Annotated in this window: 111 protein-coding genes, 1 tRNA gene and 1 pseudogene (1 of these 113 running past the window's edge); 64 read left to right on the top strand and 49 right to left on the bottom strand. The window is 47.9% G+C overall.

Annotated elements, in window-relative coordinates:
• Positions 1-645 precede the first annotated feature (645 nt).
• From QSJ47_RS04360 to tal, 4 genes are read left to right on the top strand one after another with little or no spacing between them, the layout of a single operon-like run.
• Entirely contained in the window at positions 646-915 is a 270-nt protein-coding gene (locus QSJ47_RS04360) for a NifU family protein (protein WP_221272433.1), read from the top strand.
• Between the two features lie 9 nt (positions 916-924).
• Positions 925-1,533, top strand: coding sequence for a histidine kinase (locus QSJ47_RS04365; protein ID WP_221272432.1), 609 nt, complete (start codon positions 925-927; stop codon positions 1,531-1,533).
• Positions 1,530-2,864 carry a UDP-N-acetylmuramoyl-L-alanyl-D-glutamate--2,6-diaminopimelate ligase gene (locus QSJ47_RS04370; protein WP_285602554.1) on the top strand — a complete coding sequence of 445 codons (1,335 nt, stop codon included), beginning with the start codon at positions 1,530-1,532 and terminating at the stop codon, positions 2,862-2,864. Before QSJ47_RS04365 ends, QSJ47_RS04370 begins: the two co-directional genes overlap by 4 nt.
• A complete protein-coding gene (gene tal / locus QSJ47_RS04375) occupies positions 2,861-3,856 on the top strand; it encodes a transaldolase (RefSeq protein WP_285602555.1) in 996 nt (331 codons plus the stop codon). Before QSJ47_RS04370 ends, tal begins: the two co-directional genes overlap by 4 nt.
• On the opposite strand, the gene QSJ47_RS04380 is transcribed toward tal, so the two are convergent.
• Together QSJ47_RS04380 and QSJ47_RS04385 are read right to left on the bottom strand one after the other, a co-directional pair.
• Positions 3,839-4,723: an aspartate carbamoyltransferase catalytic subunit gene (locus QSJ47_RS04380; RefSeq protein WP_285602556.1), complete on the bottom strand. Its 885-nt coding sequence runs from the start codon at positions 4,721-4,723 to the stop codon at positions 3,839-3,841. The two genes, tal and QSJ47_RS04380, sit on opposite strands and share 18 nt — an antisense overlap.
• A gap of 302 nt (positions 4,724-5,025) precedes the next feature.
• Positions 5,026-5,292 carry a hypothetical protein gene (locus tag QSJ47_RS04385; RefSeq protein WP_221272428.1) on the bottom strand — a complete coding sequence of 89 codons (267 nt, stop codon included), beginning with the start codon at positions 5,290-5,292 and terminating at the stop codon, positions 5,026-5,028.
• A 407-nt stretch (positions 5,293-5,699) separates the two neighbouring features.
• Between QSJ47_RS04385 and QSJ47_RS04390 the strand changes: the two genes are divergently transcribed.
• The 7 genes from QSJ47_RS04390 to QSJ47_RS04420 all read left to right on the top strand — a co-directional run bounded on the left by QSJ47_RS04390 (position 5,700) and on the right by QSJ47_RS04420 (position 14,007).
• Positions 5,700-7,310 carry an inorganic phosphate transporter gene (locus QSJ47_RS04390; RefSeq protein WP_285602557.1) on the top strand — a complete coding sequence of 537 codons (1,611 nt, stop codon included), beginning with the start codon at positions 5,700-5,702 and terminating at the stop codon, positions 7,308-7,310.
• 100 nt (positions 7,311-7,410) lie between these two features.
• A complete protein-coding gene (locus tag QSJ47_RS04395) occupies positions 7,411-8,697 on the top strand; it encodes a hemolysin family protein (protein ID WP_285602628.1) in 1,287 nt (428 codons plus the stop codon).
• Entirely contained in the window at positions 8,697-10,250 is a 1,554-nt protein-coding gene (locus QSJ47_RS04400; protein WP_285602558.1) for a TolC family protein, read from the top strand. Before QSJ47_RS04395 ends, QSJ47_RS04400 begins: the two co-directional genes overlap by 1 nt.
• Positions 10,251-10,259: 9 nt before the next feature.
• Positions 10,260-11,249, top strand: coding sequence for an HlyD family secretion protein (locus QSJ47_RS04405; protein ID WP_221272425.1), 990 nt, complete (start codon positions 10,260-10,262; stop codon positions 11,247-11,249).
• 1 nt (position 11,250) lies between these two features.
• Positions 11,251-12,306, top strand: a complete 1,056-nt coding sequence (locus tag QSJ47_RS04410; protein WP_285602559.1) for an ABC transporter permease — start codon at positions 11,251-11,253, stop codon at positions 12,304-12,306.
• Entirely contained in the window at positions 12,300-13,433 is a 1,134-nt protein-coding gene (locus tag QSJ47_RS04415) for an ABC transporter permease (protein ID WP_221272423.1), read from the top strand. The genes QSJ47_RS04410 and QSJ47_RS04415 overlap by 7 nt, the downstream gene beginning before the upstream one ends.
• A gap of 1 nt (position 13,434) precedes the next feature.
• Positions 13,435-14,007: a hypothetical protein gene (locus tag QSJ47_RS04420; protein ID WP_221272422.1), complete on the top strand. Its 573-nt coding sequence runs from the start codon at positions 13,435-13,437 to the stop codon at positions 14,005-14,007.
• 82 nt (positions 14,008-14,089) lie between these two features.
• Here QSJ47_RS04420 and efp read toward each other — a convergent pair whose 3' ends face one another.
• From efp to QSJ47_RS04435, 3 genes are read right to left on the bottom strand one after another with little or no spacing between them, the layout of a single operon-like run.
• Positions 14,090-14,653: an elongation factor P gene (gene efp, locus QSJ47_RS04425; protein WP_221272421.1), complete on the bottom strand. Its 564-nt coding sequence runs from the start codon at positions 14,651-14,653 to the stop codon at positions 14,090-14,092.
• A gap of 16 nt (positions 14,654-14,669) precedes the next feature.
• Positions 14,670-15,593 carry a class II fructose-bisphosphate aldolase gene (locus QSJ47_RS04430; RefSeq protein ID WP_221272420.1) on the bottom strand — a complete coding sequence of 308 codons (924 nt, stop codon included), beginning with the start codon at positions 15,591-15,593 and terminating at the stop codon, positions 14,670-14,672.
• Between the two features lie 9 nt (positions 15,594-15,602).
• Positions 15,603-16,517 carry a peptidylprolyl isomerase gene (locus QSJ47_RS04435; RefSeq protein WP_221272419.1) on the bottom strand — a complete coding sequence of 305 codons (915 nt, stop codon included), beginning with the start codon at positions 16,515-16,517 and terminating at the stop codon, positions 15,603-15,605.
• Between the two features lie 129 nt (positions 16,518-16,646).
• Between QSJ47_RS04435 and QSJ47_RS04440 the strand changes: the two genes are divergently transcribed.
• Entirely contained in the window at positions 16,647-17,378 is a 732-nt protein-coding gene (locus QSJ47_RS04440; protein WP_221272418.1) for an EI24 domain-containing protein, read from the top strand.
• On the opposite strand, the gene crcB is transcribed toward QSJ47_RS04440, so the two are convergent.
• From crcB to QSJ47_RS04455, 3 genes are read right to left on the bottom strand one after another with little or no spacing between them, the layout of a single operon-like run.
• Entirely contained in the window at positions 17,362-17,745 is a 384-nt protein-coding gene (gene crcB / locus QSJ47_RS04445; protein WP_221272417.1) for a fluoride efflux transporter CrcB, read from the bottom strand. The two genes, QSJ47_RS04440 and crcB, sit on opposite strands and share 17 nt — an antisense overlap.
• Before the next feature lie 37 nt (positions 17,746-17,782).
• Positions 17,783-18,448, bottom strand: a complete 666-nt coding sequence (locus QSJ47_RS04450; protein ID WP_285602560.1) for a uroporphyrinogen-III synthase — start codon at positions 18,446-18,448, stop codon at positions 17,783-17,785.
• Positions 18,448-18,765: a rhodanese-like domain-containing protein gene (locus tag QSJ47_RS04455; protein WP_285602561.1), complete on the bottom strand. Its 318-nt coding sequence runs from the start codon at positions 18,763-18,765 to the stop codon at positions 18,448-18,450. The genes QSJ47_RS04450 and QSJ47_RS04455 overlap by 1 nt, the downstream gene beginning before the upstream one ends.
• Positions 18,766-18,870: 105 nt before the next feature.
• On the opposite strand from QSJ47_RS04455, the gene QSJ47_RS04460 reads away from it, so the two are divergent.
• The 3 genes from QSJ47_RS04460 to QSJ47_RS04470 are packed head-to-tail and all read left to right on the top strand — an operon-like array spanning position 18,871 to position 23,047.
• A complete protein-coding gene (locus tag QSJ47_RS04460; protein ID WP_285602562.1) occupies positions 18,871-21,687 on the top strand; it encodes an FAD-binding and (Fe-S)-binding domain-containing protein in 2,817 nt (938 codons plus the stop codon).
• A complete protein-coding gene (locus tag QSJ47_RS04465; RefSeq protein ID WP_221272413.1) occupies positions 21,680-22,360 on the top strand; it encodes a di-trans,poly-cis-decaprenylcistransferase in 681 nt (226 codons plus the stop codon). Before QSJ47_RS04460 ends, QSJ47_RS04465 begins: the two co-directional genes overlap by 8 nt.
• A 15-nt stretch (positions 22,361-22,375) precedes the next feature.
• On the top strand, positions 22,376-23,047 hold the full coding sequence (locus tag QSJ47_RS04470) for an HAD family hydrolase (RefSeq protein ID WP_221272412.1): 672 nt from the start codon (positions 22,376-22,378) through the stop codon (positions 23,045-23,047).
• A 23-nt stretch (positions 23,048-23,070) separates the two neighbouring features.
• On the opposite strand, the gene QSJ47_RS04475 is transcribed toward QSJ47_RS04470, so the two are convergent.
• From QSJ47_RS04475 to QSJ47_RS04495, 5 genes are read right to left on the bottom strand one after another with little or no spacing between them, the layout of a single operon-like run.
• The gene (locus QSJ47_RS04475; protein WP_260321685.1) at positions 23,071-23,196 is read right to left on the bottom strand and encodes a hypothetical protein; all 126 of its coding nucleotides are present in this window, start codon (positions 23,194-23,196) and stop codon (positions 23,071-23,073) included.
• An 8-nt stretch (positions 23,197-23,204) separates the two neighbouring features.
• The gene (locus QSJ47_RS04480) at positions 23,205-24,764 is read right to left on the bottom strand and encodes a phospholipase D family protein (protein WP_285602563.1); all 1,560 of its coding nucleotides are present in this window, start codon (positions 24,762-24,764) and stop codon (positions 23,205-23,207) included.
• Between the two features lie 12 nt (positions 24,765-24,776).
• A complete protein-coding gene (locus QSJ47_RS04485; RefSeq protein ID WP_221272410.1) occupies positions 24,777-26,024 on the bottom strand; it encodes an MFS transporter in 1,248 nt (415 codons plus the stop codon).
• Positions 26,024-27,040, bottom strand: a complete 1,017-nt coding sequence (gene lpxD / locus QSJ47_RS04490; RefSeq protein ID WP_285602564.1) for a UDP-3-O-(3-hydroxymyristoyl)glucosamine N-acyltransferase — start codon at positions 27,038-27,040, stop codon at positions 26,024-26,026. Before lpxD ends, QSJ47_RS04485 begins: the two co-directional genes overlap by 1 nt.
• Positions 27,037-27,750: a triose-phosphate isomerase gene (locus QSJ47_RS04495; RefSeq protein ID WP_285602565.1), complete on the bottom strand. Its 714-nt coding sequence runs from the start codon at positions 27,748-27,750 to the stop codon at positions 27,037-27,039. The genes lpxD and QSJ47_RS04495 overlap by 4 nt, the downstream gene beginning before the upstream one ends.
• Before the next feature lie 109 nt (positions 27,751-27,859).
• Between QSJ47_RS04495 and QSJ47_RS04500 the strand changes: the two genes are divergently transcribed.
• Genes QSJ47_RS04500 through QSJ47_RS04510 form a run of 3 tightly spaced genes read left to right on the top strand, consistent with a single transcriptional unit; the run spans position 27,860 to position 31,426 of the window.
• A complete protein-coding gene (locus QSJ47_RS04500; RefSeq protein WP_285602566.1) occupies positions 27,860-28,624 on the top strand; it encodes a fumarate reductase cytochrome b subunit in 765 nt (254 codons plus the stop codon).
• 9 nt (positions 28,625-28,633) lie between these two features.
• On the top strand, positions 28,634-30,697 hold the full coding sequence (locus QSJ47_RS04505; protein ID WP_285602567.1) for a fumarate reductase flavoprotein subunit: 2,064 nt from the start codon (positions 28,634-28,636) through the stop codon (positions 30,695-30,697).
• Positions 30,698-31,426 (top strand): fumarate reductase iron-sulfur subunit, encoded by a 729-nt coding sequence (locus tag QSJ47_RS04510; protein ID WP_285602568.1) that lies wholly within the window; start codon positions 30,698-30,700, stop codon positions 31,424-31,426.
• 29 nt (positions 31,427-31,455) lie between these two features.
• Here the strand turns inward: QSJ47_RS04510 and QSJ47_RS04515 are convergent, their stop codons facing one another.
• Positions 31,456-32,682: an O-antigen ligase family protein gene (locus QSJ47_RS04515; protein WP_285602569.1), complete on the bottom strand. Its 1,227-nt coding sequence runs from the start codon at positions 32,680-32,682 to the stop codon at positions 31,456-31,458.
• Positions 32,683-32,689: 7 nt separating this feature from the next.
• A complete protein-coding gene (gene rpsO / locus QSJ47_RS04520; RefSeq protein ID WP_221272406.1) occupies positions 32,690-32,962 on the bottom strand; it encodes a 30S ribosomal protein S15 in 273 nt (90 codons plus the stop codon).
• Between the two features lie 118 nt (positions 32,963-33,080).
• Here rpsO and flhA point away from each other — a divergent pair, with 118 nt between their 5' ends.
• The 11 genes from flhA to QSJ47_RS04575 all read left to right on the top strand — a co-directional run bounded on the left by flhA (position 33,081) and on the right by QSJ47_RS04575 (position 46,720).
• Positions 33,081-35,279, top strand: coding sequence for a flagellar biosynthesis protein FlhA (gene flhA, locus QSJ47_RS04525; RefSeq protein ID WP_221272405.1), 2,199 nt, complete (start codon positions 33,081-33,083; stop codon positions 35,277-35,279).
• Positions 35,280-35,288: 9 nt separating this feature from the next.
• Complete coding sequence (locus QSJ47_RS04530) at positions 35,289-36,374, top strand: DHH family phosphoesterase (RefSeq protein WP_285602570.1); 1,086 nt, start codon at positions 35,289-35,291, stop codon at positions 36,372-36,374.
• 32 nt (positions 36,375-36,406) lie between these two features.
• Positions 36,407-37,099: a hypothetical protein gene (locus QSJ47_RS04535; protein ID WP_221272403.1), complete on the top strand. Its 693-nt coding sequence runs from the start codon at positions 36,407-36,409 to the stop codon at positions 37,097-37,099.
• A 10-nt stretch (positions 37,100-37,109) separates the two neighbouring features.
• Positions 37,110-38,102 carry a phenylalanine--tRNA ligase subunit alpha gene (pheS, locus tag QSJ47_RS04540; RefSeq protein WP_221272402.1) on the top strand — a complete coding sequence of 331 codons (993 nt, stop codon included), beginning with the start codon at positions 37,110-37,112 and terminating at the stop codon, positions 38,100-38,102.
• The gene (gene ytpR, locus QSJ47_RS04545) at positions 38,102-40,393 is read left to right on the top strand and encodes a YtpR family tRNA-binding protein (RefSeq protein WP_285602571.1); all 2,292 of its coding nucleotides are present in this window, start codon (positions 38,102-38,104) and stop codon (positions 40,391-40,393) included. The genes pheS and ytpR overlap by 1 nt, the downstream gene beginning before the upstream one ends.
• Positions 40,390-41,685: a 3-phosphoshikimate 1-carboxyvinyltransferase gene (gene aroA, locus QSJ47_RS04550; protein WP_221272401.1), complete on the top strand. Its 1,296-nt coding sequence runs from the start codon at positions 40,390-40,392 to the stop codon at positions 41,683-41,685. Before ytpR ends, aroA begins: the two co-directional genes overlap by 4 nt.
• Positions 41,686-41,765: 80 nt before the next feature.
• Positions 41,766-42,443: a type 1 glutamine amidotransferase domain-containing protein gene (locus tag QSJ47_RS04555; RefSeq protein ID WP_285602572.1), complete on the top strand. Its 678-nt coding sequence runs from the start codon at positions 41,766-41,768 to the stop codon at positions 42,441-42,443.
• A 21-nt stretch (positions 42,444-42,464) separates the two neighbouring features.
• A complete protein-coding gene (locus QSJ47_RS04560; protein ID WP_221272399.1) occupies positions 42,465-43,289 on the top strand; it encodes a 4-hydroxy-3-methylbut-2-enyl diphosphate reductase in 825 nt (274 codons plus the stop codon).
• Positions 43,290-43,367: 78 nt separating this feature from the next.
• The gene (locus tag QSJ47_RS04565) at positions 43,368-43,568 is read left to right on the top strand and encodes a GmrSD restriction endonuclease domain-containing protein (RefSeq protein WP_285602573.1); all 201 of its coding nucleotides are present in this window, start codon (positions 43,368-43,370) and stop codon (positions 43,566-43,568) included.
• 41 nt (positions 43,569-43,609) lie between these two features.
• Positions 43,610-45,082 carry a DUF262 domain-containing protein gene (locus QSJ47_RS04570; protein ID WP_285602574.1) on the top strand — a complete coding sequence of 491 codons (1,473 nt, stop codon included), beginning with the start codon at positions 43,610-43,612 and terminating at the stop codon, positions 45,080-45,082.
• Between the two features lie 9 nt (positions 45,083-45,091).
• Entirely contained in the window at positions 45,092-46,720 is a 1,629-nt protein-coding gene (locus QSJ47_RS04575; RefSeq protein ID WP_285602575.1) for a tetratricopeptide repeat protein, read from the top strand.
• A gap of 13 nt (positions 46,721-46,733) precedes the next feature.
• On the opposite strand, the gene QSJ47_RS04580 is transcribed toward QSJ47_RS04575, so the two are convergent.
• From QSJ47_RS04580 to tatB, 14 genes are all read right to left on the bottom strand, one after another.
• A complete protein-coding gene (locus QSJ47_RS04580) occupies positions 46,734-47,555 on the bottom strand; it encodes an urease accessory protein UreD (RefSeq protein WP_221272396.1) in 822 nt (273 codons plus the stop codon).
• A gap of 1 nt (position 47,556) precedes the next feature.
• Positions 47,557-48,156, bottom strand: a complete 600-nt coding sequence (gene ureG / locus QSJ47_RS04585; RefSeq protein ID WP_053828940.1) for an urease accessory protein UreG — start codon at positions 48,154-48,156, stop codon at positions 47,557-47,559.
• Positions 48,157-48,182: 26 nt separating this feature from the next.
• Complete coding sequence (locus QSJ47_RS04590) at positions 48,183-48,878, bottom strand: urease accessory protein UreF (protein WP_285602576.1); 696 nt, start codon at positions 48,876-48,878, stop codon at positions 48,183-48,185.
• Positions 48,879-48,885: 7 nt separating this feature from the next.
• The gene (locus QSJ47_RS04595) at positions 48,886-49,407 is read right to left on the bottom strand and encodes an urease accessory protein UreE (RefSeq protein WP_285602577.1); all 522 of its coding nucleotides are present in this window, start codon (positions 49,405-49,407) and stop codon (positions 48,886-48,888) included.
• Positions 49,408-49,410: 3 nt separating this feature from the next.
• Complete coding sequence (locus tag QSJ47_RS04600) at positions 49,411-49,998, bottom strand: AmiS/UreI family transporter (protein ID WP_053829598.1); 588 nt, start codon at positions 49,996-49,998, stop codon at positions 49,411-49,413.
• 155 nt (positions 49,999-50,153) lie between these two features.
• The gene (gene ureB / locus QSJ47_RS04605) at positions 50,154-51,863 is read right to left on the bottom strand and encodes an urease subunit beta (RefSeq protein WP_104691060.1); all 1,710 of its coding nucleotides are present in this window, start codon (positions 51,861-51,863) and stop codon (positions 50,154-50,156) included.
• A gap of 14 nt (positions 51,864-51,877) precedes the next feature.
• Positions 51,878-52,582, bottom strand: a complete 705-nt coding sequence (gene ureA / locus QSJ47_RS04610) for an urease subunit alpha (protein WP_221272391.1) — start codon at positions 52,580-52,582, stop codon at positions 51,878-51,880.
• Positions 52,583-52,745: 163 nt separating this feature from the next.
• Positions 52,746-52,833, bottom strand: a tRNA-Ser gene (locus QSJ47_RS04615).
• Positions 52,834-52,872: 39 nt separating this feature from the next.
• Positions 52,873-53,256, bottom strand: a complete 384-nt coding sequence (locus QSJ47_RS04620; RefSeq protein WP_285602578.1) for a hypothetical protein — start codon at positions 53,254-53,256, stop codon at positions 52,873-52,875.
• Positions 53,250-53,462 carry a PP0621 family protein gene (locus tag QSJ47_RS04625; protein WP_285602579.1) on the bottom strand — a complete coding sequence of 71 codons (213 nt, stop codon included), beginning with the start codon at positions 53,460-53,462 and terminating at the stop codon, positions 53,250-53,252. Before QSJ47_RS04625 ends, QSJ47_RS04620 begins: the two co-directional genes overlap by 7 nt.
• Positions 53,459-53,986, bottom strand: a complete 528-nt coding sequence (gene rsmG, locus QSJ47_RS04630) for a 16S rRNA (guanine(527)-N(7))-methyltransferase RsmG (RefSeq protein ID WP_285602580.1) — start codon at positions 53,984-53,986, stop codon at positions 53,459-53,461. Before rsmG ends, QSJ47_RS04625 begins: the two co-directional genes overlap by 4 nt.
• Positions 53,983-55,011 (bottom strand): tRNA preQ1(34) S-adenosylmethionine ribosyltransferase-isomerase QueA, encoded by a 1,029-nt coding sequence (gene queA / locus QSJ47_RS04635; RefSeq protein WP_285602581.1) that lies wholly within the window; start codon positions 55,009-55,011, stop codon positions 53,983-53,985. The genes rsmG and queA overlap by 4 nt, the downstream gene beginning before the upstream one ends.
• Entirely contained in the window at positions 55,004-55,750 is a 747-nt protein-coding gene (gene tatC, locus QSJ47_RS04640) for a twin-arginine translocase subunit TatC (RefSeq protein WP_221272386.1), read from the bottom strand. The genes queA and tatC overlap by 8 nt, the downstream gene beginning before the upstream one ends.
• Complete coding sequence (gene tatB, locus QSJ47_RS04645; RefSeq protein WP_285602582.1) at positions 55,735-56,163, bottom strand: Sec-independent protein translocase protein TatB; 429 nt, start codon at positions 56,161-56,163, stop codon at positions 55,735-55,737. Before tatB ends, tatC begins: the two co-directional genes overlap by 16 nt.
• Positions 56,164-56,292: 129 nt before the next feature.
• On the opposite strand from tatB, the gene rpoD reads away from it, so the two are divergent.
• The 4 genes from rpoD (at position 56,293) to QSJ47_RS04665 (ending at position 61,322) form a co-directional block, all read left to right on the top strand.
• Positions 56,293-58,194 carry an RNA polymerase sigma factor RpoD gene (gene rpoD / locus QSJ47_RS04650; RefSeq protein ID WP_285602583.1) on the top strand — a complete coding sequence of 634 codons (1,902 nt, stop codon included), beginning with the start codon at positions 56,293-56,295 and terminating at the stop codon, positions 58,192-58,194.
• Positions 58,191-58,637, top strand: coding sequence for a low molecular weight protein-tyrosine-phosphatase (locus QSJ47_RS04655; protein WP_221272383.1), 447 nt, complete (start codon positions 58,191-58,193; stop codon positions 58,635-58,637). Before rpoD ends, QSJ47_RS04655 begins: the two co-directional genes overlap by 4 nt.
• Positions 58,630-59,898 (top strand): C40 family peptidase, encoded by a 1,269-nt coding sequence (locus QSJ47_RS04660; RefSeq protein ID WP_285602584.1) that lies wholly within the window; start codon positions 58,630-58,632, stop codon positions 59,896-59,898. Before QSJ47_RS04655 ends, QSJ47_RS04660 begins: the two co-directional genes overlap by 8 nt.
• A 68-nt stretch (positions 59,899-59,966) precedes the next feature.
• Positions 59,967-61,322: an FAD-dependent oxidoreductase gene (locus QSJ47_RS04665; RefSeq protein WP_285602585.1), complete on the top strand. Its 1,356-nt coding sequence runs from the start codon at positions 59,967-59,969 to the stop codon at positions 61,320-61,322.
• A gap of 11 nt (positions 61,323-61,333) precedes the next feature.
• Here the strand turns inward: QSJ47_RS04665 and QSJ47_RS04670 are convergent, their stop codons facing one another.
• The 5 genes from QSJ47_RS04670 to bamD are packed head-to-tail and all read right to left on the bottom strand — an operon-like array spanning position 61,334 to position 66,256.
• Positions 61,334-62,098, bottom strand: a complete 765-nt coding sequence (locus tag QSJ47_RS04670; protein WP_285602586.1) for a UDP-N-acetylmuramate dehydrogenase — start codon at positions 62,096-62,098, stop codon at positions 61,334-61,336.
• Positions 62,098-62,364: a flagellar biosynthesis protein FliQ gene (fliQ, locus tag QSJ47_RS04675; protein ID WP_221272379.1), complete on the bottom strand. Its 267-nt coding sequence runs from the start codon at positions 62,362-62,364 to the stop codon at positions 62,098-62,100. Before fliQ ends, QSJ47_RS04670 begins: the two co-directional genes overlap by 1 nt.
• Positions 62,365-62,373: 9 nt before the next feature.
• Complete coding sequence (locus QSJ47_RS04680; RefSeq protein ID WP_285602587.1) at positions 62,374-63,207, bottom strand: prephenate dehydrogenase; 834 nt, start codon at positions 63,205-63,207, stop codon at positions 62,374-62,376.
• Positions 63,207-65,606: an endopeptidase La gene (gene lon / locus QSJ47_RS04685; protein ID WP_285602588.1), complete on the bottom strand. Its 2,400-nt coding sequence runs from the start codon at positions 65,604-65,606 to the stop codon at positions 63,207-63,209. Before lon ends, QSJ47_RS04680 begins: the two co-directional genes overlap by 1 nt.
• 8 nt (positions 65,607-65,614) lie before the next feature.
• Positions 65,615-66,256, bottom strand: coding sequence for an outer membrane protein assembly factor BamD (bamD, locus tag QSJ47_RS04690; RefSeq protein WP_221272376.1), 642 nt, complete (start codon positions 66,254-66,256; stop codon positions 65,615-65,617).
• 116 nt (positions 66,257-66,372) lie between these two features.
• On the opposite strand from bamD, the gene fliW reads away from it, so the two are divergent.
• The 9 genes from fliW to QSJ47_RS04735 all read left to right on the top strand — a co-directional run bounded on the left by fliW (position 66,373) and on the right by QSJ47_RS04735 (position 77,087).
• The gene (fliW, locus tag QSJ47_RS04695) at positions 66,373-66,780 is read left to right on the top strand and encodes a flagellar assembly protein FliW (RefSeq protein WP_285602589.1); all 408 of its coding nucleotides are present in this window, start codon (positions 66,373-66,375) and stop codon (positions 66,778-66,780) included.
• Positions 66,770-67,543 carry a pyrroline-5-carboxylate reductase gene (locus QSJ47_RS04700; protein WP_285602590.1) on the top strand — a complete coding sequence of 258 codons (774 nt, stop codon included), beginning with the start codon at positions 66,770-66,772 and terminating at the stop codon, positions 67,541-67,543. The genes fliW and QSJ47_RS04700 overlap by 11 nt, the downstream gene beginning before the upstream one ends.
• 121 nt (positions 67,544-67,664) lie before the next feature.
• Positions 67,665-68,840 (top strand): thiolase family protein, encoded by a 1,176-nt coding sequence (locus QSJ47_RS04705; protein ID WP_285602591.1) that lies wholly within the window; start codon positions 67,665-67,667, stop codon positions 68,838-68,840.
• 11 nt (positions 68,841-68,851) lie between these two features.
• A complete protein-coding gene (locus tag QSJ47_RS04710) occupies positions 68,852-69,547 on the top strand; it encodes a CoA transferase subunit A (protein WP_221272372.1) in 696 nt (231 codons plus the stop codon).
• Positions 69,548-70,156 (top strand): 3-oxoacid CoA-transferase subunit B, encoded by a 609-nt coding sequence (locus QSJ47_RS04715; RefSeq protein ID WP_285602592.1) that lies wholly within the window; start codon positions 69,548-69,550, stop codon positions 70,154-70,156.
• 63 nt (positions 70,157-70,219) lie between these two features.
• Positions 70,220-72,130: a hydantoinase/oxoprolinase family protein gene (locus QSJ47_RS04720; protein ID WP_285602593.1), complete on the top strand. Its 1,911-nt coding sequence runs from the start codon at positions 70,220-70,222 to the stop codon at positions 72,128-72,130.
• Between the two features lie 9 nt (positions 72,131-72,139).
• On the top strand, positions 72,140-72,559 hold the full coding sequence (locus tag QSJ47_RS04725) for an acetone carboxylase subunit gamma (RefSeq protein ID WP_285602594.1): 420 nt from the start codon (positions 72,140-72,142) through the stop codon (positions 72,557-72,559).
• Positions 72,560-72,568: 9 nt separating this feature from the next.
• On the top strand, positions 72,569-74,710 hold the full coding sequence (locus QSJ47_RS04730) for a hydantoinase/oxoprolinase family protein (RefSeq protein ID WP_285602595.1): 2,142 nt from the start codon (positions 72,569-72,571) through the stop codon (positions 74,708-74,710).
• 10 nt (positions 74,711-74,720) lie between these two features.
• Positions 74,721-77,087 carry a hydantoinase B/oxoprolinase family protein gene (locus tag QSJ47_RS04735; RefSeq protein WP_285602596.1) on the top strand — a complete coding sequence of 789 codons (2,367 nt, stop codon included), beginning with the start codon at positions 74,721-74,723 and terminating at the stop codon, positions 77,085-77,087.
• A 38-nt stretch (positions 77,088-77,125) separates the two neighbouring features.
• Here the strand turns inward: QSJ47_RS04735 and pyrE are convergent, their stop codons facing one another.
• The 3 genes and pseudogenes from pyrE to secG form a co-directional block, all read right to left on the bottom strand.
• Positions 77,126-77,725: an orotate phosphoribosyltransferase gene (gene pyrE / locus QSJ47_RS04740; protein ID WP_285602597.1), complete on the bottom strand. Its 600-nt coding sequence runs from the start codon at positions 77,723-77,725 to the stop codon at positions 77,126-77,128.
• Between the two features lie 4 nt (positions 77,726-77,729).
• Complete coding sequence (frr, locus tag QSJ47_RS04745) at positions 77,730-78,287, bottom strand: ribosome recycling factor (RefSeq protein ID WP_221272368.1); 558 nt, start codon at positions 78,285-78,287, stop codon at positions 77,730-77,732.
• Between the two features lie 5 nt (positions 78,288-78,292).
• A pseudogene (gene secG, locus QSJ47_RS04750) lies at positions 78,293-78,754 on the bottom strand (preprotein translocase subunit SecG); the annotation flags it as partial.
• An 84-nt stretch (positions 78,755-78,838) separates the two neighbouring features.
• Between secG and QSJ47_RS04755 the strand changes: the two are divergent.
• The 10 genes from QSJ47_RS04755 to QSJ47_RS04800 all read left to right on the top strand — a co-directional run bounded on the left by QSJ47_RS04755 (position 78,839) and on the right by QSJ47_RS04800 (position 87,796).
• Entirely contained in the window at positions 78,839-79,549 is a 711-nt protein-coding gene (locus QSJ47_RS04755; protein WP_260321676.1) for a methyltransferase domain-containing protein, read from the top strand.
• Positions 79,546-80,529: a tryptophan--tRNA ligase gene (trpS, locus tag QSJ47_RS04760; protein WP_221272365.1), complete on the top strand. Its 984-nt coding sequence runs from the start codon at positions 79,546-79,548 to the stop codon at positions 80,527-80,529. Before QSJ47_RS04755 ends, trpS begins: the two co-directional genes overlap by 4 nt.
• Positions 80,526-82,310: an extracellular solute-binding protein gene (locus QSJ47_RS04765; protein ID WP_502875118.1), complete on the top strand. Its 1,785-nt coding sequence runs from the start codon at positions 80,526-80,528 to the stop codon at positions 82,308-82,310. Before trpS ends, QSJ47_RS04765 begins: the two co-directional genes overlap by 4 nt.
• A complete protein-coding gene (locus QSJ47_RS04770) occupies positions 82,310-83,374 on the top strand; it encodes a microcin C ABC transporter permease YejB (protein ID WP_221272364.1) in 1,065 nt (354 codons plus the stop codon). The genes QSJ47_RS04765 and QSJ47_RS04770 overlap by 1 nt, the downstream gene beginning before the upstream one ends.
• Complete coding sequence (gene purM / locus QSJ47_RS04775) at positions 83,374-84,342, top strand: phosphoribosylformylglycinamidine cyclo-ligase (RefSeq protein ID WP_285602598.1); 969 nt, start codon at positions 83,374-83,376, stop codon at positions 84,340-84,342. Before QSJ47_RS04770 ends, purM begins: the two co-directional genes overlap by 1 nt.
• A 2-nt stretch (positions 84,343-84,344) precedes the next feature.
• Complete coding sequence (locus QSJ47_RS04780; protein ID WP_285602599.1) at positions 84,345-84,911, top strand: SH3 domain-containing protein; 567 nt, start codon at positions 84,345-84,347, stop codon at positions 84,909-84,911.
• Positions 84,912-85,703 carry a shikimate dehydrogenase gene (locus QSJ47_RS04785; protein ID WP_285602600.1) on the top strand — a complete coding sequence of 264 codons (792 nt, stop codon included), beginning with the start codon at positions 84,912-84,914 and terminating at the stop codon, positions 85,701-85,703.
• Between the two features lie 75 nt (positions 85,704-85,778).
• Positions 85,779-85,940, top strand: coding sequence for a hypothetical protein (locus QSJ47_RS04790; protein WP_221272360.1), 162 nt, complete (start codon positions 85,779-85,781; stop codon positions 85,938-85,940).
• Between the two features lie 386 nt (positions 85,941-86,326).
• Entirely contained in the window at positions 86,327-86,911 is a 585-nt protein-coding gene (locus QSJ47_RS04795; protein ID WP_285602601.1) for a DUF262 domain-containing protein, read from the top strand.
• A gap of 15 nt (positions 86,912-86,926) precedes the next feature.
• Positions 86,927-87,796, top strand: a complete 870-nt coding sequence (locus QSJ47_RS04800; RefSeq protein ID WP_285602602.1) for an HNH endonuclease family protein — start codon at positions 86,927-86,929, stop codon at positions 87,794-87,796.
• A gap of 68 nt (positions 87,797-87,864) precedes the next feature.
• Here the strand turns inward: QSJ47_RS04800 and QSJ47_RS04805 are convergent, their stop codons facing one another.
• The 6 genes from QSJ47_RS04805 to QSJ47_RS04830 form a co-directional block, all read right to left on the bottom strand.
• On the bottom strand, positions 87,865-88,320 hold the full coding sequence (locus tag QSJ47_RS04805) for a peroxiredoxin (protein WP_285602603.1): 456 nt from the start codon (positions 88,318-88,320) through the stop codon (positions 87,865-87,867).
• 9 nt (positions 88,321-88,329) lie between these two features.
• Positions 88,330-88,971: a LutC/YkgG family protein gene (locus QSJ47_RS04810; RefSeq protein WP_285602604.1), complete on the bottom strand. Its 642-nt coding sequence runs from the start codon at positions 88,969-88,971 to the stop codon at positions 88,330-88,332.
• Positions 88,964-90,409, bottom strand: a complete 1,446-nt coding sequence (locus tag QSJ47_RS04815; RefSeq protein WP_285602605.1) for a LutB/LldF family L-lactate oxidation iron-sulfur protein — start codon at positions 90,407-90,409, stop codon at positions 88,964-88,966. The genes QSJ47_RS04810 and QSJ47_RS04815 overlap by 8 nt, the downstream gene beginning before the upstream one ends.
• Before the next feature lies 1 nt (position 90,410).
• Positions 90,411-91,142 carry a (Fe-S)-binding protein gene (locus tag QSJ47_RS04820; protein ID WP_053830054.1) on the bottom strand — a complete coding sequence of 244 codons (732 nt, stop codon included), beginning with the start codon at positions 91,140-91,142 and terminating at the stop codon, positions 90,411-90,413.
• 86 nt (positions 91,143-91,228) lie between these two features.
• The gene (locus QSJ47_RS04825) at positions 91,229-92,338 is read right to left on the bottom strand and encodes a DNA type IV secretion system protein ComB10 (RefSeq protein WP_285602606.1); all 1,110 of its coding nucleotides are present in this window, start codon (positions 92,336-92,338) and stop codon (positions 91,229-91,231) included.
• Positions 92,335-93,258: a TrbG/VirB9 family P-type conjugative transfer protein gene (locus tag QSJ47_RS04830; RefSeq protein ID WP_502875119.1), complete on the bottom strand. Its 924-nt coding sequence runs from the start codon at positions 93,256-93,258 to the stop codon at positions 92,335-92,337. The genes QSJ47_RS04825 and QSJ47_RS04830 overlap by 4 nt, the downstream gene beginning before the upstream one ends.
• Before the next feature lie 600 nt (positions 93,259-93,858).
• Between QSJ47_RS04830 and QSJ47_RS04835 the strand changes: the two genes are divergently transcribed.
• The 6 genes from QSJ47_RS04835 (at position 93,859) to carB (ending at position 103,758) form a co-directional block, all read left to right on the top strand.
• Positions 93,859-97,986 (top strand): restriction endonuclease subunit S, encoded by a 4,128-nt coding sequence (locus QSJ47_RS04835; RefSeq protein ID WP_285602608.1) that lies wholly within the window; start codon positions 93,859-93,861, stop codon positions 97,984-97,986.
• A 157-nt stretch (positions 97,987-98,143) separates the two neighbouring features.
• On the top strand, positions 98,144-98,269 hold the full coding sequence (locus tag QSJ47_RS04840) for a hypothetical protein (protein WP_285602609.1): 126 nt from the start codon (positions 98,144-98,146) through the stop codon (positions 98,267-98,269).
• The gene (locus QSJ47_RS04845; protein WP_221272353.1) at positions 98,224-98,703 is read left to right on the top strand and encodes a restriction endonuclease subunit S; all 480 of its coding nucleotides are present in this window, start codon (positions 98,224-98,226) and stop codon (positions 98,701-98,703) included. The genes QSJ47_RS04840 and QSJ47_RS04845 overlap by 46 nt, the downstream gene beginning before the upstream one ends.
• A gap of 73 nt (positions 98,704-98,776) precedes the next feature.
• Entirely contained in the window at positions 98,777-99,190 is a 414-nt protein-coding gene (locus QSJ47_RS04850; protein WP_285602610.1) for a hypothetical protein, read from the top strand.
• A 1-nt stretch (position 99,191) separates the two neighbouring features.
• Positions 99,192-100,343 (top strand): BspA family leucine-rich repeat surface protein, encoded by a 1,152-nt coding sequence (locus QSJ47_RS04855; RefSeq protein WP_285602611.1) that lies wholly within the window; start codon positions 99,192-99,194, stop codon positions 100,341-100,343.
• A gap of 178 nt (positions 100,344-100,521) precedes the next feature.
• Positions 100,522-103,758 (top strand): carbamoyl-phosphate synthase large subunit, encoded by a 3,237-nt coding sequence (gene carB, locus QSJ47_RS04860; RefSeq protein ID WP_502875120.1) that lies wholly within the window; start codon positions 100,522-100,524, stop codon positions 103,756-103,758.
• 106 nt (positions 103,759-103,864) lie between these two features.
• Here the strand turns inward: carB and QSJ47_RS04865 are convergent, their stop codons facing one another.
• Entirely contained in the window at positions 103,865-103,999 is a 135-nt protein-coding gene (locus tag QSJ47_RS04865; RefSeq protein WP_285602613.1) for a hypothetical protein, read from the bottom strand.
• Positions 104,000-104,246: 247 nt separating this feature from the next.
• Positions 104,247-105,029: a hypothetical protein gene (locus QSJ47_RS04870; RefSeq protein WP_285602614.1), complete on the bottom strand. Its 783-nt coding sequence runs from the start codon at positions 105,027-105,029 to the stop codon at positions 104,247-104,249.
• Between the two features lie 84 nt (positions 105,030-105,113).
• Here QSJ47_RS04870 and QSJ47_RS04875 point away from each other — a divergent pair, with 84 nt between their 5' ends.
• The 6 genes from QSJ47_RS04875 (at position 105,114) to traF (ending at position 111,351) form a co-directional block, all read left to right on the top strand.
• Entirely contained in the window at positions 105,114-106,877 is a 1,764-nt protein-coding gene (locus QSJ47_RS04875) for a M3 family oligoendopeptidase (RefSeq protein ID WP_285602615.1), read from the top strand.
• On the top strand, positions 106,877-107,344 hold the full coding sequence (locus QSJ47_RS04880; RefSeq protein ID WP_285602616.1) for a hypothetical protein: 468 nt from the start codon (positions 106,877-106,879) through the stop codon (positions 107,342-107,344). Before QSJ47_RS04875 ends, QSJ47_RS04880 begins: the two co-directional genes overlap by 1 nt.
• A complete protein-coding gene (locus QSJ47_RS04885) occupies positions 107,344-108,837 on the top strand; it encodes a DUF5644 domain-containing protein (protein ID WP_285602617.1) in 1,494 nt (497 codons plus the stop codon). The genes QSJ47_RS04880 and QSJ47_RS04885 overlap by 1 nt, the downstream gene beginning before the upstream one ends.
• Positions 108,838-108,843: 6 nt before the next feature.
• Positions 108,844-109,146, top strand: a complete 303-nt coding sequence (locus QSJ47_RS04890) for a hypothetical protein (RefSeq protein ID WP_285602618.1) — start codon at positions 108,844-108,846, stop codon at positions 109,144-109,146.
• Entirely contained in the window at positions 109,146-109,865 is a 720-nt protein-coding gene (locus QSJ47_RS04895; protein WP_285602619.1) for a TerB family tellurite resistance protein, read from the top strand. Before QSJ47_RS04890 ends, QSJ47_RS04895 begins: the two co-directional genes overlap by 1 nt.
• A gap of 64 nt (positions 109,866-109,929) precedes the next feature.
• Positions 109,930-111,351: a conjugal transfer protein TraF gene (traF, locus tag QSJ47_RS04900; protein WP_285602620.1), complete on the top strand. Its 1,422-nt coding sequence runs from the start codon at positions 109,930-109,932 to the stop codon at positions 111,349-111,351.
• A 1-nt stretch (position 111,352) separates the two neighbouring features.
• Here traF and QSJ47_RS04905 read toward each other — a convergent pair whose 3' ends face one another.
• The 4 genes in view from QSJ47_RS04905 to eno are tightly spaced (at most 48 nt apart) and all read right to left on the bottom strand, a layout consistent with a single transcriptional unit that may run on beyond the window.
• A complete protein-coding gene (locus tag QSJ47_RS04905; RefSeq protein ID WP_285602621.1) occupies positions 111,353-112,543 on the bottom strand; it encodes an acetate kinase in 1,191 nt (396 codons plus the stop codon).
• Positions 112,543-114,015, bottom strand: a complete 1,473-nt coding sequence (gene pta / locus QSJ47_RS04910; RefSeq protein ID WP_285602622.1) for a phosphate acetyltransferase — start codon at positions 114,013-114,015, stop codon at positions 112,543-112,545. Before pta ends, QSJ47_RS04905 begins: the two co-directional genes overlap by 1 nt.
• Before the next feature lie 48 nt (positions 114,016-114,063).
• On the bottom strand, positions 114,064-114,582 hold the full coding sequence (locus QSJ47_RS04915; protein WP_285602623.1) for a shikimate kinase: 519 nt from the start codon (positions 114,580-114,582) through the stop codon (positions 114,064-114,066).
• A protein-coding gene (eno, locus tag QSJ47_RS04920; protein ID WP_285602624.1) for a phosphopyruvate hydratase crosses the window boundary here: on the bottom strand, positions 114,557-115,343 show its 3' portion. It continues 482 nt past the right edge of the window; 787 of the gene's 1,269 nt are visible here — the last part of the coding sequence; its start codon lies off the right edge, out of view — the gene reads right to left on this strand; it ends in the stop codon at positions 114,557-114,559. Before eno ends, QSJ47_RS04915 begins: the two co-directional genes overlap by 26 nt.

Genomic DNA, 115,343 nt, shown 5'->3' on the forward strand with positions numbered 1-115,343 from the left:
AGATTCCGCTGATGGGGTTGTAACCAAGTATGGCTACATACTGGATATAGCTAGTTATGGATCGTTGAAGCAAGAAGCCCACCCGTCTTTAGCGGGTGGGTGATTCACTATTCGAGCGGTAGAAATTATAAAACTTAGTGGCGGGCTTGATAACGTCCCCAAAACTCCGCACACCAAAGAAATCCTTCATCGTTGCCACACGGGTTCTATACTCTTGCTTATCTTGTTGTTTTTGTTCTGCGCCATTTGCAAGGTTTTGTGTTTAGGTTTTTACTTGTTTGCGTGGATAGCGATTTTAGAGCCACAGGGGGTCTACAAGCGACACATGGCAGCTAATCCGTTGATGCTTTAGCTCTCTAACGCTCTACGGGCTTGAAAATACAAAAAGTGGAGGTTTTGGCTTTGAACTGAGAAATTAGGGCTTTAGAAACCCTATTGGAGCAACGGGTTAAAGAAAAGACTTTTGATGATTGTAGCGTTATCGCTTTGGTGCTAGAAGGTGGTGTGCCTCTAAGCGCAACTGAGAAGAAATTACAAGATAAGATCATAAATACCCCCTAGATTGAGTCTTAAGAGCACCCTTTAACACGATAAACAAAGTTTTAGAGTATATTGCGTTATAATGAAAACTTTTGGAGGTGTTGCATGGTATTTAGTGATGCAGAATTACAAAAACCCGTGGAGTTAGCCCTAGAGAAAATCCGCCCTATGCTCTTAAGGGACGGGGGCGATGTGGTGCTTTTGGGCATTAAAGAGGCTAAGGTGTATGTGAGTTTAGAGGGGGCGTGTAGGGGCTGTGCGTCTAGCGCAAACACTCTAAAGTTTGGCATTGAGCGTTGTTTGCAAGAGGAAATTCACCCGGACATGCAAGTCGTGCATGTGTCGCCTGAACGCTATAAAGAGTTGTTTTCTTAAGCCTCTTTAATGACAAATGACCCCAAGAAGCGCACCTTTTGCACGCAGGGCTACAAGGCGTTTTTACACAAGGAGTACCCAAGAGCGGGGTTTTTATTCGGGCAGGCGTTGTTCTTAGACCCGATGGACTCGCACGCCAAGATCGGTCTTCTTTTAAGCGACATTGCCCTAGACTTCCCCAAAGAGGCGCACAGTTTCTATGAGTTGTACCAAAGTTTGTTAGATTCACAACCACGCCGTTATAAGCTCAGCATCCAGCACCAAATTTTAGATTTGATCGCATCTTTTGACGATAGCCTGAGTAAAATGGCGCAGGTGTTTAGCGCAGAAAACCAACTCAAGGCCGAAAGTTTGGAGGGGATTTTATACGCCGACTTTAAGGCCATGTGTGTGGGTAGGGACTTTAAAGAGGTTTTTGAGGACTTAATGTTTAGCACGAAAGTCATTTTTGACAAGAAAGAGGACTTTTACGAGTTCTTAGAAAGCCTTGTGGAGAACGGCTTTTATGAAATGTCCATCTCCTACATTGAGAACATGCGCGAGCTCTTGTGGTATGATGAGCGCGTGAGTGCGATTTTACAAAAAGCCCTAGAGTTAGAAAAGCAAGCCGCAAAATGAAACACTTTCACCCCCTCACCCACAACGCCCGGAACTTCACCCACTTAAGCGAGGACACAAGAGAGCTTGACAACAGCACCCTCTTAGTGCAAACCCCAAGCAACGCTCCCTTCGTGCAGGCGCATTTAGCCAAAGAGCCCAAAACACCCACCATACAAGCCCTAGAACTCTATAGGCTTTTAAATTTATCGCTTCAAATTGTGGGCGTTACGGGCACCAATGGCAAGACCACCACCGCAAGTTGTATTTACTCACTGCTCTTAGATTCGGGGTGCTCTTGCGCTTTGCTTGGCACAAGGGGGTTTTTCATCAACGACAAGCGGGTGAAAGAAAAGGGTTTAACCACGCCTAGCCTACTAGAAATTTACATGGACTTAGTCACAGCACAAGCTCAAGGGGTGGAGTATTTCATTATGGAGGTAAGCTCACATGCCCTCGCTCAAGAGCGCATTGTGGGCTTGGATTTTGTGGCAAGGGTACATACAAATATCACCAGCGACCATTTAGACTATCACAAGGATCTAGAGACCTATAGAACCGTGAAAAATTCCTTTTTTCAAGGCGAGGGACTAAAGATCATCAATCGAGACGACCCTGTGGTGCGCTTCAACCCCAGCAACGCCTATGGCTATGGTTTGGAGCACAAGAGCCATTTAAGCGTGGATGCTTACAGCCTGAATCCGACTTTAAGCGCACATCTAAACTTCAAGCTAACCCCCAAAACCCCGGCTGAAAACTCTTTACTGCACTCCCCGCTTATCGGCCGACATAACCTTTACAACCTTCTAGGGGCTGTGCTTTGTGTGCGCTTACTCACCGATAAACCTCTAGAAGACATTTGCGCCCTTGTGCCAAACTTCTTAGGCGTGAAGGGGCGTTTAGAGGTGGCACACACAAACCCCCTTGTAGTGGTGGATTTTGCCCACACTGCTGATGGCTTCACGCAGATTTTTAATAGCTTTAGTGGGCAGAAAGTGAAAGTTGTCTTTGGCGCAGGGGGCAATCGGGATAAAAGCAAACGCCCTTTAATGGGGCAAGTGGCCACCACCCATGCGATCAAAACCTACATCACCAGCGACAACCCAAGGCACGAAGACCCTCTAGACATCATCAAGGACATTTTGGAGGGCATTTCTGAGAGCAAACGCTCTAGCGTGGTGGTGGAGGCGAATCGCCAAAGGGCCATCGAGCGTGCCCTAAGCGAATTACAAACAGATGAGATTTTACTCATCCTAGGCAAGGGGGATGAGAATATGCAAATCATCGGCTCCACCCTGCACCCTTTTGACGATTGTCAAGTGGTGCAAGCATTTTATAAGGACAAGGCATGAAGGATTTTTATTTATGGTGCGACTTCATTGAGCGGGATTTTTTAGAAGAGGGGTTTCAAACCCTTTTAAAAAAAGGGCAAATTGCGGGGGCGACCTCCAACCCCGCCATTTTTGCCAAGGCTTTGGAGTCTAAAGCCTACCAAGCGCAAATCACGGAGCTTAAAAACGCCAAAATGGGAGCGAAGGACATTTACGAGCATTTAGTCATCGCCGACATCAAAAGGTGCGCTGAGATTTTACTGCCCTTTTGGGAGAAAAACAAAGCTACGGGCTACATCAGCCTAGAGATCGACCCCTTTTTAGCCGACAATGTGGGGGCAAGCGTGGCGGAAGCGCGGGCATTGTTTGGGCGCATTGGCATGCCAAATGCCATGATCAAAGTCCCCGCCACCCAGGCAGGGCTAGAGACCATGGAGCATTTAGCCAAGGACAAGAACATCCCGCTGAATGCAACTTTAGTCTTTGATCCTAAGCGCGCTGGGGATTGCGCCCTTGCGCTTAAAAAAGCTCCCATGGGTGTTGTGAGCATCTTTGTCTCTAGGCTAGACACCTTAGCTAACCGGCTTTTACAAGACAAAAACAACCGTCTAAGCCAAAGCACCCAAGCCACGCTTTTAAACCAATTTGGCATCGCCAACGCCCTAGAGTGCTACCACAGCGTGCAGGGCGTGGGAGCAAGCCGTGTGTATCCCCTCTTTGCCAGTGTGGGCACCAAAGACCCAAGCCTGCCAAAAGACTATTATCTACAAGCCCTAAAACTCGAGCACAGCATCACCACCGCTCCCCTAGAGGCTCTAAAAGCCTACCACGAAACCCCCAGCGCGCCCACAACCTCCATCAAGCACATCAAAGAAACCATGCAAGATTTGGGCTTGGACTTAGAAAAAACGCGGCCAAACTCAGGTTATAACCCGGGCAGACATTCTCTTTTATTGCCGGGACTTAAAGCCTTTGAGGACGCTTTTAGCAAACTCTTAAAGGCTTTGACTTAATAGAGCTTCTATCAAAGCCATCCGCATTGCCACGCCGAGTTTCACCTGCTCTAGGATTTGACAGCGCGGATCGCTTAAAAGTTTGTCCTCTATGTCAATGTTTCGATGCACGGGGCCAGGGTGCAACACCACGACTTCTTTTTTGAGCATGTCCGCCTTGAGGCAATATTTATAGGCGTAGTCTTTCAAAGAGCCATAGGTTTGCAAAGAATGCCGTTCGGTTTGGGTGCGTAAGCTCATCACAATGTCCGCCACTTCTAGGGCTTCTTGCAGTTCGTGGGTGTAGTCAAACGAAGTCTTGGGCAAGAAGTGGGGCGGAGCGACTAAAAGGGGCTTTAGCCCAAATCTAGGTAGAAGTTGTAAATTGCTGTTAGCCACCCTTGAGTTTTTAATGTCGCCCACAAAGGCAATGGTTTTGCCCTTAAGTTGCCCTTTAAAATGCCTATGTAGAGTGAGTAAGTCTAGGAGAGCCTGCGTTGGGTGGGCAAACGCTCCACTACCCGCATTGATTAGGGGGGTTTCTAGGTGCTTGGCTAAATAGGGCAGGGCACTAGAGTGGTGGTGGCGGATGATGAATAAATCGATCCCCATCGCCTGCAAGTTATAGAGCGTGTCTAGCAGAGTTTCGCCCTTTTTGGCAGAGCTGGTTTGCACGCTAAAGGCGTTGAAGTGGGCGTTTAGGCGGGCTGTGGCGGTTTGAAAGCTCGCCACCGTGCGGGTGGAGTGCTCAAAAAAGAGGGCTGTAACGCTCTTGTGGCTGAAATTTGGGGCTTTAACACTCTTGTCTAAAAATCCATTTGCCCGATCTAGTAGGGCTAAAACCTGCGCATTATCTAAATCCTGTGTGCTGATGAGGTGTTTTAACATAGGAGTAATTGTAGCAAAAAAGCAATGAAAGCACAGATCACCGATGCAGACACAAAGCGTTTACAAGTTCCATAAAAGGCAAAATCTTTTTGCAAGGTTTCTTTATACAACAAGCCTTGCATACAAGAGGGTGTAGGGGGCTTAGGGCTCTAATTTTAGCTTGCAGTTTGCCTAAGGTGTCCTTTTAAGTTTTCTAGCCCATCTTTAAGCGCACCAAATTTGAGTTGGTAAGCCTCTCTGCTAAGCCCCTTGCAAAGCTTTGGTTTCCCCTCTTCTATCCCGTTGGAGCACATAAGTTTGTTCTATATAGAGAACTTACAAAACTTGTAAAATGTGTTTAAGAGTGTGGTATTCATCTCTTGTTGGCTTGGCATGTCGGTGCAGTGGGTGAAGTGTGGGTCTAGCTCCCTAGCCATGACCTCTGGGGTTCTTGCTATACCTAAGTGGGAGTATTTTACAAAGCTCGCCTCATCGGCTAGGCCGATGATGGCAACTTTGCTTGTGGTGCTGTAGGTGGTGGGCGTTGTGTGGCGGATTTTATCTTGGCATGGGATGGATGGGGTTTCCAATGCATACCCCTACCTTGCACGGCGTGTCCAATGGTGTGCCATTTAGATGTGGAAAGCATGCGACCTTTTGCCCCGGACAGGATTGCGACACCACGGAGGTGCTCACTGCAAGCCATAAGATGTTACTTTGCTTAAGGCACGCGGCGATTTGGCTAGGGACTTGTTTTTTTGTGAAAAGCAGGTTTTTAGTGGTCTGTGAGTTTACCTGGCACGCTGACAACCCCCTTTGGATGGCAAGATCTCTTATAAGCCCATTGGTAAACTACAAGGAGCAAAAGTTAATGGCGGATTACACCCGCCAAATATTAAGATAAGAGGGTGTACAAAATGAGGAACTTTAAGCGTAGTGTTTAAGCGTTTCTTAGAGATTTTTATATTAAAGTTCTAGCCGTCAATGAAAGCTTACCATGAAATCTAAAACCACTAAACCCACCGGTTCTATCCAAAAGGCCTTTAAAGAACTCCAAAGAGACAATGTCAAGATCACTCTGGCTGTTGTGTTTGTCGTGGCGGCGGCGGGCTTGGCGCTCATCTGTAGCCACACGCCCATACACCTACCCTTGCTCGCTTTAAGCGCAGTTGTGGGTGGGTATATGGCGATGAACATCGGGGCGAACGATGTCGCTAACAATGTCGGCCCACTGGTGGGCTCTCAGGCGATCACTTTAGGCATGGCGCTTTTGACGGCGGCTCTGTGCGAAGTGCTAGGCGCAGTGTTAGCAGGCAGTGAAGTCGTGCAAAGCATTAAGGGCAAGATCATCGATCCCGAGCACATCCAAAACACCACGGTTTTTGTGGGGATGATGTTTTCGGCTCTGCTCTCAGGGGCAATTTGGCTGCATCTAGCCACAGCCATTGGTGCGCCCGTTTCTACCACACACTCCATTGTGGGTGGGGTGCTTGGGGCGGGGCTGGTGGCTGGGGGGGCTGGGGCTGTGGATTGGCCCTTTTTGGGTGGGATTGTGGCTAGTTGGGTCATCTCGCCTGTGATGGGCGGGGGGATTGCGATGGGGCTTATGGTCTTGTTTAAGCAGAGCATCAGCGATCGAGAAGACAAGAAAAACGCCGCCCTAAAGGCGATGCCCCTAGTGGTGGGGGTGATGGGCTTGGCGTTTAGCTGGTATATGCTGGCAAAGGTTCTACGCACGCCGCTAGGCTTGGTTAACGAATTTCTCTTAAGCGTGGGGGTGGGACTACTCGCCTACCATGTCTTTAAAAGTTATGTGGCTTCTAAGTTAAACAGCCTAGAAAACACTAAAGAGAGCGTACACACGCTTTTTACTCTACCTTTGGTCTTTAGTGCCGCTTTGCTTAGCTTTGCCCATGGGGCCAATGATGTGGCTAATGCTGTGGGGCCCCTCGCGGCGATTGTGCAGAGTTTGCAAGAGTGGGGACACCACGCCATCCCCACCAAAGCCTATGCGCCGTTGTGGATCATGCTGGTTGGGGGGCTTGGCATCGCCACGGGGCTTAGTTTGTATGGCCCCCGCTTGATTAAAACCGTGGGCAGTGAGATCACCGAGTTAGACAAAATGCAAGCCTTTTGCATCGCAATGGCGACTGTGATCACGGTCTTGCTCGCCTCAAAGCTTGGCTTGCCCGTGAGCTCCACGCACATCACCATCGGGGCGGTGTTTGGGGTGGGCTTTTTGCGCGAGTTCTTGCAAAAACGGCTCTTTGAGATGAAACAAATGATCTTGGATGCGCACCATGGCGAAGATGCGGGCGTGATTAAAAACTTCCTAGATCGCTTTGAAAAGGCCAACCCCAAACAGAAAAAAGAGATGCTCACCTACTTAAAGACCTTGCAAAAGGAAAACAACACCCTAGAGTACACCGTGGGCCTTAGTAAAAAAGAGCGCAAGCACCTAAAGAAGGCTTATAAAAGTGAGCTTGTCAAGCGCTCGGTGATCAAAAAGATCATCACCGCATGGCTCATCACCGTGCCTATTTCCGCCCTACTTGGGGCTTTAGGATACTATTTAATAGACACCTTTAACATTGTTGAGAGACTTTAGGCTGGTTGTCCGTTAATTATTCTTTGTGGAATAGACTATAGACTAGGGTTTATTAGGCTAATTTTAAGGAGAGTCGTTGGAAGTTTATGAGTCGCTTGCGATGTGCGCTCTCGCCCTTGTTTTGGTGTTGTGCAACGCCTTTTTTGTGCTCTCTGAATTTGCCATTGTCAAGGTCAGGCGCTCCAAACTTGAAGAACTAAGCCTTCATAACAACCCCAATGCCACCCTTGCCCTAAAAATCAACGCTTCAGTGAATACCTATTTAAGTGCCACGCAGCTAGGCGTTACTCTAGCTTCTTTGGGGCTGGGCTGGCTGGGTGAACCCGCCCTAGCACATTTAATCACGCTTATGCTGCATAAATGGGTGCATTTTTCCGCCCTGCACGCCATTGTGCATGTCCTAAGCGTGGTGCTCGCCTTTTGTTGCATCACTTTATTGCATGTGATCTTGGGCGAAATTGTGCCTAAGTCGGTTGCCATTGTGCGGGCAGAAAGCGTGGTTTTGTGGATAGCTCGGCCCTTGCATGCCTTTTGGATGCTCTCTTATCCCATCGTCAATCTCTTTGACTTCTTGGCGCGCTTGGTGCTCAAACTCTTTGGTATTGAGCCGCAAAAGGACAGCGCACACTCGGAGGAAGAGATTAAAATCATCGTGGGGGAGAGTTTAAAAGGGGGGGTGATCGACTATGTGGAGGAGGAGCTGATTAAAAACGCCGTGGATTTTTCAGACACAAGTGCCAAAGAGATCATGACCCCGCGTAGCGACATGGTTTGTTTAGACACCAAGCAGACCCATGAGCAGCACCTGCAAACGATTTTAAAGCACCCCTTCACCCGCTACCCTTGTTGCGAGGGGCATAAGGACAATATTTTAGGCGTGGTGCACATCAAGGACATTTTATCCACCCCCCTCTTGGAGCGTAAAGAACCTGACCTAAAGCATTTATTGCAAGAGGTGTTGATTGTGCCCGAGAGCGCGTCCATTTCGCAGATTCTCATTAAAATGAACCAACAGCAAAGGCGCATGGCGTTGGTGGTGGATGAGTATGGGGGGACTTCGGGGGTTTTAACGATGGACGACATTTTTGAGGAAATCATGGGCGACATTTTTGAGGGACAAAATGAGAGCAAAGAGGGGATTAAAAAGGTCGATGAATACACCTTTGAATGCGACGGGCGGGTGGATTTAGAGAGTGTGGAGGAGCTGTTGGGCTTTCGCTTTGAGCATAACTACGAGCAGGTAACTTTGGGGGGGTATGTTTTTAGCTTGCTAGAGAGGTTACCCGAGGTGGGCGATGTAGTGGGCGATGAGCGGTGCATTTTTGAGGTGTTGGACATGGACAAGGCGCGGATTCGCAAACTCAAGCTCGTAAAAAAGGATTTATGATGCGCAATGATCGGTTTGGGGTGTTGGTGGGGCTACTTAGCGGCGTGCTGGCGGCACAAACGGAGCTCAGCCCCTTGCAAATAGAAGCTAAAAACTCTACAAGTTTAAGCACTCTGCAGACGGATAAATCCACGAAAATCACGCTCAAGCAGGCGTGGGGTATGGTGTTGGCTAATTACGATGGCATCAAGGCGCAGGACTACGCTGAAAAAAAGGCAAAAAAGTTAAGCACAGCGGCGAAACTCTCTTTTTTGCCCGAGATCGATTTAAGCGCGTTTTATGTGCATTTAGGCAAGACCATTGAGATCCAGCCTGTGAGTGCAGGGCAACGCGCCCAAATCCAAAACAAGATCAACGGGCTGGAAAATTCCCTAAAACCCTCACTTGAACAGATCGCCCAAATGGGCGCGCCCTTTCAAGGATTAGCGGGTGCGTTGAGCGGGGTGATGGCACAGGGGACGGCGGGGCTAATGGGGGCGTTGAATCAGCCCTTTTTGTTCTCTAGACAAAATGTGGTGATGGGGGCTTTGAGCATCATTTACCCGCTGTATATGGGCGGAGAGCGTTTTTACATGACAAAACTCGCCTCTTTGGCACATAAAGAGTCGATGGAGGTGTCCCGGCTTAAAAGGCTCTCCACCTTTCAAGAGTTGGTCAAAATTTACTATGGCTTGGTGCTGAATATGGAGGTGGATGAGGTGCTTAAGGGCGTGCAAGCGGGGCATTTAAAGCACTACCAAAATGCCCTCAAACGCCTAAAAGCGGGGCAAATCGCCAAAGTGGAGGCCTTAAGCGCGCAGGTGGCGTATGAAAAGAGCAAAACCAAGTCTATGCAAGCTGATGATGCGCTAGAGGTGGCGACTTTGGCGTTTAACACCATTTTAAGCAGCCAAAACATTCCCGTGGCCAAAGCCCACTTTGCCCCCACAGCGCATTTAAACATCCGCCCTAAAGCCCTGCCTAGTTTGGACTTTTTTGTGCAAGAAACCTTGAGCTCTTACCCTGTGTTAAGAAGTCTGGCGATCAAACAACAGAGTGCACAGCAAATGACAAAATTACAAGTAGCAAAGTTTCTCCCCCATTTTAATTTCTTTGGGGCATACTTGATGAAAGAGAACAACTCCACAATGATGAATATGATCCCCGAGTGGTTTGTGGGCGTGGGCGCGAGGCTGCCCATTTTAACCCCCAATGGGCGCATCATGCATTACCAAGCCGCTAAGATTGACGAGCTACAAACCTCCGCCTTGCAAAGCCAAGCCAAAAAGGATATGGAGCTGTTGGTGCATAAAACCTACCTGCAATGCCAATCCTTGCTCAAAGAGTATAAAAGTTTAGATACGAGCGTGGAGCTGGCTAAAGAAAATTTAAAATTGCAAGAAGAGGCGTTCAACCAGGGCATGGCGACCAACGCGATGGTGGTGGACGCGCGCAACTCTTTGGCGGGCATTTTGGTAGAGCAAAAGACCCACGCCTACAAATACATCAGCGCATTGGTGGATTTAATGGTGCTTAGCGGCCATACAGACCTATTTTACGACTTTGTTTACTAAGGAAGTGGAGTGAAGACAGCAAGAACCCCGGTTATTGTGGTTGCTTTGGCAGCGGTGGGGATTTTAATTTGGCTCGGGCAGGTGTATTACAGCGCCTACAACCACAAACAGCAACGCCTACAAGGCTTTATAGAGGCTAGAGAGTACAGCGTGAGCTCCAAGCTTGCCGGGCGGGTGGAGAGCGTTTTAGTCAAAAAGGGCGACTTCATTAAAAAAGGGGATTTGGTTTTTACGATCGACAGCCCCGAAGCGGAGGCAAAACTACTACAAGCCAGCTCCAGCCACAAAGCCGCCAAAGCCTTGAGTAATGAAGTGCTTAGGGGTAGCCGCAGCCAAACCATTAAGAGCGCAAAAGATGTTTACCAAGCTGCCAAGGCGCAAAGCGATTTAGCCGAAGAAACCTATAAACGTATCCAAAGCCTATATGACAAGGGCGTGGCGAGTTTACAAAAGCGCGATGAAGCCTACGCAGCCTTTCAAAGCGCAACCTTTAAGAAAAACGCCGCTTACGAGCAATACCAACTCGCTCTAGAGGGTGCGTCCAATGAGAGCAAGATCGCCGCTAAAGAGAAAGAGCAGGCCGCTTTAGGGCAACTCAACGAAGTGCAGGCGTTTTTAAGGGATAAAAAGGCCTACAGCCCTATCGATGGCGAGGTGAGCAATGTCTTGCTTTATGGTGGAGAGTTAAGCCCCAAGGGCTTTCCTGTGGTGCTGGTTACCGACACTGCGCATGCGTGGTTGGATTTAAGCGTGCCTGAAAAGTATTTGAGCCGCTTTAAAAAAGGGGCGCGCTTTACAGGCTACATCCCCGCCTTGAAAGAGAGCGTGGAGTTTAAGGTTACGCATATTGCGGTGATGGGCGATTTTGCGACTTGGAAAAGCACGAACAGCAGCCAAAGCTACGACATGAAAAGCTTTGGGATTGAAGCCACGCCCCTAAAGGACATGCAGGCTTTGCGGGTGGGCATGAGCGTGTTGGTGGACATCCCTAGCGACTAAGATGTGGGCAAAGTTTTTCCAATCGCGCTTTGCAATGGCGGTGTGCGTAGCCCCACTTTTCTTTGGGCTTCTTATGATCGCCTTGTTTTATCAACAAATCCCTACACAGCTAAACATCGGGGTGGTGGACTTGGATAACAGCCAACTAAGCCACGAAATGGTGCGCTCGCTTAATGCCAGTAGTGCGCTTAATGTGGCGCATTTTTACAGCAATTTAGACCAAGCCAAGCCTTTTTTGGCCTCTAAAAAAATCTATGGGGTGGTGGTGATCCCTAAGAATTTAGAGCGTCAGGTCAAACTGGGCGTGCAAACCCCCATAGCCCTATACTACAACGCCACCTATGTGCTGGTGGGCAAGACCTTGCTAAACGCCTTTTTATACACTCTCTCCGCCCTAGAAATCAAGCAAGATGTCGCCACGAATTTAAAGCTGCACAGCGATTTAAACACCGCCAAAGCCCTAGCCTTCCCCATGTATGTCGATTTACACACCCTATTTAACGAGCACAACAACTATGCGCAATTTTTGCTGATGGCGATCTTGCCTTGCATGTGGCAGATCTTGGCGGCTTTGGGGATGTTTAACTTTGTGCAGATGTGCCAAAATGGTCGTGAAGTGTGGGTGGCTTTGGGGCTCAACACGCTCATTTTTAGCGCGTGGGGGGTGTTGATGCTCTTTTACTTGAAGCCTTACAACGCCCACTGGGGACTATTACTGCTCTCTTGTGTACTGTTGGTTTTGGCGATCTCTAGCGTGGTGGTGGGTTTCTTTTTCTTGCTGAAAGAGCCGATGCGCGTGGCCTCTTTCATCGCCCTTTATACCGCCCCCTCTTTAGCGTTTGTGGGCGTCACCTACCCCACAGACAACATGCCCGCCCTAGCGCAATTTTGGAGCGCGCTCTTGCCCGCCACTTACTTCATAAAAGCCACCATTGCCCTAGACTATTACCAAGCCCCCCTAGATTTAGCCTTAAAAGCCATCGCCCACTTGCCGGTCTTTTGGCTCTTTTATGTACTAGGGCTTGCCCTTTTTGCCAAAAGAGAGCGGGCATGCTAAAGGTATTTGCAGACGAACTTAAGGGCATTTTTAGCCACCTTGGGGTGCTGATGGTGATCATCGGTGGGCCGCTCTTTTATGCCATGCTCTACCCCCTGCCCTATAAAAACGACATTGTAACACGGCAAGCCATCGCCCTAGTGGATCACGACCACAGCCACCTATCCTACAGATTCACCCAAATGCTAGAAAGCACGCAGGGGGTGAGGATCACCTACCGCCCAAGCTCCATTCAAGAGGCCAAGAAACTCTTAGAAGAAGAAAAAGTCTTTGGGATCGTGCTGATCCCTCGATTTTTTGAGCGGCATGTATACACGAGCGTTCCTGCAAAAATTGAGCTGTATGCCAACGCCAACTACTTTCTCATCTACAGCACCATCGCCCACGCCACGCTAGAGACTCTGCAAGCCCTAAGCCAAAGGGTCAAAATCTACAAGGATTTATACCTAAGCGAGCGCACCACTGAGCACAATCTCTTTGATCTGCAAACCATCCCACTTTACAACCCCTCCCTTGGCTATCTTAACTACGCCATCGCCCATGTCTTTATTTTCATCTTGCACCAAACGCTTTTGATCGGGGCGGGGGCGATCACCTGTGCCAACCCTAGACGCTTTAAGGGCTTTGGGGAGGCTCTAAAAATCTGCTTTGTGCGTGTCTTGTGCTTCACCTTGATCTACATTTTCCATTTACTGCTCTACTTTGGAATGCTCTTCCCCTACTATGGCGTGCACATCCACGCCAACCCCACACAATTACTGATCTTTGGCGTGGTCTTTCTCTTTGCGGTGGCAAGCTGTGGGGTGTTCTTTGGCTCGTTCTTGAGTAAGCCTGCCCAAGCCACGCAAATTGTCCTTTTCAGCTCTTTGCCCTTAATTTTTATGATGGGCTTCATTTGGCCCACCGAGCTCATCCCTGCTTTTTTGCGCCTGCCTCTGCAGCTCATCCCTGCCACGCATGGCATCTCGGGTTTTGTGATGCTCAACCAATTTGCCGCTCCCTTTAACGCAGTGCGTTACGACCTGTGCGCCTTGGTTATTTTAGCCCTTGGCAGCCTAGTGGCGGGGGCGTGGCGGCTTGCAAGGGCAGATTTTGCTACAATGAATCAACTTAAATTAAAGGATTAAAATGTCTAGGCGTATCGCTTTCATCTTAGCTAGTGCATTCATTTTAGGAGCGTGTAGCTCAGGCCCCAAACAAGCAGTCTTTTTACAAGACATGCCCAGTTGGATGGTGCAGGACATGAGTGGGTACACCACACAAGGGATCGACAGCTCCCATGTGATCGATGGACAGGTGCAGCGATCGGAGGTGATCGCTAGAGATCGCGCCCGCTTTAGAGTGGCGATCCACATTGCCGACAAGCTCAAGGCAACTTACACTGCTAGCCAAAACGCCCACCAAAAACCCTATGATGATGCGATCTTTAATCAAATCATCCAAGCCATTGCTGCCAGCTTAGGGCATGGGGTGCAACTGGGCGAGTATGTCAACCCCAACAATGAAGAGGTCTTCATGTTGGTGCAAGTGAACTTCTACGACCAAGCCAAACTCCAAGCGGCCCTAGAGAAGATCAAACCCTTAGCCTCTGAAACCATCCAACAAATCGCGGCAGGTATGAAAAAGATTTTTGATGAATTGAATTTAGAGAACGCCACAAAAAACCACCACGATTTCACAAAAGATCGCGGGGGGCGTTAAAAACGACTAGGGGAAAAGAAGGGCTTAAAGAGTGTTTCTAAAGGGGGTTTAAAATACGCCTCCAAGCGGAGCGTAAAGGGGTTTATTTCACCTTTTCGAGGTATTCGCCCGTTTGGGTGTTGACTCTAATCACCTCGCCCTCGAGCACATGGAAGGGCACTTGCACCACCGCCCCAGTTTCAAGCGTGGCGGGTTTTTTGCTGGCACTGGAGGTGTCGCCCTTGAAATTGGGGGGGGTCTCTGTGATCTTCAACTCCACCACTTGGGCGACCTCCACAGAAATTGCCTTTTCATTATGAAAGAGCACCTGTACTTGGGAGCCATCGAGCATCCACTTAGGCGCATCCCCGACTTGATCCTCGCTCAGCGCAATTTGTTCATAGGTTTCTGTGTCCATGAACTGGTAAGAACTTCCATCAAAGTAGAGAAATTGCATGGGTTTTTGCAACAAGTTGGGCTCATCGCATTTGTCGCCGGCGTGGAAAGTTTTTTCAATCACCTTGCCGTCTAAAAACGATTTGATTTTCGCCCGCACAAAGGCCGCACCCTTGCCCGGTTTGACATGCTGGTATTCCACGATGCGGTAAGGCACGCCCTGTATTTCAATTTTCAAATTCTTTTTTAATTCGCCCATGCCAATGGCCATTGAGTTCCTTTAATCCTTAAATTTTACCCGCACTGCCAAGCACACGCATGCGCTCCACAATGACGGCTTTCACCGCCTCTATGCCGGGGGTGAAGTATTTACGCAAGTCAAACTCGCTGGGGTTTTCGTTTGCCATTTTACGCACTTGGCCGATGAAGGCTAGGCGTAAATCTGTGTCGATGTTGATTTTATTGATCCCACCCTTGATGGACTGCTCGATGAAGTCAAAGGGCACGCCTTTAGAGCCCTTTAAATCCCCGCCCGTGCTTAAAAAGGCTTGGCGCACGCTTTCAGGGATGGAGCTTGCCCCGTGCAAGACTAGGGGGATATTGGTGCGTTTTTTCACCTCCACAAGGCGATCAAAGTCTAGTTTGGGCTCGCCCTTGAACTTAAACGCCCCGTGGCTCGTGCCAATAGCCGGGGCTAAATAATCCACTTGGCTCACTTTCACAAACTCTTCAGCCTCATTAGGATTGACCAAGACTGCGTCTTTTTCATCTACGGAGATATTATCCTCAATGCCCATCAGCCGTCCTAGCTCTGCCTCCACGCTCACCCCCTTGGAGTGGGCGTAATCCACCACTTCTTTAGTGAGATTTAGATTTTCTTTGAAGGGGTGATGCGAGGCGTCGATCATCACAGAAGTGAAGCCCGCATCCACCGCCTTTTTACAGCTCTCAAAGCTGGTGCCGTGATCAAGGTGCAAGGCGACGGGGATGTCCGAGTAGCGTTTGCTCATGGTATAGACCATGCTAAGCACCATGTCAATACCCAAATACTTGATCGCCCCCTCGCTGGCTTGCACGATGAGGGGCGATTTGGCGGTGTCGGCTGCCTCAAAGATCGCGCGCAACATTTCAAAATTGACAAAGTTAAACGCCCCAACTCCATAGCCCTCCTTATGGGCTTTGCTTAAAATCTCAATGCCCGTAACTAGCATGTAAGCCCCCTAATCTTTGGTGATGTTTATTTGTACATGTTTGCGCAACTTCTCGAGCTCTCCCTTGACATATTCTTGAAACTTGTGCTCTTTTAAGATACCGATGATGGTTTGCCTAGCTTGCTCAAAAGTAGGGGTTTTTGGCTCATTTTTGCTATTAAGATAAATCACATGGTAGCCAAACTCAGTTTTAACGGGGGTTTTTGTGTAGGTGCCGGGTTTGAGCGCAAAGACAGCGTTAGAAAACTCGGGTGCCATTTGGCTTTTTTGGAATTTGCCCAAATCCCCGCCATTTTTGCTGTTTTTGGTGTTGGGGTCGATGGATTCGCGGTTGGCAATTTCGATAAATTCTTTTTCTACACGGGTTTTAGGCACTTTGTTGAGCTCGGAGATCACCCGTTTGGCATCCGCTTCGGTTTTTACTAAAATGTGGCGGGCGTGGGCTTCTTGTTGCACGAATTGCGCTTTATTTGCCTCGTAGTATTGTTTTAATTTAGCTTCGGGGATGTCCTCTTTACCGATCGCCTCAGCTTGGCGTTTTGCCCAAGTTTCAACCAAAAGTTGTTTTTTATAGCTCGCCATCCTTTTGGCAAAGTCAGCGGTTTCGTCTAGTTTCTCTCTTTTAGCTTCTCTTTCAATCAACAAATTGTTGATGGCTTGTTCTAGCAAGGCTTCTTTTTGCTCGGGTTTGAGTTTGTCAAAGTCAAAGTTTGGGTTGCGCTGCTTAATCACATTAAAATCGCTCTCTGTGATGTCCACCACTTCGGGTTTAGCAGGGGCTTCTTTGTGTTTTCTGTGGTGTTTACCCTTAGTGGGTGTGTCTTGAGGGGCGGGGAAAGTCACGGTGGCTAAAGTCTTTGCCCCCACAAAACCCACACCTAACGCCCCCATCAAAACCAAACTCACGATGCTTCTCTTAACCATAAAACTCTCCAGACTATTGTAGAATTGAAACTTTGCATTTGCAAAGGCATGAAAGGATTATTTTAGCATGCTAAACTTAATATAACCACTAAACCACAAAGTGAACTATCTTAACAATGGAAAAGGAAAATGGAAACACCGCTACAAAACATCCATAAAAGCTGGAAAGACTTCTTAAGCTGGAAAATGTTGTTTTTAAACTTAGGACCCGTATTCTTAGGGGTGCTGTTTTGGGGAGTGATTTTGTTCCACTTCGGGGGCAATATGGTGCGCATCATTGAAGGCTTTTTACCCACGAGCTGGGATCACTACGCCCACACCAATGGGCTTTTGCCCGCCATGTTCTTGCTCGCCATTAAGATTTTTGCCTATGTGCTCTTGTTGCTCTGCGTCTTAATGTTGAGTTTGATCGGCAATCTCTTCATCTCGCTCTTTTACACCCCTGTGGTGATTTGCTACTTACACAAGCGCGATTACACAAACCTACCCCTAGAAAACTTCGGAGATTTCATGGGCTGTATCCAGCATTTCTTAAAGCAACTCGCCTACTTGTGCATGTTCTTGGTGGTGTGTATCCCGCTGTACTTCATCCCCTTCGTGGGGGTGTTCGTGTCCCTGATCCCGCATTACTTTTTCTTTAAAAACACGCTCTCTTTTGACATCGGTAGTTCCATTTACAACCAAGAAACCTATCAAGAAGTGCTCAAGGAATACAAAGTCCCCCACCACAAAGTCGCCATTGTGGCTTACTTATTCTCTTTGATTCCTATATTTAACTTTTTTGCCACGCTTTTACAGACCATCATCCTTGCCCGCTTCTTCTTAGACATCAAAGCCCAAAAATCTAATGCACGAGTTTAGCTAAACCCCAGCCAGCCACTACGCAGAGCAACCCTAGTAGGTTGCTTCCCACCACATAGGCGATCGCCTCGCTAAAGGCTTGCTTTTGTAAGAGCTTTAAAGTGTCTAGCCCAAAAGAGGAAAAAGTCGTAAAACCCCCCAGTACCCCCGTGATAAAAAACACGCTCATTTTATCGCCCAAGATGGATTTAGCCGCCAAATGCCCCGCAAAGCCGATCACAAAGCAGCCGATCAAATTCACGCTAAAAGTGCCTACAGGAAAACTCTGCCAAATCCATAACTTCGTGGGCGCGATCTTGCCCACAAAATAGCGCAAACTAGCCCCCACAGCCCCGCCCAGTGCCGCTAATAAAAACATCAAATGCATGCCAATCCTTTAAATTTTTAAAAATGTTAGCAAAGATTTAAAGCGTTTTGGCTAACTCTAGGCAGGCTTCAAGGCTCGTTTCTGGGCTTAAATGGGCGCAAATATGCGGATCAAGAGCGTTTAAGGTGCTTTGCCCGATGGCTACGGCCACATAGCTAGAATCCCAAGCAAAATTTTTTAAAAAATGCCTATAACTGCTAGGGGCAGTGAACACCAGCACGGAGTGGGGCTTGGGCTTTTGCGTTTGCGCTAGCATTAATGGGATGTTTTTGTAGGCAACCAAAGAGGGTAAAAAGTCTAGGGCATTTGTGGCGACACTTTGAGCGCGCACGAAGAGCGTGGGCTGTGGCAAAAGGTCTTTAATTTCTTTAACAAAGCCCTTGGCATGTCCGCTTTGCCCCACAAAGGCAACATTAAAGCCTAGACTTTTTGCCATTTGTGCGCTTTTTGGGGCGAGCACAAAGGTGGGTAAGCTTTTTAGAAAGGCGAGGGTATTGGTGTTTTTTAAATTGTGCTCTAAACTCAAGGGGGCGTGTTTAGAAGTGAAAAGCAAGGCTTTTAAAGAAGGCAAGGGAGGGGTTAGATTGTCCAAATTTAGGGGCAAATAGACAATTTGACTACAAGCTAGGTAGCTGACACGGGGCTCTAGTGCTGCTTTTGCGTCCCCTGTGATCGCACTGCCGATCACAACAATGGGGCGCACTAATTTTCTAGCACTTCTAAACCCGATGCCTTAAAGTCGTCAAAATCTGCTTTCAAAAAATAAATGTTTTGCACCCCCGCCCCGTGCAAGGCATTGGCGTATTGCGCAGCGGTGTTGCCCCGCCAGCATTGCAACAAAACCTTTTGCCCAGAGTGTTCTAGGGCAAACTTCTTTATCGCGTTCAAGTCGTCCATGTGGAGCGCTTCTTTTAAATGCGCCTTGTGATAACTCTCGGCGTCTCTGATGTCGATCACACAATAATCCTTGGGATTGAAAGACCTAAGCTCTACGAGCTGGTGGGTGTAGTTGCTCTCCATACAAAATCCTTTAAAATTTTGGGGGATTTTAACATATTTTCACACACAAAGATAAACAGCAAAAAAAGTGGTAAAATTGCCTCATTTTGACAACAAAGGCAACACATGCAACAAAATTACGCTGCATTTTACCAAGAAGCTCAAGATTTCTTGGGCGATCGTATTTACAAGGATTATTTGCGCCGTGTGGTTTATGGCATAGATGCGTCCTGTTACCGCTATGTCCCCGAGTTGGTCGTCAAAGCCTGCCACGAGAGCGAGATTGTGCGCCTTTGCGCCTTAGCTAAGAGGCACAACACACCCTTAACCTTTAGGGCGGCGGGCAGCTCTTTATCGGGGCAAGCGTGCGGCAGTGGGGTGTTGGTGATGGCAAATTTAGGCTGGCAAGAGATCAAACCCCAAGAGAACGGGGCGAGTGTGCGCCTTGGCTGTGGGGTGATTGGAGCACAAGCCAACAACGCCCTAAAGGTCTATCAAAAAAAGATCGGGCCTGATCCGGCGACCATTGCGACCGCCATGGTGGGGGGGATTTTAGCCAACAACGCCAGCGGCATGTGCTGTGGAGTAGCGCAAAACAGCTATAAAACCTTAAAATCGATTCGTGTAGTTTTAGCCGATGGCACGCTCTTAGACACGAGCAAACAAGAGAGCGTGGAGGCATTTAAACAAAGCCACGCCCCCCTTTTAGAGGGGCTTTTAGCTTTGCGTAAGGAAGTGCTAGAGGATGAAGAATTGCACGCCTTGATCCAAAAGAAATACAAAATCAAAAACACCACAGGTTATAGCCTAAATGCCCTCATAGACTTTGAAGATCCCATAGATATTTTAAGCCATTTATTCATTGGCTCGGAGGGGACTTTGGGCTTTATCTCTAGCTGTGAGTTGCATTGTGTGCCCGACTACCCTTATAAAACCTGCTTCTTGCTCTTTTACGAGACTTTGGCAGAGGGCTTAAAGGGGGTGCAAATTTTGGCACAAAATGCGGATAAAATCAGCGCCGCCGAGTTAATGGACTATGCGTGTCTAGCCAGCGTGAAGGGGGCGGAGGGCATGCCTAGCGTGCTAAATGAGGTGAAGCCGGGGTATTCGTGCATTTTGGCGCAGCTTGAGAGCACCGATCTAAGCACCCTTGAAGCCAACAGCGCCTTTGTGCTCGAAAAACTGCAAGCCGTCCCCACCGTTTTACCCCTAGAGCAAAGCACAGACCACAAAGTCTACAACGCATGGTGGAAAATTAGAAAAAGCATTTTCCCCATTGTGGCGGGGCGGCGGCGCAGTGGGGCGAGTGTGATTACAGAGGATTTATGTTTTGACATGGAGCATTTACAAGAGGGAATTGCCAACTTGCAAAGCTTGTTAGAAAAGCATGGCTTTAAAGAACATAGTGTGATTTTCGGGCATGCTTTAAGTGGCAATTTGCACTTTTTAATCACCCCCCTACTAGAAAACCCCACTGAGAGGACGCAATTTAGTGCGCTCATGGAGGATTTGGCCCAAATGGTCGTGTCCTTGCAAGGTTCGATCAAGGCCGAGCATGGCACAGGGCGCATGGTCGCCCCCTTTGTCAAATTAGAGTGGGGTGAGAAGGCCTATCAAATTTGCGAGCGCATTAAAGCCTTGTTTGACCCGGACAAACTCTTAAACCCCGATGTGATTCTCTCCAACGACCCGCAAATCCACGCCAAGAACTTAAAAGAGAGCGTGCCCATTGCCCCCGAGATTGAGCCTTGCATGGAGTGCGGGTTCTGTGAGCGCATTTGCCCTAGTCGGTATTTGTCCTTAACCCCCCGCCAGCGCATAGGTTTACAGCGCGAGATCGCCTACTTAAGCCAAAGAGCAGCGCAGGGACTAGCCACGGATAAAGTTTTACTAGAAGAGCTTTTGGAGGGCTATAAATACCTGAGCGATGAAACTTGTGCGGCGTGCCATATGTGCTCCACGCTCTGCCCTTTAGGCATTGACAGCGCCACGATTGCACTCAAAACCCGCACCAAAGAAAAAGCCCCCCTAGTGGCAAAAGAAATTTTAAAGCACATGGATGTTGTGGTGGGAGGGCTAAAAGTGGGGCTTGGCGCGGTGCAAGTGGGGCAAGTAGCATTAGGGGCAAATTTTATCCACAAGTGCAGCCAAAAGTTGCACACCAAAATCCACACGCCCATTGCCCCAAATTACATGCCAAGAAGGAATAAATTTAAACTCACCAGCAAGCCTAGCGACCAAAACGTGCTGTATTTTTCCACTTGCATCAACCGTGCCTTTGCGCCTTCAAAACTCATGCCCGATCCGCGTAGTTTGCAAGAGGTGTTCGAGTCGCTGTGTCAAAAGGCAGGCTTTGGGGTGATTTATCCTAAAGAGTTGCCCAAGTTTTGTTGTGGCAAGGCGTTCATTGACTATAAAGATTTAAGTGTGCAAAACACCGAGAAAAATGCCAAACTTCTAAAAGAGTTGTCTAATAATGGCCAAATCCCCATTGTGCTAGACCACAGCGCATGCAGCGCGTATTTGATCGAGCAATTAGAGCACACGGGGCTAAAAATCTATGACATGCCCATTTTCATCCAAGAGTTTTTACTGCCCCATTTAAAAATCACGCGCTTAAACGAGGATATTGCGCTTTACACCATGTGTGCGGCCAAACGCTTAGGCTATGCGCAAAACATGCGGGATTTGGCTAAGGCATGCGTGAGCGGCAAGGTTGTGGAGCACACCGACACGGGTTGTTGCGGTTTTGCGGGCAACAAGGGTTTTTTAACGCCTGAACTCAACGACCACGCCTTGTTAGACTTCACTAGCTTTTATCAAGATAAAAAACTTAAAAAGGGCTTTTGCAGCTCCAGCACCTGCGAAGTGGGCTTAAGCCAACACTCTAACATCCCCTTCCAGCACATTGCCTACTTGGTTGATTCGTGCAGCGATGAATAACTTAGCGCATTTGGCCATCATCATGGATGGCAATGGGCGGTGGGCAAGATTGCAGGGCAAGCCTAGAACGCACGGACACCAGCAAGGAATCAATGCTTTAAGAAACATCACCATTTGGTGCGCCAAAGAACACATCGCCTATCTCACGCTTTACGCTTTTTCTACTGAGAATTGGAGTCGCCCTAAAAGCGAAGTGGATTTTTTAATGCGGATGCTCAAAAAATACCTCGTGCAAGAGCGCCCCACTTACTTAGAGCATAAAATCCGCTTCAAGGCGATCGGCAATTTAAAAAAATTCAGCCCCGCTTTGCAAAAAACCATTTTAAATTTGGAACAAGAAACCGCCAGCCACACCGCCCTAACGCAGGTGTTGGCCCTGAACTATGGGGGACGCGATGAGATCGCTAGGGCATGTGGGCAGGTGCTGGAGTTGGGGCTAAAGGGGGATTTGCAAGAGCTCATCGGGGCGCATTTAGATACGGCGGGGTTACCCGATGTGGATTTGTTGATTCGCACAGGTGGGGAGATGCGCTTGTCTAATTTCTTGCTGTGGCAATCCAGCTACGCCGAGCTGTTCTTTAGCCCGGTGCTCTGGCCCGATTTCACGCCCACACATTTGGCCAAAATCATTGCTTCGTTTAACCAAAGACAGCGTAAATTTGGTAGGGTGTAGCAGAAAGGGGCTAGCATGGCGCTAAAAGTTGTGGTGTGGGATTTTGATGGAGTGGTGTTTGATAGCATGCACTTAAAGGGGGAGGGGTTTAAGGAATTGTTTAGGCGGCACACCAAGGCAGATGAGACTGCCCTAAAGGCGTTTGAGGATTACCATTACGCTAATGGGGGGGTGAGCCGCTTTGATAAAATTGCGCACTTTTACACCCAAATTTTAAAGAAAACCATAGATGCGGACAAGATCAACGCCCTAGTGGAGGAGTTCGGGCACATCATTGAAAAGGACTTGTTCTCAAAAGAGCATTTAAATTTAGAGGTGATGGACTTTGTGAAAGCCAATCACGAAAAGTATATTTTCCATATCGCCTCGGCGGCTCTGCACACTGAGTTGCAGGCACTCTGCGCGTTTTTGGGGATTTCGCCCTATTTTAAGAGCATCGAGGGTGCGCCCCCGTCTAAGGCTAAAGTCTTAGCAAATCTTTGCACCAAGTATGGCTATAAGCCTAGCGAAATGGTCTTGATCGGAGATAGCAAGAGTGACTATGAGAGTGCAAGGGTAAATAAAATCACCTTTCTAGGCTACAACAACCCCACCTTACAAGCTCTCTTGCCACAAGCCTATATTAGTCGCTTCGCCAACTTAGATTTAGATTATATTTGCCAGCATAATCAAATAAACTCAATTTAAACAAAGTGGGTGGTTTAGATGTATTAGGGGTAGCCACCGGCAGTGTGGGCTTGGCTACTATCTAGCTTAGCAAAATGGGTAAATGCCATCGCCCTCGCACGCACACCAAAGGGGACATATTGGCAAAGTCTTGGCAAGAATTTAAGCATTTCGCGCTCTACAGCTCATCTTCGGGCAAAATCTTAGACCAATTTTTAATGAAGCGCAAAAAGGGGGAGGTGTCGGGGGGGTTGGTGTGGCGCACCACCTGCCCATCCTCCACGCCCTCCCAAATCAATTTAGAGTGCAAGGCGTGCCTTTCTAAAATCAGGTGCCAACTATCGCGCATTTGCTCTTGCATGCGGCGTTGCAAGTAGGTGGCAAAGGCGGGGTTATCAAAGACCACGACCGACTCAGTGTTGATTTGCGCCGAGCGTGCGTCTAAGTTGAAACTGCCAATCCAAGTCAGTTGGCTATCAAAGATTAAAATCTTGCTGTGCAGAGAGTTTTTAAGCCGACCCTTGATTTTAAAGTGCACCCCCCCCTTACGGGTGTATTTAATGTAGCGGGAGAGTTCGCTCTTGGTTTCGTAGACATTAGCCCCTGCCTTGACTAACTTTTTGGCGTATCTCTCCCACGCCCCATAAACCACAATTGCATCTGTGGAGGCGAGCGAGTTGGTTAAAATGCTAAGCTCTAGTCCTTCGCTTAGTTTCTGTTTAAAGGTTTTAAGCAGGGCGGGGCCGGGGATTAAATAAGACGAGGCAATGTAGAGGCTGTTTGTGGTGTGCTTTAAAATCTCTTGCAGGGCGTGGTTGATGGGGGATTTGGGGTTTAGGGCGTAGATTTTTTCAGGGCGATCGGCAACAAAGTAAGCCCGCCCTAGGTAGCCCTTGTTTCGTTTATTGATGAACTTTTGGATGAAGGCTTGTACTTCCTTGTCATAGGTGCTCTGATCGTTTAGTAAGAGTTTAGAGAGGCTCTTGGCGTAGGTTTTGGCGTATTTCTTTAGTTTTCTGTGGCTAGGCAGTAAATTAGCCGGGATCGCGCCTTTAAAGTTCCAATATTCTAAAAAACTCTGCTTGGCTTTTAGGCTCACCGCCCCCAAAAAGAGCGCGTCCGTGTCTAAAAAGTTTTCTTCTAGGTCGTTGTCAAAGTAGACATCGGCGATGTTGCGCCCCCCAATCACTAGAGCCACATTATCCACAATGAAAATTTTATTGTGCATGCGCTTTTTAATGCGGTCGTAGCACGCCATCATTTCTAAATAGCGTAGTCCCTTATTGCGGACACGATAGGGGTTAAAGATTTTGACATCAATATTGGGGTGGGTGTTTAGCATGATGATGTCGGACATGTCCGAATCTAGCCCATTGTCATCAATCAAAAGGCGCACCTTCACCCCCCGATTGGCCGCCTTGTAAAGCTCCGACATCATCACCCGTGAAGAAATGTCGTTCTTGTAAAGGTAGGTCTGTATGTCTATGTTGTGCGTGGCTAGGCGGATTAAGGCGATGCGTTGTAACAAGGCTCTGTTCCCATCTTGCAAAATGAAGCCCAAACTCTGCTTAGGATTTTGGTTCAAGGTTTGGGCGTACACCTGCCCTAGGGGGGTTTTTAGGGGTTGGTAGCTTTCTAAAAGGTGGATGTGATCGGGGCGTTTTTTGGCAATGGTGGCAAGACACCCGCTGAAAAACAGCGGGCATACAAGCAGACAAATGCACAAAAAGCGTTGCAAAAAAACCCTTAATCAGTCCAAAATGGGTTTTTTAGGCAAACACATGGCGGCGGCAAACATGCACGCCATCATCACGGCAACATAGACAAAAAAGCCGTTTTCTATGTGGTAGTGCTTGAATTGCAGAGCAATGTAGGGAGTAGAGCCCCCAAAGATCGCATTGCCTAGCGCAAAGCTAAAGCCCGTGCCAAGCGCACGCACATGCTCAGGGAAGAGCGAGGCTTTAAAGATCCCAGATACCGAAGTGTAGAAACTGAGGATTAAAAAGAGAGCGAGCACGGCTAAAAAGGCGATCGTGGTGTTGTGGGCGTACATAGACATGACCCTAAAGAGCGGAGCGATGCCAAAGAACGCCAAGATTGAAAAGGTGATGACCGCCCGTCTGTGGCTGATTTTATCGCCAATGTAGCCAAAGAGCGGCTGGATGAGCATGAGGATTAAAAGCCCAAAAACAAAGACATCATTCACCACAGGTTTAGCCATGCCGGCATTTTCTAGGTAGGTTTTGGCGTAGGTGGTGATCGTGTAAAAGGCGAGCGACCCGCTTGCGCTGATGACAAACACAATAAAACAAGTCTTAAAGTGGGGTAAGAGTGCCTTTAAAGTCCCCCGATCTTGATGCTCTTCTAACTCGCTAGAGCTCTCATCCATTAAACGCCGCGCTACTAAAGAACCCAAAGCGAGTAACCCACCCAGCACAAATAAAATCCGCCACGCAAAGGCACTCACCTGCGCTAGACTAAAGAACATCATCAAGACGCCAATGCTCGCCACCGCTAAAAACTGCCCCCCGATTAAGGTGCTGTATTGAAAGGAGCTGTAAAAGCCCCGATTGCCCTTAGAACTAAGCTCAGACAAATAAGTCGCCACAATGCCATACTCCCCGCCCACGCTAAGCCCCTGCACCATGCGCGCCAGCAGTAAAAATAAGATCGCCAAATCCCCCACACTATCCTTAGTCGGCAGGGCGGCGATCATAAAAGAGCCAATGGACATCAAAACCACGGACATGATCATGGACTTTTTGCGCCCGACTTTATCGGCTAGAGAGCCAAAAATCCACGAGCCCAAGGGGCGCATGAAAAAGCCCACTGCAAAAATCCCAAAAACTTGGATTTGTTGGATGATGAGGTTGTTCGACTCGCTAAAAGAGTGGGCGAAGTAGGTTGCGCTAAAGGCATAGATATAAAAGTCAAACCATTCTACCAAGTTGCCGCTTGCCGCTGCGATGACTGAGCGGATTTTCTTACTCTGTGTCATTAGCGTTTCCACAACCCTTTCGCTTTGTCAATCAAACTCGGCTTTTGCTTTTTGGCAAAACGCCTAAGCGTGGCTAGGAAGTGGTGCCACTCGTGGATCTCCATTGCCGGAATTGCCCCTGCGTAGTTGGTGTGCGGGGGTAAGTCTTTGCCCACCGCCCCCTTGCCCCCAATTTGGGTAAATTCCCCAATGTGCATATGCCCCCCGGTGCCCACCTGTCCGCCTAGCACCACATTGCGCCCCATGGTCGTAGAGCCCGATAGCCCCACTTGCGAGACGATGATCGAATGCTCGCCCAGCACGCAATTATGCCCCACCTGCACCAAATTATCGATTTTCACGCCTTGCTTAATGTGCGTTACTCCAAAAACCGCCCGATCGATCGTGGTGTTCGCTCCGATCTCCACGAAGTCATCGATCTGCACGATGCCCGTGTGCTCGATCTTGATGTGTGCGCCTAGCTCGGTGTGGGCGTAGCCAAAGCCATCGCTGCCGATCACGCTGTTGGCGTGGATGATCACTTCATTGCCAATTTGCGTGTTTTGATAAATGGTAACATTGGGGTAAATCTTGCAATTCTTGCCAATTTTCACCCCGTCTCCTAAAACCACATTTGCCATAATAATCGTGTTGTCTCCAATCTCAACCCCTTCGCCCACCACGACATGGGGCATGAGCGTTACATTTGCGCCCAAATTGGGGGGGGTTTTGGTGCTCGGGGTTTTAAACATGTCCACCTTAAAGGCGTGGGAGATTTTAGCAAAGGCTAAATGGGGGTTTTGTGTGATGATGGCTTGGCTCGCACTTGGGACCTTGCTTGCATATTCGGCACGGATGAGCACACCGCCAGCCTTGGTATCCTTAAGTTTTTTGACATAGGATTTTTGATCCACATAGCTTAAGTGGTTAGGGGTGGCTAGCTCTAGGGGGGCAACCCCGACAATCTCAAAATCTTTAAAATTGGGGGGCAGAGTGGCTTCTATCGAATAAGTTTCTTTTAAGGCATTGAAAGTCATGCAAACTCCTTTGTACTGCTGATTTTAATAATATCCAATAACACTTGAGGGTCTAGGCACGCCTTGCCAATGAGCACACCATCCACTTCTGGTAGGCTTAAAATAGCCTCAGCATTGCTTGCTTGCACGCTCCCCCCATAGACGACTTTGACACGGGGCTTTAAGGCTTGCTTTAGTCCGCCTATGGTGCTAGCAATGTCGCTATCTCGTGCACTCACTCCAGTGCCAATCGCCCAGATCGGCTCGTAGGCGATGATGAGTTTGGGGTAGCTTAAATCCAGCCCCCCTAATTGCTTTAATAAATGATCCAACACGACATCTTGCCCTAAATTGCGTGTGGCTAAAGGCTCGCCAATGCAAAAGACAATTTGAAAACCCTGTTCTCTAAAGAAATGAAACTTTTCTAAACAAAAGCTAGGCGTTTCGCCCAGCAACAAACGCCTCTCGCTATGCCCAATTAAAAGTGAGCTAATCCCCCACTCTTGCAGGGCGTGCAAAGTAACTTCGCCCGTGAAAGCCCCCTCAAGAGCAGGATAGGCGTTTTGTGCGCCCAAAGCCACGCAAGAGATTTTGCCCGCTCCAAGGGCACTTAAAGAGGGAAAAAGCGTGATGAAAGGGGCTAATTCTTGAGGTAGATTTTTCTTTAAACGCTCCAAATAGGGCAATAAATCAAGCGCATAGGATTTAAAATTAGCCAAGACAAATTTCACGAGGTACTCCCAAAATTTGCTATATCTTAGCAAAACATGGCAAAAATCGCTAAAAAGTTACCATAATTTTGCTATCATTTTTCAATCGTAATCATCTTAGGAGTGTTGCATGCAACAAGAGGAAATCATTGAGGGTTATTATGGCGTGGGGGCGGAGCGCAAAAAGAGCGGGATGTATGCCAAGCTCGACTTTTTGCAAAGCGCAACAGGGCTCATTCTAGCCTTGTTTATGATTGCGCACATGTTTCTAGTCAGTAGTATTTTAATCAGCGATAAAGTCATGCTTGCGGTGACAAAATTCTTTGAGGGAAGTCTGTTTATCAAAGCAGGCGAGCCGGCGATTGTAAGTGCGGTGGCGGCAGCGGTGATCATCATCCTAGTCGCCCACGCCTTTTTAGCTTTGCGCAAGTTCCCCATCAATTACAGGCAGTATAAAATTTTCCAAACCCATAAGTATCTAATGAAACACGGCGATACGAGCCTATGGATGGTGCAAGTGGGGACGGGCTTTGCGATGTTCTTTTTAGCCAGTGTCCACCTATTTGTGATGCTCACCGCCCCGCATAGCATCGGTCCGCACGCCTCTTCTTACCGCTTTGTGAGCCAGCATTTTTGGTTACTTTATATTTTCTTATTAATTGCTGTAGAGCTGCACGGCTCGATCGGGCTTTACCGCCTCGCCATTAAATGGGGTTGGTTTAAAGACTTAGGGATCGATCAATTACGCAAAATCAAATGGGGCATGAGTGTGTTTTTTATCGTGCTAGGGCTGCTCACCTATGGCTCTTATGTCAAACACGGGATCATGCAAAAGGGCGAGATTGCTAGCATGCAACAAGCCGTGCAAGCGGACGAACAACTCCATAAAGACTAAAGGACAAAAATGAAAGTAGTTTATTGCGATGCGTTGGTTGTGGGCGGAGGGTTGGCGGGACTGCGCGCTAGCATTGCGTGCCGCCAAGTGGGCTTAGATGTGATCGTGCTCTCCTTAGTGCCTGTTAGGCGCAGCCACTCAGCAGCCGCCCAAGGGGGCATGCAAGCCAGCCTTGGCAACGCCAAAATGAGCGAGGGCGATAACGAGGATTTGCACTTTTTGGACACAGTGAAAGGGAGCGACTGGGGTTGCGATCAGCAAGTGGCTAGAATGTTTGTCACCACCGCCCCCAAGGCGATTAGAGAATTAGCTAGCTGGGGTGTGCCTTGGACGCGCATTAAAAAGGGCGATCGCCCCGCAGTGATCAATGGCGAGCATGTGACGATCACCGAGCGAGAGGATCGGCACGGCTATATCCAAAGCCGCGACTTTGGGGGGACAAAAAAATGGCGCACCTGCTTTACTGCGGACGCGACCGGGCACACCATGCTTTACGCCGTGGCCAACGAAGCCCTGCACCATAAGGTGAAAATTGAGGATCGCAAAGAGATGATCGCCTTGATCCACCACGGGGGCAAGTGCTACGGAGCGGTGGTGCGCGACTTGATCACCGGCGAGCTCGTGGGTTATGTGTCTAAGGGTACGCTTTTAGCCACAGGAGGCTATGGGCGGGTGTATAAACACACCACGAACGCCGTGATTTGTGATGGCGTGGGCATTGCGACCGCTTTAGAAACGGGCGTGGCAAAACTGGGCAACATGGAGGCGGTGCAATTCCACCCCACTGCTTTAGTGCCTAGCGGGATTTTGATGACAGAAGGGTGTAGGGGCGATGGGGGGATTTTGCGCGATAAATTCGGGCGGCGTTTCATGCCCGCTTACGAGCCAGAGAAAAAAGAGCTTGCTAGCCGAGATGTGGTGAGCCGTCGCATTTTAGAGCACATTAAAAAGGGCTATGGGGCAAATTCGCCCTATGGCGACCATGTGTGGCTAGACATTGCGATTTTAGGGCGTGCGCATGTGGAGAAAAACCTACGGGATGTGCACGACATTGCCCACACCTTTGCGGGTATTGACGCAGCCGATGACAGCCTAGAGACCGAAGAAAACATGAAGGGCATGCCCGCTGATGAGCCGGATTTTGGCCCCGGCGCACCCAAACAAAAAGGCTGGGTGCCCATCAAGCCCATGCAGCACTACTCTATGGGGGGGCTACGCACCGATTACAAAGGGCATAGCCATCTAAAAGGTCTGTTCTGTGCGGGCGAGGCGGCGTGTTGGGATTTGCACGGCTTTAACCGCTTGGGGGGCAACTCTGTGAGCGAGGCAGTCGTGGCGGGCATGATCATCGGGGATTACTTCGCCGAGTATTGTAAGGGTGCAGAGTTAGATATTAGCACCCACATTGTGGAGCAGTTCATCCAAAAAAGCCACGAGCACATCCAAGAGTTGTTGCACAGTGATGGGAAAGAAAGCGTCTATGAGATTAGAGAACGCATGCGTGAAATCATGGATGAGAAAGTCGGGGTGTTTAGAGAAGGGCATACCTTAGAAGCCGCCGTGAACGAATTAGAGGAACTTTATAAACGCTCCAAACACATCCATGTGAAAAACAAAAAGACGCATAACAACCCCGAGCTTGAGGACGCTTACCGTACCCAAAAAATGCTCAAAATCGCTCTTTGTATCGCTAAGGGAGCACTGGATCGCACTGAAAGTCGGGGCGCGCACACTCGCTTAGACCACCCCAAAAGAGATGACGCTAATTGGCTTAACCGCACGCTTGCTTCTTGGCCTGATCCTAATCAAACCTTGCCCACCCTAGAGTATGAGCCCTTAGACATCATGAAAATGGAGCTCAGCCCCGACTTTAGGGGCTATGGGGCAAAGGGTAACTTTATCCCCCACCCGCTTAAAGAGCAAAGGGACGCTGAGATCAAAGAAATCACAGAACGCATCCAAGCTCAAGGGGGGGATCGCTACGCCTTGCAAGAGGCTTTAATGCCCTTTGATTTACAACCCAAATACAAGGCGCGCAATGTCCGCCTAGACGACCAAAGAAAAGGAGAATAAATGGGACGCCAGATCACCATCCGTACCTTAAAATTTGACCCCCAAAGTGCGGTGTCTAAACCCCACTTTAAGGATTATCAGCTAGAGGAAATCCCCTCAATGACGCTCTTCATTGCCCTAGGGATGATTAGAGAACAGCTAGATCCGGACCTTAGCTTTGACTTTGTGTGTCGGGCGGGCATTTGTGGCAGCTGTGCGATGATGGTTAATGGGAGACCCCGTTTGGCGTGCAAAACCTTAACCTCGAGCTTTAGCGAAAATGTCATCACACTCATGCCCATGCCCTCTTTTCCTTTGATTAAGGATTTAAGCGTGAATACGGGCGCGTGGTTTGCGGGGATGAACGCTAGGGTTGAGAGTTGGGCGCACCATAAAAAGGAAGTGGACATCACCAAGCCCGAAGAGCGCGTTGACCCTGATGAAGCGCAAAATGTCTTTGAGCTCGATCGTTGCATTGAATGCGGGTGCTGCATTGCAGCTTGTGGGACGAAACTCATGCGTGAAAATTTCATTGGGGCGGCGGGGATGAACCGCGCCATGCGCTTTTTGATCGACTCGCATGACGAACGTAGCGATGACGATTTTTATGAATTAGTGGGCGATGATGACGGGGTTTTTGGATGCATGAGCCTCATTGGTTGCCACGACACCTGCCCTAAACAAATCCCCTTGCAAGGCACTTTAGCCGAGCTACGCAATAAAATGGTGAAAGTGGGCAGAGCCCGCTAGACTGGGTCTTTGCTCGTTGTGGCAAGCAGTTACTCTGCGGGCAATTGCTTTGCGATTGCTCCCATAACCACCATCCCCACAAAAAAGCTGCCCTCAATGAAAAAATCAAAGGGGTCAAAACCGATCCCCAAGACAATATAAAAGACCAGCATGGCGCAGATGAACACCCCGATGTTGTCTTTTCTCTTGGCAAAAAAGCGCCACAGCACGCATAAAAACCATAACAACGCCACTAGCCCCAAGACCCCCCTATGCGCTAGGGTGTTGAAAAATTCATTGTCGTATTTTTCCCGACAATCGATTTCACTCGCTTTTCTATAAGAGTGGGAGAGGCTCAAAATCTCATCTAGGCGTTTGCACTTCGTGCTAAGGCTCATGCCAATGATGGGTGAAAGCTTGGCAATGGCTAGGGCTTCTTGCCAGCGGGCAAGGCGCGCACCAATGCTCGAATCGGGGTTTTTTTGGGCATAGAGTTGTAGGTCTTGGCTAAAGCTCTCGTCTTTGGTCCTTGCTGCATGTAAAAGGGCGTGCTGCTCTAGGGCTTGGTTTAACAAGAACAATCCACCAAAGCACAGCGCCATAAACCCCATGTAGCGCCATTGTTTAGTGTGCCTTAAGAACACACAGAGGGCTATAAAGGTGAGAGCAAAGGCGATCAAGGCGCTTCTAGTGGCGCTAAAGAGCACCACCAAAAACCCACAAAGCATGGCAGCGCTAAAGAGCCGTTTTTCTTGGCGTTTGTCTGTCTGCAAGGCGTAGATAAAGCAGCCAAAAAGCGCCATAGAAGTGAGCGTTACAAAGCCCACAATCGTGCTAAAGCCCATCACCCGTGCCATGTCTAAAAAGACCTTTTGCACGAGCGCAAACCCCCCATTGAAAAAACAGGCAAAGGCCATGCTGTAAAATAAAATTTTGGTGTTGAGGCGCACTTGGGTGCTGCTTAGGCAAACAATCGCAACCACACCCAGCACATAGACTAGGGGCATGTTTAAAGAGCGCAAATTGTAATGCCACGCTTCCAAATCTTCACCCACAAATAAGTTGGGCAACGCCACCAAGAACATGGCGAGCATGGAGGCGATGAGCCATTTAAAGGGTTTTAGTTGCAACGGGGGTTTGTAGGCCTTGTAGTAGAGTAGGGCTCCCACTGCCAGCACCACCATTAAAATTTGGGGGCTTGGCTTTTTAAAAGAAAGGATGAAAAAAAGGGAGAAAAAGAGGGTCGCTAGCTTGTGGCGATCGAGTGAGATCCACATCGGGGGCTTAACGATTCTTAATACCTAATGCTTCAATAAGCACTACATAGCGATCATGCTGGGTTTCTTTGAGGTATTTGAGCAGGTTTTTGCGGTGCCCCACGAGTTTTAAAAGCCCCAAACGGCTAGAGTGATCCTTGGGATTGTTTTTTAAATGAGCGGTTAAATCCGCAATCCTTTGGCTCAAAAGGGCGATTTGCACCTCGCATGAACCTGTGTCGTTGTCTTGTCGGGCGAAGCGTTTAATGATCTCTTGCTTCTTCTCCGTACTTAAAGCCATGAAGACCTCCTAATAGGAAATTTTTACATAAGCTCGTATTATAACCTAAAAAAGTCAAATTTTACATGAAAAATTGTAAAATGCTAGGATTTTAACGCAATTTAATTCAAGGCAGTTAGTGGCGCGTAACAAGCAAAAGAGCATTTTAAAGCGGACTTTCCCTTTTTTAAGGCAACTCACCCAGTCGAAGGACTTGACCGTTGTCGCCTTTGTGATCGCAATTTTGGCGATCATCATTGTCCCTTTGCCCCCCTTCTTGCTCGATTTCTTACTGACCATCTCTATCGCCTTGTCTGTGCTCATCATTTTAATCGGGCTTTACATCACCAAGCCCACAGACTTTAGCGCCTTCCCTACTTTGCTCTTGATTGTGACGCTTTATCGCCTTGCGCTCAATGTCGCCACGACGCGTATGATTTTAACGCAGGGCTACAAGGGTCCCAGTGCCGTGAGCGACATCATCAGTGCCTTCGGCGAATTCACGGTGAGCGGGAACTATGTCATCGGCACGATCATTTTCAGCATTTTAGTGTTGGTGAATTTATTAGTGGTTACCAATGGTTCGACCCGTGTTACTGAAGTGCGCGCGCGTTTTGCTTTGGACGCGATGCCCGGTAAGCAAATGGCGATCGATGCGGATTTAAATTCGGGTTTAATCGACAATGAAGAGGCCAAAAAACGAAGGGCAGCCCTTAGCCAAGAGGCGGATTTTTACGGCGCAATGGACGGGGCGAGCAAATTCGTCAAAGGCGATGCGATCGCGTCCATCATCATCACCCTAATCAACATCATCGGGGGCTTTTTAGTCGGGGTGTTCCAAAGGGACATGACGATGGCTTACAGCGCATCCACCTTCACCGTCCTAACCATTGGCGATGGGCTGGTAAGCCAAATCCCCGCTTTGATCATCGCCACGGCTACGGGCATTGTCGCCACCCGCACCACCCAGCACGAGGAAGAAAACTTCGCCAGCAAGCTCATCACCCAGCTTACCGACAAGAGCAAAACCTTAATCATTGTGGGCTTTATTCTCTTGCTTTTTGCTAGTGTGCCCGGGCTGCCCACCTTTTCGCTGTTCTTTGTGGGGAGCTTGTTTTTATTCATCGCATGGCTCATCTCCAGAGAGGGCAAGGACAATTTATTTTCTAAGTTTGAGGCGTGGCTGAGTAAAAAAACGGGCATTGATCTAAGCCACAAGCCCACCGCCACCGCCGATCAAGCCCCCACCACCCGCCCCCAAAAGAGTGCAGAAGAGATCAAAAAAGAGGAAGAGCAAGCCATCAATGAGGTGCTAAAGATCGAGTTTTTAGAGCTTGCTTTAGGCTACCAGCTCATCTCTCTTGCCGATGTCAAACAGGGGGGGGATTTGCTAGAGCGCATTCGGGGTATCCGTAAAAAGATCGCCAGCGATTATGGCTTTTTAATGCCACAAATTCGCATCCGCGATAATTTGCAACTGCCCCCCACGCATTATGAAATCAAATTAAAAGGGATCACGATTGGCGATGGGAGCGTGATGCCCGAGCGCTTTTTAGCCATGAACACGGGCTTTGCGGGCAAGGAGATCGAGGGCATCCCCACCAAAGAGCCCGCCTTTGGCATGGACGCTTTGTGGATCGAGCCTAAGGACAAAGAAGAAGCCATTATTCAGGGTTATACAATCATCGATCCCTCCACCGTGATCGCCACGCACACCAGCGAATTGGTCAAAAATTACGCTGAGGAGTTCATCACCAAAGACGAGGTGAAATCGCTTTTAGAGCGGCTGGGCAATGACTACCCGGCGATTGTGGAGGAGGCAAAGAAGATCCCCACAGGGGTGATCCGCTCGGTGTTGCAAGAATTGTTGCACGAGAAAATCCCCATTAAAGACATGCTCACAATTTTAGAAACCATCACCGACATCGCCCCCAGCGTGCAAAACGATATCACCATTTTAACCGAACAGGTGCGCGCACGGCTTTCAAGGGTCATCACCAATATTTTTAAATCTGAGGACGGGAGCTTAAAATTACTTACGCTAGGCACCGCCACCGAGCAGTTTTTATTAAACAAGCTCAAGGACCAAGCTTCGGGTAAATTTTTATTGTTGAACGCCACCGAAATGCAACAGCTCATCGAGCATGTGTCTGCCGAGTCTATGAAAATTTTACAAAGAGGGATCGCCCCCGTGATTTTGATCGTCGATCCCGAGCTGCGTCGTCCGCTCTCCACGAAAATGGAGCAGTTTAAAATCGACATTGTGGTTTTAAGCCACGCCGAGTTAGACACGAACGCCAAATACGAGGTGCTAGGCACCATCAACATCAATTTTTAAGGACAAAGAATGCAAGTTTTCCACTTATCCCACATCGATTTAGACGGCTATGGTTGCCAATTTGTCAGCCGCCATTTTTTTAAGGACATCAAATTTTACAACGCCAATTATGGGCGGGAGGTGAGCGCAAGGTTGCACGAAATCTTGGATGACATCAGCAAAGCCCTAGAGCCCAAGCGCAAGATTTTAATTTTGGTAACAGATTTAAATCTAACCCTCAATGAGGCGCAGTTTTTGCAAGAGCAAAGCGATGCCCTGCGCGTGCAGGGCTTAGAGGTGCAGGTGTTGCTTTTAGATCACCATGCCACCGGCCAAGACGCGGCAAAAATCTATCATTGGTATCATTTAGACACGGAGCGCAGTGCGTCTAAAATCACCTTTGAAACTTTGCAAAAACTCTACACGCCTTTAGAGAATATAGAAACCCTAGCCCCAATGGTGGAAATGATCAACTCCATTGACATTTGGCAAGAGGGGGGCTTTGGCTTTGAATTTGGCAAGGTGTGCATGCGGATGATCTCTAGCACCCACGAGTTGAATCGCTTCATGTTTGATGAAGAACATAGGGCTTATAAATTCGCCCTTTTAAAGAAAGTGCCCGACTATCTGCACCAAGAAAGGGGCGAGGTTGCCTTTGACAATGATTTATTTAGGCTCAAAAAAATCGCTCTAGGGGGCAATCCGGATTTAGAAACGATGGACAACATCGCCTCCAACGCCCAAGTCGCCCTACTCTCACAGAAAAAAGAGGAATGCACCCTGGAGTGTGAGGGCAAAAAGGGGTTTTTGAGCTATAGCATGGGGGGCATTAGCGTGTTGGCCAATCTCTTCTTGGAGCAAAACCCCGAATTTGACTTTTATATTGATGTGAGCCCCAAAGGCTCTGTGAGCTTACGCTCCAATGGAAAATGCGATGTGAGTAACTTAAGTAAGCAATATTTTAATGGGGGCGGGCATAAAAACGCCAGTGGGGGCAAAATTGAGGGCTTTAAAGAAAGTTTTAGCTACTATGACATTAAGGAGCAGTTAGAAAAGGTGTTTCACAAGGAAAAGGGGGCTGATTACAGTTTCTTTGGGAATCGCTTTGAGTTCTAAGCTAAGCCCAAAGAAAATTGAAAGGAGAGTCCATGAAAACCCAATCTGCATCATATTTCCTTGCTCTAAGTTTATTGACAGGTTGTGTGAGCTACCAAGTCAAACCTGAAAAAATCACTAGTTACAATAATGGCATACAGGTTTTAACCTCAGCCAAGCCCGATTCTAAAGTCCAAATTGAGGTTGCCCAAAAGAAATTAAAAGGTTTAGACAATCCACCCCTTGTGATCTATGTGGGTGCACAGATTTTGAGCGGTAACCCCGTGAACTTCGATACCTCTAACATCTCTGTGAGCGAAAAAGGCAACCCTTTACCCGTGCTGGGCTTTCAAGCGATGATGAAGTCTAGCTACGATTTTGAACCTGTGTTGCAAAAATTCAACATCGCCACCCCCAATAGCAATATTGTGGAAGATGGCATCGGCCCCTCGATGTTTTACTATGGGCAGGGCAGCTTCTTGGCCTATGACATGATGTTTGGCATGCCTTTTATGATGATGGACGATGTGCAAACCCAAGAGATCATGCAAGAGGAACGCCAAGCCTTTAAAATCATGGCGATCAACTACCTCAAACGCTCCACCCTAAGACCCAATGGCAAGGCGAAGGGGGGCTTTGTGGTGATCGACCCCAAACCCATTAAGCCGGGCACTCTTGTGGTGAAAGTAACCCTACACAATGAAACCCACACCTTTAAAATAGACATCCAAAACCAACAACCATAGAAAGGCAGGCATGCAGGCATTACAAGCGGCTTTAGAAAAACTAGAGGAGGTAAAGGATTTACACACGCTGGAGGAATTGCGCCTATTAGTGCTAGGTAAAAAGGGCTTGCTTGCCCACGCCTTTGCAGGTCTCAAAGAATTAGAGCAAGAGGAGAAGACGAGATACGCTCAAGAGCTCAACCGCTTTAAAGAAAGCTTTAGCACTCTACACGCCCAAAAAAAGCAAGCCCTGCAAGCTTTAGAATTGCAAGTGCGCCTAGAGGCTGAAAAAATCGATGTGAGTTTAGCCAACACCCATTCAGGTGGGAGCTTAGGGCATCCCTTAAACTACACTAAAGAGCGCATCATCACCCACTTCACCCAAAGGGGCTTTAAATTGCACTTAGGTGCGCTTGTAGAAGATGATTTTCACAATTTTAGCGCGCTCAACATCCCCCCCCACCACCCCGCCCGTGCCATGCAAGACACCTTCTACTTTAAAGACCACAAGCTCCTACGCACCCACACATCCCCTAGCCAAATCCACGCCATGCAAACACAAACCCCCCCGATCAAAATGATCGCCGTGGGGCACACTTTTAGACGCGATTACGACACCACCCACACCCCCATGTTCTCGCAGGTGGAGGGGCTAGTCGTGGATACAGGCGTGCATTTTGGGCATTTAAAGCAAGTCTTAGAAGAGTTTTTAAACGCCTTCTTTGGCTCTGTCAAGGTGCGCTGGCGCTCCAGCTTTTTCCCCTTCACCGAGCCTAGTGCTGAGGTGGATATGAGTTGTGTTTTCTGTCAGCAAAAAGGGTGCAAGGTGTGTAAAAACACGGGCTGGCTCGAGGTGCTAGGTGCGGGGCTCGTGCATCCAGAGGTCTTTAAAAATGTCGGGCTAGAGGGCATGCAAGGTTACGCCTTTGGGCTAGGCATTGAAAGGCTTGCCATGCTCTCTTGTGAAATCAACGACTTACGCAGTTTCTTTGAAACGGATTTACGCATGCTGGAGGCGTTTTAATGTTGCTACACACCGCCCATTTGGCACATTTTTTAGACATCTCTAGCTTATCCATCCCCACCCTTTGCACGGACTTAAGCCGTGTGGGCTTAGAAGTCGAAGGGCAACACCCCTTTAACTTGCCCGCAAAAGTCGTGGTGGCTAAAGTGCTCTCTAAGGACAAACACCCCAACGCCCAGAAGCTAAGCGTTTGCCAAGTGGATAGCGGGCAAGGGGTGTTACAAATCGTGTGCGGGGCGAAAAATGTCGCCGCAGGGCAGTTTGTGGCTCTAGCCCTAGAGGGGGCGTATTTGAGCGATTGCAACTTACACATTAAGCCTAGCACACTTAGGGGGGTGGAGAGTTTTGGCATGCTTTGCTCCACCACAGAGCTAGGCTTACCCAAGCTAGAAGAGGGGATTTTGGTACTAGATAGTAGTATCAACGCCCACCAGCCCCTAAAACTAGGCGCGCCCTTAAAAGATTTGCCCTTTTTTGCCGGCACACTCTTAGACATCGGCTTAACCCCCAATCGGGGGGATTGTGCCAGCGTCTTAGGCGTGGCTAGAGAAATCGCCGCCCTTTATGGCTTAAGCTTAAACACCCCCCACACACCACCCCCACAAAGCACACCCCCCCTAAAGTTAGCCCAAAGTGCCCAGCATTTAGCCCTAGCTTACGCTAAATTGCACGCCACGAGCTTAGATTTGCCCCTAGAAATCCGCCTAAGCCTAGCCTTACAAAACGCCTTAAGCCAAGACCCCCTAGACAATCTCTTAGCCTATGCAACTTATCTTAGCGGTGTCATCTTAAACGCTTACCCCAGCACGCCCCTAGAAATCAAAGAGGACAACTTAGGCTTTGTGAAAGTCTATTCTCAAGGCGTGGAGCTTAGTAGCATTGCCCTAAACCCCCCCAAAGATAAGGGGCAAAGAAACCTAATTGAGGCAAGCTTTTTAGACCCCACCTACACCGCCACAAGACTAAGCCAGCACGCCACAAAGCACGCCTCAAGCCTAACGCAACGCACCACTAGGGGGAGCGAACCGCAAGTCTTGCTCGGCTTTGGCGTGTTGCAAGAGGTGTTACAAACCCTAAACGCCCTAGCTTTAGAGATTGAAAGTCTTTACAGCAAACTTGAGCCCCAAAAAGTCGCCTTTAGCTTAGGCGACATAGAGCGTCTTTTAGGGCTGACGCTAGACACGCGTCAAGTTAAGGGCATCTTAGAGAATTTGGGCTTTAGCGTAGAAGTGCAAGGGCAGGATTTTAATATCCAAGTGCCAATCTTTAGGCACGACATCGCCAACATTGCCGACATCGCCGAAGAAGTCTTGCGTTTTATCGGCATTGAGAATGTCCCCCCCGTGCTCTTGCCCCTAAATGAGCCCACCAGCCACAACCCCCATTACACCCGCTACAGCTTTGAAAGAACCCTTGCCACCAAAGCCCTAAGCCTAGGCTTTAAAGAAGTGGTGCATTATCTCTTTGCCAAAAAAGAACAGCTAGAAAAGCTCGGCTACCCCACTTTGCAAGACCCCCTAGACCTGCAAAACCCCATCAACAGCGACCTAAACACCCTACGCACCTCTTTAATCCCCGGACTCTTGCAGGCGGTGGTACAGAACAAAAATCTAGGCTTTAAAAGCGTGGCGTTGTTTGAGCTAGGCAGTGTCTATAGTGCTGACAGAGAAGAAAGCCAAAGCCTAGCCTTCATTGCCAGCGGCCTTAAAAACCCCCCCCACTACCCCCACCCTAAAGGCATGGCATGGGATTTTTACGCCTTTGCCACCACCCTTAGCCACATTTTAGGCTCTTTTAGCTTGCAAGCTCTAAGCCCCAAAGAGCAACAAGAAAACTCCTACTTAAGCACCGCCTACCACCCTTATGCCAGTGCGTGGCTTGTCATGGGGGGGCAAAAAGTGGGGGTGCTAGGGGCGATAAACCCTATTTTGGTGCAAGAAGCGGACTTGTTAGAGGGCTTTATCGCCGAAGTACAGGGCAGTGTGTTAAGCCCTAAGCCCTATAAAGCTAAGGAGTTTTCAAAACTCCCCACCAGTTTTAGGGATTTGACCTTGATTTTAGACAAAGATTGCCCCTTTGCTGCCTTACAAGAAGCATTAATGCAGGCACAAATCCCCCATTTGCAAGAAGTCATCGCCCTTGATCTTTATGCCGAAAATGCGAATCAAATCGCCCTAAGTTTGCGTTTAAAAATCCAATCACACACCGCCTTAACGGATAAAGAATTGCAAGAAGTGGTGCAGGGGGCATTAGGCGTTTTAGAAACCCGTTTAAACGCCAAACTCAAATGAAGCTAGAAGTTAAGCCCGCCAAGCCCTTTAGCTTAGAGTTAGAAGGCTTGCCTGCCGACAAGTCTTTAAGCCATCGGGCGTTGATTTTCGCCCTTTTGTGTGAAAAGCCTTGTTTTGTGGGTAATTTATTAATGGGGGCGGATTGTTTAAGCACGCTAAAGATTGTCAAAACTTTGGGCTTAAAGGTGCAAAAGAGCAAGGACAACACCCTAAAACTCACACCCCCTAAAAAGTTTTTACACTTTAATGAGCCTACAAAGCCCCTAAATTGCAACAACTCAGGCACGAGCATGCGGCTATTTAGTGGCCTGCTTAGCTCTAGCCAATGCCAGCAAAACCATTATATTTTAGTGGGCGATAAATCCCTAAGCCAAAGACCTATGGGGCGGGTGGTAAAGCCTTTAGCACAGATGGGGGCAAAAATCCACGCAAGGGTACAAAACTTCGCCCCCTTAAGTGTGCTAAGTAGCCCTTTAAAGGGCTTAGATTATGCTAGCCCCATCGCATCCGCCCAAGTTAAAAGTGCCCTGCTTTTAGCGAGCTTACAAGCCAAAGACCCCCTAAACTTTAGCGAACCCCACTTAAGCAGGGATCACAGCGAAAGGGCACTGCTCGCTTTAGGGGCTTCAATCAAGCTTACCCCACCCAAGCTCACGCTAGAGCCCCTGCAAAAGCCCTTAGAGTCCTTTGCATGGCATATCCCTGCCGACCCATCCAGTGCCTTTTACTTTGCCTTAGCGGTTATGCTAGTGCCGGGTAGCTCTGTGCTTTTAAAGGGGGTGCTACTCAATCCCACACGCATCGAAGCCTTTAAAGTCTTGGAGCAAATGGAGGCAAGTGTGCGTTATGAGTTTAAAGGGCAAATGGGGGCTGAGCCTGTGGGCGATATTTATGTCAAGCACAGCCCACTAAAAGCTCTAAATCTTAGCCAAAACACCGCCAGCCTGATAGACGAATTGCCCGCTTTGGCAGTGGCTATGGCGGTGGCTAAGGGGGTTAGCGTGGTGAGTAATGCTAAAGAATTGCGTTTTAAAGAGAGCGATCGCATCGCCACGACCTTAGCTAACTTAGAAAAAATGGGGATAGAGTGCCACGCTTTAGAAGACGGCTTTAAAATCATAGGGGGCAGTTTAAAACGCCCCAAAGAGCCTTTAGAGAGTTTTAAAGACCACCGCATTGCTTTAAGTTTTGCTATGGCACTGCTCGCCTGTGGGGGGGATTTAAGGGGGGTAGAGTGCGTCAGCGTTTCTTACCCGAATTTTTTAGAGCATTTTAGACACCTCAATTCTTAGAGCTTGACAATCTGCCAAAGTGTGCTAAGATGTTTAAGAGGGGGTCATCAAGGCGTTTTACGCACAACAAGGAGAAATCAATGAAAAAAATATTAGTCATCGTAACCAATGTTTCCAAGTACCCTAACGATGAAAAGCCCACGGGTTTGTGGCTTGGCGAAGCCGTCCATTTTGCCCATGAAATCGAAAAGGCTGGCTACGCCATAGATTACGCTAGCCCCAAGGGTGGTTACACGCCCATCGACCCTAATAGTCTAGCCAAGGATTTTATGAGCCCTATAGATTGGCAGTACTACACCAACCAAGCCTTCATGGATTTACTAGGCAATACGCTGCCCGTGTCCGCGCTCAATCCTAAAGATTATGCCGCCATTTACTACGCTGGTGGGCATGGCGTGGTTTGGGACTTCCCGGATAACACGGCATTAGCCCAAGTTGCCCTAGACATCTACAACCATGGGGGCGTGGTGTCCTCTGTTTGCCACGGCGCAGCAGGGCTTTTAAACATCAAAAACCAAGATGGGAGCTACTTGATTGCAGGCAAAAGAGTCACCGGGTTTTCCAACAGCGAGGAGAAGGCGTTGCAATTAGACAAACTCGTGCCCTATTTGACTGAGGACGTGCTTGTGGCAAGGGGGGCTAAGTATGAAAAAGCAGCGGACTGGGCTCCCTTTGCCCTCAGCGACCAACGCATCGTTACAGGGCAAAACCCTGCTTCTAGCGCCCCAGTGGCTAAACAAGTTTTGGAGTTAATTTAAGGCGGTTATGCAGGAGTGCCTATGCAAGTGAAAATGGCAAAGAATTACGGCTTTTGCTTTGGCGTGAAAAGGGCGATTGAGATCGCCCAAAAGAACAAGAACAGCCTAACGCTAGGCTCGCTCATCCACAACCCCAAAGAGATCAAACGCCTAGAGCAAGATTACAATGTGCGGGTGCAAGAGGAGGTGCAAAGTGTGGGGGCGGATAAAAGCGTGATTATCCGCACACATGGCATCCCTAAAAACGATTTGGCTTTGTTGAAAAACAAGGGGGCACACATCATTGACGCAACTTGCCCGTATGTCATCAAGCCCCAGCAAATCGTGGAAAAAATGAGCGACAAGGGGTATCAAATTGTGATTTTTGGAGATGCCAACCACCCCGAAGTGAAGGGGGTGATTAGCTACTCTAGCACCCCCCCTTTGATCGTCAATTCTCTAGCCCAGTTGCAAGACCAAAACTTGTCTAAACGGGTGGCTTTAGTCTCGCAAACCACCAAACAAACCCCCAAACTCTTAGAGATCGCCAGCTTTCTCATCGCTAGGTGCGCTGAGGTGCGTATTTTTAACACCATTTGCAACGCCACCTTTGACAACCAAGAAGCGGTGCGGGAGCTTAGCCAAGAAGTGGATATTATGGTGATTGTGGGGGGCAAGACCTCCTCTAACACCAAACAGCTTTTCAACATCGCCAAAGAGTTTTGCATGGACAGCTATTTAGTGGAGGACTTTAACGACCTTGAAGAGTCGTGGTTTCGCTCTAAAAAACTCTGTGGCATTAGCGCAGGTGCGTCCACTCCAGGCTGGATCATTGAGGGGGTTAGAGAAAAAATTTTGGGGTTTTAGGGGCTTTGGCTCGCCTTATTAGCCGTCCATGAAAAAAGAAGTGCTAGAACACAAGCACATTTTTTAATGGAGGTTTTTATGGCAAGTAAGTTAGAAATGAGCACTTTACAAATGGATATTTTAGACTATTTGTCTAAAAATAAGTTTGTAGTGCCAGAGTATCAAAGAAATTATGCGTGGGGACTAGGGGAGTGTGCGCAGTTATGGGAGGACATTGTGGCGTTTTTTGAGGGGGGGGGGGGGGGGGTGAAAGCACCGATCAAAACCCCTATTTCTTAGGTTCGGTCGTCTTTTACCCCATTAAAGATAAAAAACACATTGTGGATGGGCAACAGCGCACCACGACTTTAATGTTGTTGCTCAAAGCCATGCACGCCAAGCTCACCCGCGAAAACAATGGCAAAATGCAACGCTTGCTAGACAATCTCGCCTCTTGTCTGTGGGAGATTGACGGGGTTACGGGCGAGCCAGACCCCACTAAGCCCCATTTAATCAGCCACGCTATCAGCGATGACAAGCACCAAGTCTTGCAAAATATCCTAGAAAACGGACTAGAGCAAGACGAAGCAGAGGACAGCTCAAATTACGAGAAAAACTACCGCTACTTTGTAACGCAGCTAGATGAATTTAGCGCAAACCACGCCACGACTTTTCACGAGTTTTGTCTGTGTGTGTTGAAATCTTGCATTGTGTTGTCGGTGGAGTGTGGGGGGCAAGATGAAGAGAACCGCCTAGAGTACGCCTTAAGGGTCTTTAATACGCTCAACACTAGGGGACTCCCTTTAGTGGATACGGACATTTTTAAAAGCGTGATTTTCTCTTACAGAACCCCCCAAGAGAGAGAGGCGTTTGTAACGCAGTGGCAGGAGCTAGAACAAGAGTGCGACATTGATTGGCTCTTTAGGCTTTGCATGCATGTCTTAAGGGCACAAAAGGGGGATAAAAGCCGAGAGATCGGCTTACGCCCCTTCTTTTTAAACAAGCACCGCGACCTACTCAAAGACGGCTCTATCATGCAAGAAATTGCAAAAATGCAAGAGTATTGGCATAGCGATGAAGTCAGCTCTAAAGTTTCGCACCGCGCCTACCAGTTTTACAATGTCCTTTATACTTTAGATAGTGGGTATTGGGAGTTCCTAGACGGGGCTTACTACGCCTATTGTCAGCAGAAGGGCAAGGATTATTTTAAAGGGCTTGAGGAGGTTTTAATGCGGACATGCGCCCACTTCTTGATTTATACCATTGCACGCCACCCCGGGCAGATTAAAAACTTGGTGTATAACGCCTACACTTCACTTTACAAAACGGGCAACATAGACTTTAAAGCAGAGAGTCAAGAGATTTTAAAAAGCGTGGTTACTACCCAAAGGCGTGAATACACCTTCCGCACTTTCTTTGAAGCCGCCCAAACCAAAAGGCTCACTAAAACCCTTGTGGCTCTCAACATGTATTTAAAATACCCTAAGCAAGACACAGGGGTTTGTGAAAAACCCGAGATCGAGCACATTTTCCCCAAAAAGTGGCAGACAAATTATGTGAAGCTTGATAAAAAAGAGGCGAATGCCTTAGTCGAGTCCATTGGCAATAAAATCCTTTTAGAAAAACCACTCAACATCAAGGCGAGCAATGGCTACTTTGACGCCAAAAAGCCCAAATACGCTAAGTCCAAGTTTTTAGAGGCGCAGGATTTAGCCAAGTTCCCCAAAAGCGATTGGCTACTAGAGGACATTAAAGCCCGCACAGAGGAGATTTATCAGCGGTTGTATGTGTTCTTTAAAGAATACGCCGTTTGAGGAGGCGCGATGATAGAAAGAGTGGCTTTAGGGTTTAAGGAGAGGCAAGAGCTTGAAGAATGCCTTGATGCCTTTGATAAGTGCGTCAGCAAGGAGGATTTTAGCTCTGCTAAGGACATTGTTAAAAAGTTAAACAAACTCTTAAGGGGGATCGAGTGGGTGGGGGCGTTTTGTGAAAAGCCCTTTAAAATCCTAAACCATAAAGGGGTGAAAGAGGAAATTAGGGGGGTGCTCATCTTTGCCCCCCAAAATCTCTTGCAAGAGGATTTGGTAAATACCAGTAAGCTAGAGAGCGCGCATGGCTTTTATATATGCTTTGCGCCCTTAAGGCGTCGTGAATGCCGCTGTTCTTTCATCATCACCTGTGGGGTGCAAAATCTCAAAGAGGCACAAGCTTGCCCTGCCTTTAAAAAACTCTTTGAGAACGACAAAGCCAAATACCACAACAAATGTGGCAGAGAATTTTACTTGGATCGCTACGACTATCCCCTTAGTTTGTTAAGGCTGGTGGCGTTGTTTAACGATTTGCCCGTGCAGGATTTTAAAGTGGGGGGTGTTAACTCTAGGCAAGTATTCCCCAAAAAGGCAGATATGCTGTTCTTAAGGGGCACGCAAGCACGCGAGAAAGGATGCATTAATGAAGCCATAGAGTGCTATGAAAAGAGCGCAAAATTAGGCGATGTGGAGAGTTTATATGAATTAGGCAAGATCTATGGCGATAAGACGCTGAGGCGTTCTTTTAAGGGGTGTCCTAACTTCACCAAAGCCCTAGAATACCTGAAAAAAGCAGGGGACATGGGGGACACGAGGTCTTATACCTTAACTGGGGATTTTTATTTAAATGGTAGGGGGGTGCCTGTGGATATAGAAAAAGGCTTAGAATACCTAAATCGGGCGGTGGATATGGGTTCTATCAGTGCCTGTTTTGACTTAGCTGACTTTTATCTTGAGGGTATCTGCATGCCCGACCCTAAAAGAGCTGAGGAGTATTACAATAAAGCTCTTAAAATGGGTCAAACCAAGCTAGAGAAGGCGCATATTTGTTATATGGTGTCTCGGCAATACATGAAGCGTAGTGAGGGTTATAGTGAGGGTTTTGGTTCTATCGGTTCTAGAAGAAATCATAAAAAGGCGGTGGCTCATTACAAAAAGGCGATAAGCCTTGCCGAAGAAGTCTTTGGCACAGAGGCTTATGCCCGCTTAGTGTCGCTGGACTGGACGCATAACAACACCCAAATTTTAGAATGGTGTTTAAAAGCCATAGAGCTAGGCAACACACGCCTTTATGGCTATGTGGCAGAAATGTATGTTACGGGCAGTGGGTGCGTCAAAGATGAGAAAAAAGCCCTAGAATATTTTAACAAGGCGATAGAAGTGGATGCTACGGATTACCAAGCCCACTTTAATTTAGCTGAGCTTTACTTTGATGGTGGCGAGGTGGTGCAGCAAGACTACGCCAAAGCCCTAGAGCATTTCACCATAGTTGCCAACGGGGCGCATTGCGAAGAGTCTTGTTATCATGAAGCTTTTCGTAGGTTATGCGAAATCTACGACAAGGGCTTGGGTGTAACACCCGACCCCCTAAAGGCGTTTGAATACTTAAAAAAGGCTTGCGACTCATTCGATTGGGAGGATTAGCCCCCTAGAGCTTTTACAACCGTCCTAAGAGCTCTTGGCTGATGGACTTACGCAAATGCAACAAGGGTTCAGAGCCACAAGCGAGGGCTTTGAGGCATAGGCTAAAGTAGCCGTCTGGCAACTTAGAAGCTAGGGTGCTCACACCCACTTGCCCTTCAAAGCCTTCTAAAAAGCTTAGCAAGCTGTCTTGATCTAGGTGCTTGGTGAAAGCCACTAAATTTAAATAATGGGTGTAATTGCCAAACATGCACGGGTTTTTTAAATCCATTTTGGCTGGCTCTAAAAGCGTGTTATCCACAAACAAGGGGTGTTCGCTGTTTTCTTTGGAGTAAGAGATGCTTAGCGTAGAGTGCAACCGCTTAAAGGCAAAGCTTTCGCCCATAGCAATCCGCCCTGCCGTGATGATTTCGCTGTAAAGCAGTTGGGCGTTTTCGTGCAACACAATATGGCTGTGGTTTTGAAAATGGGCGTTAGCAAAGGGGATGATAGGCAGGGGGCTAAAGTCTAGCAGGGCGTTTTCTTTGATGGCAATGTGCGTTTTGCGGCTCGCATAGCCGTCTTCAGTGTCTTGCACTTTCTCAAAGCTTTGGCTAGAGAGCTTGAGCTGGCAATCTTGCCCCACTTCAATGCCTATCTCGTGTGCGTCCCCTTTTAACATGCCCGGACTTACAGCAATCAGCATAATCTCGGCTAGGCTATCTCTAGCGTAAAAGGGGGGCATGAGCTTAAAGGGGGGGGTGAAATAATTGTCGGCGATGACGCACTTGCCATTGAGCCCCATTTTGGTTTTGAGCTTCAGCCGTGAGGCTTGGGCGTAGCTAGTCTTGTGCTCCATTTTAATCTTCTAACAAGGCGTGTTTTTGAATCCAAGAGATCACGCTGTCTAAGCCGTCCTTGCTTCGAATGTTGGTGAATAAAAAGGGCTTGTCCCCACGCATTTTTTTAGAGTCTCGCTCCATCACGCCCAAATCCGCCCCGACATGGGGGGCTAGATCGATTTTATTGATGATGAGTAAATCCGAGCGGGTGATGCCCGGCCCGCCTTTTCTGGGGATTTTATCCCCTTCAGCCACATCGATCACAAAGATCGTAAAGTCCGCCAATTCGGGGTTAAAGGTGGTGGAGAGATTATCCCCCCCACTTTCAATAAACATTAACTGAATGTCGGGGAAGCGATGTAGCATTTCTTCCACCGCTTCTAAGTTCATAGACGCGTCTTCTCTAATGGCAGTGTGCGGACAGCCCCCCGTTTCTACGCCAATAATCCTATTGCGAGGCATGACAGAGTTTTTACACAAAAACTCGGCATCTTCTTTGGTGTAAATGTCATTGGTGATAACCCCAATGCTGTAATTTTGACTCATTGCCCTTGTTAGGGCTTCGATCAAAGCCGTTTTTCCACTGCCCACAGGGCCACAAACACCAATTTTTACCATTCTAATCCTTTGTAAAAAGTTGAAATTTAAGACATGTACAAGCGGGAGTATAGTTGCTCGTGTTGCATTGCCTTAATGTCGTTTTGGATACTTGCCGCACACAAATAGCTTATATCTAGGTTTTCTAAAGTGCTAAGCAGGTCGCTAAAGGTTTCTTGCAGGGCGAGTAAAATCCTTTGCCCGTCATTTTGGGCTAGGGGGATGGTCTTAACGCAGTTAATCACCATATTCGAGCTTTGGGCGTAAAGGTAGTGCTTTAGAGCGGTCTCTAGGGCAATGTTAAAGCACGCACAAAACACCCCATAGCTGGTGGCGTGTGTGGGCGTGGTGGTGGCTTTAGCATAAGCTCTAAAGAAACGCACAAAGGGCAAATCCAGCTGTAAAATCGTTTTTAAAAAGCGGTTGCCCAGCTTTTGGTTCGCGTTGCGTAATTCTAAGGGGGGGGTGGCAAGGCTTACTTTTTCTTCAATGTCTAAAATATGCCCCAAGTGGGGGTCTTGGCTCTCTAGCCCTGCCTTAGCGTGCTGGTAGCAGAGTTTTAAGCTCAGTAAATCGCTGTATAAAAATTGTGTGCTTAGGTTAGCTTTGAGATACTCTAACGCACTCTCTTTGTCGTAAACTTCTTTGTCTTGGATGTAGGTTTCTAACCCGAAAGAGTGGGTGTAGCTGCCAATGGGAAACATGGCATCGTTGATTTGGAGCAATAAAAAGTCGGTGTGCATGGGAGTCCTATTTTTTAATCACAATCTGTAAGTCAGTGCTGTCAAAGAATTTGAGCGGGGCAGAGGTTTCGCTGTGGGGCGATGTGCTTACAGAAATACGCTTAGAAGCGTCTAATTTGCTTTTTAAAACCGCATGTTTTACGCCCAGCTTTTCAAACAAGACTTGTAGGGGCTTTTCATATGGGGTTTTAAAACTCAAATTTTCTTCACCATAGTATAAAGAGGCGTGGCGGTTACCCACTTCATAGCAGATTTGCGCCACTTCGTGCATGTTAGAGGCGTAGGCGTAAAGGACTTCGGTGGGCAGAATGTTGATGGCGATGGTGATTTGTGCATCTTGAAACAAAATGTCCCCGTCTGCTAGCCCCACTTTAGGGGGATTTTCTAGCTTCATCACCACTTCCTGCCCGCCTCGTGTCTTAAAACGCCCCATGCGCTTTTGGCTATCAAACCACTCTAGGTCAATGTAATCCACAACCCCATTTGGGGCTTTGGTGTGGAGGTTGCCTAAGATAGCCACAGCGTGCATTTTTTACGCCCAGTGCTGGATAAAGAGCAACCAAGCAGGAATCCAAGCCGTGATGATCCCTTCGATGATCGCAAGCCATGGCACGAAGTTACCGAGTTTAATTTTAGCCACTTCTTCAATCCAGCCAGTTAACCAGAGCACACCCCAAGCGAGCCAAATGAAAGCCCACCAGTCGCCTTCAGTGATGCCTAGCATTTTGTGATCGTCTAGGACATCGGAGTAGTGAGAAAGAATGGCCGCGGGGATGGTGTTGATGGTTACAAATAAACAATACCAACCATAGGGTTTCCAATCCAAGTTAAAGGTATTGTTGATGGCGGCATAAAGGTAGGTAAAGCCGAATAATAAACCTGTGGCAGGGCCATAGAAGTTAATCAGGTGGTGCGCCACTTGCTGGATATTCTCTGCCCCTTCAACCATAGGGGTGGCGTGGAAAGTGGAGTAAATGATCGCCACCACATTACATACAATGGAGAGCCCACCCACAAAGTAGTTCATGACTGCTTTGCTTTTGGCATCCACGCCTGTGAGCCCACAAACGCCGTTGCTGATCAACACGATCGCAACATACAATAACACAAGTCCTAACATTCCTATCCTTATTGTGAAATAACCAGAGCGTCATCGTTTTATAACGAAAACCCCAAGGAAGCCCCATTATAAAACAATAAAGTAAATCAAACCCCCCCTAAACGACAAAAGCCCCGCTAAAAAGCAGGGCAAAAACCTCCCCCCTTGTATCGGCACTAGAATAGGTTGTAGAGTTGTGCCAAGCTCAATTTGTCCGCAGCGTGGGAGGTAACCTCGTTGCCATCCACTTTCACTTTGTAGGTTTCAGGGTTGACTTCGATGTGTGCGGTAACATCGTTGAATTTGAGGTCTTTTTTGGTGATGTTGCGGCAGTTTTTCACAGGCAACACGATTCTTTGCAAGCCCAACTCGTGTTTAATGCCATTTTCATAGGCGACTTGAGACACGAAAGTGATGTTAGTGTCATATTTGGCTTTGCCGTGGTGGCCAAACATTTCGCGGTAGTAAACGGGTTGGGGAGTGGGGATAGAAGCGTTGGCATCGCCCATTTGAGAAAGCGCGATGAAACCGCCTTTGATGATCATGTTGGGTTTAATGCCAAAGAACGCAGGGCTCCAAAGCACGAGGTCGGCGAATTTACCCACTTCTACAGAGCCAACATATTCAGAAATGCCGTGGGTGATGGCGGGGTTGATGGTGTATTTGGCAATGTAGCGTTTAATGCGGAAGTTGTCGTTGTCGCCTTTTTCTTCAGGCAAGCGGCCAAATTCTTTTTTGTTTTTGTCCGCTGTTTGCCAAGTGCGGGTGATCACTTCGCCCACACGCCCCATGGCTTGGGAGTCGGAGCTGGTGATGGAGAAAATCCCCATGTCGTGGAGTTTGTCTTCAGCCGCAATGGTTTGAGGGCGGATACGAGAGTCGGCAAATTCCACATCTTCTTTGATGTTTTTATCCAAGTGGTGGCACACCATCAACATGTCCATGTGTTCGGCTTCGGTGTTTTTTGTGAAGGGGATGGTGGGGTTAGTGGAGGCAGGAAGGATATTAAATTCGCCAGCCATTTTGATCACATCGGGAGCGTGTCCGCCACCAGCACCTTCAGTGTGGAAGGTGTGGATAGTGCGGCCTGCGATGGCTTGTAAAGTGTCTTCTACACAGCCGGCTTCATTTAGGGTGTCGGTGTGGATGGCAACTTGCACATCGTATTTATCGGCGATGTTTAGAGCGTGGTTGATAGCAGAGGGTGTGCTGCCCCAGTCTTCGTGGATTTTAAAGCCAATCGCACCGGCTTCTAGCTGGTCAATGAGAGCAGGTTCAAAAGACACATTCCCTTTACCAAGGTAGCCAAGGTTCATGGCGTATTCTTCAGAAGCGCGGAGCATTTCTTTGAGGTTCCAGCGTCCGGGAGTGATGGTGGTGGCGTTAGTGCCGTCAGCAGGTCCAGTACCGCCCCCGATCATTGTGGTGATCCCACTAGCAAAAGCTGTGGGGATTTGTTGGGGAGAGATGAAGTGGATGTGTGTGTCGATCCCACCAGCAGTAACAATCAAACCTTCCCCAGCAAGAGCTTCAGTAGCAGGTCCTACGCAGAGCCTATTGCAAACACCATCTTGTAGGTCTTTGTTGCCCGCTTTACCGATGCCGTGGATTTTGCCGTTTTTAATGCCGATGTCGGCTTTATAAATGCCGGTGTAATCCACGATCAAAGCGTTGGTGATCACAAGGTCAAGCTCATGGCTGCTGGGGCTGTTGGTTTGACCCATACCATCGCGGATGGTTTTCCCGCCCCCGAATTTGATTTCTTCACCATAAGTGGTGTAGTCGTGTTCGACTTCTAGGATCAAGTCAGTGTCGCCTAGTCTCACTTTGTCGCCCGTAGTGGGTCCATACATAGAAACATATTCTTTGCGAGAGATTTTTTTCATCGGTCTTCCTTTCCTTATTTATTGTCGCAACCGCAGTTGATGGTGCCAAAACCATGGGCCTTAGCGTGTTTCAAAGCAAGTTTTTTGCCATCGTGGTCAGCTTGACGATCCACAAGAGCGTTGAAGCCGTAGATGCGTTGGTTGCCACCAATTTGGATCAAATCCACGGTTTTTTCTTCACCAGGTTCAAAGCGCACAGCAGTGCCTGAAGCGATGTCTAGGCGTTTGCCATAGGCTTTTTCGCGATCGAAGTCTAGAAGTTTGTTGACTTCAAAGAAGTGGAAGTGTGAACCCACTTGCACGGGGCGGTCGCCTTTGTTTTTGACTTTAAGTTGGATAGCGTGTTTACCGGCATTCAAAGTGATGTCTTCGTTTTTAAGGATCACTTCACCGGGATTAAGTTTTTCGCTACCGGCTTCTACAGGGGTGTGGATGGTTACAAGTTTTGTCCCATCGGGAAAGCCTGCTTCAATCCCCACTTCGTGGATCATGTGCGCCACACCGGGCATCACATCATCGGCTTTAAGAAGTGTCCTGCCTTCTTGCATTAAATCTGCCACGCTTTTTTTACCAGCGCGAGCCTCTTCCATCACATGCGCACTGATCAAAGCCACGGCTTCAGTGTAATTCAACTTAATGCCTTTGGCTTTGCGTTGTTTGGCTAGTTCTCCCGCATAGTGGAGCATCAATTTATCTAGCTCTTTAGGGGTAAGCTTCATCCTAAACTCCTCTTGTAAAATGGTGTTATTGAATAGCGCAAGCTATCAACGGGGCAGATTTTAGTATCTTTTGGCTAATGGTTGTTAATATTTTGTTAGCCAAAGATAATATTATTTATTCTTTGTTAATCTTATTCACAAAAAACATAAAAATGGGGGAAAATGGCGGAGAGAAAGGGATTCGAACCCTTGAAGGCTTGCACCTTACACGCGTTCCAGGCGTGCTCCTTCAACCACTCGGACATCTCTCCAAGAAAAGCTTTCATTCTAGCACATTTTGCCTAAAAAATCTAAAGTCCTAAAAATGCCCCAAACACCACCCCGTCTATTCTTATTTTCAAAGCTTGCTCGATTTGTTCTTCCTTGTCTATCACCCACAGCACTCGCGCATCGCTCAAATAATCGTCTGCTAAACTTTGGTAGTTTTTGGGCTCATTTTCTACCAAAATATAACTAGGTTTGAAATTCACCATCAACGCCCACTCCAAAGGACTAGCCACCAAAACGGCGTATTTTACCCCATTTTGACTACAATGTGCGGATAGGTTAAAGGCTTCCTTGTCTTTGGCGTGAAAATACACGATAGCGCTTGCCAAGCTTTGGGCGATTTGAGGGATTTCTGTAACCCGCACAAAGGGGTTTGTGGGAATTTGTGGATGTCCAAAAATCAACATGCACTTTCTTTCAAGCACGCCCTAGAGCAGTAGACACGATCCCCAGCATACACCGCCTCCTCTGGCGTCACATAGGTTTTGCAATGGGTGCACTCAAGCATGTCTAGCCCGGTATTGGGGTCGCTTTTAGGCGGAGCGACTTTCACTTTGGGCCTTAGCCACAAAAACAACCCCACCACAATAGCTAATAAAAATAACAATCTCAATTTGCCCCCTTGCGGTAAAAATACACCCGTTTGCCATAGGTGAAGCACTCCCCGGGCAAACAGGCGATCTCTTGGTTTAAATTGCTCCCCTTGTAAAAGAGAAAATGCCCGCCTTTTTCCAAGAAAGGGGCACTTAAATTCAATAAGTCTTGTGCGTTCATCAGTGCCCTAGAGGTGATTAAATCCACCTTTAAGGGGGGCAGCTCTTGCAAGCGCAAGCGTTTTAAAAGCACATTGTCTAAGCTTAGGCTCGCCTTTAAATGGTGCAAAAACGCCATTTTTTTAGCATTGGGCTCTACAAGGATAAAGCGAGCATTGGGGCATTCTAGGCTTAAGGGGATAGCAGGAAAGCCTGCCCCACTGCCGATGTCTAAACAGCTTTGGAAGGGGGCGATAAAATCCAAAACCTGCAAGCTATCTTGTATGTTGCGCTCAATGTCTTGGCGGCTCTTAGCTCCGCTCAAATTATGCACCCCGCCCCAATCCAAAAGCAAATTAGCGAATAAATCCAATTTTGGACTCATAAGATCAACATCCCATCTCCATAGGAATAAAAGCGGTAGTTATGCGCTATGGCGATTTGATAAAGTTCTAGGCATTTGTCTAGCCCCACCATAGAAGCCACGAGCATGATTAAAGTGGATTCGGGCAAATGAAAATTTGTAAGCAGTGCGTGGGCGTGCTTTACCGGGTTGCCTGCGTGTAAAAAGAGAGTGCATGGCGCATTGCCAAAACCCCTTTTATAATGCTCAGTTGCTCTTAGGGCGGTGGTGCCTACACATAAAATATATTGCGCCCTATCTAGGGCTTGCCTCGCTTTTGGGGACACCTGCACAAACTCGGCGTGCATGGGGTGCTCTCGAATGTCTTCACTCTCCACGCTTAAAAAAGTCCCCGCCCCCACATGCAGGGTGATAAAAACATGCTGATAATGCTTAAGTAGGTGGTCCCTTGCGCTTTCTGAAAAGTGCAAGGAGGCGGTGGGTGCGGCGATCGCCCCTAAATTTTTAGCAAACACGCTTTGATAGTCTTGTATGTCTGCGCTTGTGTCGGGGCGTTTGAGATAGGGGGGGATGGGCATATGCCCTAAAAGCTCAAGCATATTTAAAACCCCGCCCCACTCTAAAACTTCTCCCCTATGTCTAAACTCAAGCACCCTTAAACCATTGCCTAACACTTCTAAAACCTCGCAAGAATAACCCTGTTCTAGCTCTAGTGCCAGCCCGGGGCGCACTTTGCCCTTCATTTGGGCTAGGCAAGTTGTCAAGCTTTGGGGGCGGTGTAATAAAATCTCCACTGAGCGTTTTGTAGGGGTGTGGGCAAATAGCCTAGCCTTCATCACCTTTGTGTCATTCAGCACCACTAAGGCGTCTTGTGGAAAAAAGCTAAAGATTTCTTTAAAAGTGGCGTGGGTGAGTTTATCGCTAGCCCTTTCATAAACCATCAATTTCGCACTCTCTTTGGGCTGTATGGGGTGCGTGGCGATCAAATGCCCTGGCAAATCGTAGGCATAACTTGCGCGGTTAAACTCTTTGGGGATACTAGGCATCTGGGGTTTCTTTGGGTGCGTCATCGGGGGCAATATCGAGGGCTTCTTTAGAGGCGGGATTGACCATTTTAGCGATCAAAATAGAGAGTCCATAGAGCCCAATTAAAGGCAACGCCATCAGAACTTGGCTCATCACATCGGGGGGGGTGATGATCGCCGCCACAATGAAGATCGCCACAATGGCGTATTTGAAATGGGCTTTAAGCGTGGCATCGGTGATTAAACCCACCTTAGCCAAAAAGAACGCCAACACGGGCAGCTCAAAGGCCAAACCAAAGCCCAAAATCAGGCGGGTAAAAAAGCTCACATAGCTGGAGGCTGAAATGTTTGCTTCAAACATCGCCCCCCCGAAGTTTGCCAAGTAGTGCATCACAAAGGGGAAGACCACGTAATAAGAAAAACACGCCCCTGCCGCAAACATCACACTCCCAAAGAACACGAAGGGCAAGACGACCTTTTTTTCATTTTTATACAGCCCGGGAGCGACAAAGAGCCACGCCTGCCAAAAAATCACGGGCATGGACACGGCTAGGGCGGTTAAAAAGCTCACCTTGATCGCCACCATCACCCCCTCAATGGGCGAGATTTGGATGAGTTTACCATGGTAGGACGCTTTGATCCAACCAAAAATCTCTTGCCAAAAGCTAAAACACAGCCCAAAGGCAAGCACCAACACCAACACTGAGATCAAAAGGCGTTTGCGCAAATCTTGCAGATGCGGTTTTAAATCTTCAAGCATCGGGGGGGGCTTTTTGGGGTTTTTTCTAGGCTCACTTTTGGTTTTTCTGCTTGCTTTATCTCTAGCTCTGGGGCGTTTAGGCTCTCTAAAGGATTGCTCTTGGCAAGGCTTTTTACGCTCTCTTGCAAGTCTTGCACTTCGGGCATTTGGGGAATATTTTCTAGCTCTTGCTTTAAATCCCCGAGGGGCTTGGCTTGTTGTTTAAGGAGCTCTTGGTATTCAAGGGCTTCCTTTTTCAGCTCTTCAATGTGGATTTCTTTATCTAGACTCTCTTTGGCATCGTTTAGTGTCTTCTTCACCGCCCTAAAAAAGCGGGCTAAATCCAGCATGGCTTGAGGGAATTTGTCCGGCCCTAAAAAGATGATGGCGACCACCACGACCACCACTAACTCAAAAAATCCCATCCCAAACATTTATTGACCCTACCTTAACAAAAGCCCCATTATAGCACAAGCAATTTTTAACCTTTTATACATTTGTAAGCCATATTTTGCTATAAAGCCTTTCCACGAGTAGGTTTCAACCATCTAAAGCGAGGATACATGGAAAACAAAGACAATAAAGCCCCAAACCCCCCCAAGGTTTCTACAAAACAGCCCACTATCCAAGAAGAGTTAGAACAGCTCTTTAAAGCAGAGCAACCCGGTGTTGCTTACGAACGGGTCATTGACATCTTGCAAAAGATCCCTAGTGTTTCTCAACTCAAAAAGCTCAGAGAGTGGGCGCAAAAATACAATAAAACCTTTGTCCACTCATTTGGGTACGCCCACACTTCCTTATCCTCACTTGAGCGTAAAGTGGGTGGGCGTAAAAAATCTAAGCTTGTTGAGGAAGAGCCTGAAGAAAACCTAGACTTTAAAGAAAAGGAATTACCCGAATGGTCTAGGAGCGATAGTCCCGTGCGCATGTATTTGCGCGAAATGGGCGAAATCCCCCTTCTTAGTAAGGAAGAAGAGGTGTATTTAAGCAAACAGATTAAGCTAGGCGAAAACATCATTTTAGATGCGATTTGCTCTGTGCCTTATCTCATCGACTTCATCTACAACTATAAAGACCCCCTAATCAATCGCGAGAGACGGGTTAAAGAGCTGTTTAGAAACTTTGACGATGAAGGGAGTGTGCCCAAAAAGGATGAAGAGGTCGAGATGGAAGAGAGCGAGGGCGAGGAAGAGGACAACCCTGAAATGAAAAAAAATGTATCCGAAAAGGATAAAAAACGGGTAGAAAAAGTCCTAGAGAGCTTTAAAGCCCTAAGTAAGGCGAAAAAAGATTGGCTCAAATTCTTAAACACCCCCAAGGAAGAACAAGAAGACCCACTTTTGCACGAGTTGACCCTAGCCTACAAATGCCGTGTTTTAAAAGAGAAGCTCTATGATTTAGGACCTACAAGTAAGCTCATTAGCGAGCTTGTGAAAGCTATGGAGACTTCTTTAAAAAGTGGTGATGGTTTCGAAAAAGAGTTAAAGCGCTTGGAGTATAAGCTGTCTTTATTCAACGAGGCTTTGATAGAGAACCATAAAAATATCTTAAAAAATATCACCACCATGAGCCGTGAAGAAATCGCCACCATGGTGCCTGAAGCCACAATGATCAACATTTATATGGAGATTAAAAAGCTCTTCCAAACCAAGGAAGCGAGCGAGGATGGCTTTAATTTAGAACCCGCCAAGCTCAAAGAGATTTTAAATCAGATCAAGCGGGGCAAGCTCATCTCAGACAAGGCTAAAAATAAAATGGCACGCTCCAACCTACGCCTTGTGGTGAGCATTGCCAAACGCTACACCTCTAGGGGACTGCCTTTCTTAGACTTGATCCAGGAAGGCAATATTGGTTTGATGAAAGCGGTGGATAAGTTTGAGCATGAGAAAAATTATAAGTTCTCCACTTACGCCACTTGGTGGATCAAGCAGGCGATCAGCCGTGCGATTGCCGACCAAGCCCGCACCATCCGCATCCCCATTCATATGATCGACACGATCAATCGCATCAACAAAGTCATGCGTAAGCACATGCAAGAAAATGGAAAAGAGCCGGATTTAGACCTGGTGGCTAAAGAAGTGGGCTTGCCCCTTGATAAAGTCAAAAATGTCATTAAAATCACCAAAGAACCCGTTAGCCTAGAGTCGCCCGTAGGTAATGACGATGATGGCAAGTTTGGGGACTTTGTAGAGGATCGCAATGTGGTGGGGTCTATGGACCACATCATGCGCGAGGATTTAAAGGCCCAAATTGATGGTGTGCTAGACCAGCTCAATGAGCGCGAAAAATCCGTGATCCGCATGCGCTTTGGCTTGCTAGAGGACGAGAGTGATCGCACCTTAGAGGAGATAGGCAAAGAGCTCAGTGTTACGCGTGAAAGGGTGCGCCAAATTGAAAGCAGCGCGATCAAAAAGCTTAGAAGCCCCCAATACGGGCGCTCACTAAGAAGTTATTTGCGTATATGAGCCTTTTGTTTCTGTGCCTGGGCAACATCTGCCGTTCCATGCTCGCTAGGGGGATTGCCACTGACATTATCCAAAAACAAAAGTTGCCTTTAGTTGTAGATGGGGCGGGCATTTCTAGCTACCACGAGGGTGAGCTAGCCCACCCACCCATCATTGCCTTAGCCAAGAGTCATGGCATCGATTTAACCCCTTTTAGGAGTAAACCCATCACCCAAAAGCTAGCAAATAAGTTTAATTGTATTGTGGCGATGGATGATAGCAACATTAGATCTTTAAAAGAGTTGGGTATTTCACATCCTAATATCTGTAAACTTGGGGATTTTGGTCTAGGGGGTGTGGACATCCCCGACCCCTACACCTATACACAGGAGAAAGATTTTGAGGAGGTTTATGCCTTGATCGATTTAGGGGTGCAAAATCTCTTAACCAGTTTGCATGCTTAAGGTGTTTCTTGCCCCTTTAAGCCTTATTGTTCTTTTACCCGCCAACCCCCCAAGTCTTCTAGGTTTACCCCAAGAGGCGAGTCGCTACTTGCCAAAATTTAAACTCCCCATTCCCTCAAGAACTAAGCTCAAAAAAGCCTATTTAAAACAGTGGTATGCTCCTTGGATGGGCATGCAAACAATGGAGGATTTAGACAAGGTCTTTTGGATACAAGAGACTTTGCATGAGCCAGGCTACGACAAGCACCTACAACCCTACACCAACGCTAAATTACAAGAGATTTTGGCGGATATGGACATCGCCCATTACCCAAGCGTGGGGATTAGAGCGGTTGTGATCGCTGATGCCAATGTGCGGGCTGTGCCTACAGATGCACCCTATTATTTAAAAGATGGCTACCCCTTTGATCGTTGGCAAAACTCTATGATCTTTGCGGGCACGCCCGTATTCATCACCCACTACAACAAGGCTAAGACCTACGCCCACATCCAAAGCTCTTTTGTCTTTGGCTGGGTGCGTTTAGACAAACTCGCCGCCGTGAGTTCTAAACAAGTGCAAACTTTCTTGCACTTCAGGCACTATTTAACCCCCACAAGGGACAAGATCCCTTTGGCTAATAGGGGTGTGGCGCACATGGGCGAGATTTTCATTAAAGTCCCTCACCACTTTAGGCAGGTCTACACCTATGCTAAGGATACTGAGGGCTTTGTAAAATTAATCCCAACCCCTTTGCACTCCCCCCACTTCACTCCCTTTCCTCGCCCCTTCACCCAAAGAGCGATGGCGGTGGTGATCGACACTATGCTTGGCCAACCCTATGGTTGGGGCGGGGCAGATCAAAAGCGCGACTGCTCGGCTTTTACAAGGGATAGCTTTGCAAGTTTTGGGATATTGCTCCCCCGCAACTCTTTAGCCCAAGTGCGCTATGCCAACAACATGGTGGATTTAAGCCACCTACCCCCAAGAAAAAAGGAAGCCTACATCATCAGGCACGCCACCCCCTTTGCCACGATTTTGTGGCTAAAAGGGCACATCATGCTCTACTTGGGCGTAAAGCACCATAGGGCGATCGTGGCGCACAATGTATGGTCTGTACTGGTGTCTAAGAACAACACTTACAACATTAAAAAAGCAGCGATCACGACCTTAGACATTGGGCATAAAAACGCCAAACATCCCCCCGCCTTTTCGCTCTTAGCACGGATTTTGGGCATGTCGGATTTATACCGCTATGCGTTTAAACGGCCCAACAATTTTTAAGAGCTTAAAGGTTTTCATATTTAAATGTGCTAAAATCGCCCTTTACTGCTCTGTAAAAAAGGACAAGAATGAATCACGAATTTGATGTGGCAATCATCGGGGGCGGGGTGTCTGGCTGTGCTGCCTTCTGGGTGCTTAGCCAATACACCGACCTTAAGAGAATCGCCATTGTAGACAAAAGAGAGGCTTTGGCAAAGGTGAGTTCTAGCGCAAAGGCCAACTCCCAAACCATCCACGATGGCTCGATTGAAACCAACTACACCGCCCAAAAGGCGCGTAAGGTTAAGCTCTCAGCCGATAAAGTCCGCCACTACGCCTTTAACAAGGGCTTGCAAAACAAGGCGATCTTTGAGTGCCAAAAAATGGCGATCGGCGTGGGCGATGTGGAGTGTGCCTTCATCACCCAAAGGCATGAAGAGTTTCAAGAGATCTATCCGGGTCTTACTTTTTTTGATAAGAAAAAAGTCAAAGAGATCGAACCACAGGTGATCTTAGAAGACCACGGGCTAGAACGCCCTGAAAATGTTGTGGGGAGTGGGTTTGAAAAAGATTGGTGTGCGATGAACTACGCCCTGCTGAGTGAAAACTTCGTGAGCGAAGCGATGGCGATCAAGCCCCATAACCAAGTCTTTTTAAACTTCCATGTAGAAACCATTGAAAAACGGCTAGGCGACTGGGCATTGATCTCCGATGAAACCGATGAGATTTACGCCAAATATATTTTGGTCAATGCCGGCTCTTACGCCCTGCCTCTAGCGCAATCGCTAGGCTATGGCTTGGATTTGGGCTGTATGCCTGTGGCGGGGAGTTTCTACTTTGTGCCCGACTTGTTGCGCGGCAAGGTCTACACCGTGCAAAACCCCAAACTGCCCTTTGCCGCTTTGCATGGCGACCCCGATGTGGTGATTAAAGGGCGCACCCGCATAGGGCCCACCGCTCTAGCCATGCCCAAGTTAGAGCGCAATAAAAAACTGCTCAAGGGTTTGAGCTGGGAGCTCTTGAAAATGGATTTCAACGCCGATGTGTTGAATATTGTCTTTGACTTGTTTGTGGAGCGCGACATCCGCAACTATGTCTTTAAAAACATGGTCTTTGAAGTCCCCTACATCGGCAAGCGCAAGTTTTTACACGATGCGCGTAAGATCATCCCCTCCCTCTCTCTTACCGATCTGCACTACGCCCATGGCTTTGGTGAAGTGCGCCCGCAGGTGCTCGATCGCACCAAGAGAAAACTCGTGCTGGGTGAAAAACGCATTAAAACCAATCAAGGCATCACTTTTAACATGACCCCCTCCCCCGGGGCGACCAGCTGTTTACAAAACGCCTTGATTGATGCGCAAGAAATTGCTAAATACTTGGGTGTGGATTTTGCGCTCGAGCGCTTTTATGAAGATTTGTCCCCCGAAGAGCTAGACACGCTTTAAGGCTTTGAGGGCTAGTGGTAGATACAAACCTCTTCCTCTAGGGCGATGCCAAAGGCGTTAAACACCCGCTCTTTGGCTAGGGCGATGAGCTTTAACGCCTCGTCAAAGTCCCCTCCCCCAAGATTGATTAAAAAATTGGCGTGTTCTTGGCTAAAGCCCACACCCCCCAAGCGAAAGCCTCTAAGCCCCACCGCCTCTAACAGCCGGCCAGCAAAGTCACCCACGGGGTTTTTAAAGCAACTGCCAAAGCTAGGATTTCTAGGGTGGCAACGCATGCGCTGGCAAGCTTGTTGCACTTCTTGCCTAAAACCCTTGCGCTTTTTAAGACGGGCTTTAAACACCACGCCTTGGATGTTGCTGGTGCGGTAAGCAAAGCCCAAATCCGCCGCTTCCACCCACTGCCCATTGATGTTCAACGCTTCCACCACTTCCTTCATCTCATAGGCTTTCATGCCTGCGTTCATTTTCATAAGACCGCCCACGCTGCCGGGCAGTGCGTTTAAAAACTCCAAGCCCTGCAAATCGTGGTTTTTGTAGTAGCTAAAGAGCTTTTGGGCGTTTGTCCTTGCCCCCACTTCTAAATGCGTGCCCAAGTCGGCAATGTAATCAAAATTCTTAGATAGAATGGCTAGGTTTTTTGCCTCTGGGGCGACTAGAAGGTTGTTTGCCAAGCCCACCATCTGCACGCCCACATAAGGGGCGCACTCATCCAACACTCGCACCTGCACGGGTCCGCCGATCTTCACGCTGGAGTAGCGGGAGAAGTCGATCAACACTAAGAGATCACCTTGGGGATCAGTTTAAAAAGGGTGTGTGTGTAATCTAAGAGCATGTTGAGCATCCAAGGCATGGTAAAGATGATCACGGCGATCACGGCTAAAATCTTAGGCACAAAGGACAAAGTCATCTCATTGATTTGGGTTGTGGCCTGAAAGATGCTCACAAGTAGCCCCACCACCAAGCCCACCAAGAGCACAGGCAAAGAGATCATTAAGGTGATTTTATAGGTTTCAATGGCAAGTTTCATTAGTTGCGCTTCCATTAGATCCCCTTACATAAATTCTTGCAGTTGATTCGCACGCCCCATCCACGCCTCTAACGCCTCCCAATCCTCATTTTCTAACAAGCCTTGCACAGCCTCCATTTCCTCCAAAAACGCCCCCATTGCCTTTAACACTTGCTCTTTGTTCTGCTTAAACACACTGCGCCACATCACGGGCGAGCTTTTAGAAAGGCGGCTCATGTCCTTAAAGCCCCCGGCAGCTAAAGATAAAATCGTCTGTGGGCTCTTTTGCGACAAAACGACATTGGCTAGGGCGTAGCTAATGGCGTGGGGCAGGTGGCTCACAAAGGCAATGTGCGCATCGTGGCTTTTGGCGTCCATTTTGACAAGTTGCATGCCAATTGCGCTAAAAATTTCTTTTGCCCTCTCGACATGTTCGGGTGCACTCTTGTCGCAATCCACGAAGATCACGATTTTATGTTGGTAAAGCCCCCTAAGGGCGGCTTTGGGACCATAAAACTCCGTCCCACACATCGGATGTGTGGCGATGACTTGGGGGCGTAGGCTTAAGGGGATGGCGCTCACGATCTGCTCTTTGGCGGAGCCAACTTCAATGATGGTGGTTTGCAAGCTGGGCTTGAAACTTTGCAAGACTTGGACAATGCCATCTAAGGGGATCGCCAAAAACACCACGGCGCAATTCTGCAGGGCGTGCAAATCCACGCACTCCTCCACAAGCCCTAAGCTGAGTGCCATTTGGGCGTGCAAGGGGTTACTATCACAGCCTAAAATGCGCTTGATGCCTAGCTCGTGGCGCACCTCTTGCAAAGCAAGCCCCAAGGACCCGCCCATAAGCCCTAACCCAACAATGCCTACCTGCATTAGGGCACCAACGCCACGCCGAGCACATCTTCGATCGTCTGCACGGCTTTGATTTCCATGTGCTCTTGCACCTCTTTTGGGATGTCTTTTAAATCCCTCTGGTAGTTTTTCTCAGGGATCAAGGCGGTTTTAATGCCCGCTTTAAAGCTGGCGATCAATTTCTCTTTAAGTCCGCCAATGGGCAACACCCGCCCGCTTAAAGTGAGCTCACCCGTCATCGCCACATCGCTACGCACCTTTTTTTCACACAAAATAGACGCGATGCTGGTCGCCATCGTGATCCCCGCACTGGGTCCGTCTTTGGGGGTCGCCCCCTCTGGGACATGTAGGTGTATGTCGTAAAGATTGTAGATTTTCTCTTTTTCTTTGTCCTTCTCTTTGGGGCGCTTTTTCTTGGCGATCAGCACTTCCTCATCTAAAAGGGTTTTCACCACAGAGTGGGCGATTTGGGCGGACTCCTTCATCACCTCGCCTAAACTTCCCGTGAGTTTTAAATTTCCCTTGCCCTTGATTTTCACCGATTCGATTTTGAGCACATCCCCACCCACGCTTGTCCACGCTAGGCCGTTCACGATGCCCAACGCATCCTCTTTATCCACAGGGTCGATCTCAAACACGATTTTTTCTAAAAAGTCGGGGATTTTCTCAGGGGTGATCGTGGTTTTGCGGTTGCGTTTCTTGCCATCCTCTTGGTTGTTGACAATGTTTTTAGCGCATTTACGCATGATTGTGGCGATCGTGCGCCTTAAGCCCCGCACCCCCGCCTCTCTGGTGTATTTCTCAATGATGAGCTGCACCGCCTCGGGCGTGAACATCACTTCGCTAGGCTTTAGGGCGTGTTTTTTCAACTCTTGGGGGATCAAGTAATTGATAGCGATTTGCTCTTTCTCTTGGGGGGTGTAGCTAGACACACTGATAAATTCCATGCGATCCTTCAAAGGTGGGGGGATCGTCGAAATGTCGTTGGCGGTGGCGATGAAGATGATCTTAGAGAGGTCAATGTTGAAGTTGGTGTAATAGTCCCTAAAGCTGGTGTTTTGCTCGGGGTCTAAAATCTCTAAAAGTGCACTGGCTGGATCCCCGCGCATGCTCTTATCCACTTTGTCGATCTCATCTAGCACCATCACGCAGTCCATTTTTTTAGCCTCAATCAAGCCTTGCACGATGCGCCCGGGCATAGAGCCCAAATAGGTGCGCCGATGCCCCCTAAGCTCATTGACATCCTCTAGCCCGCCTAGGGCGATGCGCACAAGTGGGCGTTCTATGGCTTTAGCAATGGAGTTAGCCAAACTCGTTTTACCCACCCCGGGGGGACCATAAAAGCATAAAATTGTGCCCTTGGTCTCTTTGTTCTCTTGCTTGCGTAGGCGCATCAGCTCCATAGTCGCAAAATACTCCACAATGCGCTCTTTGGGCTTTTCTAGGCTGTAGTGGTCGGCGTTTAATTGCTTCTCCACCTCTTTAATGGAAAGCTTTTTATCGCTGTATTGCCCAAAGGGGATGTCGAGCACCCATTCAATGTAATTTTGCAAAATCCCCACATCCGAGCTGTCTTGGTGCACGCGGCTTAGGCGTTCGATCTGCTTTTTGATCTCTTTATGCACTTCTTTGGTGATGAAGGGCTCAATGGCACTCAATTTTTGGAAGTACTCTTGGATTTCCTCATCTCTTTGCTTGTCAATGCCCAACTCTTTTTGGATTTGCTTGAGTTGTTCTTTTAAAAAGTACTCTTTGTTGACCTGCTCCATTTTGCTATGGACTTTGCTTTTGATCTCTTTTTGGAGTTTTTGGGTTTTGATCTCCTCCATGACCAGGTCGATCAGCCCTAATAATCTCTCTTCGGTGTCATCGCTTGCAAAGAGTGTGTAAGCTTGGTCTTTTTTAAGGCGCAAGGCAGATGCGACTAAATCTACAATGCGGTTGGGGTCGTTATTGTCCTCAATTGCCTTTAGCAAATCGGGGGGGAAAAGCTGACTGATGTTTGCCAAGCTCCCCACTTTTTCTTTGAGAATATCTACAACGGCGTTGATTTTGTCGCTGTCTTGTTCTTTGTAAGTAATCACATCCACCATCGCCTCTAGGGGGTCAGTGGATTCAATGTTTAAAATCCGCCCTTTGCAAATGCCTTGAAAGAGGATTTTCATGCGGTTGTCGGGCAGGACCACTTTACGCACAATTGAGCCAATCACCCCCACATCATAAAACTTATCTTTGTCGGTTGTGTTGGAATTTGCCTTAGCACAACTCACAAAGATCAAGTCGTTTCTTTCTTGCGCAGCTTTGTTTGCCGCTCTAATGTTCGCCTCGCTGTTGATGAAAATAGGCACAATCATAAAGGGATACATAAACGAATCTTCCTCTACGATCACAGGTACGACACTTGGAAACTTATCTGTCATTTTGACCCTTACCAGTTAAAGATAGCTACATACCAAGGCATGTAGGATTTTTTGGGGTGGGTTTCTTTCTCTAAAACCTCATCCACCCTCTCTAAATAGCGTTTCACGCCCTCTTTTTGGTGGCGTTTTCTGTACACATTGGCGATCGCCCGATTCAACTCGTTTTGCCCCAAAATGAACTTGACTTGCATGTACTCCACTTGGTTTAAAAAGCGACTGCTAGGATATTTGTCCACAAAGTCATTGAGCATGCCGATGGTGTTGGACATGAACTCTTGGTCCTTGCTGTGGTTTTTAAAAGCGTAGTAACGGGCTTGCAACTTCATGAACTTCAAATAGTCGATGTTGTCTTGATTGCCAAAGCGTTTAATGTATTCATCAAAGTAGTATTCTGCCAAAACAAATTCTTTTTTCTTTAAATGGGCTTGCCCTAAAGCAAGCATGGCATCGGGCACTAAAGGCGAGTTGATGTGCTCGCTTTGCAACGATGAATAATAATTATCCGCTGTTTCTAAATTTAAAAACAAAATCTCACGCAAAATCCCTTGATACCAAAAGATCGCCGGTCGGTTATAAATGGACTCTTTTGTCTTTTTAGCACATCCAAAAAACAAGGCTAAAACAACAGCTGAGAGTAAAACTACACGCATCCTGATCCTTAAAGCTAAAACCGCATTATACCAAAAACCCTAAATTAATTGAATTGATTTTTTGGAGTAGTTTTAGTAGAATCAAACCCTTAAGTTACACAAATTCAAGGGTTGGTATGGTTTTTAGTGTAAAATCCCCCATTTTGGGGTTTGAAGAAGTCTGCCAAATGGACTTAGAAAAGATCGATGAAGTGTTCATGCGCTTGCGCAACGCCGATGCGCCCACGCCCACCTTTACTCTAGTGAACCCCTTTGCCTTGCGCCCTTATGAATTTGAAATCCCTATGCCCTTACAAACGCTCTTAAACCTAGACCAAGCCCAAAATATCCTTATCGCCAACATCATGGTGATCCAAAGCCCCCTTAAAGAATCCACCATCAATTTTCTAGCCCCTTTAGTCTTTAACTTTGATTACAAACTCATGGCGCAAGTGATTTTAGACAGCACGAAATACCCCCAATACAAAATCTCAGAAAAAATCTCTGGTTTCTACCAAGAAAGGCAACCCGTCCATGACAAGTAAAATTTTATTCATCGGCTATGGCCAAATCACTAAGGCAATTTTAAAGGGCATGCAAGGTGCACTAGTGGGGCGAGTAGTCAGTATTGTGGGCAAAGACCCGAGCAAAATCGCCCCCTTTTTAAAGCAAGAGGGGTTAGACTTTGTCAACCTACAAGCCTGCGACAAAAGCATTGACATTACAGATAGCGTGGTGTTTCTCACCCTAAAGTCCCATGCCCTAAGCGCATTCACCTACATAGGACAAGCCAGCGCCGTTTTAAGCGCACTTGCCGGCATGTCCCTTGAGATTTTAAAGGCCCACTTACAAGCCCCCCATTTTGTGCGCTTCATGCCAAATGTTGCCGCCTTTTTGGGGCTCTCAGCCACGACCTACTACAGCCCCAACCCCACTCCAAAGGAACTCATAGACCTACTCGCGAGCTTTGGCACAGTCGTACAAGTGGATAAGGAAGAGTTGGTGGACGCTTCTATGGTTACTAATGGGAGTGTGCTCGCTTTTTTGAGCCTATTTACCCAAGCCTTGATCGACTCCGGTGTTCGGGCGGGCTTAAAACACACCCAAGCCGAAGAACTCATCATCCAAAGCTTTAAGGGCTTTAGTGCCTTGCTTGCCACCCAAAGCCCTCAAGAAATCAGCCAAAACATATGCACCCCTGCGGGCGCGACCATCGAGGGCTTAAGCGTGCTTGAGGAAAAGGGCGTTAGGGGGGCGATCATGCAAGCCTGCCACGCCATAGCCCAACGCTACAAATCTAAATCTTAACCCGCTATCTGTTACAAAATGTAAAACTCTGCGTCTTTTTTAAGTAAAATTTTTACTTTCGTTAGCGTAATGCGTACTTTTTGTGTGCAATAATGCCCCCATAATAACACGAGGAGCAAACATGCACGAAGTCCACATTTACAGCGCCAAGCGCACGCCGATCGGGTCTTTTAACGGCACTCTAGCCAGTGTCCCCGCCACAAAGTTAGGTTCTTTGGCGGCCGAGCAAGCTCTGCACGCAAGTGGGTTTGATACCAGCTTTGTAGACAGCTGCATTGTCGGCAATGTATTAAGCAGTGGGCTAAAGCAAGCCCCCGCTAGACAAGTCGCCCTGGGGGCGAACTTGCCTAAGTCTATTGCTTGTTGGCTAGTCAATGAGGCTTGTGGATCGGGCTTAAGGGCTGTGATGCTGGGGGCTAATGAAATTGCTTTGGGACGCAGTCGGGTCGTCTTAGTGGGGGGCATGGAAAACATGAGCCTTGCCCCACACTTGTTGATGAAAAGCCGGGCGGGTTTTAAAATGGGTGATACTGCCCTAGAGGATAGCATGCTCAAAGACGGCTTGCAAGATGCCTACAAAAAAGTGCGGATGGGCGACTTTGCGGAAAATTGCGCTCGCTTGAACCACCTCAGCCGTGCCGAGCAAGATAACTTTGCCAAAAATAGCTACGAAAAAGCCCTCAAGGCCATTGAAAACCATGTCTTCAAACCCGAAATGATCAGCGTGTCCATGCGCGGACGTACGGGCGAAATCGTGGTGAGTGTGGATGAAGAGCCTACGAGGGTGAACTTTGACAAGGGCTTAAAGCTCAAACCCGCCTTTGACCCCGAGGGCACCATCACCGCCTTTAATGCCAGTAAAATCAGCGATGGGGCGAGTATGTTAGTCTTAGGTTCAGCCGACTTGTCTAAAGACACGCATACAAAAGCCCTAGCTAAGATCGTAGATTATACATCCTTTAGCCACGACCCCCACCTTTTCACCACTACCCCAGCCCCAGCCATTAGAAAACTCTTAAAGAATAACAATAAACAGCCCGGCGACATTGACTTATACGAAATCAGCGAAGCATTTGCGGTGGTGGGGGTGTTGACCCAAAAAGATTTAGGTTTGAAAGATAGCCAAGTGAATGTCAATGGGGGGGCGATCGCTTTAGGACACCCCATTGGGACCAGTGGGGCTAGGATTTTAACGACCTTGGTGCATGCCTTGCACACTTATGATAAACAGCTGGGTGTGGCGTGCTTGTGTGTGGGCGGGGGCGAGGCGTTGGCGATGCTCATCGAGCGGTTGTAAAAGGTTTGTCTGTGGATAAGGTCGTTAAGAGCATAGGAGAGGCGATCGCGGGCGTGCAAGATGGCATGACTCTCATGTTTGGGGGCTTTGGGCTGTGTGGCATCCCTGAAAATGCCATCTTAGCCTTGAGCCAAAGTGGGGTGAAAAACATCACTTGCATTTCTAACAACCCCGGGGTCGATGATTTCGGTTTGGGCCTACTCGTAAAAAACAAACAGATTAGAAAAATGATCGCCAGCTATGTGGGCGAAAATTCTGCGTTTGAGCAGCAATTTTTAGCCGGAGAGATCGAGGTGGAGTTTAACCCGCAGGGCACTTTAGCCGAGCGCATTAGAGCGGGCGGGGCGGGTATTCCCGGCTTTTACACGCCCACGGGGGTGGGCACAATCATCGCCGAAGGCAAAGAACATAAGGACTTTGAGGGGCGCACCTACATTTTAGAAACAGCCCTAAAGGCGGACTTTGCCTTCATCAAGGCGCAAAAGGCGGACACCTACGGCAATTTGATCTTCAACAAAACCGCCATGAACTTCAACCCAATGATGGCTAAGGCGGCAAAAGTTACGGTCGTTGAGGTGGAGGAGATTGTCCCTTTAGGTGCTCTTGATCCTAACTTCATCCATGTCCCCGGAGTATTTGTGGACCGCATTTTTAAAGGGCAGTTTGAAAAACGCATTGAGCAACTCACGCTAAAGAAAGGGGAATGAATGCCAAGCGGTTGGAGCAGAGAAGAAATGGCACAAAAGGCGGTGGAGGATATCAAGGACGGCTATTCTATCAATTTGGGGATTGGCATCCCCACTTTGGTTGCCGACTACATCCCCAAGCACATCAATGTCATGTTGCAGAGTGAAAACGGCTTGCTTGGCATGGGTCCATTTCCTACCAAAGAGCAGGTGGATGCGGATTTGATCAACGCAGGCAAGCAAACCATTACAGAGAGTTTAGGGGCGAGTTACTTTAGCTCGGCTGAGAGTTTTGCCATGATTCGTGGGCAACACATCGATTTAACGATTTTGGGGGCGATGGAGGTTTCGGCACAGGGGGATTTGGCTAGTTGGATGGTGCCGGGCAAATTAGTTAAGGGCATGGGGGGGGCGATGGATTTAGTGGCGAGCGCAAAAAAGGTCATTGTGCTGATGCAACACACCGATAAAAAGGGCAACTGCAAGCTTGTTAAAGAGTGCTCCTTGCCCCTGACCGGCCCTAAATGCGTGTCTAAAGTCATCACCAATTTAGGCGTGTTTGCCTTGCAGGGGGGCAAGTTTGTCCCCCTAGAACTAGCCCCCGGGGTTTCTAACCCCCCCCTGCCTTAAGTAGGTGTGCGTGATGCATAAGTTTTTGGGCGCAAATAAGCTAAAAAATTGAAAGGATACCCAATGAAATACTTAATCAATCTAGACAATGGCGGGACACTCACAGACATTTGCGTGGTGCAGGGCTCTGAGGTGCGCTACACTAAGACCCTAACCACTCCTGTGGATCTTTCTGAGTGTTTTTTTAAGGGAATCACCAAGGCGAGTGAAGAGATTTTTGGCCCCGATGGCTTTGTCAAACTCTTGCACAGCACGGATTTGATCCGCTACTCCTCCACGCAAGGCACAAACGCTTTAGTGGAGCGCAAGGGGCCTAAACTAGGCTTAATCACCAACGATGCCTCTTTAGAAAACAAGCTCACCAAAAGCGCACAGCAGCAAGAGTTATTTAGTAGTTTGGTGGGCGATCGGGTCTTTGTGATCGCCGATTTGGCGGGTGAGGACTTTGAAGCAGATTTGGCCAACGCCGTGAACACGCTCACCAACAAGGGGGCGGAGCGGCTCGTGGTTGCCATTGAAAACAAGGATGATGAAAAGGACTTTAAACATGCCTTTTTATTGCAATTTCCTAGACACCTACTAGGCTCTGTGCCCGTGCTCTTTTCGTGGGAGTTCACCAACGACACGAGCCGCACTAGACGCATTTGGTCGGCTCTTTTAAACAGCTTTTTACACCCCACAATGGAGCGCTTTTTATACTCTGCCGAACACCGCTTACGCGCCCACAAGGTAAAAAACCCACTTTTGATCTACCGCAACGATGGCGCGTCTTCTCGGGTGGCTAAATCGGTCGCCTTAAAAACCTACTCTTCGGGTCCTAGAGGGGGGATTGAAGGCACCAAAGCCCTAGCCAAAGCCTATGGCTTTAACCATGTGCTGATGGTGGATGTGGGGGGCACAACTTCGGATGTGGGCGAAGTGGAGGCGCATAAGATCAAAACCGAAAGACGCGGCCACATTGGGGGGGTGCAAATCTCATTTGAGCTCAGTGATGTGAAATCCTTTGGCGTGGGCGGGGGGTCAATTTTTAGGCTAAACGACAGAGGCGAGATTTTAGTGGGGCCTGAGAGCGTGGGGGCAGCCCCTGGCCCGGCATGCTTTGGCTTTGGGGGCAAGGAGGCGACCATCACCGATGTCAATGTAGCTTTAGGTATCATTGACCCCGACACCTACTTAAACGGGCAGCAAAAGCTAGATAAAGAGCGTGCCATCCAAGCCATCACCGAGAACATTGCCAAACCTTTGGGCTTAAAGTTTGAGGAGGCTTTGTTTAAAATGGAGGAAGCCTACGCCGAAAGGCTTGCTGCGTGTTTGAAAAAACAGGTGCAACAGGACACGGTCCTAGCTGCCTTTGGGGGTGGGGGACCGATGAGCGCGTGCTTGGCCGCTAAAAAAGCGGGCATTAAGCGGGTGATTGTGCCTAAGCTTGCGGCGGTGTTCTCTGCCTATGGAATCAGCTTTTCGGATGTGGCGCAGACCTTTGAGCACGACATCACGGGTTTAAATAAACACGAGATTGAGAAAATCAAAACCCAGATACAAGAGCGCGCCAAACGGCACATGTTCCAAGAGGGTTATAATTTTGAAGATTGCAAGGGTGCGTGGCGGGTGATTGTGGAAAACACCGATGGCTCTGAAAGCCACAGCACCACCCTAGAGGACACCGCCCAAATCAATAAAGACCAAAAACGCATTTTAGCCTACCACATCCGCTACGAACTCTCACACCCGAACTTGCGGGCGAGTTTGCCTAAACGCAAAATCGGGGCAAAAGTGAGCGGCACAAGAAATGTTGTGGGCTTGGATGGCATGCACCAAGAGGTGGTGTTGGTGTTGGAGAAACAGGAAATGGGGGCTTATATGGAGGGTCCGGCGATTGTGGAGGGACCCTTTTTCACCGCTAGGGTGCCAGAAGGGTGGGGCCTAGCTGTGACCGACAATGGCGATTTGATTTTAGAAGACTTGAAAGCATAGGGAGAAAACATGCGCGTTCCTATGACCGAATACCTGATGATCGATTTAAACAGCGAGCGGTGGCTCTGCCGTGTGTGTGGGCATGACTTTGGCGATGCTAGAGATACTTACAAAAAGGGCACTCTCATTTACGACAGAAACCCCGAGGAGATCCACCCACCCATTTTAGACCCCAAACGCTACCAATACACCTTTTCGCCCGACCCCAAGTTTTGCCGTATTTACGAATACTATTGCCCCACTTGTGGGACACAGATTGAAACCGAGTATGTCCCCCCAAACTACCCCCCCACCGTTGACATGCTTTGGGACATTGACGACCTTAAAAGGCGTTGGAAAGAGATCGGGCAAGACCCCGAAACCAGCGTGCATTATGGACCCGGTGAGAACGCCCAAGCCGATTTGCGGGCTAAGTTTGACAAAAAGTAAGGAGAGAGCATGAAGCGCATTTCTGTAGACATTGGCGGGACTTTCACGGATTGCTTCTTTGCGTGGGATGGCAAATACATTGAATCCAAGTCCTTAACCACCCACCACAACTTGTCCTTGGGCTTTAACGCCGCCTTGGACAATGCTTGTAAAATCGCAGGGCTCACTAGGGAACAGGTGCTAAAAGAGGTGGATAGCGTGCGTTACGCCACCACTTTAGGCACAAATGCCTTGATCGAGGGCAAGGGGCCTAGAGTGGGGGCGATTGTTACACATGGCTTTGAGGACACCATCCACCTATCACGGGGCAAGGGCTATGGTGAGGGACTAGATGTTACCGAGCAAGGCAATATGCCAAACGCCCAACGCCCCGATCCCATCGTGCCTAGGCGTATGGTGCGCTCCGTCAAAGAACGCGTGGATAGCGTGGGCGAAATTTTAGTGCCCTTGCAAAAAGAGGATGTTAGAAAGCAGGTGCGCGACTTGGTGGATAATGGGGCGCAGGCGATTGTGGTTGCGCTCACCAATGCCACCGAAAACCCCAGCCACGAGCAGCTCGTGCTTGAAACAATCTTAGAGGAATACCCCGCCCACGAACTTGGGGCGATCCCCGTGATCTTAAGCTCGCAGGTTTCGGGGCGCAAGGGCGAATATGTGCGCGCCAACACCACGATCATAGACGCTTTTTTGTATGAAATCATGTTCCACGCCCTAGGGCAGCTCAGCTCTAACCTGCGTGATAGTGGGTATGGCAAGCCCATGCTCGTGATCCACAACAGCGGGGGGATGGCGCAGAGCAACTCCACAGATAGCCTACAAACCATCCACTCCGGACCCGTTAGTGGCGTGAGCGCATCCCAGCACTTGGCCGAAACCACGGACATTGGCAATGTGGTGTGTATGGACATGGGCGGAACTTCCTTTGACATCGGGATTTTGCCTAAGGGTGGGGTCAAACACTACGACTTCCAGCCCGTGATCTGCCGCTGGCTGGTAACCCTGCCTATGATCCACCTAAACACCCTAGGGGCTGGGGGTGGGTCGATTGCCACTTACGATCGCATCCACCAAGCGGTGAAAATCGGGCCTGAGAGTGCGGGCTCAGATCCGGGCCCGGCGTGTTATGATCGGGGCGGGTTAAACCCCACGGTTACCGATGCCGACTTACTCTTAGGTTACCTTGATCCGGACAACTACGCCAACGGGGTGATCAAGCTCAACCCCAAACGCTCTAAATTCGTGATTGAAGACAAGCTTTGCGACCACTTGGATTTGGATGTGATCGAAGTGGCTAAGGTGATTAAGCGCACTGTAGATGAGCAAATGGCGATCGGCATTGAAATGGAGCTACGCAAAAACGGGGGCAATGTGGATGAATTCACCATGGTTGCCTATGGGGGCAATGGGCCTTTGCACGCTTGTGGGATCGCCTACCATGCAGGCATACAAAAAATCCTATTCCCCCCCTTTGCCTCTGTCTTTTCGGCTCTGGGCGCGGGCAACATGAAGCCCCTACATATCCACGAGCGCAGCGGCTATATTGTGCTGTATGAACCCATTGAGCGCAAACTCTTTGATGAATACGAGCGCATGAACGAATACATTGAGGAGTTGGAGCGCAAGGGCAAGGAGGATTTGAAACGCCAAGGCTACGACACCACCCATGTGCAGCACCGCCTAGAAATGGACATGCGCTATGGCAACCAACGGGTAACAACTTCTGTGGTGCTTGACATCAACCGCTTTAACCATGTGGGCGATGTTTTGCGTGCGATCCGCACCTTCTCGGATGTGTATGCCAAACGCTACGGCAAGGGGGTGGAAGCTCCAGAAGCGGGTGTGCGGGTGCAAACCGTGCGGGTGGCGACCTTCATTGACACAGATGTGGTGCATTTTAAAGAGCTCTACACCAATCACAAACGCACCATCCCCCCGGCTAAAAGCCACCGCAAGGTCCATTTCGTGGATGAAAACGAGCCCATTGAAACACCCATTTACGATGAGAGCGTGCTGAGTGCGGATTATGTGATCCACGGACCTGCCATTGTCACGACCAAAAGCACAACCTACCTCGTGGAGAAGAATTGGCGGATCGAGCCCACCCCACAAGGGGCGGTTTGGTTGCTTAAAGAAAATGTCAAAGCCAAATAAGGAGAACACGATGCCAAAGAACAATCAAGGGACGCATGTCCACGCCCACAACCACCCCCACGCCCACAACCACCACACCCATGGGGGCGATAAAAAGGTGCTCAGTGCTGAAGAGCAGGCGTGGGTGGATGATTTTATGAACGAAACCACGCTCTTTTTAGGGCCAGACCCGGCGATCATGCGCCACCACTCGATCGCCACGCGCACGCCTTTAGAGGAAGAGGTGCTTAAAAAAGGGGGCGATCCACTTTTATACGATAGGATTCGTCGCCGCCTGAGTGGCTCGCTCGATGAGGCCTTTGAAATGTGCGAGAGCATGGGCGCAGCCCCCGGGGCGAAGTGGGCGGACTTGTCCGTGGCGGTTTATACAGCCAGCGGGGATGTGTGCTACATGTCCAATCGGGGCGTGATCGCCTTTGCCGCCGTCTTACACCACCCGATCCGCTACATTATGAAGTATTGGAAAGATGAACCCACCGTGGGGATCCACCCGGGCGATGGCTTCTTCCACAACGATGCGCGCTTTGGCTGCGTGCACAACACGGACCAGTCCATGCTCACCCCCGTGATTAGAAATGGCGAAATCATCGCATGGGTGGGGGCGACGATCCACGAGGGCGAAAACGGGGCGTGTGAGCCCGGTGGGATGCCCTCCGGCTCTGAAACCCCCTTTGACGATGGTCTTAGGGGCAGCCCGATGAAAATCGTGGAGAGGGGCAAGTTGCGCCGCGACTTGTTGACTTTCTTGCAGCACTCCACGCGCGATCCTAAACTCATGCTCGCCGACATTAAGGTTAAAATGGGGGCGGTGCGCCGTGTGATGGACATTGTGGATCGCATGATCGATGAGTATGGGATCGATGCCTTTGTGGGGGCGATCCGCATGACTGTGGAGGATGTGGAAAACGAGGTGCGCCGCCGCATCGCCGCCATGCCCGATGGCATGGTAACTGTGGAGCAGTTTGTGGATTCCACGCTCAAAGAGAATATCTTGATCAAGTTTGCTTGTAAAATCACGGTCAAGGGCGATCACATGACCGTGGATTTAAGGGGCTCGGGCAAAGAGATCATCAACCGTGCGATCAATTCACCCCTAGCTTCCACAAAGGCATTCTTTGCCCAAGCGATCTTAAACCACTGGTGGCCCGATCTGCCCCGCTCCACAGGCGCGCTCTCTCCCATTGAGATCATCTCCGATGAAGGCACTTGGGGGGATTGCTCTTATGACGCGCCTAACGGACAGAATTTGCAAGCTTCTTTCCGCGCCTTTAGTGCCTTGCAAATCGCCTATGCCAAATTGCAATTTTCCATGCACACCAAATACGCCAATGTGCTCGCTCCGTGGTTTAACCAAATCAACGACTTCTTATGGGGCGGAGAGACGCAACATGGCGAGCAGGTGGGGAATTTATGCGCCGACTTGAATGGCATGGGTGGAGGGGCGAAAGCCTTTAGAGATGGCGAGGACGCGGTTGCTCCCCTATTTTGCGCCATGGCAGACATCGGCGAGCAAGAGGTGATGGAAGAAGAAGTGCCTTTCTTGCAATTAGTCAGTAAGCGTGTGGTGCGCGATAACCAAGGCTTTGGCAAATATCGAGGGGGCATGGGCTATGAAATGATCGTGGCGGCACGCAACACGCCCGAGTGGGGCTTTATGACCGTTACCTCTGGGGCAAAATTCTCTAGTGTGCCCGGGCTCTTTGGGGGCTATGGGTGTGCCACTTATCCGCTGGCAATGGTGAAGGGGATCAACATCTTTGACATCATCAAGAAAAATCCCGAAGAGTTTGACTTGTCTATGGAGCGGGTGATGAATGAGCGCCCATTTAAAGGCGGAGTTTATACAACCTACCATATGGGCTTGCAATTCGACCGCTCCCAAGAGGGTGAGCTGTACATGATCGCGCAGGGGTGCGGGGGGGGCTATGGCGATGTCTTAGAGCGCGACCCTGAGCTGGTGATGGAGGATTTACAAATCGGGCGCATCTCTGAGCATGTTGCTTCAAATATTTATAAAGTCGTGTGGGATAAGGAAACCTTTGTTGTGGATGAGCAAGCCACCGCCAAGTTACGCGCCAATGAGCGCAAAGCCCGCTTGAAAAGGGGCTTACCCTATGATGAGTTTGTAAAAAAACATGTCAAGGACGAGCCACCCAAAGACCTTTACTACTACGGCTCTTGGGGCGAGGAAAACCCCGAGGAGCTCATCGCCACCGTGTGGGATCACCACGGGCCCAAGCGCGTGAAGGGTAAACTTGAGGACATTCCCCTTGTGGTGATGCCAAATCGCCATGTGGTGAAAATCGCCCAGCTTGAAAAACGGGTGGAAGAGTTGGAGATCAAATACGAGGGGGGGGTCAAACCTAAATTAGTCTAGCCCTCTTTGCCAAGCCACCTTGCTTGGCTGGCCCCAATTTAATTGCCTCGACTGCCCGGCTTAATGGGTTTGCTGTGCTGACATAGGGGGCAGGTCTCTGGCGGATACATTTCAAAGTTAAAATCCGCTAGGGCAAAAAAGGGCAAATTTGGCAATTTGCACGCCCCCTTATGTGTGGGCTTTAAGCCTCTTTCACAAATACCCCGATTGGCAAGGCTGGCAAAGCCCACGACTTTTGCCCCTAAGCTTTCCACGCACGTCTTAGCCTCCATCGCCGATCCGCCCGTAGTGATAATATCCTCACAAATTAAAATCTTTTCGCCCTCTTTAACGCTAAAGCCCCGTCTTAAAACCATCGCCCCTTGCACCCTCTCGGTGAAGATAAAACGCACGCCAAGAGCCCGTGCCAGCTCATAGCCGGCTAAAATCCCCCCCAAAGCCGGGGAACAAATGGTTTCAGCCCCTAATTTTGCTTTTTGGATTTCTTGGGCTAAAGCTTGGGCTAATTTTTCGGCAATTTTAGGCTCTTCTAAGACTTTGGCAGATTGCAAGTAAAAATTAGAGTGGTTGCCGCTAGAGAGCAAGAAATGCCCCTCTAAGAGTGCGCCGCAATCGGTGTAGATTTTACGAATATCCATAGCCTTACACCTTTAGCACTTCTTCTTCTTTGGCTTTGGTGTGCTCGTCTATTTTTTTAATGAAGTCATCGGTGTATTTTTGCACCTCAGCCAAAGCCCGTTTGTTCTCATCCTCGCTAATGGCTTTGTCTTTCTCTAGCTTTTTGATTTGGTTGTTCGCCTCTTGGCGGACATTGCGGATCGCCACCTTCGCCTTTTCGCCCATCGCCTTCGCGTCTTTGGCGATCTCTTTACGCTGCTCCATCGTCATAGGGGGGAAGAAAAGTTTGACATTTTCACCATCATTGCTAGGATTAACCCCAATATTTGCTTCTTGCAATGCCCTTTCAATGTCTTTAAGCAGCCCTCTCTCCCAAGGGGTGATTGTGATTGTCGAAGCGTCTGTGGCGATCACGGAAGCGACTTGGTTTAAGGGCGTGGGGGTGTTGTAATACTCTACGCGGACATGATCGACTAAGCTGATTGAAACCCTGCCACTTCTTAGGGTGGTGAAATCCTTACTCAAGGCCTGCAAACTCTTTTGCATTTGCTCTTTGGTGTGCTTGTAAATGTCTTCTAACATGGCTAGTCCTTTTTCTCTTTTTTAGTTTCTTTGCTGTCTTTCTTGCTCTCTGTGTGTGGCTTGTGCTCGGGTAGGGGGATCACATTGTGTTTTTCGTGCTTGTAGGGTACGGCTAGGGGGTGGTTTTCGGTTTTAGGCAACAATAAGGGGTTGCTTAGGGGGTTGTTCTGTGTGGGGTTTTTAGGCACTAAGGGCACAAGGGGGGCAGATTTAGGGGCGTTGTCAATCAAACTAATGTTGTATTCTTTATTGTAGAAATAGCCCAAAGTGATGGTGTTTGTGAGAAACAAAAAGCCCAAAACCATAGTCGCCTTTGCCATGAAGCTTGCCGGGCCCTTCGCCCCAAAGAGCGACTCATTGCTCCCACTATACGCCCCCAGCCCAATGCTTGAGCTTTTTTGCAACAACACCACAATGACAATCAACACAGCCAGCACAATCTGTAAGACCAAGAACAGACTACTCAACACACGCTCCAAAGTGCAAGGATTAAATGGCGATTTTAGCAAAATTTTATTAAAATTAGGGCTTTAGCCATGAAAGGGGGCTTTGTGGGTGAAGCGGTGTGCCACTCTTTTAGCAAGAGTGCCAAAACTTACGCACGCTTTTCAAGCGTACAAGATCGCATGGTGCAAGCTCTGCTTACCCCTTTGGCTGATAGGTTTTACGCTAAGGTTTTAGATTTGGGCTGTGGGAGCGGCAATGTGTTAAAAGCCCTGCCATCTTTGGGCTTAAAAGTGGGCGAATTTGTGGGGCTAGACATTTCTAGCCAAATGCTCGCCTTACACCCCACAACCAGCCCAAACGCCAAGAGTGTCCGCCTAGAGTGTGGCGACTTTGAGAGCGTTAAGCTCACCCAAAGTGATTTAGCCATTGGGGCATCGTCTTTGCAATGGGCGGACAATCTAGGCAAGTTGTGTCGGCACTTGTCGTGCTGTTGCCAGCGTGTGGCGTTAGCCATACACACCGCTGCCAGTTTGCACGAGTTGCACGCCTTCTTAAACACCCACTCGCCTTTAAGGGGGGCTAAAGAAGTGCAGGACATTTTAAAGCAAAGTTTTAAGGGGTTTAAACAAACCATGTGGGTTGAAACATTCAAACAAGAATTTAACGACAGAGAGAGCTTTTTACAACAGCTCAAAAAAGGCGGACTTTTAGGCGGCGGCAGCTTGCCCTTTTCTAAGGCGAAAGCTTTAAAATTGCATGCCCCCTATGCCAGCCTAAGCTATGAAGCTATATTTTTTATTGGGGAGCTTATATGAGTAAGGCCAGAGTGTTTTCAGGCATTCAGCCCACCGGGGGGGTGCATTTAGGCAACTATCTAGGGGCAATCAAGCAATGGGTAAAAGCCCAAGATATTTATGAAAATATCTTTTGTATTGTTAATTCACATGCCATCACCATCCCCAAAGACCCCAAAGAATTGCACGCCCAAAGCCTAGAAATGGCAACTTTACTTTTAGCTTGTGGCATTGAGCCTAGCAAGTCTAGTTTATTTATCCAAAGCCAAATAGACGAGCATGGGGCTTTAGCGTGGCTGTTAAACTGCATAGCAGGCATGGGCGAGCTTAATCGTATGACCCAGTTTAAAGACAAGAGTGCCAAGCAAGAGCAGGTGAGTGCAGGGCTCTTTGCCTACCCTGTGTTGATGGCAGCAGATATTTTGCTCTATCAAACCAACGCCGTGCCTGTGGGCGAAGACCAAAAGCAACATTTAGAGTTGGCAAGAAATTTAGCCCAACGCTTTAATCGAGATTATGGCGCGTGCTTTGTCGTGCCTGAGCCTTTGATCGCTGCAAGTGGGGCTAGGGTGATGGGGCTAGATGACCCCAGCATTAAAATGAGTAAATCACATAAAGCCCCCTTGCACGCCCTGTTCTTGCTAGACACCCCGGATTTAATCGCTAAGAAAATCAAAAAAGCCACCACCGACTCTATGGGTGTGGTTGCCTTTGATGCCACAAGGGCAGGGCTGTATAATTTACTTGGCATTTATGAGAATTTAAGCGGGCAAAGCCGAGCACAAATAGAAAATGACTTTCAAGGCAAGGGTTACGGGCATTTTAAAAATGCCTTGATTGAGCTTTTGATTAGCACCCTAACGCCCATACAAGAGAATTATAAACGGCTACAAGAAAGCCCTGATTATGTCTTAAAGGTGCTAAATGATGGGTGTGCAAAAGTGCGCCCCCTAGCACAAGCGACCTACGGCAAAGCCAAAACGCTCATGGGCTTGGTGTGAAATTTTTAGCGTTTGTGCTATGTGGGGTGTGGCTTTGGGCTAGCCCCTTTATCGCTCTAGGCGAAAAAGCCAAATACCAAAGAAACTTCACACATTTTAACTACGCCAACCCCAACGCCCCCAAAGGCGGACTACTCAAAAACTACGCTTTAGGCACTTTTGATAGCCTAAATCCCTTTTTACTCAAAGGCACAAAGGCAAGCGGTTTAGAGCTCGTCTATGACACGCTACTAGCCCAAAGCCTAGATGAGCCCTATGCTGAATACGCTCTAATCGCCAATGACATAGAAGTGGCTAAGGACAATTCGTATGTGATTTTTGGGATCGACAAAAGGGCGAAGTTCAGCGATGGCGTGCCGATTTTAGCCAGCGATATAAAGTTTAGCTTTGACATTCTCATGCAAAAGGGCAGCCCTGTTTTTAGGCAGTATTACAGCGACATTAAAGAAGCCATCGTGCTAGATAAATGGCATGTGAAATTCAGCTTTAAAAACACCCACAACCGCGAATTGCCTTTAATCTTAGGGCAATTACAAATCTTGCCTAAACACTTCTTTGACACCCATAATTTCAACGACCCCCTATTAGTGCCCGTCTCTAGCGGACCTTACACGATAAAAGACTTTGCCATAGGTAAGCAAATCACTTATCAGCGCAACAGAAACTACTGGGCGAAGGATTTGCCCGTGCAAAGGGGCTCATACAACTTTGACTTGGTGCGTTTTGACTATTACAAGGACGACTCGGTGGCTTTGCAAGCCTTTTTAAGTGGGGCGTATGATTGGCGGTTTGAGAGCACGGCGAAGGTGTGGGCTAGGGGGTATGTGGGTAAGGGGATTTCTAGCGGGCGTATCCATAAGGTGCTTTTTAAACACGCCCTGCCTTCTGGCATGCAAGGCTTTTTTATGAATACTAGACGCGAGCTTTTTAAAGACATAAGAGTGCGCGAAGCCCTATTTTACGCCTTTGACTTTGAATGGGCGAATAAAAATCTCTTTTTCTCACAATACAAACGCACCACCAGCTATTTTAGTAACTCTGTCTTTGCGTCTAGCGGTTTGCCTACAGGGCAAGAATTGCAAGATTTAGAGAAATTTAAACCTGAGCTAGAAAAGTACAACCCAAGGATTTTCACCACGCCCTATTTAGTACCACGCACAAACGGGGCGGTGAAACTCGGGCAAAATCGGCGGGAGAATTTAAAATACGCCCAAGCCCTTTTAAAGCAAGCCGGTTATGTGGTGCAAGACAACCAACTCATCAACGCCAAAACCAAAGAACCCTTTGTTTTCACCATGCTTTTAAATAACGAAGCCTTTGAGAGATTAGCTTTAGCTTACGCCAAGAATCTAAAGGTTTTGGGGATTAATATGCAAGTGCAAAGGGTGGATTTGAGCCAGTATATGGGGCGGGTGAAGAAGTTTGATTACGACATGGTGGTCGGCAGTATCGGGCAATCCTTGTTCCCGGGCAATGAGCAACGCTATTTTTGGGGGAGTAAGAGTGCCACACAAGCGGGTAGCCAAAATTACGCCGGCATTGCTAACCCAGCGATCGATGGCTTGATTGACATGGTGATTAAAGCCAAAGACCGCCAAAACCAAATATCCGCCGTGCGTGCCCTAGATAGGGTGCTTTTGTGGGGCTTTTATGTGATCCCCCACTTCCACGCCCCCTTTTGGCGCATCGCCTATTGGGATAAACTCGCCATGCTTAAAAACCCCCCCTATGGCTTTTCGCCCTATCTGTGGTGGGATAAAAACCTAGAGAGAAAGCCCTAATGCTCTTTTACACCCTAAAACGGCTCTTGCTTTTAATCCCCACTCTCTTCGGGATCATCACCCTAAATTTTTTCATTATCCAAAGTGCCCCGGGCGGTCCCGTGGAGCAGATGATGGCAAAGCTCACAAACGCCACCAACCAAGAAAGCAAGAGTCTAAGCCTAAAAGAAGCCCAACTGAATGAAAGCCGTTACAAGGGGGCACAAGGCATGGACAGTGCCCTTTATAAGGAGCTTACTAAACTCTATGGCTTTGACAAACCCCTTTGGCAACGCTATGTCCTCATGCTTAAAAAATACCTATGCTTTGACTTCGGGCAGAGTTTTTACCGCCAAATCAGCGTGGTGGATTTGATTAAAGAAAAACTGCCCGTGTCGATTTCTTTGGGTTTTTTTAGCACGCTACTCATTTATCTCATCTCTATCCCGCTAGGGATTTTAAAGGCAAGACGCAACAATTCGGGCTTTGATATTGCCAGCAGTGTGGCGGTGGTGGTGGCTAATGCGATCCCCTCATTTATCTTTGCCCTTTTATTGATTGTGCTTTTTGCGTCCGGCACTTATTGGCACATTTTCCCCCTAAAGGGGCTAGTGAGCGACAACTTCGACACCCTAAACACCTTTGGCAAAATCAAGGACTATCTATGGCACATTGCCCTGCCCGTGCTGTGTATGAGTATCGGGGGCTTTGCAAGCTTGACTTTGCTTGTGAAAAACTCGTTTTTAGATGAAATGGGTAAGTTGTATTTAATCACCGCAAGGGCAAAGGGGGCTGGTGAAAACCGCATTTTTTACGGGCATGTCTTTAGAAATGCCATGCTCTTAGTCATTGCAGGTTTTCCTAGTGCCTTTTTGGGGGTGTTTTTCAGCGGGAGTTTATTGATTGAGATTATTTTTAGTTTAGACGGGCTAGGGTTGCTTAGTTTTGATAGCTTGATTAATAGAGATTACCCCGTGGTCTTTGGTTCTTTATATATTTTTACGCTACTTGGGTTATTGGTTAATCTTATTAGCGACTTGACCTATGCCCTTGTTGATCCGCGCATTGACTTTGAGAAACGCTAGTGCAAGTTAGGACTTACCAGCAAAGCGGGGTGGATTTAGACAGGGCACAAGCCCTAATCCGAGCCATTGCCCCTTTAGCCAGCCAAACCTATAATGAAAGCGTTTTGCAGGGCGTGGGGGGGTTTTTTGGTGCTTATGCCATGCCTAGTGGCTATAAAGAGCCCGTGTTGATCTCTTGCACCGATGGCGTAGGCACAAAATTAAAACTTGCCAAAGAAGCAAGGCAACTTTACAACTTAGGGCTGGATTTAGTGGCTATGAATGTCAATGATTTGATTTGTGCTTTTGCCAAACCCCTATTTTTCTTAGATTACTTTGCCACCAGCAAGCTAGAGCCAAGCCAAACCTTAGCCTTGATTGAAGGCATGGCAAAAGGGTGCAAAGAAGCGGGTTGTGCGCTCATAGGCGGGGAGAGCGCACAAATGCCGGGGGTGTATGCCCCTAGGGAGTTTGACTTGGCAGGCTTTTGTGTGGGCGTGGCGGAGAAAAGCGACTTAAATAAGAAAGATAACATACAAGCAGGGGATATTTTAGTGGGTTTTAAAAGCAGTGGTCTGCATAGCAATGGCTTTTCTTTGGTGAGAGAAATTTTAAAGAGCAAGCCCAAGAGTGCTTCAAGTTTAGACACCTTGCTAACCCCCACAAAACTTTACACCCCCCTACTTGCCCTAAAGGACAAAATCCATGCCCTAGCCCACATCACTGGGGGCGGATTAAGGGGTAATTTAGAGCGTGTTTTGCCCCCGACTTTAAGCGCGCAAATAGAGTTAAAAGCCTTGCCAGATATGCCCGTCTTTAGCTGGCTTAAAGAACATTTAGAGCTTGCCGAGTGTTTAAAGGTTTTTAATATGGGTGTGGGGATGGTGGCGATCGCCCCTTGTGAAAACTTAAAGGTGTTAGAAAAGGCAGGGGGCTTTTACTTAGGCACACTTAAAAGTGGGGCGCAAGAAATTATATTTTTGGAGTGAATATGGCAGTGAGATTTTTTAAATTGTATGGCTATGGTTTGGGGGTGGTGTTGCTTTGTTTGGGCATGTATGTGGGGGTGTTTGTGGCTGAGGTCAAACCCAAAGGCACAGAGCAGGCGCAAATAGAGCCATCCAAAGTACAAGAACAAGAGAAAAGCATAGAACAGGCTAAAGAAGCCTCTAAAGGGGCAACCCCCATGGGGGGCACAGAGAGCAAAGAAAACAAGGAGGCAGCAGCCCCCAAAAGCGAAACAAAAACCCTAGAGAACAAAGAGGCGAGCAAAGAAGCTAAAACCATAGAAAACAAAGAGGCGCAAAAAACCACCACCCAAGAGCAAGTCCCCAAAGAGCATGCTAAAGAGGCAAAAGAGGGGACAAAAGAGCCCCCCTACACACTTTATCGTGCGAGTGTGAGTGTCATCAATGTCCGCATTAAGCCGAGCACCCACGCCCCTGTGGTGGCAAAAGTTCTAGAAGGTCAAGAGGTGCGTGTTTTCGAGGTGAAAGAGGGTTGGGGTCGGATAGAAAAAGGTTGGGTGTATTTGCCACTTTTAAAAAAGGATCAATAAATGCGCCTTTATGCTGTCTTTGGTAACCCCATTGCCCACTCCAAATCCCCCCTTCTTCACAATGCCGTGTTTGAGCACTATGAAAAAGAACTTGGCTTTAGGGGGGAGTACCGCCCCATTTTGCTAGAAAGCCCCGCAGAGTTGAAACATCGTTTTTTAGAGCTCGGGCTCTATGGGGCAAACATCACCACGCCCTTTAAAGAAGCGGCGTTTAGTTTAAGCGACAAGGTGGAGGGGCTCGCCCAAGAAATCCAAGCGGTGAACACTTGGGTGTTAAGAGAGGGGCTAGTGGTGGGTTACAACACCGACATAGAGGGCTTTTTAGCCCCCTTAAAGGGGCTTAAGCTTGCTAGGGCGTTGGTTTTTGGGGCTGGGGGCAGTGCGCGGGCTGTGGTGTGCGCCTTACAATCAAGGGGCGTTGAAGTGGTGGTGTGTAATAGAAGTGCAGAAAAATTAGCCTATTTTCGAGCCCAAAATGTGCCTTGTTTTTTATCTAAAGATTGCCCCTCTGCTGCTTATGATTTAATCGTCAACACCACAACCGCCGGGCTAAAGGACAATAGTTTACCCTGCGAGAAGAGTCTATTAAAAGCCTTGTTTAGGCAGGCTAAATATGCCTACGATCTCATTTACCACCAAACCCCCTTTTTAAGCCTAGCACAAGAGCACAACCTACAAACCTTTGACGGCAAGGCGATGCTCATCGCCCAAGCGGTGCTGAGTTTCGCCCAATTTGCCCCCCATTTAAACAGCTCCTTAGTGCTAAAAACCATGCAAGAAACCCTTGCTTGAGCCCTTTAAGCCCGCTTGAGAAAATCAATTTAGGCAGTTTTTAACCCCCCTTTCTTGGTGCAAGGGGCGTTTTCTATGCTTAACGCCCATTTACAGCCTAAAGAGCATTGCCTACTAGATAGTGCCTGTGGGGCGGGGGCGTTTCTCACTCAAGGGGGGTTTAAAAAGGTGATCGGGGTGGATAGGGATTTAATCGCCCTAGCACAAGCCAAAATAAACGCCACAACCGCCATTTGATCCACACAAATGCCCTAAAGGGGTGCAATCGTGCCTGCTTGGAGTTAATAGAAAGTGAGAATCTCGCCATTATAGTCAACCCCTCCACAACGACACCACCTCCCAGGTATGCCAAGCTCTAAAAACCGCCCCCCAAGTATAGCCCCCTCTTTAAAAATCTAGGGATTTGGAGCTTAGTTTTTTGCGCTCTTATGATTTGTTAAAAGTGGATTCTGTCTATATCTTGCACCCTTATATCTTATCTCATCAAAAAGGCAAATTTTAACCCTACACAATCCCCCTTTACCAAAGGGTGTATTCGTGGAAAGAAAAGCACTGGAAACAGTTTTTAGTGGATTTGGAGGAAGCCACAAAAAGGGGACAACCCTTATTTCTTTGGCAGTGTCTTGCTAGAAAACATGCAAGATCACCCGCACATAGATATCATTGATGGGCAACAACGGATCACCACGATTTTAATTTTTATCTGTGCCATGCACCATGTGCTCAGCAACAAGGCTAAAGATGGGGCATTGAGCGAGGGGGCTACAAATGAAGAGTTTTTGCAATACCTCAAGGAAGATTTTCTCATTTTTAGGCAAATCCCAAGACTGCAGGCGGTGGAATACGACCGCGATTACTTCCACGATGCGATCATCCGCAACGATGATAACAAACATGCCCCCCAAACCCCATCTCAAGAGCGCATCAAAAACGCCAAAGCGTTTTTCATTAAAAGTTTGGATGCTTACCCTCTTTCTAAGCTCTTAGAAATGGTGGACACCCTCAAGAAAGCCAGGTTGCTCTACATGGATTTTGGCAATAAAAAAGATTCTGTGTTGATGTTTGAATTGCAAAATAACCGCGGCGAACACCTGACTCATATGGAGAAACTTAAAAGTTATCTCACCTACCAAATCTACACCTACAGCGACTCGCAAGGTGCAGAAATCAGACTCAAAGAAATGGCAGGCATTTTTGAAGAAATCTAACGCACCCTCAATGGCATGGCAAATGCCGATGAAGATAAAATTTTAGATTATTTTAATGTGTCTCGCTCGGGGTTTGGGTTTTATTACCGCGAAAATGAGGATGATCAAAACTATAAACAGGAATTGAAGGGCATTGAAGCGGGCGAGAAAAAACTGGAGTGGATTTCTAATTACACTAAGGAACTCAAAAACGCCTTTTTTGATTTAAAAGAGTTTTACCAACAACCAAGTGTGTATAAAAATCATCTCTTGGAGTTAGGGGTTACCTTCCCCTATCCCTTTATCCTCAAAGCCTACCGACTCTTTAGAAATGAGGGGGATAAGGCGCAAAAGCTAGAACAGGTTTTTAGAGCCTTAGAAATCGTGGCTTTTAGAGATGAAGTCGTGCGGACGAGAGCCGATTTACGCTCAAAACTCAACTGGGTTTTAAAAACTTTTACGAGTGTTGCGGATTTGGTGGCGGGGATTAAAAATGTCTATGAAAACATGGGTTATTGGACAGACAATGCCATGCGCTCCGCCCTCATGCCAGATAGCTACAAACTAGGCAACATTGCCCCTTATATCTTCAAACGCTATGAAAACCATTTGCGCCAAAGGGATGTGCGTGCAAAAAACCACACCTTGCAGATCACAAAACCCGAGATCGAGCACATCGCCCCACAAACTGAAACCAACCAACACCCAGCTAGTGGTTATTGCGCCTACGATGAGGCGTTTGTTGCAGGGTGTTATCTGCATAAAATAGGCAATCTCATGCTCATCGGCGAGTCGCATAACATCTCCATAGGCAATCAACCTTTTGAAGAGAAATTAGCCAGTTATGAAGCCTCTCCCCTCTTGCAACACCAAGAAATCAAAAACTTTGCAACCAACAGCACTTAGGACAAAGAAACCATAGACAAACGCCACGAGGCGTTGCTAGAATTTATTTTCCAAACTTGGAGCTTGGCTTAAATCAACCCCAACACTTTTTGGGCATGCCCTTTGGCGTGGACATTGTAGAGAGCGTGGGCGATTTTACCCTCTTTGTCAATAACAAAGGTGGAGTGCAAGATGCCTAAGCTCACCTTGCCATAGAGATTTTTCTCCCCATAAGCCCCGTAAGCCTTTGCCACTTCTAGGTTAGGGTCGCTCAAAAGTTCAATGTTTAATTTTTCACTCTCTATAAAGTGACAATGGCTTTTAGAATCGTCCGCACTCACACCTAAAATCACCGCCCCCTTTGCCTCAAATTCAGGTTTTAAGGCGGTGAAGTCTTGCGCCTCAATGGTGCAACCCGGGGTGTTGTCCTTGGGGTAAAAGTAAAGCACCACGACTTTACCTAAAAAGTCTTGTAGGTGGATTGTTTGCCCTTTGGCATTTTTTAGAGTAAATTGGGGAGCTACGCCCCCTTTGTCTAAACGCATATTTGCCTCCTAGTATAAGATGACATGGGTTGCCATGGGTCCATGCACACCAAAGACGGTTTGTAGTTCAATGTCCGCCGTGCGGCTAGGTCCGCCCACAAAAAGCATATTGGTAGGCAAACGCCCCTCCCCGGCATTTTTAAGAGCCTCGAGCCCTTGGGCTAAATTCTGCACGATTTTAGATTTGTCTAGCAAAATCACGCATTTAAGGGTGATGAGAGAAGTTAGGCGGGGAGCAAATTTTGAAGATGCGATGCCGACAATGCCTAAGTTTGCCACCCCACAAGTCGCCTCTAAAATGGCGGTGTCGATGTTGAAAATCTCTTGTTTGAAGTCCTCCACAGGCTTATCGTAGGGGATTTTGGTGTAGAGATTTTGGGGGTCTAGCTCCTCTAAGGAGCAGGGTAAATTCGTGGCACACAAGAGTTTTTGGGTTTCAAAGCCCTTTAATGCCTCTTGGATGGCTGTGGCTAAGTCCTCTTTGGCACACTCGGTGAGTTGGGAGCGGTTGAGCTCTTGTAGGTGCTTGTACTGCTCGATTAAGTCCGCCTTAGCGTCTGTAATCATGTTTTGGTAAGGCAGATTTTCATGGGCTATTGGGTGCCGTTTTAAGGCGTTTTGAATCCGCTCAATCACCACTTGCTTACTCATAAATCACCCCCGGTAAATTTTTAATTTTAGCGTGCAAATTGCCCTGCACTTTAGGCATTTCTCTATATCTTAGCCACTTTTGCAACACGGGCGTGTAATGCCCGAAAAGCTTGCCAAGGGGGGCAAAAGTCCCACTCAGTGCCATAACAGCCCGCCATAGCGTGCCATTGCTGGCGATTTTGGCAAAGGCTTTCATGCCTAGCTCTTCTAATTTGCTGTGCTTGGTGTCCTTGTAGCCTCTCACCACCCCTCGCCCCTCGTGGGTTTTCTCCGCCCTTAAGTCCCTGATGAGCTCAGGCAAGGGGATTTTCACGGGGCAAACCTCGCCACAGCGCCCACAAAGGCTACATAAATTGGCGATGTGGGCGTAATTGTCTAGCCCAAACAGCTGGGGGGTGATGACAACGCCGATAGGCCCGGGGTAGGTCGCCAAGTAGGCGTGTCCGCCAATTTTGTCATACACGGGGCAGTGGTTTAGACAAGTCCCACAGCGGATACAGCTTAGGGCTCTGTAGTATTTTTCGTCTGCTAAAATGTTACTGCGGTTGTGATCTAATAAAATGATGTGTGCCTCTTTAGGCCCGTCTAGCTCGCCCTCTTGGCGCGGACCCGTGATGATGTTTTGATAGCAGGTGATTTGCACGCCCACGGCACTAGGGCAAAGCAGATTGTTTAAAATGGATGCGTCTTCAAAGCTTTCAACCATTTTTTCAATCCCACAAATGGCGACATGGATGTCGCAAGCAGTGGTCGTCATACGCCCATTGCCCTCATTCTCCACAAGCCAAATCGCCCCCTCATTGGCAATGGCAAAATTCACCCCAGAAATCCCCATTTTAAAGCCCTCAAACTCGCCTCGCATGTGTTTTCTCGCAATGCCATTTAATTTTTCAGGCTCGCTTTCAAGGGGGGCACCTAGCTTTTCTTGAAAAATCTTACCCACTTGGTGGCGGTTTTTGTGGATGGCGGGCACCACAATATGCACGGGGTGTTCGTCAATGAGCTGGATGATGAGCTCGCCCAAATCCGTTTCTTTGGCGACAATCCCCTTTTCTTTCATGTATTGGTTCAGCCCGATTTCCTCGCTTGCCATAGATTTGCCCTTTAAAATCCGCTCCACGCCCCGCTCTTTGGCTAGGTTGTAGATGATTTCATTGGCGTCTCTTGCTGTGCTAGCGTAATGCACCACAAAGCCGTTTTTCGTGGCGTTTTCTTCGAATTGTTGCACGAAGCTATCTAGGTTGGATAGGACTTTTAATTTGGCGTTTTGCCCCATAGTGCGTAATTGCTCCCACTCGGGGTAACGCTCTTTTAATAAGTCTTTGCGTTTATGGATGAGCGTATCCATAGCGGAGCGTAAATTTGTGCGTAGCTGGGCATCGTTTAGCTTTTCGCCGATGACTTGTTCGTAATCGTGGTCGGTGTGTGTGTGTGTCATGTTAAGCTCCTAAGCCCACTCTTTGGGCTAAAAAGTCGTAAAAGTGCATAGATTTGGTCTTGCTTCTCATCTTCGCCATTGCCCCGCTGATGTTTAACAAACAGCCCGCATCGGCGGAGAGGATATACTCCACTTGGCGGCTCTCGATGTCGTGGATTTTCTCTTGCACCATAGCGTTAGAAATCTCGGGCTCTTTCACCGCAAAAGTCCCCCCAAACCCGCAACACTCCTCCTCTCTTTGCAAGGGCACTAGCTCTACATTAGAGAGTTGAGAAATGATTTTTTTCGCACTTTCAATCACCTTAGACACCCGCAAGGCGTGGCAATTAGAGTGCCAAGTAACCTTAATGGGGGCACCTAGGTCGGTGTAATGCACCTCTAGTTTTTTATCCAAAAACTCGGCAAGCTCATACACTCTAAGAGAGAAGTTTTTCACTTCATCGTATTCCTTGTGTCCCTCAAAGAGTTCTAAATAATCATGCGCCATCATGCCCACACAAGAGCCGCTAGGCACAATCACAGGGTAGTCCTCTTTAAACAAGCGGACATTGTGGAGCACAATCTGGCGGGTTTGATCGTAGTAGCCGGAGTTGTAGCTGGGCTGTCCGCAACAGGTTTGGTCTTTTTTAAAAACCACCTCCACCCCCTCTCTTTGCAAAAGTTTAATGCAATTTAATGCCGTTTGGCTAAACACCGCCCCCCCCAAACAAGTGGCAAAAAAATAGACTTTCATAGGTATCCTTACAAGCTCAAATTAAAAGCCGTATTATACAAAATTCCCACAAATATACCGACAATAATAAAGCTAAAAACGCTTGTTTAAGGCGGGCTGTGTTTAAAAAACTTAGCCACCACCTCCCCCTCTCTTGGCGTGGGGAAGAATATGTCTAAATTGGGCGAGATAAACACCCGTGAACCCTCCCTAACGATGATAATAGGCTTTAAGTTGCTCTTATCTTTAAGGATTTGGGCAATGATTTGGTTTAAGCCTAAACCCGTTTGGCGTGTGAGTTGCATGAGTAAAAAATCGCCAAAGAGATTATTTTTACCCGTTTTGTTGGCAAGGGCAGAAGTTAAAGCGATTAAAAGCCCATTAGAGAGCGTAGAAACAAGTAAGGGCATGCCATAGCGTTGGAAGTTGTGTGTGATCATTTGCCCCACAAGCCCGCTATAACCCTTAATGTCCGCCCCTTTGGCGTTGGTGAGCGTGATATTGACCCCTTGTGGGGTGATGATGCGGCTCCACACGATGTCTAGGCGGTATTCGCCGATTTTATTGTTATTGCTGTAATAGCCGATGACTTTTGAGCCTTTGGGGATCAAAACCGCCCGCCCCATGTTAGCAAAAATGTCGCTCTCCACTTGTGCCACGACTTTACCCGCCAGTTGGGAGCTAATGGGTGTAACTAAAAACGCCGGGATCATTTTATCGGCAGTGATGGTGCGTAATAAGCGGTTTTCATGTGTAGCGGTGTCGTGGGTTTTTAAATTTTCAAAGTGGCTTGCCCCGTAATCGATCTCTTGCTCTTGGGGCTCTTCAAAGCCTTGAATACGCTCACTTAAAGCGTCTTTGGCGTCTAGCTCCTCTTGGGTGGGCTCTTGCTCTTGTGGGGGCTGGGTTTCTTGTGGGGGTTCTTGCACCTGTGGCTGGGGTGGTGGGGCTTTTTTAGCTTCCTCTAATTGTGCCTTTAGGCTGGCGATCTCTTTGGCGTTCTCTTGTAAGAGGGCTTGCAAATGGGCGAGCGCGGGGTTCTCTTTAGGTGGGCTAACTTTTGGTGGGGTGAAGAGATAGTCGGCTAGAGGGTAGTTGGTGGATTTAAAATCCAAGACTTCGGGGACTTTTTTGGGCTTGTTTAGCATTAAGGAAGTGATAAAAATACCAACCATAGCACCCCCAAAGAGTAGGGCTTTTTTAACAAAGGGCTTCATGGGACTTTGCTGACTCTACGCACACAAGCGTGCACCTTGCCCTCCCTTAAAGTCCATTTGGCGGAGATGTCCTCAGCGATTAAATAATCTCCCACAATGCGGGTGTTGATCGGGTTATCATAGCCATCCACGACTTTATAGGCTACGGGGAATTTCACGCTGGAGCGGTGGCTGTCAAACTTAAAGTAAGTGAAATGCTTGTCGTTAAAAATGTCAAGGGGTTTAATGGGGGCTTTAAAGGCGATCTTACACAGCCACAGACAAAACCACGCCCGTCTCTTGCCCCCAAGCACCTTATAGCCCCTCTCAATTTGGCTTTTATCCACTAAAAGCACATTGCCCCCCGTGCCGATCTTTAAAAATTGCGTGGGGGTTGTAGAGATTTGGGATTTGTTTTCAAGCGTGGCTAGGGGTTGGTTTAGGGCTTGTTTGTCAGTAAAGAAGTGCTTGTTAGACACATAGACATTTAAAATAGGGTTTTTAGGGCTGGTAAAAGTCGTGGAGAAAATATAAAAGGCATAAATTTTACCGCTTGTGCCGATGACATTTAAATTCGAGTCGATGCCCACTTCTAGGGGCTTGATTAAAAGCACATTGCGCCCTAGGGTTTTGGTGCTAAAACCGATGTCATCGCCTAGCACCACCTCAGCAATCGGCTCGCTAAAAATGAGGGTCGTAACCATGGCGTAGCGTAGGCGCAGTTTTGGCATTTGCCCGAGTTTGTAGTCAATAAACAAAGTGTTGTCCAAGGCGTTGCGCTCTTTGTTGAAAAAGCTGTTTTGGATGGCGTGTAGGTCTTGGATAGTGTGCTCTTGGGGGGTGTCCTCTTGCGTGGCTAGCTCGTCCACCTCCTTGGCTCCCAAAGCGCACACAAGAAAAAGCAAAATGAAAAGCCTAAAAGCCCACATAGAGGGCATTATAGCAGAGTTTAGATCCAAGAGCGCACCAAAGATAGGACACTTCACATGTAACGAATATAAGGGATGTGTTTACAACGCTACACACCTTAATCACAAGATTTCTAAAAGGTTACAAAAATTTTAACAAATCGTTGGATGGCTGGGATGTCTCCAGTGTGGAGACTATGAGATAATTGTAAAAACTCCAACCAACCCCTGGATGATTAGGATGTTTGATAGCTGTAAGCGTCTTTAACCAACCTTTGGATGATTAGGACACTTCCAATGTTATAAATATGCCGCAGATGTTTAGCGGTTAGAGCCGTTTTAACTAAAATACCGATTGCTGGAAAATCTCTAAGGTTAGAGAGGCACATTCCATGTTCTCTGTTATGATAGCCCAGCCAAACGACCCCGCTTGTATCCAAACTAAAACTTAAAGGGCTTGGGTGGTGTTGACATGCTCCCCACAACTAAAGTTAGGGGACTCTAAGTGGAGATCGCGGCTTCAAATAGGACAGCGTCCGCCTAGCTAGACTTTAGGCTTTAGGGTGGGGGTGGTAAATTTAAGCCTTTTTAGAACCTTTAAGCTACAATACCCTATTTAATTAAAGGGACTTGGTGATCACAGAACATAACTTAAAAGACATCTTAAAGACTCTAGGCTTTAAAACACCCGAGGGCGAAGTCTTTGAATGCAATTACCCCAATAACGCCCAAATTTGCGTAGATTTCAAACACAAAAAAATTACCTACGCCCCACAGGATGAAAGCTTTAAAGAGGGCGACTACCCTAGCAATGATGATCCTAGCACGGGCTTTATTATCCATCGCAACACCACCACCAATTTTAACTCCAATGAAAATTTTGTCTGCTTAGTGGCGGTGCATAAACTCTTAGAAAAAGGCTACGCCCCCGAGCATATCATTTTAGAACCCACTTTTAAGGTGGGGCATGGGCAAAAAGCCTATGGGGATATTTTAGTCTTGGATCAAGAGTTTAAACCCCTCGTGCTGATTGAAAATAAAACCTACGGGGAGGAGTTTAACAAAGAGTGGGACAACATGCAAAAAAACGGGGGGCAACTTTTCAGCTACTACGCCGTGCATAAAGTCCCCTATCTGTGCTTGCTCGCCTTTGTGGATGCCAACGAGCATGCCATGTATCTCATTTGCACCAAGGATAACCAAGAGCACCTCAAGAGACGCAACGAAGATCGCAAAGAGAGTGAGAAACTGCGCGGTTTTGACGACCCCGCCAATGGCAACGCCAAGGATTATTTTGAGGTGTGGAGCCAGACCTATTCGAGTGCCTATGTGGAAAACGGGATTTTTGAACCAGATATCCAAGCCTACCAGATCGGCAAGGAAAAATACAGCCTCAAGGATTTAAAAGCGGTTTCTATCAACCAAATCAACCGCATTTACCACGAATTTGCCACGATTTTACGCCACCACTCCATTGGCAACTACGAAAACAGCTTTTATGTTTTGGTGGATTTATTCTTGTGTAAGGTGGTGGATGAGATTCAAAATGAAGAGGATTTGCAATTTATGTACAAAGGGGCACAAGCAGACAACCCCATCGCCTATTGCGACCGCCTCTTAGACCTCTATGCAAGGGGAGTTGAAAACCTTTTTAATAAAAAAGTGGTGAATGTTAAAAAAGACGAAATTGCTAAACTTTTCGATAAAGCCAAGCGTTACACGGGCAAATTTAAAAAAGACCTCGATGCCCTCTTTGACAAACAAAAATACTTTAATATCAAAAAATTTAATTTTGTGGAAGTGGAGAATGAAGAGGAATTTTATTTAAATTTTAAAGTCTTGGTGCAGGTGGTGGGGCTCATCCAATCCCTGCACCTCATGGAAAGCCAGACCAACCAATTTTTAGGCGACCTTTTTGAAGGCTTTTTAAACCGCCACATCCACCAAACCGAAGGGCGTTTTTTCACTCCAACCCCCATCACCAACTTCATCATCCACTCTTTGCCCACCCTGCCCCCCACCGCTAAAATGCTCGACTTTGCCTGTGGAGCGGGGCATTTCTTAAGCGAGTTTATGGTGCAACACAAGGACGCTAAAGTCTATGGTATTGAGAAAAACAAAGACCTCTCCAAAGTCTCTAAACTGGCTTGTATTTTTAACAGCAAAACCCACGATAACCGCCAATCCACCATCATTTTTCAAGACGCGCTTGACAAAATCACCCCCACCCACAAGGACGACTTTGCCCTAGAAAGCTTTGATTTGATCCTTAGCAACCCGCCCTACTCTGTCAGTGGCTTTTTAAGCACCCTAGATGCCAGCGTCATCAAAGACTTTAAAGTGTCTAGCTGTGTGGAGAGCAAGAGCTATAAAAACAACGATAACATCGAATGTTTCTTTATTGAGCGGGCGGGGCACTTTTTAAAAGAGGGCGGGCTGTTTGCCCTCATCTTGCCCGTAAGCATTTTAGACACCACTAGCGAAAAGCTTTTTATAGAAACCCGCGCCCTCTTGCTCGAGCATTTTAAAATCCTTAGCATTGTAAGGCTCAATTCGCGTACCTTTGGCAGCACGGGCACGGAAACCATCATCCTCTACGCCCAAAAGGTCAAAAAATTCCACAACGACCTCATCAACGCCCTAGTGGAGGGCATTAGACTAGATGATGACTTCAAGCAACACACCTTTTTACAAGAGTATTGCGCCTTTAGGGGTTACCCTTTAGAGGATTTTAAAGTCTTCTTAAAAGAGCAGAGTCTAAGCCCAGAGCTTAAGACAAGCTTTAAAGAGTATTTAGACGACTTGAATGCCGACAAACCCAAAATCTTTAAAAAACCCCTCCCCCAAGAGAGCCTAAAACAAGAGTGGTTCAAGCTCTCACCCTTTTTTAACACAGACCTTAAACAAGCCCATAAGACTAAGCAAAGTGCCTATTTTAAAAGCCAAGACTACCAAGAGAGGCTACAAGCATGGCAAGAGCAAGAGGCGTTTAAACAAATCCACGCCCTAGAGCTAGAGAAAATGCGCCTCTTTGCCAGCGTGCAGGGTGAGGAGGTGTTGGTGTTAAAAAGCCCACAACAAGACAAGGACAAAGACAAAGATAAAAAGGAGAAAAAGGACAAGAGAATGAAGGCGTTTTTGGGCTACAGCTGGAGCAAGCGCAAGGGCGATGAGGGCATTAAATACAACGCCTCAAATAACCCCAACAATAAAGACAATGCCAACAAAGATCCCTTAGAAAAGCTCCAATCGGCTAAAGACATCCAAACCCCCCTATATAACCCCAAAGACGCAGACGACCCCACCAAACTCGCCCACGCACTTAAAAGTTTTATGGGCTCTATCTTAGCAAACACTCCTATTCTAGATTTATCGCGTGATTTAGACAAAGATTTATCGGGCTATTTAGAAAAATACCCCGCAGGGTATCAACTTTTTAGCACCCCTTTAAGAGAGATGTTAGACTTTTCTAAAGCCACTTTAGACAAAGTGATTAATTTAAACCCAAAACGAGAAGCGGTTACCCTCTTTATGGGCAGGTGGGAGGAGGCAATTAATCCCTTTGAGGGGGGCAAGTGGGAGCTAGTGCCGTTGGGGGAACTCTTAACGAGCGTTGGCAAGGGCAAACGCCCCGCATCTTTTGAAAATGCCAATGGGGCTTTTGACTTTTACAAGTCGTCCCTAGAAGTGTCTAAATGCGAGAGCTACGATTTTGACATGGAGGCGTTAATCATCGGGGACGGGGGGAGTGCCAATATCCACTACACTAAGGGCAAGTTTGCCAGCTCAGACCACACTTATATTTTTGGAGGGGGTCGCCCCGATTTGCACTTAAAATACGCCTATCTTGTGTTGCGCCACCATTTGGAACTTTTAGAGGCGGGGTTTAAGGGGGTGAGTGGTAGGAAAAACATCAGTAAAACATTCATGATGGGGATTAAAATCCCCCTGCCCCCCCTAGAAGTGCAAGAGCACATCATCGCCGAGTGTGCTAAAATCGAAAAACGCTACCAAGAGGTGCGTATGGGTATCGAGCAATATAAAGCCTTGATTCAAGCGGTGCTAGAGGCTTGCGGGGTGTGCGGTGCGAAAAATGGGGGGGGGGGGGGGGTAGAAAGTGCCCTTAAAATCCTAGAGACCCTAGCCACCCTGAGCCTTGAGCCCGTGCCCACAGACCCCAAGCTAGAGGAGCTCAAAAACTTAGTGCAAACCCTACCTAGCCTCCCAGCTAGGGGGTGGGACTTAGTGAAATTGGGGGAGGTGTGTAGCCTAGAATATGGAAAAGCCCTACAAGAAAACAAGAGAAAAGAGGGCGCATACCCCGTAATGGGCTCAAATGGGATTGTAGGCTACCACAATGCCTACCTTGTCAAAGCCCCTTGTATCATCGTGGGACGCAAAGGTTCAGCAGGCAAGGTAACCTATAGCGAAAAAGATTGTTACCCTATTGACACAACCTTTTATGTGGAAACAAAGCTGCCCTACAACATCAAACTACTTTACTTCGTGTTGCAAGGTTTAGAGCTAGAAAAGTCAAAGATAGGCATAGGCGTGCCCGGGATTAACCGCAGCGACATTTATAGCCTTAAAATCCCCTTCCCACCCCTAGAGGCACAAGAGCAAATTATAAGCGTATTGACCCAAATCGAGCAAGAAATCGCCTGCCTAGACCAAGAGATCGCCGCGCTTGAGGGGCAAGAGCAAGAAATCTTAAAAGAGTTTTTAGGCAAAGAGAGAGAGAGAGAGATCGCAAAAACTTAAGCCAATCTTAGACAAACTAAAGCGCGCCAAAACCCTCAAAGAGTCTTGCCTTGCCCTCCTCACCCACGCCTTAGAAAAAGTAGGGCTTAAGCCCGCTCTAGCCACGCTTTTACAATCTCTTACTAAACCCCATGCTAGTGGGTGGGATTTTGTCAAATTGGGGGCGCATTGTCTCATCAACCAACACAGCCACAACCCAAGCCAAGAGAGCCAAGAATACCGCTACATCGATATTGATTGCGTGGAAAAAGGCACGGGCAAAATCCATCTAAACCCCCCATAGCGGGCAACCAACTCCCCACAAGAGCGCGCCGTCTAGCCCCTAGTGATAGCGTGGTTATATCCAGCGTGCGCCCCTATCTTAAAGGTTTTGCCTACATTGAGGAGAGCATGCCAAACACCCTATTTTCTACGGGCTTTGCCATTTTGCAGGGCAAAGAGGGCCTAAACTCTAAATTTCTCTACCTTTTGTTTATGTTCTCAGCGGATTTAATGCGCCAAATGGAGGAGCGCATGCCTAAAGCCTCTTACCCAAGCCTCAATACAGAGGACTTTAAAGAATTTAAAATCCCCCTCCCACCCCTAGAAGTGCAAGAGCAAATCACCCACACCACTGCCCACATCGAACAAGAACGCACCGCCCTAGAAAATACTATAAAGTCTTTAGAGGGACAACAAGAAGTCATCCTAAAAAAATATCTGAACCGAAACATATAGCTATGGCTACAAAGACCCAAGCAACCCCCAACTTCTGCTATAATCCCCCCATTATTTGACATAGGAGGTAACCATGCGACAAGCATTAGAAAAGTTAGAGCAAGAGATCAAAGCAGTTAAAAGGGCGGGGCGGTTGGCTAGGGGGGTGTTTGAGGAGGGCTCAAGCGTCAAAGAGGAGGCACAAGAGTTGCACGCTAAATTCAGTGCGTTAGTAGAAGCCTTGAGCCATTTAAGCCAAGCCCTAGACACGCATTACGCCAGCCTAGAGGACGATGCCCAGTTAGAGCAGGCTTTAATCAGCTTAAAACGCATTAAATCTAAAACTACCACACCCCTAGCCAGCTTAGAGCAAGCCAGCGGTGCTAAAGAAGTGTTAGACTCTCTAGCTAGCTTAGAGCAAAGCGTGTTGGATTTAGAGGGGGTGCTAGCTAGTCTAAAAAGAACACCCCGCCTTAAATACTCCAGCCACCCCCAAAGCCACGCCTAAAGTGGCTAAAAAATATTGTCCTCAGAGCAAAGAGGAGCTGAAAAAATTAGTCGCCGATGAGAGCGTGCATTTAGGGGAGATTGATATTAGTCAGATTACGGATTTAAGTTTTGTGTTTTCTAATGGGGATACGGAATATGAAGATGATGAAACCGAATCCTTTGCACGCCGAGATTTTAAGGGACTGGAAGAGTGGGATGTATCGCATGTAACTAATATGGAGGACATGTTCTACAAAGCCACCCACTTCAACCATGATATTTCTAGCTGGAATGTGTCTAATGTCAAAAACATGCAGGCTATGTTTAGGGCATGTAAAAACTTTAACCAGCCCTTGAATAGTTGGTATGTGTCTAGGGTAGAAAATATGAAGTGTTTGTTTGTGTGGTGTGAAAATTTTAACCAACCCCTAGAAAATTGGAATGTATCTCGAGTTGTGAATATGTGGGCTACATTTTCTGGTTGCACTAGCTTTAATCAGCCTTTAAATAACTGGGATGTGTCTAGAGTAGAAAATATGACAGCCTTGTTTGCTAATTGCAAGAGTTTTAACCAGCCTTTGAATCGTTGGGATGTGTCTGGGGCTGTGCGTATGAATCTAATGTTTTCTGGCTGTGAGAATTTTAACCAACCCCTAGAAAATTGGGATGTGTCTAGGGTTACAGACATGGGAAGCATGTTTGGGAGTTGCAAGAATTTTAATCAGCCTTTAAATAACTGGGATGTGTCTAGTGTGGAAGACATGGAGGGTATGTTTAGGGGGTGTAAGAATTTCAATCAGTCTTTAGATGATTGGGATGTTACTGGCGTTAAAAACATGGCAGCGATGTTTGCTGGATGTGAAAATTTTAACCAACCATTAAACGATTGGAATGTGTCTAGTGTGAAAAACATGGAAAGCATGTTTCAGAATTGCTACACCTTCAACCAACCTCTAGATGATTGGGATGTGTCTAGAGTAGAGAACATGAAAGGGATGTTTTTTTATTGCGAGAACTTTAACCAGCCTTTAAGTGATTGGGACACTTCTAGCATTACAAGCATGTATAGCGTGTTTTGTGATTGCACTAATTTTAACCAACCCTTAGAGAACTGGGATACTTCTAATGTAGCGGGGATGAGCTATATGTTCCAAAATTGCATAAAGTTTTAACCAAAACCTGGACCGCTGGAAAGTCTCTAAGGTCGGAAATGTCGGAAACGCAACCCTTATGTTCTCCGGCTGTGATAGCCTAGCTAGACGCCCCCGCTGGTATCCAGACTAAACTAGCCCACTCAAGCCCTTACATTTTAGCTTTGTCTTGGGGGCTATGCCCCCAACTTTTGCTATAATCCCCCTTATGCAAAACTTTAAGAAGATTCTACTCATTGGATCGGGTCCCATTGTCATAGGGCAGGCGTGCGAATTTGACTACTCTTCTAGCATTGCCCTTAAAACGCTTAAAAATTTGGGCTATGAGGTGGTGTTGTTAAACTCAAATCCCATCACCATCAACACAGACAAAGCCCTAGCCTATAAAACCTACATTGAGCCTATCAACACGCACAATGTGCTTAAAATCGTCCAGCAGGAGGGCATCGAGGCGATTTTACCCACAATGGGGGGGCAGACGGCTCTTAATATCATGGTGGAGTTGCACCAACAAGGGCATTTTGAGGGGGCGCTAAAGCATGTTAAACTCTTAGGGGCAAAGATTGAGAGCATTTTAAAGGCGGAAGATAGGCGTGCGTTTAAAGAGTGTATGCTTGGTATCGGGCTAGATTTACCCAAGGGGGGGTATGCCTACAGCGAGGAGGAGGCCTTAAGTGTGGTTAAAGAGGTGGGCTTTCCTTGCATCATCCGCTCTAGTTTCACGCTAGGCGGGGAGGGCAGCTCCGTTGCCTTCAACATTGAGGAGTTTAGGGACTTAGCCAAATTCGCCCTAGAGGCATCGCCCATCAATGAAATCTTGATTGAAGAGAGTTTATTAGGCTGTAAAGAGTTTGAAATGGAGGTGGTGCGCGATTGCAAGGATAATTGCGTGATCGTGTGCTGTATTGAAAATGTCGATCCGATGGGGATACACACAGGCGATAGCATCACCATCGCCCCCGCTTTGACCTTGACAGATAAAGAATACCAACGCATGCGCGATGCCAGCTTTGCGGTTTTACGGGCGGTGGGCGTGGATACGGGGGGGGCGAATGTGCAATTTGCCATCAAAGATCGGCGTTTATTGGTGATTGAAATGAACCCAAGAGTGAGCCGCAGCTCAGCCCTAGCCAGCAAGGCAACCCTATTTCCCATCGCCAAAGTCGCCACGCTCTTAGCACTAGGGCACACCCTAGAGGAGATACAAAACGACATCACCCAAAGCACGACCTGTTTTGAGCCGACTTTAGATTACATCATCACCAAAATCCCGCATTTTGACTTTGAGAAATTCCCCCAAGTGGATACGACTTTAGGCACTTCTATGAAAAGCATCGGCGAGGTCATGGGCATCGGGGGGAGCTTTAAAGAAAGCCTAATGAAAGCCCTAGAGAGCGATTACCGCCTTAAAAACCTACGCCCCTTCTTAGAAAGCCCCCTAGATTTGGCGTTTTTAAAAAAGGAGCTACGCCGCCCTAACCCTAACAGGATTTTATACGCCATGCACGCCTTCGCCCAAAACTTAAGCGTAGATGAGGTGTATGCTCTAAGTTACCTTGACCCCTATTTTTTAAACGAGATACAAGAAATCGTGCAAGCCCTATTAGAGCTCAAAGAAGCGGATAAACAAGCCCTACTTAGCGACAAAAACGCCCTATTTAGGCTTAAAAGCATGGGCTTAAGCGATTCACTCATTGCCCGCTTTTTAGGGGCAAGCGAGCTAGAGATAAGAGAGGCTAGGGAGGTGCTAGACTTGCACCCTAAAATGTACCAAGTGGATTTGAGCGCAAACGAGTTTAAAAGCCCCACGCCCTACCTATACAGCACCTACGCCCCCGCCTTTCCTAGCCACCACAACCCCCCCAAATCCACCCGCCAAAAGGTGATTTTAATTGGCTCAAGTGCGAATAAAATCGGGGTGGGCATGGAGTTTGACTACGCCTTGACGCATGCCAGCCTTGCGCTTAAGAAAATGGGGCTAAGCCCTATCATCATCAACAACAACCCCGAGACGATCAGCACCGACCACGACACCAGCGACACGCTCTATTTTGAGCCCATCACTTTAGAGCATGTCCTAGAGATTGTGGCAAGAGAGAAGACGCATTTAATGGGCGTGGTGGTGGGCTTTGGGGGGCAAACTCCGCTTAAAATTGCCAAAGATTTAGAAGCCTTGCATATCCCCCTACTTGGCACCGCCTTTAAAAATATCGAAATTGCCGAAGAGCGGGATTTATGCCACAAGCTTTTAGACCGCCTAAACATTGCCTACCCTAAAGGGCTATGCGCCAACTCAAAAGAGCAAGCCCTAGAGTGTTTAGACCAGCTAGAGTTGCCCCTCATCTTGCGTCCGAGTTTCGTGCTAGGGGGGGCAAAAATGCGGATTTTACGCACCAAAGAGGAGTGTTTAGACTACATAGAAAACTACAACTTTGAAACCAGCCTACTCATGGACACCTTCCTAGAAGATGCCCTAGAGCTTGATGTGGATGCGATTTGCGACCAACAAAGCGTCTTTGTGTGTAGCGTGCTAGAGCACATTGAGCCCGCCGGTATCCACTCGGGCGATAGCACCTGCTTTATCCCCCCAAGCCTAAGCCCGCAAGTTTTAGACGAAGTCTATGCCCAAACGCAAAAAATCGCTTTGGGCTTGCAAGTATTGGGGCTCGTGAATATCCAATTTGCCTACAAGAATAACCAACTCTTTGTGCTAGAGATCAACCCCCGCTGTTCGCGCACCGTGCCCTTTGTCTCTAAGGCACTTGGGTTAGACATTGCGGCGATGGCGATCGGGGTGATGGTGGGGCAGAAATTAGAGGAGATGAAGGGGCTAGAAAATAAAGGCGGGGGGTTATTTTTAGCCAAGCCTTTAAATTATGTCTTTGTCAAAGAGAGTGTGTTTCCCTTTAATAAACTCTACGGGGCGGATTTGGTGCTAGGACCTGAAATGAAAAGCACGGGCGAGGTGGCGGGCGTGGGCTACACTTTAGCTGAAGCCTTTTATAAGTCCCAACTTGCCTGCAACAACCCCATCAAGCACAGCGGGCATGTCTTTGTGTCGCTCAAAGATGCCGACAAGCAAAGGGCGATGCCTTTAATGCGTGCGTTTGCCAGCCTAGGCTTTAAGCTTTACGCCACCACCGGCACGCACAAGGCACTGCAAGCTGAGGGGCTAGAAAGCGTGCAGGTGCTGAAAATCTCTGAAGGCCGCCCCAATATCTCGGATTTTATGCTCAATCACGAGATCGACATGGCGATCAACACCAGCGACCGGGTGAGCGAAGACTCTAAAATCATCCGCATGCAAGTGCTGAAAAACAAAATCTCTTATTTCACCACACTAAAAGCTGTCGAAAAGGTGCTTTTAAGCCTGCTTGAGTACTCCAAATTCAAGCACAACCCCCCCGTGAGTTTGCAAGAGTTGCAAAAAGCTTAAGCTTAAAAGCCGGGCTTTGGGTGAGAATAAATTTTTATGCCAAAAGGGTTTAGGATTCTTTGGATTAGTCGTTTTTGTGTTTCCTAAGATATTCAATCACCTTTTTTTAAAAACTAAGGCTTCTTTGCCGTTTGTCATGCCGCCTAGCCCCACGGCGTAATGCCAAAAACCCGATTTCTTGGAAGTAAAAGGCGTGTTTAAAGCTAGTGAGGCTCTTGTTGCCGTTTTTGATTTTTTGCACACCACCCAACAGCCAACCACCCTTGCGGCCAAAAGGTTACAAAGGCACTTTATTGGCTTTGAAAAAAGTATTACCAAATCACCACAGAGAAGCTAGGGGCTGAAAACTTTGTTTCAAAACTAGAGGATGTTTGTGAGCTTTTATTAAAGAGATTGTTATTCAGGTTGAGGAAAACACCTTGAGGCAGTGCCTTTTGCGGCTCGAAAAAATACTTGCTAAGTGATTGAAGGGCGTGGCTACCCCTACTTTAGTGCAATAACTCTGTTTGCACGCCATAGAGCAAGTGGTCAAATAAGTGCCGGTGCTGGGTAGAGAAGTGGTATTGCGTGTGCACGAGTTGGCGGATTTGCTCGATCACCGCGCTATCCACAAGCAACACCATTAAAGTCTTGTCGTAGTGGACGAGGGGGACTAGGGTTTTTTCTTTATAGATTTGGGGGCTGTCTATGGCTTTGTCAATGGTAAACAGCAAGACATTGCGTAGGTGCTCGGATCTTAAATGGTATGCGCTCAAAGCTTGGCTTAGGCGGTTGTAAAGGGCGAAGGTGAGTTGGCGTCTAGCGTTGAAATAGGCACTATCTCTAGCATCTTCAGGGGTTTTAGCGCTAACATCGCTCACCCCATAGCCTATCAAAAAGTGTCTGCTTATGTGTATGGTGGTGGATTTGGTTTTAAAGGCTGGGGGGGGAGGTGGTGTGTGGGTCTGGACTTGGGGGGGTGGTTGAGGTTGTGGCTGTAGATGGGCTGGGGGCTGGGGGTGTGGTTGGGGCTTGGGCTCTGGTTTTGGGGGGTTTTTGAACTTGTGGTCTAATGCGTCCATTTTGCGCTCGTTGGTGGCCACGGCGTTTTTAAGCTGCTCAATTTGTTGCTCTAGGGCGTGGTTTTCTTTGGCTTGCGCTTTGGCTTGTTTGTTGGGCTTCTCTTTTTTGTAGGGTGGGGGGGTGGTGTCGGGATCCGAGCTTTGGTACACACTACAACCCAAAAACACACCCCCGCACAACACCACCGCTAAAATCGCTCTCTTTGACAAAGTGTCCCCTTGACTTTAATAAAGAAACATTATAGCACAGACCAAAACATGCTAGAATAGGGGTTATTTTTGAAAGGAGTATTTGTGGGAAGCAAAGACACAAAAGATTTGGAACACCGCTGGGATTTGAGCGCGCTTTTTAAAGACCAAGACGCTTTAGATAAACACCTGGCTGCTTGGGATAAAAAAGTCGCTGATTTTGAGAAAAAGCATGCCGAGACTTTTGCCAGCATAGAGCCCGAAAAGTTTGGAGGTGTTTTAGCAGAGTATGAAAGTTTGAGCGAGGGCATTTCACGCGCCATGAGTTATGTCTTTTTGATTTTCTGTGTAGACGCTAAAAGGAGCGATTTATACGCAAAGTACCAACTTCTATGTGCGGACATGAGCAAGCATTTGCTCTTTGTGGAAAACGAGTTTTGCGCCCTAGAAAGCGAGAAACAAGAGGCGTTGATCTCTGCCACGCCCAAATACGCCTATTTCTTGCGCCTGCTCTTGCGCCAAAAGCCCCATATGCTGAGCCTGCCTGAAGAAAAGGTGCTATTAGCCACTTGCGGCGTGGGCGTGGAGGCGTTTTCGAATTTATTCGATCAAGTCATCACTTCGCTAAAAATGCCTTTTCAAAACAAAATGCTCAGCGAAGAAGAGATTTTATCCGAGCTGCACAACCCCGATCGAAAACTACGCAAACAAGCGCAAAAGCAACTCACCAAGTCTTTAAAAAAACAAGAATTGGTGCTCACTTATGTCTTAAACATGGTGCGTAAAGACCTACACATCGACACGAAATTACGCCACTACGAAAAACCCGAAACCTTTAGGCATTTGGGTAATCAAATCTCACAAGCCAGCGTAGATAGCATGATCGAGATTGTCGAAGAGCACTACCCCCTAGTGCACCGCTACTACAAAAGCAAGGCAAAAATCTTAGGCCATAAACTCAAAGACCACGATCGCTACGCCCCCATTGAGTCCAAAGAAACCCCCTTAAGCTACAAGGAGGCCCTTGACTTGGTTTGTAAGGCTTACCAAGAGTTTTCGCCCAAGTTTTACGAGATCGTCAAACAGGGCATTGAGGGGGGTTGGGTGGATTCACACCCTAGGGCGGATAAAAGGGGTGGGGCGTTTAGCGACAGCACGGTGCCCAGCGCCCACCCTTATGTACTTTTAAACTTCACGGGTAATAGGCGCTCTGCCTTTACCATTGCCCACGAGTTCGGGCATATGATCCACCAGTCTTTAAGCCGCCAAGTGGGCTATTTAAACACCAACACCCCCCTAACCACCAGCGAAACCGCCTCTGTCTTTGGCGAAATGCTCTTGTTTGAGAATTTAAAGAAAGACTTAGACAAGAAAGAGCTTAGGGGCATTTATGCGGGCAAATTGGAGGACATTTTCTCCACTATGTTTAGGCAAGTGGTGATGACGAATTTTGAAAGGCGCATCCACCAATGCGGGGATCATTTTGAAGAGTTGAAGGCAAAAGACTTTGACAAAATTTGGCAAGAAGAGAATGAAAAAATGTTTGGCAAGAGTTTAAAGCTTAGCAAGAATTACGCCCGCTGGTGGAGCTACATCCCCCACTTCATCCATTCGCCCTTTTACTGCTACTCTTACAGCTACGGGCAGTTATTAGTCCTCGCCCTTTTTGGGCTTTACCGCTCGAAAAAAACGCCCAAAGAGAAACAAGAATTTGTGGACACCTACACCACTTTTTTAAGCAAGGGGGGCAGCCAAAGCCCTGAAGAGTTGGTGGGCATGTTTGGCTTTAACATCGCCGATAAAGAGTTTTGGCAAATTGGCATGCACGAAGTGGAGAAAATGCTGAAAGAATTTGAGGACTTGCTTTAATGGACATTTTGCAAAGATACAAGGCAATGACGAACCAACATTGCTTGGATTGTCTCGCCTTTTTGCACCAAATCCACACGCATTTTAGCGTCTTCTGTGCCCTAGAGCATGTGCACTTTGACCCCCCCCTGCCCGAAGAGCAGCGCGCCGACTTTGGGGCGTTTGTGCTCTTTGTGTTGGCTGGCTACACCTTTGAAAGCTTGAAGATCGTCAAAGACCCCGCCCATATCAGCTTTGAAGCGGGGCTGGGCGACAATTTTGAAACCACGGTGCGCATCGCTTTAGAGGGGATCGTGCAAATCATCGTCAAAGATAGAAACGACTCGAATGTCGTGCTGTTTAACCGCTGCGAGGGGCATATGATTTTTGCCGACAGCACCGCTGAAGCCCTGCAAAACTCTAAGGACGCGATTTTATCCGACCCTAGAAATCAAGAAGTCATCGCCACTTTACAGAGAGAACCTTAATGAGCCTACTCACCTTAAAAATCCGTGCCTTTAAATTCAACCCCGCTTGCGATTACAACCCCGCCTATGTGCTCTATAATGTGGGCTACAACCCCAAGGGGCGTTTAAGCGAGGTGCTAGAAAACATCCCTAATCTTGCCTACGACCCCGTGCATTTGGGGCTGAAGATCAACCAAATCGCTGTGTTTGAAAACTTAGAGATCGCCGAGCTGATCGTCCGCTTTGGCAAAGAATGGGTGCTTGAGCCTTTGTCCATCCCTTACGCTAAACAAGATTTGTTGTTGAATGAAGAGGCGTTATTAGAGCCTTATGCTAACTTCTTTAAAAGCACGCCTTTTTTAACCCAAGAAGAGAGAGCCGAGCTAGCCAAATACACCAACATCAACACCCTAACGCCCAAAGAACATGCGGGTTACTTTGGGGATGGATTTTTCTTGTATGCCAAGTGGCTGATGGAACGCTATCCGCATAGAAGCCTTGAGATTTTAGGCAGCATTGCCGACAAGCAGCATGGCGTGATGCACTTTGTACCACTTAAGCACCGCATTTATCCTAAGAGCGATGCGCTAGACATAGAGATTTACAGCCTACAGCAAATGCTTTTAAATGGCTCTAAATGCCCGCTTGCCAACAATCCATGGGCGCACTTAGGCAACATTGCCTACAACTTCTCTAAGCCCGACATAAGCAAGCAAGCCCCCTACTTGCTCTACACCGCCTACCCGCAGACCTACAACTTGGCCCCGCTGCTTGCAAGCACGCGCCTTTTATTGCAAAAGTTGCATTTAAACTTTGTGGAGTTGCCCTGTGTCTTTGATGGTGGGCATTGGGGGCGTTTGGCGGATTTAGAAAAATTTTTAACCGCCAACGCCTATAACCTTGCCCTAGCGCATAAAGTCGGGGGGGTTTTGCTGTGCGCTGACGAGGACGCTTACACAAACGCCACCTACGCCAAAGCCTTGCTAGATAGCGAGCCTAGCCTATTAGAAGCAGTGAATAACAACCTTGCCGCCTATGAATTGAGCTATAGCCAGCAGGCACAAGTGGTCTTTTTAAACGACTTGTTGGCAAAAGAGATCTTGCAGCTTGAGCCCCTAACCCCCTTTAAGGGCTTTAGTGCGGTGTGGTTTAAAGAGAGCGCACAAGAGCACCCCGCCCTCTTAAGGTGGCTGGATCTGCACACCCACAGCCCCCTATTTGCCAAAGAGTCCTACGCCCATTTGCTAGACATTGACCGCCAGATGGCACTTAAAGAGTCAGCGCGTATCCGCTATGCGGGCATTGATTTGGGTGCGGATTTTTTAATGGTGGATGCGCTCAGTCAGTTTCATATGTTTGACACCCTAGCCGAGCAAGGCTCAAACGCCTACCAAAGGGATCACGACCGCACAAGTGTGTTGTTCTTACCCCAGTTGATACTCTTAGCTTTAGGCGAAAGGGACATTAAAGCTTTGGGGCTAGAGAGCCATAAAAATGCCGTTAACTTCTTATAAAGGAGTGTGTTGAAAACAGGGCTAAAACTTTTCTTTGCAATGGTGCTAGGTTTGGCGTGGTATATCGTCAATGGCGAGACTTCGGGAGATGTAGCCCTCATGATTTTCTTTTTTGTAGCTTTTTTATTGCTGACAAAGCCCATATCTTTCCAGCCCCCAGAAAAACGGGAGGACTACATACAACAACTCAAAAGGAGCTACGAGCGTAAAATGGACTTAAGAAAAAAACAGAAGGAAGAAAGACGACGTTTGAACCAAGCAGTCACGGAACGGGATTTTAAAAAACGCGACAATGCGAGTTTGCTTTGATGTTAGAAGTGGTGTTGGTTGTAGGCGTGGCTGTGGTGTTGATCTATTTATACTACACCTTGCAAGAGTATTTGAAAAACCCACTCAAAACTCTCCCCGAGCTTACAAAACAAGAGTTTAGCCCACCTGAGCCCCACGCCCTGCCCACGCCCCTAGAAGTGCTCAAAAGCAGCGAAGCAGGGTTGTTTGCCAACTTAATGGGGGTGTTTAGCAAACATATCAAAGAAACCCCTTTAAGCCAAGCCCTAAGCCAAGTGTTCTTGCAGGATTTAAGCCAAGTGCAAAACAAAGACTTAGACTTGCTCACAGGAATTTACAAAGAAGCCGATAGACCCCTTGAAGAACTCTGCCACGAGCTCTCTAACCTAGCGCATGGGGAATATAAAAAGCGGGTGAAGTGGGTGGAGCTCTTGTTTGTGCTTGCTTACAGCGATGGGGTGCTTGGCGATCAAGAGAGGGAAGCCTTGCTAGACATAGGGGCGTTCTTGGGGTTAGAGAATGCAGATTTTAACCAACTTTACGAGGGCTTTGCAGGCTTGACATTTGAGCCATTAGAGAGCCTAGAGGTGGCGGACTTTGAGGGTTTTAAGGCACAGGTGCAAGAAAAGCATCTAAACCTGCTTGACCCCAAGAAATGGAATAAAAGCTACTTACCCCAAGTTATGCTAGAGCTGTGGCAGTTTCTTAAAAATCCTCAAAAAGAGAGCGGATCATTCTAAAATAGTTTTATAAATAAAAAGAAAACATGCTAGAATACCCCTTAAATTTTTGATGAAGGGAGGGATGGCAGTGAAAAAAACCTTAGTTTTGTGCGCCTTGGCTTGCAGTGGCGTGGAGGGTTTAGAGTTTGGCGAAATGGGGGATACGAGTTTTGGCATGGGCGGGGCGGGCGTTGCTCTGGAAAACTCCGCTTGGGGGCTGTATTACAACCCTGCGTTGCTCGACATAGACGCACGCAGTAAGCTAGGCTATAGCTTTGGAGTCGGGGTGCGGGAGAAAAATATTTTGCCTTTGGCTTCTAATGCCCTGCAAGTTTTTAACCAAAGTGACACCATCGCCCAATCCTTACAAGGTCTCATGTCTAGCTCTACCCTACAAACCCTCGCAGATGGGGGTCGCATTAGTATAAACGCCAATCAAGGTCCAAATGAACGAACAATTGTCAATGCCGGCAACGCCCTTAAAGACTTTTTGAATTTAAATGGCTTGCATGTCGATTCGCAAAACGGCATCGTGGTGCAAATCCACCCCAAAATGAAAAAAATCAAGGGCGGGATTGGGACTTTTGGCATCGGCGTTTTTGCTAGCCTTTTTGCTGGGGCGAGCGCAGTGGTCGATCCACGCCACAACAAACTCATCTTCCCTTTTACTATAGACGGCAACAATGTTTACACCAGGGCACAAATCAACGCCAACAGCATCTCTTTTCAACAAAGCACCCAAAGTGCATATTTGAACTCTTCTTTGCTTTCCTCCAACGCCAACAACGCCGCAAGGGTGCAGGCTCTAGCGATCGGCTCAGTGCCTATTGGCTATGCCAAGGGTTTTGATTTAAAAAAAGCGGGGCGCATTTCTGTGGGTGTAACCTTTAGGTATCTTTACACCTTGAGCTATGGGCTTGGCATTTCTGGTAATGTGGACCAAGTTATCAACCAAGCCCAAAACTTATTTTCAAATTTTTCTTTCAGTATGCAGGACATGGTGCGCCAAAGCCACTTTGGGTTGGATTTGGGCGGGGCTTACCGCATTAAGGGTTTCACTCTAGGGCTTGTGGGTAAATATTTAAACGCTCCCAAAATCCGCTACGCCCATTTGCCCGACATGCGCATCGACCCACAAGTGCGCTTGGGGCTGGGTTATCGCTGGAAGTGGCTAAATTTAGCGATGGACTTTGACTTAACCTCAAATAAAATGCTCATGTTAGACAAGCGTAGCCAAATGATCGGGGGTGGGGTGATGTTTAACTGGAAGTGGTTTGCGCTCAAACTTGGGGCGATGGGCAATGTCGCCCAAGCGGGCTTGCACCAAGGGGTGATTTTAACGGGGGGTATCCGCTTGTTTAGGGTGTTGGATTTCTCTGTGCAATCGGGTTTACAAACTGTGGCTTTGGGAGGCTCAGCCGCAAGTGGAATCTTAGGCTCCCTAGCCGACATGAAACTACCTAACTACCTAGCCTTCCGTGTGGGCGGAGGTTGGGAGTGGTGATTTAGAGGGCTTGCACCACTTGCATGGTCGCCTTAGCAATCGCTAACTCTTCGTTTGTAGGCACTCTTAAAATGGGAAGCTTGCGTGCTTGGCTTAAAAGCGCAATCCCGGGGCGTGGGTTGCTATTGACCTCTTCATCTAAGAAAATGCCAAAGTTTTCAAGCTCGCTACACACGGCTTTACGCAAACGGGCGCAATTCTCACCCACGCCTCCCGTGAAAATGATCGCATCCAATGCCCCCAGTACGAAAGCATAAGCCCCGACATATTTTTTAATGCGGTGGGCGTAAATGTCAAAGGCAAGTTTTGCTTTTTCATCGCCCGCATTGATACGCTTTTCAATGGCGCGCATGTCGTTGTCCCCACAAAGCCCTTTTAATCCGCTCTCGTGGTTTAACATATGCACCACACCGGCGGTGTCTTTATTTGTAAGTTGTCCGATATAGCCGAGCAAGGCGGGGTCTAAATCCCCCGAGCGCGTGCCCATCACCAGCCCCTCTAAGGGGGTGAACCCCATAGAAGTCTCCACACTCTGCCCGTTTCTAATGGCACACACACTCGCCCCATTGCCAAGGTGCAAGGATATGGCGTTGAAATTGCGGTAAGGGATATGTAAAAAGCGTGCGGCTTCTTGGGCGACAAAGTTATGAGAAGTCCCATGAAAGCCATAACGGCGCAATTTATGCCGTTCGTAAAGCTCATAGGGCAAAGCATAGGTGAAAGCGTGGGGGGGGATTGTTTGGTGGTAAGCGGTGTCAAACACCGCCACTTGGGGCAGATTTGGCACTTGCTTTTGCATGGCTTTAATCCCGGCTAGGTGGGCGGGGTTATGCAAGGGAGCTAGGGGACACAAATCCTCCAAATGCCCGATCACCTCGGGCGTGATTAAAGTGGGCTTGATGAATAAATCCCCCCCTTGCACGACCCGATGCCCCACGCCATCAATGTGTTCCAAACTCTTTAAAACCCCCATCACTTGCAATTTTTCTTGCATTTTTAACAGCCCGTGGGCGTGGTCGGCAATGTGTAAGCTCTCGGTCTGGGAAGCCTTGACACTCGTGTTGATACTGATTTTGCCTTCAGACTCACCTATTTGCTCTAAAAGCCCCTTAGCAAGCACCATACGCTTTTCCATATTGAAAAGCTGAAACTTAATGGACGAACTGCCTAAATTTAACACTAAAATCCGCATTACAACCCCTGCGCCTGAATGGCGGTGATGATGATTGTGTTGATCACATCTTCAACTAAACAGCCCCGACTCAAATCATTGACCGGCTTTTTAAGCCCTTGCAACACGGGACCTATGGCTAGAGTGTTGGCGCAGCGTTGCACGGCTTTATAGGTGATATTGCCCGCATCCAAATCGGGGAAGATGAAGGTATTTGCATGCCCGGCTACAAGGCTTCCGGGCATTTTCTTAGAGCCTGTAGCCACATCCACGCTTGCATCAAATTGTAGTGGTCCATCTAGGGCTAAAGTGGCGTCCAGCTCTTTAGCAATCTGCACGGCTTTAGAAACTTTATCCACATCAGGACCCTTGCCCGAAGTGGCTGTGGAGTAAGAGAGCATGGCGACTTTAGGTTCAAAGCCAAAGGCTTTAGCAGTTTTGGCAGAAGCTAGGGCAATTTGGGCGAGTTCAGCGCTGTTGGGGTTAGGGTTGATCGCACAATCGCCAAAGACATACACTTTAGTGTCTAAACACATGAAAAACACGCTAGAAACTAAATTATTGCCCGGGGCAAGTTTAATGATTTGCAAAGCCGGGCGCACGGTGTCGGCGGTGGTGTGTGTTGCGCCCGAAACCATGCCATCGGCATGCCCGAGATAGACAAGCATTGTGCCAAAGTAAGTGGGGGTTTTGACAAGCTTTTGCGCCTCTTCTAGGCTTAAGCCCTTATTTTTGCGTAGCTCGTAGAGCGTGTTAGCAAAGGTGTCCAAATAGGCAGAAGTGCTAGGGTCTAAAATCAAAGTGTTTTGCAAATCAAGCCCTAAATCCTCAGCATCCTTATGCACTTTGTCCTTTTCCCCAAGCAGAATTAACTTTGCCGCCTTTAATTGCAAAATTGCATGCGCTGCCCTTAAAATCCGCACATCCCCACTCTCAGGCAGGACAATCGTTTTCACATCGCCCTTAGCCCGCTCTAAAATTTGGTGCTGAAACGCTAGGGGGCTTAAACAAGTGGGGGTCGCCTTTTCAAGGGCTTGGTAACTTTCTTTAGCTTGCTCGGGGGGCGTGTTTAAATCTAGGATTTCTGGGCTTACCTTGCCTTTGGCAAGGAATAGGGGGCAGAGTAGCCCGGCTTGTTGCCATGTGTGGGTGGCAAGTTTAGCTTCTTTTAGATCTTCTAGGGCTTGCACCACGATTAAATTTAAATGTCTTGCCAAATCCACATGTGCGTAGGGATAAAAGGCTTGCAAGGGGCTTAGATCGCCCACTAAAATATAATCGTGTGCGTCGCCTAAGGCGGTATAAAGGCTTAAAAGTTTGGTGAAAAACGCTTCCTTGTTCTCAGCGCACAATTCTAGGCATGCGCCGCCTAGTTGCTCCATAGGCTCAAAAATAGCCACGCTGTGTTGATGGTGTTTTAAAAGGGTTTGTAAAAACTCTAGGGCTGGGGCTTTTAAAGCCCGTGGAGCTACGACCAGAATACCTTTTGCCATGTTTCTCCTTTACGAAAGGGGCATTATAACCCATACATGTTAATAAGCCTAGTTACTAGGGGATTTGGTTCTTAAGAGTGTTACAAGCTGTAATGTTAAATCTTGGGGTGTGGCATTAGTTTCTAATATTAAAGTTGCCATTTTTGCATAAAGCGGACTTCTTTGGGCATAAAGGGCGTGCAAACTCTCTTTATCCTTAAAGAGCGGGCGGGGGTTTGGATCGTTTAAAAGCCTTGTGTATAGGCTTTCAAAGTCTAGGGCCAGATAAATGATTGTGCCTTTTAAGGGGGTGTAAAGAGGCAGTCCGCCCCCTGTGGCGATGACTAAGGGGCTTGGCACTTGCTCTAAATTTGCCACTAAAGCCCTTTCTAGCTGCCTAAAATACGCCTCCCCCTTTTCTTTAAAAATCCGCTCAATGCTCAAATTCTCTTGTGTGGCGATTTGTAAATCCGTGTCTAAAAAGCGATAACCCAACACCTTAGCTAGACAAGCCCCTAAGGTGCTTTTGCCACAGCCCATAAAGCCGATGAGCCAAATTTTATTATTTAAAGAGAGTGGGTCCAGCATAGGGGGCGTTAGTCGCCATTTCAATTTCTAATAAGCGGTTGTATTTAGCGGTGCGCTCCCCCCTTGTAGGCGCGCCCGTTTTAATCTGCCCTGTGTTGCAAGCCACGCTAAAGTCAGCGATAAAGCTATCCTCACTCTCTCCGCTCCTATGGCTCATCACGCAAGCATAGCCCGACTTTTGTGCTAGGTGCATGGTTTGCATGGTCTGTGTCAAACTACCAATTTGGTTAGGCTTGATTAAAATGGCGTTAGCTAAATGCTTGTCTATACCCTCTTTTAAAAGTGTCGCATTGGTGACAAATAAATCATCACCCACTAACTGCACCTTATCGCCCAACTTTTGCGTGATTTCAGCCCAACCGCTGTAATCCTCCTCACCCAAAGCGTCCTCAATAGACACAATGGGGTATTTTTCTACAAGGTTTGCATAATACTCAATGAGTGCGCTAGCTTCTAGCTCTTTATTCTCCCCGGCTAGCACATAGTTACCATTAATGTTTAACAGCTCGCTACTGGCAATGTCTAAAGCTAGGGCAATTTGTTCGCCCGGCTTATACCCCGCCTTTTCAATGGCTTTTAATATCCACTCTAAAGGCTCGGTGTTGTCCTTAAAATCGGGGGCAAACCCGCCCTCATCGCCCACGCTGGTAGGTTGCTTGGCATCGGCAAGCATGGCTTTTAGCGTGTGATAAACCTCTACGCTTGCCCTGAGTGCTTCTTTAAAGCTCTCAAAGCCTAGGGGCATAATCATATACTCTTGA

Origin of the sequence: Helicobacter sp. NHP22-001 (assembly GCF_030270165.1) — a bacterium.
Lineage (GTDB): Bacteria > Campylobacterota > Campylobacteria > Campylobacterales > Helicobacteraceae > Helicobacter > Helicobacter gastrofelis.

Bases quoted from the DNA above. Each gene is read 5' to 3' on its own strand.
- QSJ47_RS04360 (WP_221272433.1), top strand. From the start codon at position 646: ATGGTATTTAGTGATGCAGAATTACAAAAACCCGTGGAGTTAGCCCTA.
- QSJ47_RS04365 (WP_221272432.1), top strand. From the start codon at position 925: ATGACAAATGACCCCAAGAAGCGCACCTTTTGCACGCAGGGCTACAAG.
- QSJ47_RS04370 (WP_285602554.1), top strand. From the start codon at position 1,530: ATGAAACACTTTCACCCCCTCACCCACAACGCCCGGAACTTCACCCAC.
- tal (WP_285602555.1), top strand. From the start codon at position 2,861: ATGAAGGATTTTTATTTATGGTGCGACTTCATTGAGCGGGATTTTTTA.
- QSJ47_RS04380 (WP_285602556.1), bottom strand. From the start codon at position 4,723: ATGTTAAAACACCTCATCAGCACACAGGATTTAGATAATGCGCAGGTT.
- QSJ47_RS04390 (WP_285602557.1), top strand. From the start codon at position 5,700: ATGAAATCTAAAACCACTAAACCCACCGGTTCTATCCAAAAGGCCTTT.
- QSJ47_RS04395 (WP_285602628.1), top strand. From the start codon at position 7,411: ATGTGCGCTCTCGCCCTTGTTTTGGTGTTGTGCAACGCCTTTTTTGTG.
- QSJ47_RS04400 (WP_285602558.1), top strand. From the start codon at position 8,697: ATGCGCAATGATCGGTTTGGGGTGTTGGTGGGGCTACTTAGCGGCGTG.
- QSJ47_RS04410 (WP_285602559.1), top strand. From the start codon at position 11,251: ATGTGGGCAAAGTTTTTCCAATCGCGCTTTGCAATGGCGGTGTGCGTA.
- QSJ47_RS04415 (WP_221272423.1), top strand. From the start codon at position 12,300: ATGCTAAAGGTATTTGCAGACGAACTTAAGGGCATTTTTAGCCACCTT.
- QSJ47_RS04420 (WP_221272422.1), top strand. From the start codon at position 13,435: ATGTCTAGGCGTATCGCTTTCATCTTAGCTAGTGCATTCATTTTAGGA.
- efp (WP_221272421.1), bottom strand. From the start codon at position 14,653: ATGGCCATTGGCATGGGCGAATTAAAAAAGAATTTGAAAATTGAAATA.
- QSJ47_RS04430 (WP_221272420.1), bottom strand. From the start codon at position 15,593: ATGCTAGTTACGGGCATTGAGATTTTAAGCAAAGCCCATAAGGAGGGC.
- QSJ47_RS04435 (WP_221272419.1), bottom strand. From the start codon at position 16,517: ATGGTTAAGAGAAGCATCGTGAGTTTGGTTTTGATGGGGGCGTTAGGT.
- QSJ47_RS04440 (WP_221272418.1), top strand. From the start codon at position 16,647: ATGGAAACACCGCTACAAAACATCCATAAAAGCTGGAAAGACTTCTTA.
- crcB (WP_221272417.1), bottom strand. From the start codon at position 17,745: ATGCATTTGATGTTTTTATTAGCGGCACTGGGCGGGGCTGTGGGGGCT.
- QSJ47_RS04455 (WP_285602561.1), bottom strand. From the start codon at position 18,765: ATGGAGAGCAACTACACCCACCAGCTCGTAGAGCTTAGGTCTTTCAAT.
- QSJ47_RS04460 (WP_285602562.1), top strand. From the start codon at position 18,871: ATGCAACAAAATTACGCTGCATTTTACCAAGAAGCTCAAGATTTCTTG.
- QSJ47_RS04465 (WP_221272413.1), top strand. From the start codon at position 21,680: ATGAATAACTTAGCGCATTTGGCCATCATCATGGATGGCAATGGGCGG.
- QSJ47_RS04470 (WP_221272412.1), top strand. From the start codon at position 22,376: ATGGCGCTAAAAGTTGTGGTGTGGGATTTTGATGGAGTGGTGTTTGAT.
- QSJ47_RS04475 (WP_260321685.1), bottom strand. From the start codon at position 23,196: ATGCTTAAATTCTTGCCAAGACTTTGCCAATATGTCCCCTTTGGTGTG.
- QSJ47_RS04485 (WP_221272410.1), bottom strand. From the start codon at position 26,024: ATGACACAGAGTAAGAAAATCCGCTCAGTCATCGCAGCGGCAAGCGGC.
- lpxD (WP_285602564.1), bottom strand. From the start codon at position 27,040: ATGACTTTCAATGCCTTAAAAGAAACTTATTCGATAGAAGCCACTCTG.
- QSJ47_RS04500 (WP_285602566.1), top strand. From the start codon at position 27,860: ATGCAACAAGAGGAAATCATTGAGGGTTATTATGGCGTGGGGGCGGAG.
- QSJ47_RS04505 (WP_285602567.1), top strand. From the start codon at position 28,634: ATGAAAGTAGTTTATTGCGATGCGTTGGTTGTGGGCGGAGGGTTGGCG.
- QSJ47_RS04510 (WP_285602568.1), top strand. From the start codon at position 30,698: ATGGGACGCCAGATCACCATCCGTACCTTAAAATTTGACCCCCAAAGT.
- QSJ47_RS04515 (WP_285602569.1), bottom strand. From the start codon at position 32,682: ATGTGGATCTCACTCGATCGCCACAAGCTAGCGACCCTCTTTTTCTCC.
- rpsO (WP_221272406.1), bottom strand. From the start codon at position 32,962: ATGGCTTTAAGTACGGAGAAGAAGCAAGAGATCATTAAACGCTTCGCC.
- QSJ47_RS04530 (WP_285602570.1), top strand. From the start codon at position 35,289: ATGCAAGTTTTCCACTTATCCCACATCGATTTAGACGGCTATGGTTGC.
- QSJ47_RS04535 (WP_221272403.1), top strand. From the start codon at position 36,407: ATGAAAACCCAATCTGCATCATATTTCCTTGCTCTAAGTTTATTGACA.
- pheS (WP_221272402.1), top strand. From the start codon at position 37,110: ATGCAGGCATTACAAGCGGCTTTAGAAAAACTAGAGGAGGTAAAGGAT.
- ytpR (WP_285602571.1), top strand. From the start codon at position 38,102: ATGTTGCTACACACCGCCCATTTGGCACATTTTTTAGACATCTCTAGC.
- aroA (WP_221272401.1), top strand. From the start codon at position 40,390: ATGAAGCTAGAAGTTAAGCCCGCCAAGCCCTTTAGCTTAGAGTTAGAA.
- QSJ47_RS04555 (WP_285602572.1), top strand. From the start codon at position 41,766: ATGAAAAAAATATTAGTCATCGTAACCAATGTTTCCAAGTACCCTAAC.
- QSJ47_RS04560 (WP_221272399.1), top strand. From the start codon at position 42,465: ATGCAAGTGAAAATGGCAAAGAATTACGGCTTTTGCTTTGGCGTGAAA.
- QSJ47_RS04565 (WP_285602573.1), top strand. From the start codon at position 43,368: ATGGCAAGTAAGTTAGAAATGAGCACTTTACAAATGGATATTTTAGAC.
- QSJ47_RS04575 (WP_285602575.1), top strand. From the start codon at position 45,092: ATGATAGAAAGAGTGGCTTTAGGGTTTAAGGAGAGGCAAGAGCTTGAA.
- QSJ47_RS04580 (WP_221272396.1), bottom strand. From the start codon at position 47,555: ATGGAGCACAAGACTAGCTACGCCCAAGCCTCACGGCTGAAGCTCAAA.
- ureG (WP_053828940.1), bottom strand. From the start codon at position 48,156: ATGGTAAAAATTGGTGTTTGTGGCCCTGTGGGCAGTGGAAAAACGGCT.
- QSJ47_RS04590 (WP_285602576.1), bottom strand. From the start codon at position 48,878: ATGCACACCGACTTTTTATTGCTCCAAATCAACGATGCCATGTTTCCC.
- QSJ47_RS04595 (WP_285602577.1), bottom strand. From the start codon at position 49,407: ATGCACGCTGTGGCTATCTTAGGCAACCTCCACACCAAAGCCCCAAAT.
- QSJ47_RS04600 (WP_053829598.1), bottom strand. From the start codon at position 49,998: ATGTTAGGACTTGTGTTATTGTATGTTGCGATCGTGTTGATCAGCAAC.
- ureB (WP_104691060.1), bottom strand. From the start codon at position 51,863: ATGAAAAAAATCTCTCGCAAAGAATATGTTTCTATGTATGGACCCACT.
- ureA (WP_221272391.1), bottom strand. From the start codon at position 52,582: ATGAAGCTTACCCCTAAAGAGCTAGATAAATTGATGCTCCACTATGCG.
- QSJ47_RS04620 (WP_285602578.1), bottom strand. From the start codon at position 53,256: ATGTTGATTTTTGGACATCCACAAATTCCCACAAACCCCTTTGTGCGG.
- rsmG (WP_285602580.1), bottom strand. From the start codon at position 53,986: ATGAGTCCAAAATTGGATTTATTCGCTAATTTGCTTTTGGATTGGGGC.
- queA (WP_285602581.1), bottom strand. From the start codon at position 55,011: ATGCCTAGTATCCCCAAAGAGTTTAACCGCGCAAGTTATGCCTACGAT.
- tatC (WP_221272386.1), bottom strand. From the start codon at position 55,750: ATGCTTGAAGATTTAAAACCGCATCTGCAAGATTTGCGCAAACGCCTT.
- tatB (WP_285602582.1), bottom strand. From the start codon at position 56,163: ATGTTTGGGATGGGATTTTTTGAGTTAGTGGTGGTCGTGGTGGTCGCC.
- rpoD (WP_285602583.1), top strand. From the start codon at position 56,293: ATGGAAAACAAAGACAATAAAGCCCCAAACCCCCCCAAGGTTTCTACA.
- QSJ47_RS04655 (WP_221272383.1), top strand. From the start codon at position 58,191: ATGAGCCTTTTGTTTCTGTGCCTGGGCAACATCTGCCGTTCCATGCTC.
- QSJ47_RS04660 (WP_285602584.1), top strand. From the start codon at position 58,630: ATGCTTAAGGTGTTTCTTGCCCCTTTAAGCCTTATTGTTCTTTTACCC.
- QSJ47_RS04665 (WP_285602585.1), top strand. From the start codon at position 59,967: ATGAATCACGAATTTGATGTGGCAATCATCGGGGGCGGGGTGTCTGGC.
- fliQ (WP_221272379.1), bottom strand. From the start codon at position 62,364: ATGGAAGCGCAACTAATGAAACTTGCCATTGAAACCTATAAAATCACC.
- QSJ47_RS04680 (WP_285602587.1), bottom strand. From the start codon at position 63,207: ATGCAGGTAGGCATTGTTGGGTTAGGGCTTATGGGCGGGTCCTTGGGG.
- lon (WP_285602588.1), bottom strand. From the start codon at position 65,606: ATGACAGATAAGTTTCCAAGTGTCGTACCTGTGATCGTAGAGGAAGAT.
- bamD (WP_221272376.1), bottom strand. From the start codon at position 66,256: ATGCGTGTAGTTTTACTCTCAGCTGTTGTTTTAGCCTTGTTTTTTGGA.
- fliW (WP_285602589.1), top strand. From the start codon at position 66,373: ATGGTTTTTAGTGTAAAATCCCCCATTTTGGGGTTTGAAGAAGTCTGC.
- QSJ47_RS04700 (WP_285602590.1), top strand. From the start codon at position 66,770: ATGACAAGTAAAATTTTATTCATCGGCTATGGCCAAATCACTAAGGCA.
- QSJ47_RS04705 (WP_285602591.1), top strand. From the start codon at position 67,665: ATGCACGAAGTCCACATTTACAGCGCCAAGCGCACGCCGATCGGGTCT.
- QSJ47_RS04715 (WP_285602592.1), top strand. From the start codon at position 69,548: ATGCCAAGCGGTTGGAGCAGAGAAGAAATGGCACAAAAGGCGGTGGAG.
- QSJ47_RS04720 (WP_285602593.1), top strand. From the start codon at position 70,220: ATGAAATACTTAATCAATCTAGACAATGGCGGGACACTCACAGACATT.
- QSJ47_RS04725 (WP_285602594.1), top strand. From the start codon at position 72,140: ATGCGCGTTCCTATGACCGAATACCTGATGATCGATTTAAACAGCGAG.
- QSJ47_RS04730 (WP_285602595.1), top strand. From the start codon at position 72,569: ATGAAGCGCATTTCTGTAGACATTGGCGGGACTTTCACGGATTGCTTC.
- QSJ47_RS04735 (WP_285602596.1), top strand. From the start codon at position 74,721: ATGCCAAAGAACAATCAAGGGACGCATGTCCACGCCCACAACCACCCC.
- pyrE (WP_285602597.1), bottom strand. From the start codon at position 77,725: ATGGATATTCGTAAAATCTACACCGATTGCGGCGCACTCTTAGAGGGG.
- frr (WP_221272368.1), bottom strand. From the start codon at position 78,287: ATGTTAGAAGACATTTACAAGCACACCAAAGAGCAAATGCAAAAGAGT.
- trpS (WP_221272365.1), top strand. From the start codon at position 79,546: ATGAGTAAGGCCAGAGTGTTTTCAGGCATTCAGCCCACCGGGGGGGTG.
- QSJ47_RS04770 (WP_221272364.1), top strand. From the start codon at position 82,310: ATGCTCTTTTACACCCTAAAACGGCTCTTGCTTTTAATCCCCACTCTC.
- QSJ47_RS04780 (WP_285602599.1), top strand. From the start codon at position 84,345: ATGGCAGTGAGATTTTTTAAATTGTATGGCTATGGTTTGGGGGTGGTG.
- QSJ47_RS04785 (WP_285602600.1), top strand. From the start codon at position 84,912: ATGCGCCTTTATGCTGTCTTTGGTAACCCCATTGCCCACTCCAAATCC.
- QSJ47_RS04790 (WP_221272360.1), top strand. From the start codon at position 85,779: ATGCTTAACGCCCATTTACAGCCTAAAGAGCATTGCCTACTAGATAGT.
- QSJ47_RS04800 (WP_285602602.1), top strand. From the start codon at position 86,927: ATGGCAAATGCCGATGAAGATAAAATTTTAGATTATTTTAATGTGTCT.
- QSJ47_RS04805 (WP_285602603.1), bottom strand. From the start codon at position 88,320: ATGCGTTTAGACAAAGGGGGCGTAGCTCCCCAATTTACTCTAAAAAAT.
- QSJ47_RS04810 (WP_285602604.1), bottom strand. From the start codon at position 88,971: ATGAGTAAGCAAGTGGTGATTGAGCGGATTCAAAACGCCTTAAAACGG.
- QSJ47_RS04815 (WP_285602605.1), bottom strand. From the start codon at position 90,409: ATGACACACACACACACCGACCACGATTACGAACAAGTCATCGGCGAA.
- QSJ47_RS04820 (WP_053830054.1), bottom strand. From the start codon at position 91,142: ATGAAAGTCTATTTTTTTGCCACTTGTTTGGGGGGGGCGGTGTTTAGC.
- QSJ47_RS04825 (WP_285602606.1), bottom strand. From the start codon at position 92,338: ATGAAGCCCTTTGTTAAAAAAGCCCTACTCTTTGGGGGTGCTATGGTT.
- QSJ47_RS04850 (WP_285602610.1), top strand. From the start codon at position 98,777: ATGCGACAAGCATTAGAAAAGTTAGAGCAAGAGATCAAAGCAGTTAAA.
- QSJ47_RS04880 (WP_285602616.1), top strand. From the start codon at position 106,877: ATGGACATTTTGCAAAGATACAAGGCAATGACGAACCAACATTGCTTG.
- QSJ47_RS04885 (WP_285602617.1), top strand. From the start codon at position 107,344: ATGAGCCTACTCACCTTAAAAATCCGTGCCTTTAAATTCAACCCCGCT.
- QSJ47_RS04895 (WP_285602619.1), top strand. From the start codon at position 109,146: ATGTTAGAAGTGGTGTTGGTTGTAGGCGTGGCTGTGGTGTTGATCTAT.
- traF (WP_285602620.1), top strand. From the start codon at position 109,930: ATGGCAGTGAAAAAAACCTTAGTTTTGTGCGCCTTGGCTTGCAGTGGC.
- QSJ47_RS04905 (WP_285602621.1), bottom strand. From the start codon at position 112,543: ATGCGGATTTTAGTGTTAAATTTAGGCAGTTCGTCCATTAAGTTTCAG.
- pta (WP_285602622.1), bottom strand. From the start codon at position 114,015: ATGGCAAAAGGTATTCTGGTCGTAGCTCCACGGGCTTTAAAAGCCCCA.
- QSJ47_RS04915 (WP_285602623.1), bottom strand. From the start codon at position 114,582: ATGCTGGACCCACTCTCTTTAAATAATAAAATTTGGCTCATCGGCTTT.